We start from the raw sequence: 80751 nt of genomic DNA, 5'->3' as shown, positions 1-80751 counted from the left end.
CTGTGTAGTGACTGAGTCGCGCAGCCGATCACATGGGACTGCCCCGGGTTCGGTTGACTCCTTGCCTGTGAGACCTCGGGTCTCGCTGGAAGGATCAGAAGCGTGCCCAAGCCGTTCCCGCCGGAGTTCCGGCGCGACGTGATCGCCGTGGCCCGCAAGGGCGAGGCCTCGGTCTCCCAGGTCGCTCGTGACTTCGGGATCTCGGAGTCCTGCCTGCAGCGCTGGCTGAAGATCGCCGACCGAGAAGACGGACTCGCCCCACCTGCCACCGCAAGCGACCGTGGCGGAGGCGGCGCAGCGGACGCCCTGGAGCTGCGCGAGCTGCGGARGCGGAACAAGTTGCTCGAGCAGGAGAACGAGATCCTGCGCCGGGCCACGGCCYACTTMGCCCGCGATGTGCTCYCAAAATGACCTACCCGCTGGTCCACGAGCTTGCCGCGGAGAAGATCCCCGTCGCGGTGACCTGCCGGGTGCTGGGCTTCTCCAAGCAGGCCTACTACGCCTGGCGCAAGAACCCGGTCAGCCAGCGGGACTGGGACGACGCGCACCTGATCAACGCCGCGATCGACATCYACGCCGACGACCCAGCCTTCGGCTACCGGTTCATCGCCGACGAGCTCCGCGAGCAGGGCATCCCCGCAGGTGAGAACCGGGTCGCCCGGCTGYGTTCGCAAGAACGTATCTRRTCCATTTTCGCCAAGAAGCGTGGCCTGAACCGCAAGGCCGGCCCACCGGTGCACGACGATCTGGTCGACCGAAAGTTTATCGCCACCGGCCCGAACATCACGTGGCTGACCGACATCACCGAGCACAACACCGCCGAMGGCAAGCTTTACCTCTGCGCGATCAAGGACGTCTACTCCGGTCGGATCGTCGGCTACTCCATCGACTCCAGGATGAAGGCATCCCTGGCCGTAGCGGCACTGCGCAACGCCATCGTGCGCCGAGACCCCGTCGGCACCGTGGTCCACTCCGACCGCGGCAGCCAGTTCCGGTCCACCGCCTTCGTCCGCACCCTCAAGAACAACGGCCTCGCCGGCTCCATGGGCCGCGTCGGAGCCTGCGGGGACAACGCCGCCATGGAGTCCTTCTTCGCGCTACTGCAGAAGAACGTGCTCGACCGGCAGCGCTGGGCAACCCGGGAGGACCTGCGGCTGGCGATCATCACCTGGATCGAACGGACCTACCACCGCCGACGCCGACAACGCCGACTGGGACGCCTCACACCCATCGAGTACGAGACACTCCAACTGGCCGCTACCGCGGCTTGATAACCACACCCGACGAGTCAACTGAAGTCGGGGCAGTCCCCGTGCTCTTCCGATCTCATCACCTGGATCGAACGGACCTACCACCGCCGACGCCGACAACGCCGACTGGGACGCCTCACACCCATCGAGTACGAGACACTCCAACTGGCCGCTACCGCGGCTTGATAACCACACCCGACGAGTCAACTGAAGTCGGGGCAGTCCCTCTCGACGCTGGGCCTGCTGAAGCGTCAACTCCGCCGGGCACTCAAGCGTAGAGAGAAGCAGGCCCGCGCCGACGAGTCTGAGCAGGAGAAGCGCAGACGACAGGAGTCCTCCATCGAGGCCCTCCAGTTGCAGGCACTCGGTCGGACTCATGCCGAAATCGCCGCCGCGCTAGAGATGCCGGCACTCGTGTGGAGAATGTTGCCTCACCTTGGCGTGCCACCCCTGATTCTCTCTAGGCGTCAACCGCTGAGACCAAGCGCAGTACTCTCAGCCTGTGGTTCTCGCTTCCGTTGATGCGCCCGCCGTACCCTTTTGGCTGCAAGTAGCGACCGTCGTGGTGGCTCCTATCTTGGCGCTGATTGGTGTCGGTGTTGGTGCCGCTATGCAGACCAAGGCTGCCCGTCGAGCAGCCTTGAGATCCGAGCGGCGACAGGCATACTCCGCGTTCACGCGTGCGGCGAATGAGTTCAACTTCCTCATGGGGACCCGTGCCACGACTGCGGCGCGAACTCGTAATGGAGAACTGCTGCTTTCGCTGTTAGCGGATCTGCGCGAGAAGATGGCGACCCTTGAAAACGCCCGAGTCGATGTGGATCTCCTCGCCTCCAAGGAGGTCAGCGACTCATCGCATGAGATGCTAGGCGTGGCTTCCACGGCCTTTGCTCTACTGGCGCGATCGCTCGATCCCGACTCCGACTTCGACAGGGAGCAGTGGCAAAGGATGACCAGTGCGGGACTTCAGGCCATCATGAAGTTCCGGAATGCCGCCCTAGAGGATCTTGGAGTCCCTCGGCGTGACCGTAAGCGGGCGCCGCTTCGGGAGTGGAGTTCGACCGACTTCGCAAGAGTGCAACGAGAAGTGGAGACGCTGGCCGGGCCCGGTCCCCGCCCAGCGTCGGAGCCCCTTGGCTCCGACGCCTCCACGGAGTCCTTGGCACGCGGGGGAGATGCGCCCGACTGATCGAGGGTCCAGTGGGACGCGCCAAGTCAGCGCGCCTCAGTAGGTACTCACTCCGCTCGAAAGCGAGGCATGCCCGGCATGCGGACGTCCAATGCACCTCTGGCTGCGCTGGACGACCGGCCAGTCCGCTGCGCTCATCGGGCACCCCGGCTGTGAGGCGATCCCGCCCTCCGGAGACGACGGCGGCCCGTACTGCCTGTGGGCCGATGGCCATCCGGGCAAGCACTCAACCGGAGATGAGCGCTTGTAACCCCTGGTGACAGACGGTCGTGTCAGGTGCCCGCTTAGAGGCGGACTGGCTGAACGGTTCAGGGAGCGATAAGGCGGCGCAGGAAGTCGCGGACCAGGGTCTCAACGCTCTCTCGGCTGCGGAGGTCCTCGACGAGGATGTGCGCGACGAGCCGCACGCCTGCGTTCTGGAGGAGCCGGTCGCGCTGTGCGTCGGCGCCGAACCGGCCGTGGTGCTTGGGGCCGTCGACCTCGATGACTCCGACCCGGCCGCGGTAGGCGATGAGGAAGTCGGGGGTTAGCGTCATGTCGCGGGTGCGTGCGCCCGGGAGCGGGGCGATGAGGATTGTGTCGCCCGGAGTTAGGTCGCGCTGGATGTCCCGGAGGACCGCGTAGACCCGGTGCTCCTCGTTGTTGGTGAGGAAGAGGCCGTCCTCGGCGATGCGGCCGGGCTCCAGACGGACCTTCCGCGCCTGGTTGTTGGGCTGCTCGGCGGCCAGGTCCCGCATCAATGCCTCGCGCCACCCCTCCCCCACGGTCGGCAGGACCTCGCGGATGCGGATGTAGTCGACCTCGGCGGCACTCTCGTGATCCCGGATAACGTCGAGCGCGCTCTTGATCTCGGAGGTGCGCTCCTCAGTGAACCTCGGCAGCAGATAGGACTCCACGTCGAGGACGGCGACGATCTCCTCGTCGCTGTCCCCCCAGCCGCCGCTGGAGCGGTACTGGTAGGTCAGCGCCTGCACGTCGAGCATCAGCGCAGCGGCGGAGTCCTGTCCACGGCCGTGCAGGAGCGTGGCGACTTGTCCGATGGTGCGCTCGCCTCGGATCCGTTCGGCGTCGGCTTCGGAGTGCCCATAACCAACGGGGTCGTCGAGGATCTGATCCCACGTCGCGGGCTGCTCGGTCGTCATGGCGGCGACTATGACATCGCCTGCCGACACTGTTTCCGATCTAGATGCGGGGTGTCGCCTACCCGTGATACGTAGGCCGGTGGCCGTCGACCTCGCATCTCTGGGGGGCAGCGCGGCACGGATTCAGGGACGGCGCGTCGTTGCATCCTGACATCCCCGCCCGGCGCCGTAGGGGGCCCGCGCCTCTGGCGCGTGCTGACGGCGACGTGCGGTATAGGTCGGGTGATCGGGGGGATACGAGGCCGGTGCGCTGACAATGCGCTGACACCGGACGCGTCCGTCGGCGACCGTCGGCGACCCGTCACCCCCCTGGTGATCAGGAAATGCGTCCTTGGGCGACCCGGGGCGACGGTATGCGTCCCATGTCTATGGGCCTTGAAAACCGCTAGGGGTGAAAGCTCCTCGAGGGTTCGAATCCCTCGCCCTCCGCCACTGACGACACGGCCCGGTCGCCGGGATCGTGGCCGGGCCGAGGGCTCAGCCCAGGGACCAGTACGAGGCTTCGCCCGAGGTGATCGTGGGCTGGTACGTCACCTTGACCTTGGAGGTGCCCACCGCGTCGGCGGGGGAGGCGTCCAGGCACTCCTGCCACGTCACGGGCTGCCCGGGTGCGGGGACGGCCACCGCGGGCTCCCGCAGCTCCGAGGTGCCGTCGCACCCGGAGACGCCGGGGAGGGTCTCACGCTGCGGACCGACGAGGTCGACGACGAACGAGCCGGCCACGACCGGGAGGGAGCTGGCCTCGACGCCCTCGGTGACGCTGACGGACAGGGTGACCAACACCAACCGGCCGTTGGCCGACGCGACCCCGGGGACCAGGGCCGCGACCTCGGCCGCAGCGTCGAGGTCCACCGCGTCGACCGTCACGGTGAACCCGCCGTCGAAGGGGACGGCCTGACCGACGGGGTACCCGTCGACCCGGGGGTCGGTCGCCACGGGTGCTGCCGGGACGGAGATCCGGGGGCTGATCGGCGCGGCCGCCGACGTCGACGCCGCCGTGGACGTCGACGTGGCCGGGGTGGCGGCGTCGGACGTGGACGAGGCGGTGGCGCACCCCGCGAGGACGAGCAGCGTCGCCGCCGCCATCGGGGCCAGGGTCAGCAGACGCATGCCCACAGCATGACTCAGGGCGCTGGGCGCAGGTCCTCCACCTTGATGACGCGGCTCGCCGGGTAGGCGCTGACCACGGTCTGGCCGTTGGTCGTCGTCTGCACGTGGGTGAAACCGTCGCGCAGGACAACCTGCCGGTCGGCGAGGACCGCGATCTGGTTGCCCGACCCCACCGGGGCCAGGTAGACGGTGCCCAGCAGGACAGGACCGAGGCCGAGATCGGTGAGGTTCACGTCCAGCATTCTCCCCGCCCCCGGTCAGCGTGCCCCGGTCGGTCCGCCCCCCGAGCGTCCACGGCGCCGGTGCTTGGGCCGGTCCGAGGGCGGCGGCCCGCCGTCGGAGCCGCGGCCGCGGTCGGCGCGGTCGTGCGCCTTGGGGTCCTGTCGGCCACCGGCGCCGACGTCGGACTTGCGGGGCTTGCGCCCCCCGGTCGCCCCACCAGCGGACGACGCGGCGGAGGCGCCGGTGCGACCACGTCCGCCGCCGCCACCGGAACGGCCCCGGGCCGGCGCGTCGGACCGGGACGGCTCGCGCGGGGGACGACGGTCCCCGGTGGCCGGCCGGCCGGCCGGCCGGGTGCCGCAGTCGCGGCAGGTGGTGAACCAGGGCGCGATGCCGGCGCCGCACTGGGTGCAGCGGGCGGCGGTGGACAGCGTGATGGCCTCGGGCAGCAGCTCGGTGATCCGGGCCGCGCACTTCTCCTCCACCCGGGCGGCGTCGTCACTGGTCAGCCCGGCGACGCCGGGGAACGAGCGCAGCAGCGTCTGGGCCTCGCGGGCCTGCGCGGCGGCCTGCTCGAACTCCTGCACGGCGCCGCCGCTGGGCAGCGCGGGCAGCACCAGGTCGCGGCTGACCTGGAGCCCGGCCTCGTGCTGCAGCGCGGCACGCGCGAGGGCCAGCCAGCGCACCCGGCGCGGCGGGTCGTGGTCGATGGCCAGGTTGATCAGCCGCCAGACCGTCCACAGGTCGGTCGCCAGCGGGCCGCGCAGCATCGGCAGCAGCGCCTGCACCCGGATGATCAACCCGGTGACGTCGTCCGGCGTCATCGCCTCGGTCTTGGTGGCCGTGCGGGCCCACAGCGACCAGCGGGTCAGCGCCTCGGGCAGGTCGACGGCCTCGAAGGCGCCCAGGTCCTCGAGCTCGGGGCGCAGCCGGGGCTTGCGGTTGGGCAGGTCGCTCATCACGTCGCCGCGGGCCACGGCGGCACCGGCGACGACGAGGGCGGGCACCGGCCGCAGGCCCTGCACCCCACCGAGGACGCCGACCTGGCCGTGCCCGGTGAGCCCGTAGCGACCGGCGCGGCCGGCGATCTGGGCGGCCTCCCAGGTGCGCAGGGGACGCAGTTCGGTGCCGTCGTACTTGGTGGTCTCGGCGAAGAGCACCGTCGTCGCCGGCACGTTGATGCCGTGCCCGATGACGTCGGTGGTGACCAGCACCTGGAGCTCGCCGCGGGTGAAGCGGTCGATGACGTCGCGCCGGGTGGCCGGGGGCAGCGCGCCGTAGAGGACGCCGACCTTGCCCGGGCGGTGCGGGTCCAGCTGCGCGGCGACGGCGTAGACGGTCTTGCGGGAGAACGCGACGACGAGGGTCTGCTCGCGGACCTGGGCGGGCTTCACCGGCGCGTGCAGCACGTCCAGGCGGGACAGCCGCTTGTGGTTGACCACCACGACCTGCTCGGCGTCGGCGACCAGCGGGCGCAGCAGCAGCAGCGCCTCGGCGGCGGAGATCAGGTGCATCTCGCGGTACTCGCCCGTCAGCAGCAGCCGGGCCCAGTGGTGGCCGCGGTCGGGGTCGGCGACCCAGTGCGACTCGTCGAGGACCAGCAGGTCACCGCGGGAGGGTGCCTTCTCCACGGTGCAGCAGACGATCGGCGCCTGCGGGTCGATCTCCTCCTCACCGGTGGACAGACCGACCGTGCCGGCGGGGAGCTGGGCCGAGAGCTTGGCGTAGGCCTCGTGGGCGAGCTGGCGCAGCGGTGCCGCGTAGACGCCGGAGCCGGCGGCCGCGAGGGCCTGCAGCGACTCGTAGGTCTTGCCCGAGTTGGTCGGGCCCAGGTGGAACACGACGTGCTCGGGCCGGGTGGTGCGGACCGGCAGCGCGGGCTCGGCGCCGTCGACCCAGGTCTGCTGGGCCCGTCGCTCGTCGCGGGCCTGGGTCTTCTCGGCGGCCTTCTCCGCGGAGCGGGCGGCGGCCTTGGTGGCCGTGCGCTGCGCGGGGGTGCGCACCCGGCGGCGGGACGCGGGGGAGGGAGGAGGTGTCACGGTGTCCTTCGGGTGTGCAGGCCCTCCGGTGGGCGGGGCCTCGGGTGTGCGGAGCATCGGGTTCGGGGGGTCGGCGCAGGACTGCGCTCGGGACCTCGCCCGGCACAACCGCGGCGACCGCGGATCTGTGCCCACGTCCACGGTCCCACACCGGGTACCCCCGCGGGGTGAGGACGCCGGACGGCGCCCTCAGCTGGGCGTCCGTGGTGCCGATGACCCGGTCGTGCTGCTGCCTGCCTCCCTGCGTGCCCGCGAACCCGCGGCGGCTGCGCGTGCCTCCGTGCTGGTGGTCGTGGCGGCCGCCGTCGTCACCGCGTGGTCGGCCTTCCTGGACCCCAGCAACGCCGGTCTGGTGAGCCAGGTCGGGTGCTGGAGCGTGGTCGCGGTGCTGCTGGCGTCGGCCCTGACCTGCCGGACCGGGGACCCCGTCCGACTCGACGCCCACGGGGTGCTGCTGCTGGTCCCGACCGCCGGCGCCCTCGCGGTGAACGCGCTGAACCTGCTCACCCGGGACACCTCGGCCGCGGCCCAGGTCTTCCTCGTCCTGCCCGTCCTGCTCGCCGCCACCCAGCTGCGCGCCCGGGGCGCCGTGCTGGTCACGGCCGTGGCGATCGGCGGGAACGCCGTCGTCGTCGCACTGCTGCAGCCGGTCGTGGACGGCCTCGGCGACATCGTCTTCGTCGGCGCCGCGATGGCGACGGTGACCGCGGTGCTGGTGCAGGCCGAGGACCGCAAGGAACGGCTGATGGCCGCCCTGGAGGCGCAGGCCTCGGTCGACACGCTCACCGGCCTGGTCACCCGCCGGGTCTTCGACGACGCCCTGAGCCACGCCCTGGCCACCCGCGCCGACGGCGCGGCCCTGGTGCTGGTCGACGTCGACGGCTTCAAGCAGGTCAACGACGGCCACGGCCACCTCGCCGGGGACGACGCCCTGGTGCACCTGGCGGCCGTGCTGCGCGCCAGCATCCGGACCACCGACAGCGTGCTGGGCCGCATCGGCGGCGACGAGCTGGCCGTGGTGCTGCCCGGCTGCACCGTGGAGACCGCGGTGGAGCGCGCCGAGGAACTGGTCCGGGCGGTGCGGGCCGCGCCGCTGACCCTGGTGGACGGGACCATGCTGGCGTTGAGCGTGAGCGTCGGGGTGGCCCAGGCCGCCGCGGCGGGGACCGGGCTGCGCGAGCTGTACGCGGCGGCCGACGCCGCCCTCTACGAGGCCAAGCGCGGCGGCCGGGACCAGGTCTCGGCCGGGGCCCGGCTGTGAGCCGCGGCCTGCCCGCGGGTCTGCGCGCCCGCCAGCCGGCGGGCGCCGCCCGGGTGTCGGCCGGACTGGTCGCCTTCAGCGGCCTGGTGCTGGTGCCGTGGGCGCTCGTCGCCCCGCCGCAACTGGCCCCGGGCCCGATGACGGCCTTCGTCGTCCTCGGCCTGGGCATGGTCGCGGCAGCGGTCGGCATCCTCCGGGCGGACCCCGACCGGCTGGACCGGGCCGGCGTGCTGCTCCTGGTGCCGACGCTGGGCGCCGTCGCCAACGGCGTCTCCAACCTGGCGACGGCGGACTCCTCCGCGGCCGCCCAGGTCTTCCTGGTCGTGCCGGTGCTGCTGGGGGCCACCCAGCTGCGCGGGCCCGGCGCACTGCTCACCACCGGACTCGGGGTGCTCTCCAGCGGCACCGCCACCGTGCTGGTCGACCCCTCGGCGCAGGGCGTCACGGACGCCGTCGTCGTGGGTGCCGCCATGGTCGCCGTCACCGTCGCGCTGGTGTGGTCGGCGGACCGGCGCGAGCGGGCCTTCGAGGCACTGCACGTGCAGGCCACCGCCGACGGGCTCACCGGCCTGCTCCGGCGCCGGGCCGTGGACACCGCGCTGGGCTCGGCCCTGGCGCAGGGCCAGGTCGCGGTGCTGATGGTCGACGTCGACGGCTTCAAGCAGGTCAACGACGAGCACGGGCACCTGGTCGGGGACGACGCTCTGGTGCACCTGGCCGACGTCGTCCGCACCCAGGTGCGGCGCACCGACTGCGTGGTCGGCCGCCTCGGCGGGGACGAGCTGGTCATGGTGCTGCCCGGGTGCGCGCCGGACCGGCTGGCCGAGCGGGCCGCGGACCTGGTGGCCGCCGTCCGCCGCTCTCCGCTGCTGCTGCCCGACGGCCGGCTGCTGCCGCTCACCGTCAGCGTGGGCGGCGCGCACGCACCCTCCGACGCCCTGGACCTGAAGGGCCTCTACCGCGCCGCGGACGACGCGCTCTACGCCGCCAAGCGGGCCGGTCGCGACCGGTCAGAGATCGCCGCCGGCACGCGCCTGCCCGCCTGAGACGGCACCCGGGTCGCCCAGCCGCCGTCCCGCGCCCAGCAGGGTGCGCCCGGTCAGCCGGCCGTCGGCCAGCCCCAGCGCGACGACGTCGTCGAACACCCGCTGGTCTCGGTGGGCGGCGGCGAACACCGCGTCCATCACCCGCGGCCACCGGCTGACCCACGACGCGACGGTCGAGTGCCGCAGGTGGGTGCCCAGCCGTCCCTGCAGGGCCGTGCGGAACACCCGGCCGGCGTCGGCGCCGTGGGCCGCGGCGGCGCCGGCGAACGCCCCGGACAGCACCGCGTAGAAGATGCCCTCACCGGTCATCGGGTTGATCAGCGACTGGGCGTCCCCGGCCAGCAGCACCCGCCCGTCGGGCAGCCGCGGCCGGCCGGTGGACAGCGGCAGCCGGTGCGCCCGCAGCCCGGTCGGCTCCACGCCGGGCAGCAGCCGGTGCAGGCCCTCCAGCAGCCCGGCCCGGGTCGCCCCGCCGCTGACCAGCTCCCCGTAGCCCACGTTGGCCCGGCCGTCGCCGATCGGGAAGGACCAGGCGTAGGCCGGCCAGCGCTGCTCGGTGGTGGTGATGACCTGCACGCCCGGGTCGCCGGCCGGGGCGTACCCGCGCAGGGCGATGGCCAGCCGGTCCGGGCGGTTCGGGGCGATGCCCAGCGCCCGCCGGACGACGGACTCCGCGCCGTCCGCGCCGACCAGCACCCCGGCGGTGAGCACGCCGTCGACGTCCACGCCGTCCGGTCCGGAGGTGACCCGGCGGACGGTGTGCCGGCGGAACTGCGCCCCGGCGGCCAGCGCGGCGTCGAGCACCCGGCCGTCCAGCACCGCCCGGGGGACGACGACCGCCGGCCGGTGCATCGTGCGCTCCACCGTCCGCCCGGACGGCGAGGTCAGCCGCAGCCGGGGGACCGCCGGGTACCCGTCGGTGACCGCGTCGACGTCGACGCCGAGGGCGGCCAGCACGTCCAGGGCCTCGGGGGCGACGCCGTCACCGCAGACCTTGTCCCGTGGGAACCCCGACCGGTCCAGGACCAGCACCGATGCCCCGTGCCGGCGGGCGGCCAGGGCGGCGGCCGCCCCGGCGGGGCCGCCGCCGACCACGACGACGTCGAAGGACTCCACGTCCCGACGGTAGGTGGTCAGCCCTGGGCCGGCTTGGCCCACTTGCGCTGCGGGTGCTGGTAGCCGGCGACGAACTCCAGCAGGGCGTCGGCGCTGTGCACCACGCCCAGGGCGTCCAGGCGGCGGCCGTCCAGGTAGCCGTCGTCGACCATCCGGCGCAGCTGGGTGACCAGCGGCTGCCAGAAGTCGTCGACGTCCAGCAGCAGGGTGGGCTTGGCGTGCAGGCCGAGCATGCCCCAGGTCCAGGCCTCGAAGAGCTCCTCGAGGGTGCCGGCGGCGCCGGGCAGGGCGACGAAGGCGTCGGCGAGGTCGGCCATCGCGGCCTTGCGCTCGTGCATGGTGCCGACCACCCGCAGGTCGGTCAGCCCGGTGTGGGCGAGCTCGTCGTCGACCAGGTGCTGCGGGATGACCCCGACGACCTCGCCGCCGGCGGCCAGCGCCGCGTCGGCGACCACGCCCATCAGCCCGGCGCGCCCGCCGCCGTAGACGATCCCGACGCCGGCCCGGGCCAGGGACTCGGCGAACGTGGCCGCGGCGTGCTGGTGGGACGGCGGGCCGGACTGGGACCCGGTGAAGACGGCGATGCGCATGCCGCCATGGTGACGTGCTGGAACGGCCTGGCTGCAGGGTCCCACGCCGCGCGGAGCGCGACCAGGGCCCCACGCCGCGCGGTGCGCGACGTGGGGGGCAGCAGGCCGTTCCTCAGGAGGCGGGGGCGCCGTACGCGCGGGTGACCCACTCGGCGATGCAGACCGGCTTGTCGCCGCCCTCGCGCTCGATGACGACCGAGATCGTGTTCTGCACCCCGCCGGCGACCTCCTCGACGGACTTCAGCGTGGTCGTCGCCCGCACCCGCGAGCCGACCGGGACCGGCGCGGGGAAGCGGACCTTGTTGAGCCCGTAGTTCACGCCCATGACCGCGTCGCTGATCGTGTACGTCGCGGTGGCCAGCGGGACGGCCAGCGAGAGGGTCATGAACCCGTGGGCGATCGGCCCGCCGAAGGGGCTCTCGGCCTTGGCCCGCTCGACGTCGACGTGGATCCACTGGTGGTCACCGGTGGCGTCGGCGAAGGTGTTGACCGCCTCCTGGGTGATCTCGTACCAGTCGCTGGTGCCCAGCTCGGTGCCCTGGAGGCCGGCGATCTCGGCGATCGTCGTGGTGGTGGTCATGCGTCACTCCTCGGTGAGTACGTGGATCTCAGGTCGGGCTTGCGGATCTTGCCGGTGGCGGTCTTGGGCAGCTCGGTCACGAACCGCACCTGCTTGGGCACCTTGAACCCGGCCAGCTTCTCCCGCAGCGCGGCGCGCAGCGCCTCGGGGTCCTGCACCGCCCCGGGGGTGGGGACGACGACGGCCAGGCCGATCTCGCCCCAGTGCGGGTCCGGCACGCCGATGACGGCGACCTCGGACACCTCCGGCAGCTCCAGCATCGTGGACTCCACCTCGGCCGGGTACACGTTCTCCCCGCCCGAGATGATCATGTCCTTGTACCGGTCGCGGATGTAGAGGTAGCCGTCCGCGTCGGTGGAGCCGGCGTCGCCGGAGTGGTACCAGCCGTCGACCAGCACGGCGGCGGTCGCCTCGGGGGCGTCCCAGTAGCCCTGCATCAGGTTGGGGCCGCTCAGCAGCACCTCGCCGACCTCACCGGGGTCGCACTCCGTGCCGTCGGGCCGCACCACCTTCAGGTCGACGAAGAACTGCTGCTTGCCGGCCGAACCGACCTTGGCGACGGCGTCGGCGCTGTCCAGCACCGTGCCGGCCGGGGCGGACTCGGTCATGCCGTAGGCCTGCTGCACGGTCACCCCGCGGTCCAGCCAGGTGCGCAGCAGCGGCAGGGGCAGGGGCGCGCCGGCGGCGGCCACGGTGCGCAGCGCGGTGAGGTCCAGCGTGCCGAAGCCCGGCTGCTTGCTCATCGCGTCGAGCATCGTGGCGACGGCGAAGAACGAGGTCACCCGCTGCTCGGCGACCACCTGCAGGGTGGCGGCCGGGTCGAACCCGCGGACCAGGACGACGCACCCACCGCGCAGCAGGGTCGGGTTGACCGAGCCGTTGAGCCCGCCGATGTGGAACAGCGGGGCCAGCCCGAGCGTGCGCTCGTCGCCGGTGAAGTCGAACCCGAGCACCTGGTTGAGGCAGGCCCAGGTCATGTTGCCGTGGGTGAGGGTCGCGCCCTTGGGCTTCCCGGTGGTGCCCGAGGTGTACATGACCAGGCAGACGTCGTCGTGCGTGACGGCCTCGTCCCGGCGCACCGGCTCGGCCGCCGCGACCAGTGCCGGCCAGTCCAGGGAGGCGGCGCCACCCTCGAGCGGCGCCTCGGCGGCGGCCCAGTGCGCGACGCCGGGCAGCTGCTCGGCCAGGACGTCGGCCGTCGTCCCGTGCTCGCGGCCGTGGACGACGACCGAGGCACCGGAGTGCTCCAGGACGTACCGGGCCTCCGGGGGCGAGAGCCGGGCGTTCACCGGCACCCACACCGCGCCGAGCTGGCCGCAGGCGTAGAGCAGGTGCAGCGCGGTGGGGTGGTTGGCGCCCAGCCAGGCGACCCGGTCACCCCGGCGGACGCCGAGGTCGTGCAGGGCCCCCGCGGTGCGCCGGACCTGCAGGGCGAGGTCGCGGTAGGTCGACGTCGTCCCCTCGAACCACAGCGCCGGCTTCTCCGGGGAGATCGCCAGCCGGCGCTCGGGCCAGGACCCGAGGCCCTGGTCCCTCACCGGAGCCCCAGGGCCCGGATCGCGTTCTCCTTGAAGATCAGCGGCTTGACCTCGGGCTTGATGTCCAGGGTCTCGAAGTCGGCCATCCAGCGTTCCGGCCGCAGCAGCGGGTAGTCCGACCCGAAGAGCACCTTGCGCTTGAGCAGGCCGTTGGCGGCCTTGACCAGCTGCGGCGGGAAGTACTTCGGCGACCAGCCCGACAGGTCGATGTAGACGTTGGCCTTGTGCGTGGCGATGGAGATCGCGCTGTCCTGCCAGGGCACCGAGGGGTGCGCCATGATGATCGTGAGGCCCGGGAAGTCGGCGGCGACGTCGTCGAGCAGCATCGGGTCGGAGTAGCGCAGCTTGATCCCGCGCCCGCCCGGCAGGCCCGCGCCGATCCCGGTCTGCCCGGTGTGGAACAGCGCCGGGACGCCGAGGCTCTGCAGCTCCTCGTAGAGCGGGTAGACGGCCCGGTCGTTGGGCTCGAAGGCCTGGATCGAGGGGTGGAACTTGAACCCGCGGACGTCGTGCTGCTCCACGAGCTTGCGGGCCAGCGCGACGCCCTTGGCCCCGCGGGCCGGGTCGACCGAGCCGAACGGGATGAGGACGTCGGGGTGCTGCGCTGCGAGGTCGGCGATCTCCTCGTTGCTCAGCGCCGGGTGCCCGGTGGCGTGCTCGATGTCCACGGTGAACACGACCGCGGCCATGTTCTTGGCCCGGTAGTCGGCGGCGATGTCCGGGACGGTGGGGTCGTAGGGGTCGCCCTTGAAGTACTTCGACGCCGCCTCGTTGAGCTCGTCGTCCAGGGCCAGGTGGCCGTGGGTGTCGGCGTGCACGTGGGTGTGCACGTCGATGGCGACCAGGGCGTCGAGGTCCAGCTGCAGGGCCATCTCAGGACTCCGGCTCGAACTGCTGGCCGACGGTCTGCTTCGAGGCCTCGAACGCCGGGCCCCACACGTCGGCGATCGCCTCGGCCGACCAGCCGGTGCCGTCGGCGAACTCCACGACGGTCTCCACCGGGTGGGTCCACAGCGCCAGCCGGTCGCCGCCGATCCCGATGGCCTGCCCGGTGATCCCGGCCGCCTCGTCGGAGGCCAGGAAGGCGATCAGCCCGGCGACGTCCTGCGCCGAGCCGAAGCCCAGCTGCTTGCGGGCGTAGGGCGGCAGCGGGTCGCCGTTCTTGAGCGCGGTCACGTAGGGCTCCAGGAAGGGCACTGTCTCGGTCATCGCGGTGGCCGCGACCGGGACGACGGCGTTCACGGTGATCTGCGCCCGGGCCAGCTCCATCGCCCAGGTGCGCACCATGCCGACGATGCCGGCCTTGGCGGCGGCGTAGTTGGTCTGGCCGAAGTTGCCGACCTGGCCGGTGGGGGAGCCGATGCAGATGATGCGGCCGCCCTCGCCCTGCTCGCGCAGCTTGATCGCTGCAGCCCGGGTGCAGGTGAAGGTGCCGCGCAGGTGCGTGGTGACGACGGCGTCGAACTGCTCGTCGGTCATCTTCCACAGCGTGGTGTCGCGCAGGATGCCGGCGTTGTTGACCAGCACGTCCAGCCGGCCGAACTCGGTGACGGCGCGGTCGACCAGGGCCTGGGCGGCCTCGCTGGAGCCGACCGGCACGACCTCGGCGACGGCGCTGCCCCCGGCGGCGGTGATCGAGTCCACGGCGGCCTGCGCGACGTCGCCGTCGACGTCGTTGACGACGACGGCCGCCCCGCGGCGGGCGAGCTCCTGGGCGTAGGCGAGGCCGAGGCCCCGGCCGGATCCGGTGACGACGGCGACCTTGCCGGTCAGCTCCACGGGTTCTCCTCATCGAGTGGTGGGTGGTCCGCGGACCGTAGGGCGGTATCGTGGAGGTTGTCAACGATGGAGGTGTGCCATGGGTCAGCCGCTGGCCGACGACCTGGGTTTCCTGCTGTCCCGCGCCAGCGGGCTCGTCGTCCGGGCCACGAACACCGCCCTGGCCGAGCACGGGCTGCGGGTCCGCCAGTACTCGGTGCTGGTGCTGGCCTGCGAGTCCGACGACGGCTCGACCCAGCGGGAGCTGGCCGCGGCGCTGGGCCTGGACCCCTCCCAGGTCGTGCTGCTGGTCGACGAGCTGGAGACCGGCGGGCTGGTCGAGCGCCGTCCGGACCCGGCCGACCGGCGCACCCGGCTGGTGGTCGCCACGGCCGCGGGCTGGCGGGTCCGGGAGGCCGCGGGTGCTGCGGCGGACGCGGCGGTGGAGACCCCGCTGGCCCTGCTCGGGGAGGCCGAGCGGGAGCGGCTGCGGGACATGCTGACCCGGATCTGGAGCGCGGCGGCCCCGGGCTGAGGGGGGTTCAGACCGTCCGGCCGGCCGCTCGCAGCGCGCGGTGCAGTGCAGCGGTGGCGGCGGGCTCGAGGGCGTCGAAGACCCGCCGGTAGGTCGCGGTGCTGGCCGCGGCCGGCCAGTCCTCGCCCAGCACCGACCCCGGCAGGCCCGGGTCGGTGCGCAGCAGCGCCAGCCAGTCCGCACCCAGCAGGGTGAGCTGGGCCAGCGACCCCGAGACCCGCGGCGGACGGCCCCAGGTCTCGACGAATGCGGTGTGCGCGGCCCGCACGGCCGGCACGTCCCAGGCCCGGTGCACCAGCGCCCCCACGTCGGTGCCCGGCAGCACCCGGGCGGCGAAGGCGTCGGCCAGCCCGGCGGCCTCGGCCAGGTCCGAGCGGCCCAGCACCGCGGCGACGTCGACGGTGCCCGGGGCGATCCACAGGCCGTCGCGCAGCCCGCCGAACCCGGCCCAGGTCAGCCGGGACCGCACCCGGTGTCGCAGGTCCCGGCGGCTCTCGGGCACCGAGTAGCTCAACAGCGTCCACTCGCCCTCGGGGTGGCTGAACGGCGCGGCCGACGCCACCCGGGCCTCGGCCTCGCGCAGCACGTCCTGGGCCAGCGGGGTCAGCGCGTACTCCGCGGTCCGGCCCACCTGGGTGCGGCCGAGCAGGCCGCGCTGGGTCATCCGCTTGAGCGTGGCGCGTCCGGCGGCCTCGGCCACCCCGAGGTCGGCGAGCAGGTCCAGCAGCGTCGAGGAGGGCAGTGGCGGCAGGCCGGTGTCCAGCACGACCGCGCCCAGGATCGACAGCAGCAGCGACTGCGGCCGGTGCCCGACGGCCGGGCCGGGGGTCACCGAGGCCTCGAAGGCGTCGTCCACCGCGTGCAGTGCCCCGCCCATGTCGACCTCCCGGTGTCGTGCCGATCCCAGCACAGTCGTCCCGGGTGTCGGCAAAGCTAGACACTTGCTTGACGTACGTCGACTGGTTCTCTAACTTCTGCGTGACCTGGACCACGGCACCGTTGCCGTCCGTGGTCCGCCCGGCCGACCTGGAGGACGTCGATGTCCCCGCCCCTGCTCACCGTCGAGCACCTCGACGTCGTCTACGACGGCACCATCACCGCGCTGTCGGACGTCTCGCTGACCGTGGGCGAGGGTCAGGTCGTCGCGGTGCTGGGCTCCAACGGGGCGGGGAAGACCTCGCTGCTGCGGGCGGTGTCCCGCGCCCTGGACTCCTACGGCGGCAGCGTCACCGGCGGCACCGTGCGGTTCGCCGGGGAGGACCTCGCCGGGCTGGACACCGCCGCCGTCGTCCGCCGTGGGCTCGTCCAGGTCCCCGAGGGACGCCGGGTCTTCCGCGACCTGACGGTGGCGGAGAACCTGCGCGCCGGCGGCTACACCGTCCGCGACGCCGCAGCCCGCGCCGAGGCCCGGGACCGGGTGTTCGACCTCTTCCCGATCCTCGCCGAGCGCCGCGACCAGCCCGGCGGCCTGCTCTCCGGCGGCCAGCAGCAGATGCTGGCCATGGGCCGGGCGCTGATGGTGTCCCCGCGCCTGCTGCTGCTCGACGAGCCCAGCCTGGGGCTGGCCCCGCTGCTGGTCGACCAGATCGGCGAGATCGTCACCGAGATCAACCGGCAGGGCACCGCCGTGCTGCTCATCGAGCAGAACGCGGTGATGGGCCTGCGGGTCGCCGACGCCGCCTCCGTGCTGGAGATCGGCCGGGTGACCGCGTCGGGCCCGGCCGCCGAGCTGGCCGCCAGCGACGAGGTGCAGGAGCGGTACCTGGGCGTCGCCGTCCCGGTCGTGGCCACCGAGGTGGTCGGGAGCGAGCCGGCGATCCCGACCGCCGAGCCCCCGCAGCGGCTGCGGGTCGAGGGCCTGACCGTGCGCTTCGGCGGGATCACCGCGCTGTCGGAGGTGTCCTTCACCGTCGAGCCCGGCACCGTGCACGCCCTCATCGGCCCCAACGGCGCCGGCAAGTCCACCCTGGTCAACGTCCTGGGCGGGGCCTACCGGGCCACCGAGGGGGCGGTGCACTACGGGGACGCCGAGCTGACGGCGCTGCCCGCGCACCGGGTCGCGGGCCTCGGGGTCGCCCGCACCTTCCAGAACATCTCCCTCGCCCTCGAGGACACCGTCGAGGACAACCTGCTGGTCGGCCGGCACCGGCTGATGCGTGCCGGGGTGCTGTCCGGGGCGTTCCGCTCCCCGCGGGCCCGCCGGGAGGAGCGCGAGCACCGGGAGACCGTCGCCGGCATCGCCGAGCTGCTGGGCATCGGCGCGCTGCTGCGCACCCCGGTGCACACGCTGGCCTACGGCGACCGCAAGCGGGTCGAGATGGGCCGCGCGCTGGCCGCACGGCCCTCGCTGCTGCTGCTCGACGAGCCGGTCGCCGGGATGACCCACGGGGAGAGCCAGGAGATGGCCGAGACCATCCGCCAGGTCCGCCGGGACCTGGGCCTGTCGATCGTGCTGGTCGAGCACGACATGCCCTTCGTCATGGGGCTGGCCGAGCAGGTCACCGTCCTGGACTTCGGCAAGAAGATCGCCGAGGGGACCCCGGCCGCCGTGCAACGCGACCCCGAGGTGCTGCGGGCCTACCTGGGAGCGGCTGCGGCATGAGCTACCTCCTCGAGCAGGTGCTCAACGGCCTGTCCTACGGCCTGGTGCTCAGCCTCATCGCCGCCGGGTTCGCCATCGTCTTCACCTCCACCGGGGTGCTGAACTTCGCGCACGGCTCCGTGGTGCTGCTGGGCGCCTACCTGGTCGCCGTGCTGCACCCGACGATCGGCTTCTGGCCCGCGGTGCTCGTCGGGATGGCCGGCTCCGCGGTCACCGGGGTGCTGATCAACGCCGTCCTGGTGCGCAATCTGGCCGACCGCAAGCCCGACACCGCGGCGATCCTCATGCTGGGCGTCGACATCGTGCTGCTCACCGAGCTCACCCGGCGGATCGGCAACCAGGTGCTCACCCTGGGCGCGCCGTGGGGCGCCTCGGTGGTCCGGTTCGGCGACGTCTCGCTGCCCACCGGGCGGGTGCTGGCCGCCGGCGTCACGGTCGTGGCCTTCGCCGGGCTCTGGTACCTGTTCAGCCGCACCGACCTGGGCGTGGGCATGCGCGCCGCGGCCGCCGACGGGCCGACCGCCTCGCTGATGGGCATCCGGCTCTCCCGGACGGCGGCCACCGGCTGGGCGCTGGCCGGTGTGCTGGCCGCCGTCGCCGGGGTCTTCCTGACCTCCTTCCCGGCACCCGGGGTCGCCCCCACCGTCGCGCTCAGCGCCTTCGCGGCCATCCCGGCCTGGGTGCTCGGCGGCTTCGACTCGGTGCCCGGCGCCGTCGTCGGCGGCCTGGTCATCGGCCTGACCAGCGCACTGGTCACCGGCTACGAGGCCGAGCTGGAGCCCTTCCTGGGCACCGGCTTCGGCGAGGTCGCGCCCTACGTCGTCATGATCGTCGTCCTGCTCGTGCGGCCCTCGGGCCTGCTGGGCAGCAAGGAGGCCGTCCGTGTCTGAGCTCCCGCGCAAGGCCGGCGGGGCGGTGCTGGTGCTCGTCGCCCTCGCGCTCCCGCTGGTGCTCAGCGACTTCTGGCTGCAGACCGGGCTGTTCGTGATGGCCGCGGCCATCGGCGCCGTCGGGCTGACCCTGCTGGTCGGCGTGGCCGGGCAGCTGTCCCTGGGGCACGCGGCGTTCGCCGCGATCGGCGCCTACGTCTACGCCTACACCACCGGGGAGACGACGACGTCGGTCACCGGACTCGGGCTGCCGCCGGTGCTCGGCCTGGTGCTGGCCGTCGGCGTCGCCGCGCTGGTGGGGGCCGCGTTCTCCCCGGTCGCCGGCCGGCTGCGGGGCATCTACCTGGGCCTGGCCACGCTGGGGCTGGTCTTCGTCGTCCGGCACCTGCTGGTCAACCTCTCGGACTGGACCGGCGGGTTCACCGGCCGGTCGGTCGAGTCCTTCGCGCTCGGCGGGTTCAGCTTCAGCAACCGCGACCCCGACTACCTGGCCGTCGCCGGCGTCGAGTTCGAGGGCCTGCACCGGCTCTGGTACCTGTTCCTGGTCCTCGCCGTGGCCGCCTGCTGGCTGGCGTCGAACCTGCGGGCCGGGCGCACCGGCCGGGCCTGGGCCAACGTCCGGGACTCCGAGACCGCCGCGGCCGCGATGGGCGTCGGCGTGGCCCAGGTCAAGGCCTCGGCGTTCGTCGTGTCCTCGGGCTACGCCGGCCTCGCCGGGGCGATGCTCGCGCTGGCCTACGGCCGGGTCGCCCCCGACGTCTTCGGGCTCACCGCGTCGGTCGACTTCCTGGTGATGATCGTGCTCGGCGGGCTGGGCTCGGTCACCGGCGCCGTCGTCGGCGCGCTCTTCGTCACCGCGCTGCCGCTGGTGCTGGCCCAGTACAGCTCCGCGCTGCCCTTCCTGGCCGCCCCCGGCTCCGGCGGCCTGGACCCCTCGACCGCCTCCCGGATCGTCTACGGGCTGGCGATCATCGCCGTCCTGGTGTTCCTCCGCGGCGGCCTGGCCGGCGCCGCCCGCCGGCTGCGGCAGCGCACCTCCACCCCTGCCGCACCCCCCGCACCCCGCACCCCCGATGACGGCGACCGCCCGGTCGCCGTCACCACCCCCCGGTCGAAGGAGACCACCCGATGAAGCACCTGCCCCGCGCCTCCGCGCTGTCCGCCGCGGCGGTCACGCTCCTGGCCCTGGCCGCCTGCAGCACCACGGCGCCGTCCGCCGAGGGCGGCGGCGGGTCCGACGACGTCGCCACCGGCAACGGGGTGACCGACTCGGAGATCACCATCGGGATGCTCACCGACCTCTCCGGGCCCTTCGCCGCCGGTGCCGCGGTGCAGGTGACCGAGACCCAGGCCTACTGGGACCAGGTCAACGCCGACGGCGGGGTGTGTGGCCGCGACGTCACCGTGGACGTGCAGGACCACGGCTACGACCCGCAGCGCGCGGTGACCCTCTACCGCTCGATGGCCCCCGACGTCATCGCGCTGCAGCAGGTGCTCGGCGGCCCGACCAGCTCCGCGGTGCTGCCGCTGGCCGAGCAGGACGACGTCTACGTCGGCGGCGTCGGCTGGGCCGGCTCCGCGCTGGCCTACCCGAACAACCAGCTGCCCGGTGCCTCCAACGCCGTCCAGGCCGCGAACGCCGTGGACTACATGCTCGACGAGCTGGGCGTCGCCGAGGGCTCGAGCATCGGCGTCGTCTACTTCGCCGGCGACTACGGCGGGGACTCCCTGGCCGGCGCCGAGCACGCCGCCGAGGAGCGCGGCGTGGAGATCGTGGCCCAGGAGATCACCTCGCAGACCACCGACCTGTCCGCGCAGGCCTCCGCGCTGGCCCAGGCCGACGTCGCCGGTGTCGTGCTCGCCGCCGCGCCCACCCAGTTCGCCTCGCTGGCCGGCGTGCTGTCCTCGCAGGGCGCCGACGTCCCCATCATCGGGATGAACCCGACGTTCAACCCCTCGCTGCTGACCACCCCGGCCGCCGACGCGTTGCTGGCCAACGCCTACTCGATCACCAGCATCTCGCCCTACGCCAACACCGACGCCCCCGGCGTCCAGGCCGCCAACGACCTGTACGCCGAGGCCGACCCGGACGGCGCCGTGGGCTGGGAGGTCCCGCTGGCCTACGTGCAGGCCGAGCTGCTCAAGCAGGCGCTGGACGGTGCCTGCGAGTCCGGCGACCTGACCCCCGAGGGCGTCGTCGCGGCGCTGGGCGAGAGCTCCTCGGTCGACACCGAGGGCCTGCTGCCCGACGGGCTGGACTACTCGAACGCCGGTCAGTCGCCGACGACGACGGTGTTCATCTCCAAGGTCAGCGCGGACGCCGACGCCGGCCTGGAGCTGCTCGACCAGGTCAGCGGCCCCAGCGCCGAGTCCTTCTCCTACGGCGGCTGAGCGGTGCCCGCGCTCGTGACCAGCGAGCTGCGGGCCCGGGCCGTGCACCTGGCGGAGGACGTCGTCGGCGACGTCCTCCGCCGGGCCGCCCGGCAGGGTCCCGACGACGTGCTGCTGCGCACGCCCGGGACCGGCGAGAGCTGGACGGCGGCGGAGCTGCTGGCCGACGCCTCGGCGCTGGCCGCCGGGCTGCTGGAGCTGGCCGCGCCGGGGGACCGCATCGCCACCTGCCTGGGCAACGGCCCGGCGCCGGTGCTGGTGCAGCTCGGGGTCGCACTGGCCGGGATGACCCTGGTGCCGGTCAACCCGCGGTCCCGCCCCGCCGAGGTCGCGCACGCGCTGGGCCTGGCCGGCGTCCGGCTGGCTGTCGCCGCCGAGGACGTCGCCGGCAACCCGGTCGCCGACCTCTGCGCCGCGGTCCAGGGCGTGCGCGTGCTGCGGGTCGGGTCCGACTGGCGGGCCGCGCTGCCGTCGGCCGTGCCCGGCCGGCTGCCGGTCGTGGACCCGCAGACCCTCGCCCAGGTGCAGTTCACCTCCGGCACCACCGGCCGGGCCAAGGGCGTGCGGATCACCCACGCCGGGATGGTCGCCACCGGGGCGGCGTTCGCCGACCGGTTGGGACCCACCGCCGGCCGGGTCTGGTGCAACCCGATGCCGCTGTTCCACACCGCGGGCAACGTGCTCGGCGTGGTCGGTGCGCTGTGGGCGCGGGCCGAGCACGTGGTGCTGCCCTTCGCGCCGGACCCGGTGCTGGAGGTGCTGGCCGCCTGCCGGGTGACGATGCTGTCGGCCGCGCCGACCCTGCTGGACCTGCTCGCCTCCCGCGGCGTGCCCGACCTGCCCGACCTCGCGGTGCTGTTCACCGGCGGGATGACCGTGACCCCCGCGTTCGTCGACCGGGTGGAGACGGCGTTCGGGGCCCGGCTGTCGACCACCTTCGGGATGACCGAGACGTGCGGTGCCGTGCTGCAGACCGCACCCACCGACCCCGACGACGTCCGGGCCGGCACCGTGGGCGCCCCGCTGGCCGGCACCGAGGTCCGCGTCGCCGGCCCCGACGGTGCGGTGCTGCCGCCGGGCACGCCGGGGGAGCTGTGGGTCCGCGGCGAGCGGATCACCCGCGGCTACCTCGACGACCCGGTCGCCACCGCCGAGGCCATCGACCCCGAGGGCTGGCTGCACACCGGGGACCTCGCCGAGATGTCGTCGGCCGGGCACTGCCGGGTCGTCGGCCGGCTCAAGGACGTGCTCAAGACCGGCGGGGAGAACGTGTCCCCCGTCGAGGTCGAGGAGGTGCTCGTCGCGCACCCCGGCGTCGCACTGGCCGCCGTGGTGGGCGCCCCCGACCCGCGGTGGGGTGAGCTGGTGGTCGGCTTCGTCGTCCCCACCGGTGCCGACGTCGACCCCGCCGAGCTGGACGCCTGGTGCCGCGAGCGGCTGAGCCCCTTCAAGGTGCCCCGCCGCTGGCACCTGGTGGACGAGCTGCCGACCACCGCCTCGGGCAAGGTGCAGCGCGCCCAGCTCCGGGCCGCCGCCGCACGCGCCTGACTGACCCCCCGCTGCCAGCTGGCTCAACGTCCGGTTCCCCGGGTCGACCCAGGGGACCGGATGTTGCGCCGCGCCGTGCCGCGGCTCGACGTCCGGGCGCGCGGGGGTGCCTGGCGGCCCGGCGCGCTCACCGCAGGCTCAGCTCGTCCGAGACGTGGCCCAGCTCGACACCGTGCGGGACGGCGGAGGCTGCCCGCACCTGCTCCAGGGTCCGAGGGACGGCGCGGAAGGTCCGAGTGACCGGACCGGCCAGGGCCAACGCCCGACGGATCTGCTGCTCGCTGGCGTCCCACCCGGTTCCGAGGTCGTCGTCCACCAGCCGGACGAACCGCACCCCGTGAGCCCGGAGCAGGTCCTCGCGCCGCTTCTCCAGGAACAGCACCTGGGTGGGGCCGGACTCGAAGCGGGGCGAGACGTACTTGGACCGGCCGTCCAGCTCCACGGCCAGCGCCTGGTCCTCGTACCAGCCGTCAGCGACCTTGACGAGCCGGTCCCCGAGCCACAGCTCGACCTGAGGGAGGAAGGCAGGGAGGCCGGCGGCGTGGAAACGCAGCCGCCCCTTGGTCTCCAGCCAGCTCTCGGCGCGGCCGTCGGCCAGCTCCACGGCGCGGCGCGAGCGGGGGATGCGCGGGACGACGGCCTGACGCTCCAACGTGCGGGCGAGCTCGTCCGACGTCGTCAGCCCCCGGCGCAGCGCGTCGTCCACAGCGGCCACCGCGTCGATCTCGGACCAGGAGCGGGCGACGTCGACCAGGGTCCGCGCCGGGGTGGTCACCGGGTAGACGCCCCGCGTCGTCACCTCGTCCGTGGGCAGCCTCGCCCGGCCCATCGTCCAACCCCGTCCGGACCGCCAGCGGAGAGGGTCGGTCAGCCGGACGGTGCGGGGCGCCCGGGCCGGCAGCGGGAGCCCCCACACCCACGCCGCCGTGTCGTGGGAGAGCACGCAGCTGTCCCGGCCGAGGGAGGTCAGGACCGCCAGCGCGTCGAGGCCCCGCACCCGTCCGGACGACGACACCTCCTCCAGGTGGGCCGCCGTCACGAAGCAGCCGGTGCGCAACCGGACCCACGTACGCCGACGCACCGCGGTGCGCACCTCCCGCTCCGAGACACCGGCGGCAGCGAGGTCCTCGGTCGTGAAGAGGCCCAGGCGGACGACGGACGGGGCTCGGACGGTCCAGGGGACGGCGAGTGGAGTGGTCACGAGCGCATCGTCGGGTCGCCGTCCCCTTCGTCGGGGTCGTGCGCGGGATCTGTGGACGGAGCGGGCGGTGTGGACGGGTGGGATGCGCTCGGAGACGAGAGGTGCAGCCGCTCCGCCGTCCGTCCGCCCGGGCTGTGGCGCGGGCGAACACCCGGGCGCGGGGGTCGACCCAGGGAACCGGACGTTGCTCGGGTGGGGGCGGGACTTCCGAGGGGTGGAAGGGGCGTTCCGGCAGCCCGTGACTGCGGTCACCCTGGACGCGTCACCGTCGACGTCCAGGAGGACCCCGCATGACCTCGATCGTCCGCAACCAGTGGTACGTCGCCGCCTACGGCCGCGAGGTGGGCCGGGAGGTCTTCGGTCGCACGGTGTGCGGGGAGTCGATCCTCTTCTGGCGGCGGGAGGACGGCACGGTCACCGCGATGAGCGACCGGTGCGTGCACCGCCGGTTCCCGCTGAGCGAGAAGCCCTCCCACCTGGTCGGGGACACCGTCGTCTGCGGATACCACGGGTTCACCTACGGCGCGGACGGCAAGTGCGTCGCCGTCCCCGGCCAGACCCGCGTCCCGCGCACCGCGCGGCTCAAGAGCTACCCCGTGGTCGAGCAGGACACCTTCGTCTGGGTGTTCATCGGTGACGACGACCGCAGCGACACCGTGCCGATCCCGCGGGCGCCCTGGCTGGACCAGGAGGGGTACACCACCGTCAGCGGCATGGAGCCGCTGGCGGCACGGGCCAGCCTGCTGGTGGACAACCTGATGGACCTGTCGCACGAGACCTACCTGCACGGCGGCTACATCGGGACGCCGGAGGTGGCGAACACCCCGATCACCACCGAGGTCGACGAGGACGCCCAGGTCGTCTACGTCTCCCGGCACATGGACGACGCCGACTGCCCGCCGTTCTACGCGAACTCCACCGGCATCCAGGGCCGGATCGTGCGCTGGCAGGACATCGAGTTCCACCCGCCGTGCCTGTACCTGCTGCACAGCCGGGTGGCCCCGGTCGGCGTGCTCCCCGAGGAGGACGGCAGCGACCCGGGTGGCTTCCACGTCGAGGTCGTCTACGCGATCACCCCGGAGACCGAGCACTCCACGCACGACTTCTGGGCCGTGGCCCGCGACTTCGCCCTCGACGACCAGGGCGTGAGCGACTACCTGGCCGAGTCCAACCGCACCGTCGTGCTGCAGGACGTGCACGCCCTGGACGCCCTGGAGCGGGTGCTGGCCGGGGAGCCCGACGGCTACCAGGAGCTGTCGATCAACATCGACACCGGCGGTCTGGCCGCGCGGCGGATCATCGCGGCGCAGGCCGCCGCGGGTGCCGAGCGGGTGCCCGAGAGCCCGGCGGCGCTGGCCCGATGAGGACCGTCCCCGCCGGCCCCACGGCCACCCCCACCCGGGTCCTGGACGGCGACCGGGTCACCCGGGTCGCCTGGCTGCCCGGCAGCGACCGGCTGGTCGGTGAGTGCTCGTGCGGCGCCTCGGCCGAGGCCGGTGACCCGATCAACCTGCAGGACTGGCTGCTGTCCCACCCCGACCACCCGGCCGCGGTCGCGGAGCCCGACCAGGACGCCGCACCCCACGTGCCCCCGCCGCACCGGGTGCTGCACCCGTGGCAGGCGGCCGGCGAGCGGCGGGCCGTCACGTGACCGCCGTCCAGGAGCAGACGACGGCGGCCGAGCAGGACCTCCGGCTGCGGGTGGTCCGGCGGACCGAGGGCGCCGAGGGCGTCGTCGTCCTGGAGCTGGCCGACCCGGCCGGTGCGGACCTGCCCGCCTGGGCCCCGGGCGCGCACGTCGACCTGCAGCTCACCGAGGAGCTGACCCGGCAGTACTCGCTGTGCGGTGACCCCGCCGACCGCTCGGTCTGGCGGATCGGTGTGCTCCGCGAGCCGGCCGGGCGCGGCGGGTCGGCGTACGTGCACGACCAGCTGCTGGAGTCGATGGACGTGCAGGTCAGGGGCCCGCGCAACCACTTCGAGCTGGCGCCCTCCCCGCAGTACCTGTTCATCGCCGGCGGCATCGGGATCACCCCGATCCTGCCGATGGCCGCCGCCGCCCGGGCCGCCGGCGCCGAGTGGGAGCTGCACTACGGCGGCCGCAGCCGCAGGTCCATGGCGTTCCTCGCCGAGCTGGAGGGGCTGCTGGAGGGCACCGTCCACCCGCAGGACGAGGTCGGGCTGCTGGACCTGGACGCCCTGCTGGGCACCCCGCGGCCGGACACGCTGGTCTACTGCTGCGGCCCCGAGCCGCTGCTGGCCGCGGTCGAGGAGCGCTGCGCCGCCTGGCCGGCCGGGTCGCTGCACGTCGAGCGGTTCGCGCCCAAGGACGTCGGCGCCCCGGTGCGCAGCGGCTCCTTCGAGGTGGAGCTGTCGGTCAGCGGGACGACCCTGACCGTCGGCCCGGACGAGACGGTGCTGGCCGTGCTCGGGGCCGCCGGGGTCGCCGTGCTGTCCTCCTGCCAGGAGGGCACCTGCGGCACCTGCGAGACCGTCGTCCTGGAGGGTGAGGTCGACCACCGGGACTCCCTGCTGACCCCGGACGAGCAGGCCGCGAACGACACGATGTTCGTCTGCGTCTCGCGCGCGGCCTGCCCGAAGCTGGTCCTGGAGCTGTGACACTCCCGCCGTGAGGACGGCGAACGGCAAGCTGCTGGCCCTCCTGGACGCCTTCACCCGGGACCGGCCGGCACTGACCCTGTCCGAGCTGGCGCGGGCGGTCGGCGTCCCGCTGTCCACCGCGCACCGGCTGGTCGCCGAGCTCACCGCCTGGGGCGGGCTCGAGCGCGACGACGCGGGCCGGTACCGGGTGGGCCTTCGGCTGTGGGAGCTGGGTGCGCTGGCCCCCCGGGCGCTGGGGCTGCGGGAGGCCGCGCTGCCGTTCATGGAGGACCTGTACGAGGTCACCCACGAGAACGTGCAGCTGGCCGTGCGGGACGGTGACGAGCTGGTCTTCGTGGAGCGGTTCGCCGCCCGCGGGGCGGTCGCCGTGCTCACGCAGGTGGGCGGGCGGTTCGCCCTGCCGCCGACCGGGGTGGGGCTGGTGCTGCTGGCGCACGCGCCCGCCGACGTCCAGGAGCGGGTGCTGGCCGGGCCCTTGCGCCGGCACACCCCGCACACCGTGGTGGACCCGGCGCAGCTGCGCCGGGTGCTGGCCCAGGTCCGGCAGGACGGGCACGCGGTCAGCGACCGGCAGGTCACCGACGACGCGGTGTCGGTGGCTGCGCCGGTGTGGCAGGGCGGTCAGGTGGTGGCCGCGCTGTCGATCGTGGTGCGCGGGGGATCGGCGTCCGTCGTCCGGCCCTTCACGCCCGGGGTGATGGCCGCGGCGCGCGGGATCGGCCGATCGCTGGCCGGGTGAGGCGGGTCAGTCCCCGACGACCCGGTCCCGGCCCAGGCTCTTGGCCCGGTAGAGGTGCGCGTCGGCCCGGCCGAGCAGGTCGGCCGGGGCGGGCACGGTGGGGCCCGACGCGCTGGCGACGCCGATGCTGACGGTGACCGGCAGCGTGCCGGTGAGGCCGGCCCACGGGTGGTCGGCGACCGCGCGGCGGACGTCCTCGAAGCGCCGGGCGGTGTCCGTGAGCCCCTCGCCGACGAACACCAGCAGGAACTCCTCCCCGCCCATCCGCGCGGCGAACGACCCCTCGGCAGCGGTGGAGACCGCACCCTCCAGCAACCGCGCCACCCGGCGCAGCACCTCGTCGCCCACCTCGTGGGAGAACGTGTCGTTGACCCGCTTGAAGTGGTCCAGGTCCAACAGCGCCACGGTGACCAGGGCGCCCTCCACGGCGCCCCGGACCAGCAGGTGCGGCAGCGCCTCGTCGACGTGCCGGCGGTTGTACAGCCCGGTCAGCGGGTCGCGCAGCGACAGCTCGCGGTAGCGGCGGCTCTGCCGGCGGGCCTCGGTGGTCTCGTACATGGCCTGCAGGGTGCGGGCCCGGGCGTCGCGCTGGACGGACTGCAGCTCCAGCACCTCCCGGCAGTAGGCCTTGTGCTCCTCGAACGCGGCCCGGTAGTCCCCGCCCGCGGCGTACAGCTCGGCCTGCTCGCGCCGGGTGCGCACCCGGATCGAGGTCAGCCCGTGCTCCTCGCAGCGGCGCACGCACTCGTCCAGGCTGGCCTGGGCCTCCACGCAGCGGCCCCGCTCGCGCTGGACCTCGGCGTGGGTGAGCAGGAAGTCGGCGCCGGCGTCGCCGTCGGGGGACAGCGCCAGCACCTCGGGGGCCAGCCCCGGGCGCAGTGCGGCCTCGGCCTCGTCGAGGCGGCCCAGCCCGACCAGCACCCGGGCCACGGTGTCCAGCCGGCCGACGTCGAGGGGGACGGCGTGCTGGTGGGACAGGTCCTGCAGGCGGGTGGAGGCGACCAGGGCGCGCTCGTGGGCGCCGGCCAGGGAGGCCGTGTAGGCGCTGTTGTTGAGGATGAGCAGCTGCCGGTCGACGTCCGCCTGACGCTCGGCCAGGCCGAGCACGTCGAGGTACATGTCCTGCGCTGCGACGTCGCCCTGCAGGCCCAGGCAGTCGGCCATGCGGACCCGGTGGTCGATGGCGACGGCGGCCGGGGCCTCCTCACCGAGCCGCTCGACGGAGAGCACCGCGTGCTCCAGGGCGAGTGAGAGGTCGCCCAGTTCCTGGAAGACGGCGGCCAGCATGAAGTGCGCCCGGGCCAGCAGCCGGGGCGCGTCGTGGTCGGTGGCCCAGCGGTGCACGTCCTGCGCGGTCCGGCCGGCCTCGGCCACGTGCCCGGCACGGCGCCGGACGTCGACGGCGACCAGCTCGGCCCGCAGCTCCAGCTCGGTGAGCCCCAGCGAGCGGGCGGTGTCGCCGGCCTCGCGGGCCCGGTCGGAGACGACGTCGAGGGCGCGGTCGAACCGGGAGACGGCCTCGAGCTCGTCGAGCACGGCCTGCAGCTGACGGACGCGGTGACCGTCGGGGCCGGCCGGGGACGGGGGAGCCTCGTCCTGGGTCGTCGCTACGACGGTCGTCACGGTCCTCCCATCGACACCCCGGACGTCGGCCCTGAGCGGGGCCGCCGACCCACCCCCTCGGGGTGGCCCGATCATCCCGTACGGGAGTGCGTCCTGTCTCGCCCCGGCGGGCAGACAGACCCGTCCGGGGGACCCCCTCAGAGGGCGGGACGGACGAGGCGTCCACCCGGGTGGACGGCACCCGGGGCGGGGCGCAAGTGTGCCGGGGCCACGGCGCGGCCCCGGCGTCACCTCATGCGGGCGGTGCGTAGAACTGCAGGTCGTTGCCCTCGGAGTCCTTGAACGGGGCGAGGCGGCCCCACGGGTGCTCGCTGATGCCGCCGGCGAACTCGACGCCCTTGTCCTTCAGCCCCTCGATCTCGGACTCGAGGTCCCCGTCGGGCTGGAAGGTGATGACGGCGCCGCCGTCGGCGTGCCTCGCCGTCCCCTCGCGGGCGTTGAGGCCGATCATCAGCCCGTTGGCGTCGAACTCGCTCCACTCGTCGGTGACCTTGCCCTCGGGCAGGCCCAGGGTGTCCCGGTAGAACGCCCGGGCACGCTCCATGTCGTCGACCGGGACCCACACGCTCGCCACTCCGCTGGCCATCTCGTTCCTCCTCGCTCGGTGCTGCTGTCCCGGTCTCCCTGCCCGACCGGTGCGGGCTCCAACCGTCGGGGACACTTCGGTCATGGCCGACCGAACCTGGGGTTTCCGCACCCGGGCACTGCACGCCGGGGGACAGCCCGACCCGACCACAGGCGCCCGCGCCGTGCCGATCTACCAGACCACCAGCTACGTCTTCGAGAGCGCCGACGACGCCGCGAACCTCTTCGCGCTGCAGAAGTACGGCAACGTCTACACCCGGATCGGCAACCCCACGGTCGCCGCGTTCGAGGAGCGGATGGCCTCCCTGGAGGGCGGTCTGGGCGCGGTGGCGACGTCGTCCGGGCAGTCCGCGGAGTTCCTCACCTTCGCCGCGCTGGCCGGCGCCGGGGACGAGATCGTCGCCGCCGCCTCCCTCTACGGCGGCACCATCACCCAGCTGGACGTGACGCTGCGCCGCTTCGGGGTGACCACCACGTTCGTGCGGGGCAACGACCCGGCCGACTACGCCGCGGCGATCACCGAGAAGACCAAGCTGCTCTTCGCCGAGGTGGTCGCCAACCCCGGCAGCGAGGTCAGCGACATCCGCGGGCTGGCAGACGTCGCACACGCCGCGGGCATCCCGCTGGTCGTGGACGCGACCACGGCCACCCCGTGGCTGTGCCGGCCGATCGAGCACGGCGCCGACATCGTCATCCACTCCGCGACCAAGTTCATCGGCGGGCACGGCACCACGATCGGCGGCGTCGTCGTCGACGCGGGGACCTTCCCGTGGGACAACGGCCGCTTCCCGCAGATGACCGAGCCGACCGAGTCCTACGGCGGCATCTCCTGGTGGGGCAACTTCGCCGAGTACGGCTTCCTGACCAAGCTGCGCAGCGAGCAGCTGCGCGACATCGGCGCCTCACTGGCGCCGCACAGCGCCTTCCTCCTGCTGCAGGGGGTGGAGACGCTGCCCCAGCGGATGCGCGAGCACGTGGCCAACGCCCAGCGCGTCGCCGAGTGGCTCGACGCCGACGAGCGGGTCGCCTGGGTCCGGTACTCCGGGCTGCCCGCCCACCCCGACCACGCCCTCGCCCAGCGGTACCTGCCCGAGGGTCCCGGCGCGGTGTTCAGCTTCGGCGTCGTCGGCGGCCGGGAGGCCGGCCGGCGGTTCGTCGAGTCCGTGCAGCTGTGCAGCCACCTGGCCAACATCGGCGACGCCCGCACCCTGGTCATCCACCCCGGGTCCACCACGCACGGCCAGTTGTCGGTGGAGCAGCTGGAGACCGGCGGGGTGACGCCGGACCTGATCCGCATCTCGGTCGGCCTGGAGGACGTCGAGGACGTGCTCTGGGACCTCGACCAGGCGCTGGACGCGGCGGTGCAGGCGTGACCCGCGAGTGGACCGGCCCGACCGCCGGCGAGCGCCAGGCGCTGCTGGACCGGACCCGCACCGTGGCCGTCGTCGGCGCCTCGGACAACCCCTCCCGGGCCTCCTACTTCGTGTCCACCTACCTGCTGTCCACGACGCCCTACGAGGTCTGGTTCGTCAACCCGCGGGTGACCGAGATCCTGGGGCGGCCGGTCTACCCGTCGCTCGCCGACCTGCCCGGCGTCCCGGACCTGGTCGACGTCTTCCGCCGGCCCGCGGACCTGGGCGGGGTGCTGGAGGAGACGATCGCCGTCGGCGCGCGCACCTTCTGGCTCCAGCTGGGCCTGTGGGACGACGGTCTGGCCGCCCGGGCCGAGGGCGCCGGCCTCGAGGTCGTCATGGACCGCTGCCTGAAGATCGAGCACGCCCGCTTCCACGGCGGGCTGCACCTGGCCGGCTTCGACACCGGCGTCATCAGCTCGCGGCGCCGCCCGCCGCGCCGGTGAGGTCGCCCACCGACGGCTGGACCACCTGCGGGCTGGGCCACCGGCACTGGGGGCTGGTCGGGGCGGCCGGGCTGCTGGTGCACCGGCCGGGGACGAACGGCGTCGAGGTGCTGCTGCAGCACCGGGTCGCCTGGAGCCACCACGGCGACACCTGGGGGACCCCCGGGGGTGCGCTGCACCGGCACGAGAGCGCCGCCGACGGAGCGCTCCGGGAGGCGGGCGAGGAGCTGGGGCTCCGTGCCGCGGACCTGGTGCTGGGGGTCGAGTCGGTCGACGACCATGGCGGCTGGAGCTACACGACGGTGCTGGCCACCCCCACCGGACCGCTGGAGGCGGCCGACCTGGAGCTGGACGCCGAGAGCACCGGGGTGGCCTGGGTGACGCTGGCGGCCCCCGGCGTGCCACTGCACCCGGGGTTCGAGCGCTCGCTGAGGACGCTGCGCCCGCTGCTGGGAGCCTGACTCAGGCGGAGTACTGGACCGTCCGCGGCCACCCGGGGTCACCGGTCCGGCGGTGGTGACGGACGAGGGCGGCCACGACCCGGGCCCCGGAGGACTCCCGCTCGGGCGGCCACACCCGCAGGTCCCACTCCTCGGTGGCCTCCCGGGTCGCCTTGGGCAGCACCACGGTCCCGGGGGAGGTGGCCAGCTCCTCGGGCGAGGACCCGAAGACGTACTCCACCTCGACGTCGGTCTCGCGGACCAGCCGGGCGATCAGGTGGACGGCCACGGGACCACCCTGCCAGCCCCGGAGGGCCGGCCCGGCGTCCGGCCCGCGGCGCCGCCGGCGGGCGCGCACCGTGGGGTCCTCCGGTGCCGCCCTGCTGGCCACCCGCCGGTGCCCGGGCGCATGATCCCCGCGTGACCGACCGCCGCACCCTCGCCCGCGTCGTCCACACGGCCCTGGCCGTGGTGGTGGTGCTGTCCGTGCTCACCGAGCTGGGCCGGGCGGTCTCCGGGGCCAACGTGCTCGTCCCCGCCGACGACCCCGGCGCCGGCACCCGGGTCCTCCGGTTCTCCTCCTACTTCACCATCCAGTCCAACCTGCTGGTGCTCGCCGCGGTGCTGCCGTTGACCCGGGACCCCGACCACGACGGCCGGGGCTGGCGGGTGCTGCGGCTGACCGCGATGCTGGGGATCACGGTCACCGGGCTGGTCTACGTCTTCGTGCTGGGCCCGGACCTGGACCCGCAGGGCCTGGGCTGGTGGACCAACGCCGGGCTGCACTACGTCGCCCCGGTGCTCGCGCTGGTCAGCTGGCTGCTCCTCGGGCCCCGCCCGCGGGTCACCGGGGCCACCGTCGGCTGGGCGCTGGTGTGGCCGCTGGCCTGGATCGGCTACGCGCTGGCGCTGGGCGCGCTCACCGACTGGTACCCCTACCCGTTCCTGGACGTCACCGTGATCGGGTACGCGGCCGCCCTGCGGAACGTGGCGTTCGTCGCGGTGCTGGCGGTCGTCCTGCTGCTGGTCTTCCGGCTGGCCGACCGGAAGCTGCCGGCGACCGCGGAGGTCAGCCCGGCCGCACGGTGACGGTGACCAGCCGGTGGTCGCCCAGCGGCAGCCGGCGGACCTGCGGGTCCGCGCCGGCGAGCCCGCCCAGGGACAGCACGTGGTCGAACTGGACCCTCGGGTCCGGCGCCGGCCAGGTCCGCGCGGTGACCAGCCGGCGGCCACGGGTGACCAGGGCGGACAGCGAGCCGCCCAGGTTCAGGTCCCCGGCCACGACGACCGGCCCGGGCAGCCGCGCCGCCCACCGGCGCACCTGGCGCAGCTGCCGGGCCGCGCTCGGCGCGGAGAAGGACAGGTGCGTGCCCAGGACGGTCAGCCCGTCCAGCTCGGCGGCGACGACGGCCCGCGGCTCGTCGGGGAACCACCACAGCCGCCGGTCCCCGGTGCGGGGGTCCGGGGCGACCAGCGGCAGCTTCACCGGGCCCGCGGTCAGCCCGAGGACGTGCCAGCGCCGGACCGGCAGCCGGGACAGCAGCGCCACCCCGTAGTGCGGCCCGGCCAGCGCCGACCCGGGCCCGTGCAGCCCCGGCTCCAGCACCGTCCAGCTGGCGAAGGGGTCGGGGGTGCCGGCCAGCGTCGGGGCGAAGCGCCAGTCGGTGGCCCCGACCGCCTCGGCGGCGACGGCCGGCTGGTGCACCCGGTGCGAGCGCGGCTGGTCGACGTCGACCTCCTGGAGAGCCAGTACGTCGACGTCGAGGTCGGCCACCGCCGCCGCCAGCGCCGCGGCGCCCGCGGACACCCCGTCGTCGCCGCGGCCCGAGGCCAGGTTGAGGGTCCCCACCCGGATGTCGGCCACGGGCACAGCCTGCGGGTTGCCCGGCCGGACCGCGATCGTTCGGCCCGCCCTGCGCCGCCGTTCACCCACCGGCCACGGCGCCGAGCTGGGCTGGGGGTCCGCCCACCGACTCCCCGGAGGTCCCCGTGCGCCGTCCCCGCACCCCCGCCCTGCTGCTGGCCGCAGCGTCCGCGCTGCTGGTCGCCTCCCCGGTGGGGGTCCCGTCGGCCGCCGCGGCCCCGGACCGCCCGGTGACGCTGGAGAGCCGGGCGCTGCTGCCGGCCACCGAGTACCAGCCCGGTCCGCCGTCCGGTGCGGCCACGACCCCGGCCAACGGGGTGTCGCCGCCCTACCCGGGTCAGCCGGTGCCCGGCTTCTCCGCCGTCCTGCCGTACCGGGGGGCCGACACCAGCGGCACCCGGCTGTGGGCGATGCCGGACAACGGCTTCGGCACCCGGGCCAACTCCGCGGACTTCCTGCTGCGCGTCTACGACGTCTCGCTGGACCCGCGCACCGCCTCCGGGCGCAGCGGGACGGGGGCGATCACGGTCAACGGCTTCTCCTCCCTCCGCGACCCCGACCACCTGGTGCCCTTCCCGATCGTCAACGAGGGCACCGCGGACCGGCTGCTCACCGGCGCCGACTTCGACATCGAGTCCATGCAGCGCGACCTGCGCGGCGACTTCTGGATCGGGGATGAGTTCGGGCCGTACCTGCTGCACGTGGACAGCACCGGACGACTGCTCGAGCCGCCGATCGGGCTGCCCGACGGCACCCGCTCCCCGCAGGCGTACGACCTGGGCGGCGCCACCCCGACGCTGGGGGCCAGCAACGGCTTCGAGGCGCTGGCGGCGGCCCAGAACGGCCGGTACCTCCACCCCGTCCTGGAGGGCGCGCGGACGACGGACGACCCGCGCCGCCGGGTCGTCTACGAGTTCGACACCCGCACCTCCTCCTACACCGGCCGCACCTGGTCCATCCAGGTCGCCGCCGCCGGGCTGCTGGTCGGTGACGCCCAGGTCCTCGGCGGGCGGCAGCTGCTCTTCATCGAGCGGGACAACACCCAGGGCGCGACCGCGCAGGTCAAGCGGCTGGTGGTCGCCGACCTGGACCGGCCCGACGCCGCGGGGTACGCCACCCGGCGGACGGTGGCCGACCTGCTGACCATCGCCGACCCGGCCGGGGTCTCGCTGCCGGCCCGGCCCGGGGAGACCGGGGTGGGCCCGCGGTTCTCCTTCCCGCTGGTGTCGGTGGAGTCGGTGCTGCCGCTGCGCGGGGACCAGGTGCTGGTCGCCAACGACAACAACTTCCCCGGCAACGACGGGCGCATCCCCGGCCGCCCCGACGACACCGAGGTCGTCGTGCTGCGCGTCCCGGGCCTGCGCGGCTGACCGGCCCGGGCTTCCCGGCCGGGACGGCGGGGTAGGGCTGGCCGATGGCACACGTGAGGACCGTCGGAGAGCACGTCGTCGCGCGACTGGGGGAGTGGGGCGTCCGGCGCTTCTACGGATACCCCGGGGACGGCATCGGCGGGGTGATGAGCGGCCTGCGCAAGGCCGTCGACGCCGGCGACGCGGAGTTCTTCCAGGTCCGCCACGAGGAGACGGCGGCGTTCGCGGCGGCCGCGGACGTGAAGTACGGCGGCAGCGAGCTGGGCTGCGTCGTCGTCACCTCGGGGCCCGGTGCCATCCACGCGCTCAACGGCCTCTACGACGCCAAGCTCGACCACCAGCCGGTGGTCGCGCTGCTCGGGCACACGGCCCTGAACGCGCAGGGTGGCGGCTACTACCAGGAGGTCGACCTGCTCAACCTGGTCAAGGACGTCGCCGGTGCCTACGTGGCGCAGGTCAGCGACCCCTCCCAGGTGCGGCACGTGGTCGACCGCGCCGCCCGCACCGCGCTGGCGCACCGGACCGTGACCGCCGTCGTGCTGCCCAGCGACGTGCTGGTCGCCGACGCCGTCGTCGACCCGCCGGACGGGCACGGGTACTTCCACACCAGCGCCGTGGCCAGCACCCGGGTGACCACGCCGCCCTCGGCTGCCCTGCAGCAGGCCGCCGACCTGCTCGACAGCGGGCAACGGGTCGCGATCCTGGCCGGGGCCGGCGCGCTGGGTGCGACCGCCGAGCTCACCGCGGTGGCCGACGCGCTGGACGCCGGCGTCGCCAAGGCGCTGCTGGGCAAGACCGTGCTCGACGACCGGCTGCCCTGGGTGACCGGCGCGATCGGGCTGCTGGGCACCCGGGCCAGCTGGGACCTGATGCGCGAGTGCGACGTGCTGTTGATCGTCGGGTCGAACATGCCCTACTCGGACTTCTACCCCGCCCCGGGTCAGGCCCGGGCGGTGCAGATCGACATCGACGGCGCCCAGTGCGGGCTGCGCTACGACACCGAGGTCAACCTGGTCGGCGACGCCGGCCCCACGCTGGCCGCGCTGCTGCCGCTGCTGCGCACCGACCGGGACGGGTCCTGGCGCGAGCAGGTGGGGAGGTGGACGCGCAGCTGGCGGGCCACCCAGGACGCCCGGATCGCCACGAAGACCCACCAGCTCAACCCCGAGTACGTCGTCCGGCAGCTGTCCGACCGGTTGCCCGACGACGCGATGCTCGCCATCGACTGCGGGACGGCGACCAGCTTCTACGCCCGTGACATCGACGTCCGGCCCACGATGCTGGGCTCGCTCAGCGGCACGCTGCTGTCGATGGGCGGCGGCATGCCGTACGCGATCGCGGCCAAGAACGCCCACCCGGACCGGCCGGTGTTCGCCGTCATCGGCGACGGCGCGATGCAGATGAACGGCGTCAACGAGCTGATCACGGTCAGCCGGTACTGGCAGCGGTGGGCCGACCCGCGCTTCGTCGTCCTGGTGCTGAACAACCGGGACCTGTCGTTCGTGACCTGGGAGATGCGCGCGCTGGTCGGCGACGTGCCCTTCGCCGAGAGCCAGGACCTGCCCGACGTGCCCTACGCCGGCTGGGCGCAGCTGCTCGGGTTGGGTGGGCGTCGGATCAGCGCGAAGGCCGAGGTGCCGGGGCTCTGGGCCGAGGCGCTGGCCGCGGACCGGCCCTTCGTCGTCGACGCGGTGGTGGACCCCGACGTCCCGCTCATCCCGCCGCACCTGACCCTCGACCAGGTGGTGAACACCGCGAAGTCGCAGCTGGAGGGGGACCCGGCGGCGCCACACGTGATCGCCGACGGTGCCAGGGAGGCCGTCGGTGCCCCGGTCCGCGGGCTGCTGCGCCGGGCGTTCGGTCGGCACGGGAGCTAGGTTCCGGGCGTGAGTGCACTCGAGGGCGTCTCCGAGACGTTCGACCCGTCCGCCTGGCAGACCGTCGAGGGGTTCGAGGGCCTCACCGACCTGACGTACCACCGGGCGGTCGACGCCGGCGTGGTCCGGGTGGCCTTCGACCGGCCGGAGGTGCGCAACGCGTTCCGGCCGCAGACCGTCGACCAGCTGCTGGCCGTCATGGAGCACGCCCGGCTGGCCACCGACGTGGGCTGCGTGCTGCTCACCGGCAACGGCCCCAGCGCGAAGGACGGCGGCTGGGCGTTCTGCTCGGGCGGGGACCAGCGGGTCCGGGGGCGCTACGGGTACGAGGCGTCGGCCGGCACGTCGGGGCGGCTGCACATCCTGGAGGTGCAGCGCCAGATCCGCTTCATGCCCAAGGTCGTGATCAGCGTCGTCCCGGGCTGGGCGGCCGGTGGCGGGCACAGCCTGCACGTGGTCAGCGACCTGACGCTGGCCAGCGCCGAGCACGCCCGGTTCAAGCAGACCGACGCCGACGTCGGCAGCTTCGACGGCGGTTTCGGCTCGGCCTACCTGGCCCGCCAGATCGGCCAGAAGTTCGCCCGCGAGGTCTTCTTCCTGGGCGAGGAGTACTCCGCGGCCGACGCGCACCGGATGGGGATGGTCAACGCCGTCGTCCCGCACGCCGACCTGGAGTCGACGGCGCTGGACTGGGGGCGGAAGATCGTGGCCAAGAGCCCGACCGCCCAGCGGATGCTGAAGTACTCGTTCAACCTGATCGACGACGGGCTGGTCGGTCAGCAGCTGTTCGCCGGGGAGACCACCCGGTTGGCCTACATGGCCGAGGAGGCCGTCGAGGGCCGCGACTCCTTCCTGGAGAAGCGTCCGGCGGACTTCAGCCGCTTCCCCTGGCACGTCTGACCAGGGCACGCGTGAGGGGGTCGTCGTGATCGTCGAGGTCCTGGGTCCCGACGACGTCCGGGTCGTCGACGTGGACGACCTGCGTCGTCTGCACCTGGCGCTGGGTGTGGTGGAGGTGGACGAGGCCGACGCGGCTCTGCGCGCGGCCGGGCTGGGTCGGCTCGACGGTGAGACCGGTCACCTCGATGTCGCGGCGCTGCGCGCTGCGGCGGAGGGGCAGGCGACGGTGGCCGACTGGGCGGCGGGGTGGGACGCGATGCTCGCGTACGCCCGCAGCAAGGGCTGGTCCAGCGAGGACGGGGCGAGCCTGCAGGTCCACGTCGAGTCGGCGGCAGCCGGCTGACCGGACACGGAACGAGACGATCCGGTCACGTCGAGTGGCGGATTGAGCGTTCATCCACAACACGCTGACATTGGAGGCCCTCGGTCGTTGTGGTGACTCCACTCGTGGATGCACCATGGGGACGTGACGAGCACGAACGACGTTTCCGCACCGGCGAGCACCCGGTCCCCGGGGCGCCCCCTGAGCCCCGAGCTGTCCGAGCAGCTGGTCTCGGTCGCCGTGGACATCCTCGCCGACGAGGGCTGGGGGAGGCTCAACAGCGACCGGGTCGCTGCCCGCGCCCGGGCCGGCAAGGCCGGCATCTACCGCCGCTGGCCGACCATGGCCGCGCTCGCCCGGCACGCGGTCACCGGCTTCGCGCTGGTCCGCCTCCCCGAGGACACCGGCTCCCTGCGCGGTGACCTGGTGGCCCTGCTGACGCCGTGGACCCGGCCGCTGGACCGTGAGGAGCGCGCCGCGGCCAGCCTGGTCGGAGCGGCCCGCCACGACGCGGACCTGCGCGCGGGCCTGGAGACCGCTGTCGTCGAGCCGCTGGCCGCCGTGCTGCGCGAGCTGGCCGACCGGTCCACCGCCCGCGGTCAGGCCGTGCCCGACCACCGGCTCTCCCTGCTGTCCACCCTGGTCCAGGCGCTGTGGTGGGAGCGGTACACCGCCTTCGCCGTCCCGCTGTCCGAGCGGGAGGTCGAGGAGCTCGTCGACGAGGTGCTGCTGCCGGTCGTGGACCCCTCGGCCGCGGTGGGCCTGAGCGTCTGACCCGTCCGGGTCAGGCCGCGCCGGCGCCGCCGTCGTGGCCGTCGTGGCCGTCGTGGCCGGGCACGAACTGGGCCGCCACGTCCTCGTCGGGCGGCGCGTCCTTCTCCAGGCCGGCCACCAGCTGCAGGGCCAGCGGCGCGTCCGGTCGCGCCGCCACCAGCTGGATGCCCAGGCCGATCGCCTCGATGGCGCCCAGGGTGAGCCCGTCGACCTCGGCCCGCCGGGTCAGCGAGGGCTCGGGGCCCATGGCCAGCCGGCGCTGCTCCACCACCATCACCCGGCCGGCGGCCACCAGCACCCCGCTGATCAGGTCCGCGGGCAGCCGCAGGTTGGGCACGTCACCCTCCAACTGCTGGGTCCACGTGGCGTGCAGTGCCCGGGACAGCTGGTGCTCGCAGCGTCGCAGCAGCTCCCGCTCGTGCACCCGCAGCGAGGCACTGGCCTGCAGCACGTCGACGTACTGCCGACGGTCGGCCCAGCCGATCATCGCCGGGTAGGCCATCACCTGGTGGGCCATCCAGGACTGCACGGTGGCCACCGCGCCGGTGCCCGGTCGCCGTCCGGCGACCGCCCGGGCCGGGCCGTCCACCCACGGTGTCCGGTCGGCGAAGTAGAGCTCCTCCTTGGTGCAGAAGTGGTTGAAGACCGTCTGCACCGCCACGTCGGCCTCGTCGGCCACGTCGGCGATGGTCACGGCCTCGAAGCCGCGCTCGGCGAACAGCCGTTGCGCCGCCTCCTTGACCTCCCGACGGGTCTGCGCCTTCTTGCGCGCCCGTCGGTCGAGGCTCTCCTCCTGCACGGCGGGAGCGTAGGCGGCTGATCGGCCCCATGACCAGCGCACCAGCCGCCTGCGTTCCGACCCGGCTCAGTCCGGTGCGGTCGGGTCGCCGGCCCAGTCCGCGGAGACGGCCTGCGCCCACGAGCGCACCAGGGCCGGCAGGTCCACGACGTCCAGGTCCGCGGCGACGTCGGCCACCGTCGTCGTCCAGTGCTCGGGCCGTTCCGCGGGCGCCCCGGTCTGCTGGCCCAGCGCCGTCCGCAGCCGGACCAGGCCGCCGGGGTCCCCCTCGTGCGGGTGCTGCGCGTCGTAGGCGTCGACGGCCAGCTGCAGCAGGGCCGCGGCGCGCAGGTCGCTGGGGGCCTCGTCACGCAGCCCCCGCACCGTCACGTCGAACAGGCGGGTGCAGGCCGGGGAGGCGCCGGGGTGTCGGGCCTCCAGGTCGGGCCGGGCCACCAGCACCGAGCCGCAACCGGGACACCGGGACACCAGCGGGGCCGGGCCGGGCAACGGGGGGAGCGGCGGTGCGCCGTCGGCCGCAGAGGGGTCGGACGACGTCGGGGGCACCTGGAGATCGTGCCGCACACCGGTGCCCGCCGCTGGGGGAGAGACTGTGGGGCATGTCGCTGACGATGGGACCGGGGCCGTTGGCCCACGCCAACCGGGGCCGCTTCAACACCGACCTCTCCGCCGCCCCGGCGCACCTGCTCTACCTGCACGAGGTGCCCCAGCGGGTGCGCGGCGTCGTCGCCGGCGAGGTGGTCGTGGACACCGAGCGTGCCGTGCTGCTGCACGAGTCCGGGCTGCTCCCGCAGTGGTACGTCCCCCGCGAGGACGTCCGCACCGACCTGCTGACCCCGACGTCGACCAGCACGCACTGCCCGTTCAAGGGCGACGCGTCCTACTGGACGCTCACCGTCGGCGACCGGGTGGTCCAGGACGCGGTGTGGGCCTACCCCGAGCCCGTCGACGCCGTCCCCGAGCTGGCCGGGCTGGTCGCGTTCTGGTTCGACCGGGTGGACGCCTGGTACGAGGAGGACGAGCTGGTCTTCGGTGGTCACCCGCGCGACCCCTTCCACCGGGTGGACACCCGGCGCAGCAGCCGGCGGGTCACCGTCACCGTCGGTGGGCGCGAGCTGGTCTCCACCGACCGGGCCCTCGCGCTGTACGAGACCGGGCTGCCGACCCGCTGGTACCTGCCGCGGGAGGCCGTCGACCCCGCGCTGCTGACCGCCTCGGACACCCGCTCGGAGTGCCCGTACAAGGGCGTGGCGTCCTACGCGCACGTCACGGTGGACGGCGCCCGGCGGCAGGACCTGCTGTGGTCCTACGTCGCCGCCTTCCCCGAGGCGCAGGCCGTCGCCGGGTACTGGGCCGTCGACGACAGCGCCGACGACGTCGAGGTCCGGGTCGGGTGAGGTCGGGGCTGCTCGCCGCCGGTCTCCTGCTGCTGGCCGGCTGCGGCGGGCCGCCCGCCGCCGCCGACATCAGCTCCGCCCTGCAGGCCGACGGGGCACCGGCGGCGTTCGCCGACTGCTTCGCCGCCGGGCTGCTGGACGCCGACGTCCGGGACTCGACGCTGGACGTCTTCGCCGAGCAGGGTGCGGTGGACGACGAGGGCGTCGAGGTGGAGCTGCCGGTGGACGACCTCGCCGTCGCCGACGCGCTGCTCGCCGACTGCGCGGAGACCACCACGACCGGTTGACCCCCGGGCCCGGTGGGCAGGGGCGGGGGCATGGCTGCTCCCGTGATCGCCGTCCTGGACGTCGACGGCACCCTCGTCGACTCCAACTACCACCACGCCCTGGCCTGGTACCGGGCCTTCCGGTCGCTGGGGGAGACGTTCCCGGTCTGGCGGCTGCACCGCCTGATCGGCATGGGCGGGGACCAGCTGGTGGCCGCGATCGGCGGTGCCGAGCTGGAGGAGCGGCTCGGCGACCGGGCCCGCGAGCGGTGGACCCAGGAGATGGAGCCGCTGCTGGGGGAGCTGTGCCCGCTGCCCGGCGCCCGGGACCTGCTGGTGGCGGTCCGGGAGCGTGGGCACCGGTTGGTGCTGGCCAGCTCGGGCAAGGCCGACCAGGTCGACCACTACCTGGACCTGCTCGACGCCCGGGACGTCGCCGAGGCCTGGACGACCAGCGACGACGTCGAGGCCTCCAAGCCGCACCCGGACCTGCTGCAGACCGCGCTGAGGAAGCTGGGCGAGCCGCAGGACGCCCCGGCGGTCGTCGTCGGTGACTCGGTGTTCGACGTGGCGGCCGCTGAGGCCGCCGGGATGCCGGCGATCGTGGTCCGGTCCGGCGGGTTCGGCGACGACGAGCTGCGCGACGCCGGGGCGATCGACCTCTTCGACACCCCGGCCGACCTGGTGGCCGCGCTGGACCGGACCCCGCTGGCATGAGCGTCCGCGTCGGTCTGGTGGGGGCGGGGGGCGTGGGCGCCCGGCACGCCCGGGTCCTGCAGGGGATGCAGGACGTCGAGCTGGTCGGGATAGCCGACCCGGTCCCGGCGGCGGCGCAGGCGCTGGCGGGCGGGCTCGACGTGCCGGTGCGCACCACCGCGGAGCTCCTGGCGGCCGGGCTGGACGGCGTGTGGCTGTGCGTCCCGCCCTTCGCGCACGGCGAGCTCGAGCGCCAGGTGGTCGAGGCCGGCGTGCCCTTCTTCGTGGAGAAGCCCCTGGCCGCGGACCTCGCCGTCGCCGAGGAGGTGGCCGCGCTGGTCGCCTCCGCCGGGCTGCCCACGGCCACCGGCTACCACTGGCGGCACCTGGACACCGTCGCGACCGCCCGCGCCGGACTGGCCGGGCGCACCCCTCGGCTGGTCGCGGCCCGCTGGTGGGGCACGACGCCGCCGCCGGCCTGGTGGAGCGACGGTGCGCGCTCGGGAGGTCAGCTGGTCGAGCAGGCCACCCACGTGCTGGACCTGGTCCGGGTGCTGGCCGGGGAGGTCGACGAGGTGGTCGGGGGCAGCGCCGTCTCGACGCGCGAGGGCCGCGACGTGCCCGACGCCACCGCCGCGGTGCTCCGGATGGCCTCCGGCGCCGTGGGGTCGGTGAGCACCTCCTGCGTGCTGCCGGTGCTCACCGCCGCCGGGCTGGAGGTGGTCGCTGACGACCTGGTCCTCCAGCTCACCGAGACCTCGCTGTCGGTGCGGACCCGGGAGGGCGAGGAGCAGCACACCCCGGCCGTCGACGCCCGGGAGGCCGTCGACCGTGCCTTCGTGGACGTGCTGGCCGGCGGGGCCGCCGCCGGGGGACTGGTCGACGTGGCCGAGGCGCTGCGCACCCACCGGCTGGCCTGGGCCCTGGCCGAGGCCACCCGCACCGGGTCGACCGTGCGGGTCGCGCCGTGATCCGCACGCTGGTCGTGCCCCGCGCCGGCGAGCTGGCCTTCGAGGACACCGAGGAGCCGCCGCTGGCCGAGGGCCTGTTCCGCGCCGAGACCGCCTACACCGGGCTGTCCGCGGGCACCGAGCTGACCTGGTTCCGCGGCACGAGCCCCTGGTTCGCCGCCGGCTGGGACGGCGACCTGGGCCTCTTCGAGCGCGGGCGTCCCGCGCAGGCCTTCCCGGTCCGGCGGCTGGGGTACATGGAGGTCGCGCGGGTCACCGACAGCCGCACGTCGGTGACCGCGCCCGGCGACCTGGTGGCGATGGCCTACGGGCACGCCACGGTCGTGCACGGCGACCCGCTGGCCCAGGCCGTCGTCCCGGTGCCGGCCGACCTGGACCCGGTGCTCGGGGTCTACGTCGCCCACCTGGGCCCCATCTGCGTCAACGGCCTGCTGCACGCCGCCGCCGACGTGGGCGGCCGGGAACTCGCCGACGGCGTCCGCGGCCGGATGGTGCTGGTGACCGGCGGTGGCGCCATCGGCCTGCTCGTCGGTCTGCTGGCCCGCGTGCACGGGGCCGCCGAGGTCGTCGTGGCCGACCCCACTCCACAGCGGCGGGCGGCCGCCGAGGCGCTGGGCCTGCAGGCCCGGGACGACACCCCCGACCTGGCGCGGGACCTGAAGACCCGGTGGCGGCACGGGCCCGCCGACCGCGGCGCCGACGTGGTCTTCCAGTGCCGCGGCACCGCGGCGGCACTGGCGACCGCGCTGCGCTGCCTGCGGCCGCAGGGCACCGTGGTGGACCTGGCGTTCTACGTCGGCGGGGCCGACGACGTCCGGCTGGGGGAGGAGTTCCACCACAACGGGCTGTCCCTGGTGTGCGCCCAGATCGGCCGGGTGCCCCGCGGGCTGGCGCACCTGTGGGACCGGCGCCGGCTGGCCACCGAGACGCTGGGCCTGCTCGCCGGGCACGGTCGGCTGGTCCGGGAGGTGCTGGTCACCGACGTCCTCCCGCTGGACGAGGCCCCCCGCGTGGTCGCCGAGCTCAGCGCGCGGCAGCGGCACGCCCTGACGGTGGTGTTCGCGGGGCCGGCAGCGTGAGCGGCCGGGTCTGCTGCGGTGCGCGGCCCAGCAGCTGGTGGTAGCGCGCCTCGTAGGCCGCTGCCATCACCGGCGGGGCGAACCGGCGACGGGCCTCCCGCGCGCACACCGCCGGGTCGATGTCGGCGACCGCGCGCAGGCCCTCGGTGAACCCGTCGACGTCGTCGGCCAGGAAGCCGGTGACCCCGTGGTCGACCAGCGTGGGCAGGCATCCCCGGGCCATCGCCACGACCGGGGTGCCGGCGGCGAGTGCCTCGCACACCGCCGTACCCCCGGGTTCCTCCCAGTCGATCGGGAACAGCGCGGCCCGGGCGCCGCCGAGCAGCTCGGCCTTCTCCTGGCCGGCCACGCTGCCCACCCAGCGCACCCGCTCGCCGTCCAGGTGCGGGCGGACGTGCTCGCAGAACCACGCGACGTCGGCGTTGTCCCGCGCCCCGCCCGGGGCGGCCAGCGCGGCGGCCAGGGCGGCCTGGTCGGGGTACGGGCCGACCGGACCGGCGAGCACCAGCGGCACGTCGGCGCGGGCGCACGCCTCGATCGCCGTCAGCGCGCCCTTCGTGGGGGTGAGCCGGGCCAGCAGCAGCGCGTAGGGCCCGCGCCGTGCCCGCGGCAGCGGGGGGACGTCGGTCACCGGCACCGCCAGGGGCACGTGGCCCAGGGACTGCCGCTGCAGCAGCTCCGGGCCGCGGGCCAGCTGGCTCTCCGAGACCCCGACGTAGGCGACCCGGCCGCGGCCGTCGAAGGTGGCGTAGAAGTCGGCGTTGCGGGCGAGGTCCCAGTGCAGGGTGTGCAGCACCGGCGGTGCGCTGACGCCCATCGCGCCCAGCACCGCCGGCCCGACCACCTCGAGGTGGGTGTGCACCAGGTCGAAGGGCCGGCCGGCGCCCGCGTACCGGGCCACGGTGTCCAGGACCAGCCCGGCGTGCGCGTGCGCCACCCCGACGACCTGCGGGTAGGGACCGGGGAGGCGGGCGAACTGCCCGGTCGGGAAGGCGCTGACCCGTTCCTCGGCGGGCAGCGTGGACTCACCCACCGTGGCCAGCACGACCTCGTGGCCCCGGGCCCGCAGCTCGGTGGTGAGCGTGGCGACGACGTTCTCCAGGCCGCCGTAACCGACCGGCGGCACCGCGAGCCAGGGCCCGGCGTCCATCAGCAGCCTCATCGGCGTCGACCCGCGGCGGCCCGGACCTGGGCCATCGGTGGCCGTTCCACGACGCCGACGTCCCAGCCGACGGCCTCCAGGGCCTCGTCGGTGCGGACGAACTGCAGCAGGTCGGCCGCGGTCACCGGGGCACCCCCGGGCAGCCGGGACAGTGCGGTCTGCAGCACCTGGCCGGCCATCCGGCCCAGGGCGGCGTCGCTCTGGTGCCCGTGCCGCCGGGTGCCCAGGTCCACCTGGGCCAGCGTCCGAACCCCGGCCAGCCGGGTGAGGTCGACGAGCAGGCCGAACTCGACCCCGTAGCCGGAGACGAACGGCACCTGCTCCAGCAGCGTGCGTCGCCCGGCGTACTCCCCGCCCAGGGGCTGCACGACCCCGGCGAGCTCGGGCCACAGCGCGTTGAGCAGCGGCCGGGCCAGCAGCTCGGTCACCCGGCCGCCGCCGGTGGGGACCAGCCCCTCGGAGGTCAGCAGCGGACGGTCGTAGACGCCCTTGACGAACCCGACCGAGGGGTCCGACAGCAGCGGGCCCAGCAGCCCGGCCACGTACCCCGGGTCCACGTCGACGAGGTCGGCGTCCAGGAAGACCAGCAGGTCACCGGTGGTGGCTGCCAGCGACTTCCACAGCGCCTCGCCCTTGCCGCCCCCGGGCAGCCGGCCGAGCTCGGGCAGGACCGAGTCGACGGCGACCACCCGGGCGCCGGCGGCGGCGGCGACCCGGGCGGTGTCGTCGGTCGAGTCGCTGTCCACGACGACGATCTCGTCGACCAGCGGGATCTCCTGCTGCCAGGCCCGGCGCAGCGTCCCGACGATGGCCCCCACGGTGCGTTCCTCGTCGCGGGCCGGGAGCACCACGCTGACCGAGGTCCGCCCACGCTGCTTGGCGGCCAGCAGCTGCCGGGGGTCGTGGTCGGCCGCGCGGGTGGTGCGGTCCTCGAGGAGCGCTCGGACGTCGGCGCGCATGCACTCTCCTGCGGGTCCGGCGACGCAGCCGCCGACCTGCCGGCGTGGCTTGCCGGGACGAGCACAGTGACACACCCGCCCCGGTCCGGCACCCGGGCGGCCCGGGTGCCGCGCCGCTCAGCCGACCACGGCCTCCTCGGACCAGCGCTCGGCGTACTCGCCGACGGTGACCATGGGGGGCCGCTGGTCGACCGCGACGGGGACGCTGGCGGGCACGAAGCCCGCACCGTCGTGGGCGAACTGGGTGAGCAGGCCGCCGGGCGCCCCGCGGTGCCGGTCGCTGCTGCCGCGCTTGGCGCGGGACAGCACGGTGGACACGATCTGCCCGGCCATCACGCCCAGCGCCTCGTCGCTCTGGTGGGAGTGCACGCGGGTGCCGAGGTCGACCTGGGCCAGCCCGGGCAGGCCGCACACCTGCAGCAGGTCCACCAGCAGGCCCACCTCGACGCCGTAGCCGGAGACGAAGGGCACCTGCTCCAGGGCCGAGCGCCGTCCGGCGTACTCCCCGCCCAGGGGCTGCACGAAGCCGGCGAGCTCGGGCCACAGCGCGTTGAGCAGCGGGCGGGCGGTGAGCTCGGTGACCCGGCCGCCGCCGGCCGCCCGCACCTCGCCGTCGACGGTCAGCGGGCGGGTGTAGCAGCCCTTGACGTAGTCGATGCGGGGGTCGGTGAGCAGCGGGGTCAGCAGGCCGGGCACGTAGTGGCTGACGTCGTTGAGCAGGTCGGAGTCCATGAAGACCACCAGGTCGCCGGTGGTGGCGGCCAGGGACTTCCACAACGCCTCGCCCTTGCCGCGGCGCGAGCCCAGGGTGGGCAGCACGTCGGCGGTGGCGACGACGTCGGCGCCGGCGGCCCGGGCGATGGCCGCGGTGTCGTCGGTGGAGTCGGAGTCCATGACCAGCACCTCGTCGACCAGCGGCACGTCGGTCACCCAGCGGGCGACGAGGTCGCTGACCAGGCCACCGACGGTGGCCGCCTCGTTCCGGGCGGGCAGCACGACGCTCACCCGGTGCCCACCGCGGCGCTTGGCCGCGAGCAGGGCAGCGGTGTCGATCTCGGCCAACGAGGTGGCCGACGAGGTGCGGTTGTCGAACCAGGCACGGGCGTCGGGTCGCATGCCCCCACTGTCTGTCACACGTGTCGCTCCTGTCGCGCGGACGGGACCCGGTTCACGTGATCTTCACGCGGGACCCGCAGCGGTGCACACGCCCGTAACGGGCCCTGACCAGCGGTTACCTGCCGTCTGCCCGCCGTCCACCTGATGGTGGTCGGGGTGCCGCGGAACCGGTGGCGGGGTGCGGCCGTGGCGGTGCCGGGGGTGGTGCCGAGGGTGGTGTCAGCGCCGGTGTCAGGGGTGCCGGACGGCGCGGCTGCCGCCGCACGCCCAGGCGACGGCGAGGCCGGCCCGGGCCAGACCCAGCGGGTCGGTGCGGCCGGTGAGCACGCAGACGCCGGCCGCGGCGGTCAGCCCGGTCGACCGCTCCACGACGGACAGCAACCGGTCGGCGACGGCGTCCCGGTCGGCCTCGGGGACCGCCAGCACGACCGCGAGCTCGGTGGCCGACAGCCGCAGCGACCGGTCCTCGGCGCGGGTCTCCCGGCGCACGGTGCGCTCGGCCCGGTCGGCGAGCACCGGGTCCGCGGGCAGGGCGAGGAGGACCAGCGTCGCGCCGACGGGTGCGGCGGCCAGCATGCCGGTGGCGTCGGGCAGGACGGCGACCGGCGCGTGGTGCACCGGGGCGTCGTCCAGCAGGGTCATGCAGGACAGATCGGCCGGACGGGCCCGCTCCTTGAGCCGACACCCGCCCCGACCTGGCAGGACGTCGACGGCGACCCGCCGGTGGCCGGCGTGTCGGCGTCGCCGTCGTGCGGTCTCGGCGGAGGAGGGGCTCAGGCGGGGGAGGGGGCGTGCGGGTCCGGGTGGCCCAGGTCGGAGAGCCAGCCGCGGAGCACCCGGTGCAGGTGCTCGGCGCCGACGACCTCGCCGGGTGCGGCGAAGGAGGAGGGGTGCAGCAGGAACCCGTGCTGCTGGGGGCCGCCCAGTCCGCCGTGCGAGCCGACGTGCGGCTCGAAGGGGGAGGCCTCCTCGGTGGCCGGGTCGAAGCGGCTGTTGACCATCACGTCGGCGCAGTGCGGGAAGGTCGACGTCCGGGCGACGAGCCGGGCGGCGTGCTCGCCGTAGAGGGCCAGCGGGTCCTCCCCGATGACGACGCCGGAGTCCAGCCGGTGCAGCCCGTCCCGGCCCAGGACGACGGGGCCGAACTCCGCGGAGTGCACGAGCAGGAACCCCACGCCGTCGTGGTCGACGAGGGAGGGCAGCAGGTCGGGCCACTCGCGCTCGATGGTCTCCAGGGTGACCCGCCCGGGCAGGTCGGTGAAGGACACCATCGCCGTGTGGCCGCTGACCACGCAGACCACGCCGGGGGCCACCCGGGCGACCCGGCCGGGCTCACCGGTGACGTCGCGGGTCCGGTGCTCGGCGGACCCGGCGCGCTCGACCCGGTCCCGCAGCCGGCGGGCGACCAGCCCACCCCCGGAGGCGGCCTCGGCCAGCGCGGCACCCACCTGCCAGCCCTCCGCCGGACGGCGGGAGTCGGCCGGCCCGGTGAGCGGCTTGCGGCGTCCCCGGTGCCGGCGGGTCTGCGGGGCTCCGCCGCAGAGCCGGCCCACCAGCTCCTCGATCGACTCGCCGAACCGGTCCGCGAACGCCCAGCCCTGGGTCTGGCCGTGGTCGGACAGGCACACCAGGTGGTAGGGGCGGGGGGCCAGCTGGGTGGCCCGCCAGAGCCGGCCGATCTGCTGGTCGATGCTGCGCAGCACCTCGAGGGTGTCGAAGCGCTCGATGCCCGAGTGGTGCGCGACCTCGTCGTAGCCCAGGAAGTCCGCGTAGGCGACGGGCCGGCCGGCCAGCATGTCCTCGATCAGCGCGGCGACGACGACGTCCCGGGCGATGACCGTGGTCCCCGGCCGGGCCAGCGGGTAGACCCCGCCCCGGCTCACCCGGGGGACGACGTCGGCACGGCGCTGGCGGGACGCGGCGGCCAGCTCGCGGGCGACGTCGACCAGGGAGACCGCCAGCGTGCGCAGCGCGTTCACCGGGTTGGCGAAGTAGGCGTAGTAGCCGGCGCCGAGCCGGTCGGACCCGCGCCGCTCCCGCCGGGCCCCCTTGGGGACCACGACGGCCAGCGAGCTCATGGTCAGCGACACGTGCCGGGCGTCGCCGGTGAACAGGTTGCCCCGGCCGGCGCCGTCCCCGGAGAGCAGGCCCCGGCCGTCGCTGTGCCGGGCCTCCACGAGGGCGGCGTCCTCGGGGTGGGAGACGGCGACGACCCGGTCGCGTTCCTTCTCGTACCAGCGGAACCCGACGATGTCGTGGTTGTCCCCGTGCAGGATCCCGCAGACGCTGGCCCCGGTCTGGGAGCTCCAGTCGGTGTGCCAGGAGGTCAGCACGTGGCTGTCGGCGCGCAGCCAGGCGGCCAGGGTGGGCATCGACCCGTCCCGCACGGCGCGCTGCGCCACCTGGTGCCCCAGCCCGTCGATCTGCAGGAAGAGCACCCCGGGGACGTCGTCCTCCGGGGCGCCGGTGGCTTTGCGGCGGGCCCGGCGGAAGAACAGCTCGTCCTCGTCCAGGGCCAGCGCGGAGCTGATCAGCGCGGCGACCCCGGCCATCACCACGGCCACCACGACGGAGGTCCGGAAGGAGGTCACGGTGACCCCGGGGATGGCGTAGAAGACGCCCAGGACGCCGGCGCCGAGCACCAGGAAGCCGCCCAGGCCCAGGGTGAAGAAGGCGATCGGCAGCGCGACCCGCATGAGCAGCGGCCACACGACACCGGCCAGCACGCCCAGCAGCAGCGCGGCCACCGGTGGCTGCCACCAGGCGTGCATGGCGAAGCCGGTGAGCCAGCGGTCCAGCAGCAGCAGGGCCGCCGTCGTCAGCGCCCAGACCAGCAGGACCCGGGTGACCAGCCGGCCGCCGGTCAGCACCCGCCGGGCGGGTGGGCGGTGCGGGACGTACCTCGTGCTCACGGTCGGGGGGCCTTCTTCTTCTCGCGGCGCCGGGAGGCGATCAGGTTGCCGACCAGGCCGACGACGAGGACCAGCCCGGTCGCGACGAGGGTGGCCACCAGCGGGTTGTCGAAGACCCCGCCGCTGACGACGCCGAGCAGGGCGTAGGCCACTGCCCAGAGGAACGCGGCGCCCAGCGAGGCCGGGAGCAGCCGCTTCCACGGGTAGGCCAGGGTGCCGGCGGCCAGCAGGACCGGGATCCGGCCGGCCGGCAGCAGCCGGCCGACGACGACGATCTGCCAGCCGTGCCGGGCGAACTGGCCGCGGACCTCCTCCAGCCGGTCGGCGTGCTGCCCGCGGGAGACCCAGCGGACCGCGGCGGGGCCGCCGGACCTGGCGACGGCGAAGGTGACCACGTCGCCGAGGAAGGCGCCGAGGGTGGCCAGCAGCAGCACCAGGGCGATGTCGAGCCGGTCGGTGGTCATCGCCACCGCTGCGGCCACCGACAGCAGTGGACCGGTCGGCACCACCGGCACGACCGAGCCCAGCAGGACCCCGCCGAAGAGCACCGGGTACCCGACGCTGCTGCCGTCGGTCCAGCCCGAGGCCAGCACCGCGACGCTCACGACGCCTCCTCCAGCCGGACCCGGGTGCCGGGCGCCGTCACGAGCACCCGGGTGCGCAGGTCGGCGGCCGCGACGGCGGCGGCGAACTCTCGCGGGGGGTCGACCAGCAGCCGTCTCATCAGCGGGCCCACCCGCGGCAGTGTCGTCGTCCCCACGGCGGCCAGGGTGCCCCAGTGCACCGGGACGGCGACGCGCGGGCGGAGCAACGCGCAGGCCAGGGCTGCGGCGGCGGGGTCCATGTGGCCGGGGCCCAGCGAGGTGCCCCAGCCCCAGACCGGGAGCAGCGCGACGTCCAGCGGGGGGAGGTCGCGCATGCCGGGGAAGACGTCGGTGTCCCCGGCGGCGTAGACGCACCGGCCGTCGCCGGCGACCAGGTGCCCCATCGCGACGGCGTCCGGGCCGTGGGTGGAGCGGGGGCCCCAGCGGTGCCCGCTGTGCCGGGCCGGCACGCCGGTGACGGTGAGCGCGCCCTCGGACACCGACTCCCCGGGGGCCAGCTCGGACACCGCGGTGAAGCCCCGGGCCCGCAGCCAGGCCCCGCCCCCGCGCGGGACGACGATGCGGGTGCCGCGACCTAGCCGGCGGAGCGAGGGCAGGTGCAGGTGGTCCCCGTGCAGGTGGCTGATCAGCACCAGGTCGACGTCGGCCCAGGTGGCCGGGTCCAGCGGGGGCACCACGCGGCGCAGCGGCCCCACGCCGCCGGTGAGCAGCGGGTCGGTGAGCACCACCCGCCCGGCCAGCTCGACGCGGACCGTCGAGTGGCCGAGGAAGGTCAGGTGCACGGCTCTCAGTATCAGCGCAGCGCGGGCTCGCCGGCCGGAACGCGCAGCAGCTCCGCGACCTCCTCGATGGGCACCAGCTGCGGCGTCGCCCGGCTGCGGACCATCTGGACACCGGCGTCCAGGACGCCGTCCAGCAGCGGACCCGGCTCGACGCCGTGCGCCACCACCATCAGCCCGAAGGCCTCCGCGTTGGCCGTGATGGCCCGCACGACCCGCAGGGTGTGCTCGTCGTCCCCACGGCCGCCGAGGGCCGAGACGTCGATGCGGATCGAGTTCAGCGGGATGCGGGACAGGTGCGAGACCAGGGTGCGGCCCATGCCGTAGTCGTCCAGGCAGATCCGGACCCCGGCGGCGTGCAGCTCGTGCAGCACCCCGGGCAGCGCGGCGGGCGCGGTGAGCAGGGCGTCCTCGGTCAGCGCCAGGCACAGCCGGTGCGCGGGGAGGTCCGCGGTCACCAGCGCGGTCGCGACGTCGTCGGCGAGCTGGTCCACCTGGACGTGCCCGGCCGGGAGGTCGATGGCCAGCGCCAGCTGCCGCGGCAGGCCGACCGCGTGCGCGGTGGCGGTGGCGAGCACCCAGCGCTGCAGCAGCGCGTCCTGGCCCTGCCGCCCGGCGGCCGCCCACAGCTCGGCCGCGGGCAGCAGTCCGGCCGTGCGGTGCTGCCAGACCGGGACGGCGTGCAGCGAGCGCAGCGGCTCCCCGGTCGTGCCGGCCAGGGTGTAGCGCAGCTGGACGTGCCCCTCGGCCAGGGCGGTGGCGACGTCGGAGTCGGCGACCTGGGCGCCCCGGCCGTCGTCCCAGACGCGCAGGCAGCCCTTGCCGGCCTGTTTGGCTGCGCGCAGCGCGGCGTCGGCCTCGCGGAAGGCCAGCTGGCCGCTGCCCGGGCGCAGCTGCGACACCCCGACGCTGGCCCCGATGGCGAAGGTCCACTCGGCCGTGCGGTGCGGGAGCGCGAGGACGTCGACGATCCGCTGGGCGGCCTCGACGGCCTCGCTGAGGGTGCCCTCGACCAGGACGGCGAACTCGTCGCCCCCCAGCCGGGTCACCACGTCCTGCTCGCGGACGACGGTGCGCAGCCGGCCGGCCACCTCGACCAGCAGGTGGTCACCGGCCTCGTGCCCGGCCTCGTCGTTGACGGCCTTGAACCCGTCGAGGTCGAGCACCAGCAGGCAGCGTTCGGTGGTCCCGCCGGCCATCTGCTGGAACAGCATCGCCCGGTTGGGCAGCCGGGTCAGGTGGTCGGTGTAGGCCATCCGCTCCAGCTCGCGCTCCCGGCGGCGGCGGGTGGTGACGTCGCGCAGCTGCAGGACCCGGCGGTCCCCGGCGGCGCGGTCGTGGTGGGTGACCTCGAGGTCGGTGGGCTCGCCGTCGGCGTCGGTGACGCGGAAGTGCAGCACGGCGCCGGCGGTCAGCGCCGCCCCGACCCGCTGGTGGTCCTCGGCGTCGACCCGGTCCAGCAGCGACCCCGACAGCGGGCCCTCGGCGGGCAGGCCGAGCAGGTGGCGGGCGGCGCGGGAGGCGAACTGCAGCCGGTGGTCGCCGTCGACGATGGCGACCCCGTCGGAGGAGGACTCGACCAGCTCGCGGAAGTCCTCCTCGGTGCGCACCAGGTCCTCGATGAGGCGACCGCTGTCCCGGATCCGCAGGGTGTTGCGCAGCAGCAGCAGCACGACGACGCCCGCGGTGCCGACGACCGCCGCGGCCGACAGCGGCTGCCCGCGCAGCACGGCCGAGACCAGCACCACCGGCAGCCCCACGGTGGCCCCGACGGTGATCGCCAGGCCGAGGAAGTTGACCCGGGGGGCGCCGGCGCGCGGGTCCTCGTGCCGGCTGCAGGACAGCGGCGAGGACGTGATCGCCAGGACCGAGGCCTCCAGCGCCAGGACCACCGCGACGTCCCCGACGGCCTGCCAGGCCTGGGAGGGGTCGGCGATGCCCAGCGCGAGCATCACCGTGGCCAGCGCGATCAGCGAGGTCGAGGCGATCATCGCCGTCGCCGACCGGCGCAGGGCGCGGGTGGACACGGTGCACAGCGCCCCCGCGGTGCCGACGGCGACCGCGGCGTACACGCCGTAGGCGGCCGCCAGCGGGGTGACGTCGGCGGCGGGGGAGAAGACCAGCACGTCGCTGACCACCAGCAGCGAGGCGGTGACCATCGCGCCGTCGACGAGCGGGGCCGGCCAGCGGGTGCTGCGCACCTGGCTGGCCAGCAGCCCGCAGACCAGCGGGGGGATGCAGACGGCCGGGAGCAGCAGCACGTCCCCGACGCCGACCTCGCCGAACGCGGGGGTGAGCCCGGTCCCGGTGAGCAGGCTGGCCGTGGCGAACAGGGAGCCACAGACGGCCATCAGCCGCCAGGGCACCAGGGTGCGGCGGTCCATGCCGCGGGTGGCCCGGGAGGCGCGCACCGCCGCGGCGCTGCCGACGACGCCCAGCACCAGGTTGTCCCACTGCCGGCCGCTGCCGTCGGGCGCCGACAGCGGCACGGCGACGACCAGGGCCAGCAGGGCCAGGAGCAGGCTGACCGCCCCCGCGGTCGACACCCGCCTCACGACGGGCTCCCGCCGGGCAGGGCGAGGACGCCGTCCAGCCGGGCGGTCAGGTCGGCGGCCTCGATGGGGCGGGCCAGCAGGAAGCCCTGCACGAAGCGGTGGCCCATGTCGCGCAGCAGCTGCAGCTCGGCGGTGGTCTCCACGCCCTCGACGACGACGTCCATCCCCAGGCTGCTGCCCAGGTGCAGGACCGAGCGGCACAGCGCCCGCCGCTGCGGGTCGACCTCGATCTGGGCGAGGAACTGGCGGTCCATCTTGAGCACGTCGATCGGTAGCCCGACCAGGTAGGCCAGCGAGGACCAGCCGGTGCCGAAGTCGTCCACCGCGATCCGGACGCCCAGCCGGCGCAGGGCCAGCAGCTCGTCGGTGACGTGGGTGGCGTCCAGCAGCACCGACTCGGTGAGCTCGAGGGTGAGCCGGGAGGCGGGCAGCCCGCTGGCCGCCAGCGCGTCCAGGACGTCGGTGAGCAGCTCTCCGCTGCGGACGTGCCGGGCCGAGACGTTGACCGCGACGGCCAGCGACGAGCCGGGCAGCGCGGCGACGGTCGCCGTGGCGGTGCGCAGCACCCAGCGACCCAGCGTCACCACCAGCGAGGACTCCTCGGCCAGTGGCACGAACTCCGCGGGGGACACCGCACCCCAGGTGGGGTGCTGCCAGCGCAGCAGGGCCTCGACGGAACCGGTGCGGTGCAGTGCCAGGTCCACGACGGGTTGGTAGACCAGCCGCAGCTCGTCGCGGTCCAGCGCACCGGCCAGGTCGTGGCGCAGGGCGTCCCGCCGGTTCTGCGCGATGAGCAGGGCCACCGAGTGCCGGCGGACCCGGCCCGGTCCGGCGGCGCGGGCGCTCACCATGGCCACGTCGGCGCGGCGCAGTGCCTCACCGGCGTCGGTGTCGCCGTCCAGCGGGATGACGCCGGCCGAGGCCGACACCCGCAGCCCGGCGACGGGGTGGTCGGCGTCGACGGTGGCGGTGAGCCGGTTGGCGACGGTCTCGGCGTCCGCGACGCTGCCGGTGACGACGACGGCGAACTCGGCGGGCCCGGACCGGACCAGCCAGTCGTCGCCGCGGAGCACGCGGGAGAAGCGGCCGGCCAGCTCGACCAGCACCGCCGGGGGTGCCTCGTCCCCCGCGCTGCCGTCGGGCAGGCCGGTCAGCCCGACCATCACCAGGGAGTTCGCCGTCCCGGGGGCGCGGAGCAGGTGGGCCAGTCGCTGCACCAGCGCGGCCCGGTTGGGCAGGCCGGTGACCGGGTCGGTGGTGGCGACCAGCGGGCGGTCGGTGTCGTCGGGGGTGACGGCCTCCCGGGTGACGTCGCGGCAGTGCAGCACCAGCGCGCCCACGTCGGGGTCCTCCCGCAGGTCCCGGATCCGGACCTGGATCAGCCGCCAGCCACCGTCGGTGTGGCGGAGGCGGGCGGTGCGGGTGCGGCCCTCGGCGGTCTCGTCGCGGTCGGTCGCGCTCAGGGCGGTGACCAGTCCGGGGGCGTCGTCGGGGTGGACGGTGGCGGTGAGCTCCTGGCCCACGGTGCGGCCGGGGTCGAGCCCGAGCAGGTCGGTGAGGGCGCTGGAGGACCAGGTCACCCGGAGCCGGTCGTCCAGGATGACGACCGGGTCGACGCTGGAGCGGACCAGCGTGCGGAAGTAGGCCTCGCTGCGCTGCAGCCTGTCCGTCAGGGCCTGCTGGTCGCGCCAGGACACCGCCTGGTGGACGACGAGCAGCACCAGACCCAGGACGCCGAGGCTGAGCCCGACCCGGTCGACGGTGCCGGTGCTGACCACGGTCAGCAGCAGCAGCGAGCCGCCGGCCAGGGCGGTGAGGTGCGGCAGCAGTGCGCTCAGCGGCGACCGCAGCGCGTCGCTGCCCCGCTCGGGCAGCGGCGCGCGGTCGCTGCGGGCGGCCAGCAGCAGGAAGCCGGCGCCCAGCACGCCGGCCACCGAGGTGACCGGGTGCGGGGTCTGGCTGTCCGGGGACAGGACGGGCAGCAGGGCGCCCAGGGCGCTGGCCAGGGCGTTGGCGAGCTGGCCGGCGAGGGCGAGCAGCGCGGTGCGGCGCTGCGGCCCGGCGCTGCTGGTGACGACGAGCAGGCTGGCGCCGGTGGTGAGCGCCAGCGTCGAGCCGAGGGCGTAGAGGGTGACCCCGCGCATGGTGCCCACGTCGATGCCGCCGCCGGTGACCAGGATGAAGAGGGTCAGCAGGCACAGCAGGCAGGCGATGACGAACAGCGACAGCGAGCTGACCAGCTGGGCCCGCACGCCTGCCCAGGTGCCGCGCGGGATGAGCAGGCCCAGGGGCACCAGCGCGAGCAGCATCCCCGGCAGGGCGCCGAACGTCGGGGGGACGGCGTCCCCGGCGACCAGCTGGACCGTCGCGGACCCGAGCAGGGCCGCGATCGTGGTGCCGGCGTACCAGCGCCAGACCGCCGGTCGGACGCTGTCCGAGGCGGCGTGGACGGTGGCCAGGGAGGCGCCGGCGATGCCGCCGAGGGTCAGCAGGAGCAGCAGGGTGTGCCCGACCAGGCCGGGGACGGCTCCCGCGACGAGGATCGCGGCGACCAGCAGGGCCGTCAGCGCAGCCGGCCGGCGGAGAGGTGCGGCGAGGGACCCGACAGGCGCCGAGAGGGCGAGGGGGCCGGTGGTCACGCACTCACTCTCGGGTGTCCGGAGGGCCAGGTGGAGCGACAGGGGCGACGAGTCACCCGATGGGGGAACTCAGGGTCACCGATGCGTTACACGTTTCGGCGGGTCGGTGCAGGGGGAAGAGACGCAGACCACTACATTCGCCCCACACGCACCACCACTCCCAACCGCGAGGTCCCGATGATGTGGCTCTGGCTCGTTCTCTCGTGGTCGTTGATCGCCTGCGCCGCCGGCGCCTGGATGGGCACCGCCATGCGCATCGCCGACCGGAACGACGCTGCCCGGCACGAGGTCGACCTGTGGGCCGCGGGCGCTCTGGGAGAGCACACGCCCACTCGCTGACCCGGCGGGATCTGCGGTCAGTCGCTCCCGCAACCCGCCGAGCAGGTGGGTGCGGGGGCGGTGGTGACCGATGTGCTGCCGGCCGTCGAGGACGCCGTCGGTCCGGGGGTGTCCGACGGGGGCGTGACCCCCGACGCGGGGGTCTCGGTGTCCGCCGCGTCGGGTGACGCCTCGGGTGACGTGCTCGAGCTCGGGGCGGGTGTCACGGTCGCCGGGGTCGGCTCGGGTGTCGTCGTCGTCGCGTCGGCCGGCGTGGTGGTGGACGCCGGGGTCTCGTCGTCCAGCGGTGAGGTGGGTGCCGGGACGACGGAGGAGGGTGCCGGGACGACCGTGGGCGTCGGCGACGGCGGGGGAGCCCCGTCCTGGGTCTCCGCGGCGTTCTCCACTCCCGTGGGCGTCGGCGACCGTTCGTCCTGGGTCGCCTGGTGCACGAGGACCACGGTCGGGACGGCGAGGAAGCTCAGGGTCCAGATGACCAGCGCCTTCGGCAGCCAGCGCAGGTCCCGACGGCCGGGGGCCGCCCTGCGGTGACCGCTGCGGCGGGTGCTCCCCCTGGAGCTGCCTCGACGGGTCTGCTGGTCCACGTGTGTTGCCCCCGGTCGCTCGTGTGTGACCGACGGTAGTGAGCTGGGCCGACGGGGGTCCAGTCGTCCCGGCGTGTTCCGCGGCGACCCGCCGAGGGTGGTCGGCGCCGGGCCGGTCGGACCGCCCGCGGTGTTCGGGCGCCAGTGGCGCCGGGCGGTCAGGGGGTCGGCGGGCCCGTGGGCGCCGGGGGCGTGCCGACCGGCTCGCTCGTGGGTCCGGCCGTCGGCGCCACGGGCTCCGTGGTGGGGGACGTCGACCCGGGGCTGGGGACGACCTCGGTGACGGTGTCCATCGGCGGGCCGCCGCCCGGCGTCCCCTGGGTCTCCGCGGTCGACGGGGCAGGGGTGACCGCTGCCGTCTGGGCGCCCGACGCCGGACGGGGTGCAGGTGAGGACGCCGAGGTGCGGCTCGCGGAGGTCGCCCGCTGACTGCCCCCGCTCCCCGGGGTGCCTGGGCTGATGACGATGGTGCTCATCGGCGGGGTGGGCAGCGGAGCCTCGGTGGTGGTGGGCGCCGGGGCAGTCGTCGGGACGGCCTCGGTACGGGCTGCCTCGTCGGTGGCCGGCCCGGCCGCGGCGCCGCTGCTGAAACCGCTGGTCATCAGGACGGCGGCGACGATGCCCAGGACACCGGCACCCACGCCGGCCGGGACCCAGCGGCTCCGGGAGGGCCGGGTGACCAGGACGCGGTGCGAGCCGGTGGTGGAGAGGTCGTCCGCGTCGTCGGGGCCGACGGCGGCGTGCCGCCCCGTCTCGCTGCCGGTGGACCAGCTGCCCGTCTCCGGCCCGGCGGACCAGCTGTCCGTCCACGGCTCGCGGGCGACGGCGGCCGCGACCCCGCCGGTGAGGTCGGCGTGCCGCCCCGAGTCCACCAGGTCGGTCACGGGCGGGTGGACGCGCGTCTCGTCGTCCGAGGTGTCGACGGCAGCGTGTCGACCGCTGTCCCCGGGCCGCGGCGCGTCGATCGGGCGCCGGGTGACGGGCGGGACCGGGGGGAGGGTCCGCCGGGGCGTCTCGGTCAGGTCTGGCATCGCCGTGCGCCCCCATGTGTGCCGTCCGGGACCACTCTCCCGGGCGACCGGCATCGTGACACTCCGGAGGCACCCGAGTACAGAGACGTCAGCGTGTCGCGGCGCGACCCGCGCCCCCCGTGTCCCGTGCGTCCCGTGGCACACGATGGCCACCCCGGCGCCGTCTACCGTTCACCCGTGGTCCGGTGGCTGTGTGCTCTCGTCGCGGCCTTCGTCGTGTCCGGGTTCGCCTACCTCCTGGTGACCGGCCGGTACGCCAACGACGGCCCCGTGCTCCTGCAGCTGACCGTGACGCACGGCCTGCACGCGGGGGACCTGTTCATCGTCGCGGGGTGGGTGGTCGCGATGGCGGCGCTGGCCCTGCTGCTCCGGACCCCGCACCCCGTCCGGGGCTGACCCCGCCGGGCCCGGGGGTCTCGAGGGTGACCCCCGGCAGGCCCCTCCCGCTGCGCACGCCGGCGTGACCGGTGGCACCATCCAGGCGGTGAAGACCTGGCTCGACTCCTGGCCGCTGTACCGCCAGCTGACCGGTGACGACCCCCTGGGTCGCGGTCACTCGGCGCGGAGCAAGGCGACCGAACACACCACCAGCCGGACGGCGACCGCCGACCGGGTGGTCAAGTCCATCTGCCCCTACTGCGCGGTGGGCTGCGGCCAGCGGGTGTTCGTCAAGGACGAGCAGATCGTGCAGATCGAGGGCGACCCGGACTCCCCGGTCAGCCGCGGACGCCTCTGCCCCAAGGGCAGCGCGAGCAAGTCCCTGGTCACCTCCCCGACCCGGACGACGACGGTCAAGTACCGCCGTCCCTACGGCACGGAGTGGGAGGACCTGGAGCTCGACGTCGCGATGGAGATGATCGCCGACCGGGTGCTCGCCGCCCGGGAGGAGGGCTGGCAGGAGTTCGACGGTGACCAGCGGGTCAACCGCACCATGGGGCTGGCCAGCCTCGGTGGCGCGACGCTGGACAACGAAGAGAACTACCTGATGAAGAAGCGGGGCCACGAACTTCCAGCAGGACCTGGTCAACAGCGACTGCATCGTCATCGAGGGCTCGAACATGGCCGAGTGCCATCCCGTCGGGTTCCAGTGGGTGATGGAGGCCAAGGCGCGGGGCGCCAAGGTCATCCACATCGACCCGCGCTTCACCCGGACCAGCGCGCTGGCCGACACCCACGTGCCGCTGCGCGTGGGCACGGACATCGCGTTCCTGGGTGGGCTGATCTCCTACGTCCTGGAGAACGAGCTCGACTTCCGCGAGTACGTCACGGCGTTCACCAACGCCTCCTCCATCGTCGGTGAGGACTTCGTCGACACCGAGGACCTGGGCGGCCTGTTCTCCGGCTGGGACGACGAGTCCAGCAGCTACGACAAGACCAGCTGGCAGTTCGAGGGTGCGCACGAGCCCTCGGCGACCGGCACCGACGAGATCGACCCGCCCGCGCCCGACGCCGACGCGGTGGGCAAGCCGCGCACCGACCCGACGCTGCAGCACCCCCGCTGCGTCTACCAGGTGATGAAGCGGCACTTCGCCCGGTACACCCCGCAGATGGTCGCCGACGTGTGCGGCATCGAGCCCGAGGTGTTCCTCGACGTCGCCCGCGCGGTGACGGCGAACAGCAACCGGGAGCGGACGACGGCCTGGGTCTACTCGGTGGGCTGGACGCACCACACCGTGGGCGTGCAGTACATCCGCACCGCCGGCATCCTGCAGGCCCTGCTGGGGAACATGGGCCGTCCCGGCGGCGGCATCCTCGCGCTGCGCGGGCACGCCTCCATCCAGGGCTCGACCGACATCCCGACGCTCTACAACCTGCTGCCCGGCTACCTGCCGATGCCGCACGCCGCCGAGCACACGTCCCTGGACGAGTACTGCGCGGTCGGGGACCGGATGGCCGGCTTCTGGGGCAACACCCGGTCCTACACGGTCAGCCTGCTCAAGGCCTGGTTCGGCGACGCCGCGACGGCGGAGAACGACTACGCCTTCGACATGCTGCCCAAGATCAACGGTGACCACGGCTCCTACCGCCAGGTCGCGGACATGATCCAGGGCAAGATCCCCGGCTACTTCCTGGTCGGGGAGAACCCGGCCGTGGGCCACGCGAACGGCAAGATGCAGCGCCTGGGGCTGGCGAACCTGGACTGGCTCGTCGTCCGGGACCTGCAGATGATCGAGTCGGCGACCTTCTGGAAGACCGCACCGGAGATCGAGACCGGCGAGCTGGTGACCGAGCAGATCGGCACCGAGGTCTTCTTCATGCCCGCCGCCTCGCACACGGAGAAGGAAGGCACCTTCACCAACACCCAGCGGCTGCTGCAGTGGCACCGCCAGGCGGTCCAGCCGCCGGACGACGCCCGCAGCGACCTGTGGTTCTACTTCCACCTGGGCCGCATCCTGCGCGAGCGGCTCGCCGACTCGACCGACCCGCGCGACGTCCCGCTGCTGTCGCTGACCTGGGACTACCCGACGCACGGCCCGCTGGTCGAGCCCAGTGCCGAGGCGGTGCTGCGCGAGATCAACGGCGTCGGGCCCGACGGCAGGACGCTCAGCTCCTACACCGAGCTCAAGGACGACGGGTCCACGACGGCCGGCTGCTGGATCTACACCGGCGTCTACGCCGACGAGGTCAACCAGTCCGACCGGCGCCGTCCCGGCCGCGAGCAGGACTGGGTGGCGGCCGAGTGGGGCTGGGCGTGGCCGGCGAACCGCCGCACGCTCTACAACCGCGCGTCCGCGGACGCCGAGGGCAAGCCGTGGAGCGAGCGCAAGGCCTACGTCTGGTGGGACGAGGAGGCGCAGCGCTGGACCGGGCACGACGTGCCGGACTTCGAGGCGACCAAGCCGCCGTCCTACCGGCCCGAGCCGGGTGCGACGGGGCCCGACGGCATCTCCGGGGCCGACGCGTTCATCATGCAGAACGACGGGAAGGCGTGGCTGTTCGCGCCGTCCGGGCTGGCGGACGGGCCGCTGCCCACGCACTACGAGCCCGACGAGTCCCCGGTGCCCAACGCGCTCTACGAGCAGCAGGCCAACCCGGGCCGGGAGGTCATCGAGGCCGCCTGGAACCGGAGCAACCCGCCGACCAGCCCGGTCTACCCGTACGTGTTCACCACCTACCGGCTCACCGAGCACCACACCGCCGGCGGGATGAGCCGCACGCTGCCCTACCTGTCCGAGCTGCAGCCGGAGTTCTTCGTCGAGGTCAGCCCGCAGCTGGCCGCTGAGCGGGGGCTGGAGAACGCCGGGTGGGCCACCCTGGTCAGCGCCCGGACGGCGATCGAGGCCCGGGTGCTGGTCACCGAGCGGATGCGTCCGCTCAAGGTGGGCGGCGGGAAGGTCGTGCACCAGATCGGCGTCCCGTACCACTGGGGCGAGCAGGGCCTGTCCACCGGCGACAGCGGCAACGACCTGTTCGGCGTCGTGATGGACCCCAACGTGCACATCCAGGAGTCCAAGGTCGCCACCTGCGACATCCAGCCCGGACGCCGCCCGCGGGGTCCGGCCCTGGTCGACCTGGTCGAGTCCTACCGCGAGCGGGCCGGGGTGAAGTCGGGCCGGGTGCCCGTCGGCGGGCGCTCCCCGGTCGAGGAGACGAACATGACGGGGGAGGACGCGCCGGCAGCCGAGACCACGCAGCGCCGCCCGTCCGACAGCTGGGAGGGGACAGCGTGACCAGCATCAGCTCCGCGAGCCCCGCGTTCACCGGGAACGACCCGGAGAACAGGCTCTTCGGACCACTGCCCGACGTGACCGGCGAGGCCGGCTACGAGGACGACCACCCGGCCCGGGTCGGGTTCTTCACCGACACCAGCGTGTGCATCGGGTGCAAGGCCTGCGAGGTCGCCTGCAAGGAGTGGAACACGCTCCCGATGGACGACGCCGACGGCAACCGTGACGCCATGGGCCTGTCCGGGATGTCCTACGACAACACCGGCATGCTCGGTGCGAACTCGTGGCGGCACGTGGCCTTCGTCGAGCAGTCGCGTGCCGTGGACCTGCCGATGCCCTCGATCGGGCTGCCCGCCGCACCCGGCCAGGGCACCGACGGCGGCGGTGGCTGCGGCGGGTCCTGCGGGAGTGCCGAGTCCCCGTCGCACGGGGCGGCGGACGGCACCACGGTGGCCCAGCACGACGTGCTGAACGCCCAGGCGCTGTCCTCCTTCGACCCGCAGACGTCCCAGTCGGCCGACCGGGAGATCCGCTGGCTGATGTCCAGCGACGTCTGCAAGCACTGCACGCACGCCGGCTGCCTGGACGTGTGCCCGACCGGGGCGCTGTTCCGGACCGAGTTCGGCACCGTCGTCGTGCAGGACGACATCTGCAACGGCTGCGGCTACTGCGTGCCGGCTTGCCCGTACGGCGTGATCGACCAGCGCAAGGACGACGGCCGGGTCTTCAAGTGCACGATGTGCTACGACCGGCTGACCGACGGTCTGCAGCCGGCCTGCGCGACGGCGTGCCCCACCCAGTCGATCCAGTTCGGCGACCTGGAGGAGCTGCAGGCCCGGGCCGACGCACGTCTGGCGACCCTGCAGGGCCAGGGCGTGGAGACGGCGCGGCTCTACGGCCGGGACACCGACGACGGCGTCGGGGGAGCGGGGGCCTTCTTCCTGCTGCTGGACGAGCCGGAGGTCTACGGCCTGCCGCCGGACCCGGTGGTGACCACCCGAGACCTGCCCTCGATGTGGCGGCACGCCGCCGGTGCGGCCGCGATGCTGGTCGGCATCGCGGTGACCTCGTTCCTGGGACGCCGGCGGTGACCGGCCCGCAGCACGGCCCGGAGGTGACCCAGGAGCAGAGCCCGGGTCTGTCGGAGACCGGGGTGCCCGCCGAGGCCGTCGACGCACCGCTGGACCACCGCCCGGGCACCTCCGGGGTGGCGACGCCGGGCGGCGGCTGGCGCAAGGCCGACGGCCCCTCCGCGCTGAAGCGGGAGAAGCGCAAGCGCAAGGGCGGTGGCCGCCGCGGTGGTGCCCGCGACGGCGACCCGACGGTCGGCGACGCGGACTTCCAGTCCTACTACGGCCGGCAGATCGTGAAGTCCGCCGTCTGGAAGACCCCGGACGTGCCGCTCTACCTGTTCCTGGGTGGTGCGGCCGGCTCGGCCTCGGTGCTGGGCGCGATGGCCGAGTTCACCGACCGCCCGGCGCTCGCCCGGACCGCGCACCTCATCGCCGGTGGCGGGGCGATCGCCTCGGTCGGCTTCCTGATCCACGACCTGGGACGGCCGGAGCGGTTCCTGCACATGCTGCGGGTGTTCAAGCCGACGTCGCCGCTGAGCGTGGGCTCCTACATCCTGTCCCCGTTCAGCGCGTTCACCGGTGCCACGGCGGCCCTGCACCTGCTGGGCCAGGTCCCCGCGGTGCGCGGCTCGTCGGGCTGGGTCCCGCGGCTGGTGCGGTCCGTGGGGCTGCGCCGGACGGTGGGTGTCGCGGGAGCGGCGTTCGGGGGGCCGATGGCGGCCTACACCGCGGTGCTGCTGGCCAACACCGCGACGCCGTCCTGGCACGAGCCCGGCGACCAGCTGCCGTTCGTGTTCACCGGCTCCGGGCTCGCCGCCGGTGGTGGCCTGTCGATGGTCTTCACGCCGGTCGACCAGGCCGGCCCGGCCCGCAAGGCCGCCGTGGTCGGTGCCGCGGTCGAGCTGGTGGCGATGCACAAGGTGGAGCACGACCACGGCATCGTCTCCGAGCCCTTCCACATCGGCCGGGCCGGGACGCTGCTGCGCCTGGCGAAGGCCTGCACCGCGACCGGTGCGGTCGGCGCGGCGGTCCTGGGCGGCCGGCGTTGGGGCGCGGTCGCCTCCGGTGTGCTGCTGGCCGCGGGCTCGGCGCTGACCCGGTTCGGGGTGTTCGACGCCGGCATGGCGTCGTCCAAGGACCCGAAGTACGTCGTCGTGCCGCAGCGGGCCCGGATGGCCGCACGCGCCGAGGCAGCGGCCGCGGAGGCTGCGGCAGCGAGCTGAGCGCGGTGGGCCGCGCCCACCTCACCGCAACGACACAGCGGGCCCTCCCCGGGATGGGGAGGGCCCGCTGTCGTGGGTCGGTCTGCCTCAGCAGCGCTTGCCGGGGTAGGCCACCTCGTAGGTCTGGCTCACGGGGACGCCGTCGACGGTGGCGGTGGCCGTGACGGTGGCCGTGCCGGCCGGGACGCGCTTGGCCTTGGAGCTCAGGAACGCGACCGACTGCTCGCCGGGCTGCACGGTGGTGTCGACGCGCTGGCCGTAGGGGGTCCCGTAGGTCAGGTCGACGACGACGTCGTCGCCGTTGCGGCCACCGACGACCACGACCGCCTTGCCCAGCAGGCACAGGGTGTTGGCGCGGACGTTCTCCACGACCAGACCGGTCCGGGGCGGCTGGACCCCGTTGACGGCGGACGTGTCCGCGGCCAGGGAGGTCGTGGCAGCCAGGATCGCCTGGGACATGATGTCCAGGGCCTTGGTGTCGATGTTGCTCAGGTCGTCACCGGGGGTGTGGTAGTTCGGGTCGTGGATGATCCCGGCCGTCCCGCCGAAGAGCGCGACCTCCTCCTCGGTCTTCACGTCGTCGGCTCCGGTGAACAGGCCCGAGGCCGGGACGCCGTTGGCGATGAAGGCCTGGTAGTCCGAACGGCCGCTGAACTCGGTGTCGACCCAGGCCTGCCCGATGCCGTCGAAGTAGTCGGTGAAGACGTCCTCGGTGGCCTCCGAGCCCTCGGGCACGGTGACCGGGGCCGGGAACGTCGACTGGTCGGCGTCGTAGACGGAGATGACGTAGTTCGGCGAGCCGACCATGTCGAAGTTCAGGTAGGTGGCGATCTCGTCCAGCGTCGTCGGGTCGTTCGCGACGAGGTCGTCGACGTAGTGGGTGGAACCGACCAGGCCGACCTCCTCGGCACCCCACCAGGCGAAGCGCACCTGGTTGTTGAGTGCGTCGTCCGCGAGGCGGACGGCGGTCTCCAGGACGGCGGCGGACCCGCTGCCGTTGTCGTTGATGCCGGGGCCCTCGGGCACGGAGTCCAGGTGGGCGCCGAGCATGACCACGTTGTCGTCACGGCCGGTCGACGTCTCGGCGAGGATGTTGAAGGTCTCGACCGTGGTGGTGACGGTCTGGACCACCAGCGTCGCACTGACGGGCCCCTCGGCCAGGGCCGCGCCGAGCTCGGTGCCCTGCGCCTGGGTGAGGGCGGTGGTGGGCACGAGGCCCGTCGCGCCCTCGACGGTCGGCGACAGCGCCCCGGGGACGTTGTTGTAGAGGACGACGCCCGCAGCGCCGGCCGCAGCGGCGGTCTGCACCTTGACGGAGAACAGGCAGGACCCGCGGCTGACCAGGGCGATGGACCCCGTCAGGTCGACGCCCTCGTAGGCCGCGGCGTCGCAGCCGAGCCGGCCGGCGTCGACCGGCTGGACCAGGGACCCGGTGAGGCCGGCGACCGGGGTGTCCGGGCTCCCTGCGACCGCGGTGCCGAGGTCGTCCGCGGAGACGACGGGGGTGGTGGTGAGGGTCGAGGTGACGTCCTGCTCGGAGACGTCGAAGTACTGGCGCTCCGGGGCGTAGCCGGCGGCGCGCAGCGTCGTCTCGATGTAGGCCGCGGAGGCCTCGTAGCCGGGGGTGCCGAGGGCCCGGTTGCCGCCGTTGGCGTCGGCGATCGACTGCAGCGCCTCGAGGTGGTCGTAGACGGCGTCCCCGATCGCGGGTGCGACGGGGGCCGGGGCGGGCGCGGCTGCGGCGGGGAGGGCGGCGAACACGCCGACGGACAGCAGTCCGACGCTCGCCGCCGAGGCGACGGCAGTTCTCATCGACTTCACGCGGAGGTCCTCCAGGGGGTCGGTCGGTCACCCGGTCGGGTGGTCGGCGAGACGGGTACTGGCACTGCCGGTGACCGTAAGGTGCCGCCGGGTCACCGGGTGGGGCCTCCGGGACGGCTGGTGGGGATGGGGTTCGACGTTCGGCGCGAGCACCCTGCAGGCCTGGTCCGGCCGCGGTCGCACCGGTCCGACCGTGTCAGTGGCACGGGCCGCGGACGGGCGTGTCGCGCAGCCTCAGGCGGTGTCGCGCGGTGAGGGCCGGTCCGGGGAGCCCTTCCCCGAGGCGCGCCTGGCAGTGCCGAGAGCCACGCCGATCGCCGCGCCCGTGCTGTTGAGCAGGACGTCGCGGACCGAGGGCACCCGGTCGGTCAGGACCAGCGCCTGCGTCGCCTCGATGCCCACGGACACGGCGACGCAGGCGACCCAGACCGCGACAGGACGCCACCGTGGCCACGCCAGCACGGCCAGGGCGGCCAGGGGGAGGAAGAGGAGCACGTTGAAGACCTGCTCGGTCGGCGCCCGGACAGTGATGGTGGAGCGTCCGGTCAGGACGCCGACGACGGTGGAGGTGGCGTCCAGCAGGGAGACCGGGAGGGGGCCCAGGGTGAGGGCGCCAGCACCGACGAGGAGCAGGGCCAGCGTCCACCGCGCTGCCCGTGGCCCCACTGCATCAGGCTAGCCCGACCCGCCGTCCCCTCCCGCCCATCCGCAGCGACCCGGACTGGTGAGGTGGCGGACCGTCCGGTACCGGTGGGGCCCGGCACGTGCCAGGGTGCGTGTACCGGGGTCTGCCCGAGGTGGACGAGGACGGTGGTCGGGCGTGGAGGACGTGGGCTTCGTCGTCGTCAGCTCGGCGGGACCCCAGGCGCTGCGGGCCGCCGGCGCCCGGGCCGCCCTGGCCGTGTCCGCGGGGCCGGAGCGGGTGGTCGAGTCGTCGGCCAACGCCGGGTCCGTGCGCTACGACGTCGTCGGCGCCGGGGGTGTCCTGCTCCTGGTCCTGCGGGTTAGCTGGCACGAGCTCGGGTCCGGGACGCGGCGCGTCACGTTGTCGGTGCACGGGCAGCGGGAGCAGCGACGTCGGGTCTTCGGCCGCGTGGTCGGGCGGGCACGCGTGCCCGGTCGGCAGGCTGCGGCAGCGTTCACCCGGGAGCTCAGGGCGCAGCTCTCCTGACCCCTCGCACCCACAGACTGTGTCGGCGCAGAAGCAGTCTGTGATGTCCCCCACGCCGCAGGGTGAGAGTCACCGCTCCTGGCTGTGACGCTTCGTGATGGGTGCAGGTGAGACGGACGGTTCACACCCACCCGTCGTGTGTACACAGTGGTACCGGATCGTGAAGAACTGATTACCCGGTGTGTCTGCTGGACGCAGGGGGGTGCATCCGGGGTCTACTCGGTGCGCACGGTCGCTGGAGCGGTCCTCCGGCGGCTCGGGGGAGTGCGCAGCCGAAGACATCGACGGAACGAGGACCTGACCCGTGACTGCCCTGCTGGTGGCCAACGACGGTGGGCACCTGATGCAGCTGGTGACCCTCGCCCCCCGCCTCCCCGTCGGTGAGGACCGGCTCTGGATGTCGGTCCCGACCGCCCAGACGCGTTCCTTGCTCGCCGGCGAGCAGGTCCAGTGGATGGACCCGGCGCCCACGCGCGACTGGCGCGCCGTCGCCAGCAACGCCTGGAAGGCGCGCGCCACGTTCCGCGACCGGGACATCTCCGCCGTGGTGTCCACCGGCGCGAGCCTGGCGCTGTCGGTCATGCCCGTCGCCCGCGCGCACGGCGTGCCCTGCTACTACCTGGAGAGCGCGACCCGCGTGCACGGTCCGTCCGTGTCCGGCAAGCTGCTGCGCCGGTTCCCCGGCATCCACATGTTCACCCAGCACGAGACCTGGGCCGACCGGCACTGGTCCTACGGCGGTTCGGTCTTCGACGGCTACGAGGGCGTGACCCTGGAGCGCGCGGACGACACCACCGAGATCCGCCGCATCGTCGTGTCCCTGGGCACCTCGGAGTCCTACGGCTTCCGGCGGCTGGTCGAGCGCCTGGTGCAGGTCATCCCGGCCGGTGTCGAGGTGCTCTGGCAGACCGGTTCGACCGACGTCAGCGGGCTGGGCATCGACGCCCGGCCCCGGGTGCCCGCCGCCGAGCTCTTCGCCGCCATGGCCGACAGCCAGGTCGTCATCGCCCACGCCGGCACGGGCAGCGCCCTGGCCGCGCTGCAGGCCGGCCGCTTCCCGGTGCTGGTGCCGCGCCGCCCCGAGTTCGACGAGCACGTCGACGACCACCAGCTGCAGATCGCCGGCTTGCTCAGCGAGCGGGGCCTGGCGGCGACCTCCGAGGTCGAGGGCGTGACCATCGAGCTGCTCCGCGCGGCTGCCGCCACCCGGGTGCGGAACCGGGCGAACGCGGCGCCGTTCAGCCTGGCGTGAGCGGCACAGACGCCGTCGAGGACCACGCGTCTGGCGCACGATCGGCAGTGTCCGGGAGCGCCTGTCGCTCCGCGGACGTCGCTGGGAGCGAGGAGCGGCGACATGCCTGACGTCGAGCTCTTCCACTGGAACCCGCGCCGTCGGAGGTCACGGTTCCTCCCGAAGAGCGTCACGAGGCCCGTGGACAACTTCGGCGACCTGCTGGGCCCGATCGTGGTGCAGGAGATGCTCCGTCGGTCAGGTGCCGGGGAGGCGGCCGCTGATGCGCGCTTGCTGTCCATCGGCTCTGTCCTCCATTTTGCCCAACCGGGGGACGTTGTCTGGGGCTCCGGCGTCAACGGCAAGAACCTGGACCATCCGGTCGGTTGCGATCGGCTTGACGTGCGTGCCGTGCGAGGGCCGAGGACCCGTGACGTCCTCCTGGGCTCGGGCGTGCAGGTGCCCGAGGTGTATGGGGATCCCGGCGTCCTCGTGGGCCGGCTGTGGTCGCGGACGACACTCTCGCGTGGCCGTGCGCGGCGCCGGCTCACTGTCGTCCCCAACCTGCATGACGTCCCCGCCCACCGCAGGCACCCGGACTTCGTTGACCCCCGCGCCCCCGTCTGGGACGTCCTGGGTCGTATTGCCAGCAGCGACATGGTGGTTGGGTCCTCCCTCCACGGGATCGTCGTCGCTGAGAGCTTCGGGATCCCCGCGCGGCTGGTGCTCCCTGGTGCGGAGCCCGCCTTCAAGTACTTGGACTACTACGAGGGGACCGGTCGGACTGCACCCGCCTTCGCGTCCTCGGTCGAAGAGGCGATCGAGATGGGCGGCGAGGCCGCGCCGGTTGTCGACGAGGCCCTGATCGCGAGCTTCCCGGTCGAACTGTGGCGATGACGTTCTCCCGGACTGGCCGCTGGGCTCTCGCGGCCGGGGTGGTGACAGTGGGTGTGTCACGGGCGGCGCGGCGCAGGAGGTTATTGGTCGGACGCTCGAACGGACCCGTTCGGGTGCTTCAGTCAGTGAGGTTGGGTGGCGCCCATCCGAGCTACATGGACCACGTCGCCGGTCAGCTCGATCCCCGTCGTGTCGTGGTCTCTTCCTTCTCCTACCGAGCCGCGCTGCTCGACGACTGGGACGTCCTCCACGTGCACTGGCCCGAGAACCTCGTGCGTCACCGGAGGAAGACCCGCGCCTGGGTCCGGACCGCACTGCTCGTCGCCTTGCTGTGTCGGGTGCGGTTCCGTGGGTCAGGGGTCGTTCGCACGCTGCACAACGTGGCCCCGCACGAGGAAGGGGGTCTGGTGGAGCGCACTGTCCTGACGCTCCTCGATCGCAGCGTCACCTGTCACGTCCGGCTCAACGAGGCGACACACGGCCGGGCGGACACCCCGATGGTGACCATCCCGCACGGTCACTACCGCGCCGAGATGGCTGGGCCGTCCAACGGCTCACACGCGGCTGGGCGGGGCTTGATGTTCTTCGGTTTCTTGCGTCCCTACAAGGGGATCGACGCTCTGGTGAGTGCCTTCGCGGACGTCAGTGACCCCGAGGAGCGCCTGGTCATCGCAGGGGAGCCCGCGGACGAAGCCATGAGGACGTTGGTCGAGCGAGCGGCAGCCTCGGACCCCCGGTTGGAGCTCCACCTCGGTTTCCTGCCCGATGAAGAGCTGGCGGAACTGGTCGCTTCCGTCGCGCTCGTCGTCCTCCCGTACAAAGAGATCCACAACTCGGGGGTGGTGTTCGCAGCCTTGTCCCTGGCCCGCCCCGTGCTGGTGCCCGAGAACGACGTCACTGCGGCGCTCCGCCGCGAGGTCGGGCCAGAATGGGTGCACGGGTTCCACCACCCGCTGGAGGCCGACCACCTGGCCCAGGCCCTGGCGGCGGCCGGCTCTCGCGACGCCGGGATCCGGCCCGACCTCGGCGGCCGGGACTGGTCGGCTGTGGCCGCCCAGTACACGACGGTCTTCGAGGACTGCGCCGGCCGCGCTGTGCAGGAGGACCCCCGATGACGGTCGACGTCGTCGTCGCGCTGGTCTCCGACACCTGGACCGACGCCGTACGCCGCGGCTTCTACTCCACAGCCGATCAGACGTTGGTCACCTTGCGTGCCTCCCCGGAGGTGAGGACCGTTCTGGTGGCTGATCACCCCCGAGGTGTCAAGTCGCAGGTGTACCGCAGGCTCAAGGGAGACCGTCCAGCTCCTCGCGGACCCGGGCTGCGGGGCGTACGACCGTTGAGTCTCCTGACGACCCCGCCGGTCTCCGACGACGGTCTGCGGCGCCGGTACCGGGCCTACGACCTCCAGACTCGTCTCGCGGCGCGGGCACACGGGCTCCAGGAGCCCGCGCTCGTGACCTTCAACCTCTGGCACGCTGCCTACCTGGGGAACGGCTGGGGAGGCCAACGTGTCTTCTACGCGCAAGACGACGAGTCTGCGATCCCCGACCACGCCCCCTACCGGGACCTGACTCTGCGGGCGTACCAACGCATCGCCCGCAGTGGCATGACGGTGGTCGCGGTCTCCCAGGTCCTCCTGGATCGGATCGACCCCAGGGGCCCTGGCCTGGTCATCCCGAACGGTGTGGATCCCGTCCTGTGGTCGCCTAGACCAGAAACGCGGACAGGGCGTCCCCGACCCACCGCGCTCTACGCCGGGACGGTGGACTCTCGACTCGACCTGAGCGCTTTCGAGGCAGTCGCACAGGCGGGGTTTGACGTCCGGGTGGCCGGCCCGGTCGTCGACGTCGCCGTGAAAGGGCGCCTCGAAGCGGCAGAGGGCGTCACGCTCCTGGGTTCGCGGACGCGGCAGGAGATCGTCCGGCTCGCACAGGACAGTGACGTCTGCCTGCTGGCGCACCACCGGACGCCACTGACGGAAGCGATGTCGCCGCTGAAGTTGTACGAGTACCTGGCCTCGGGGACCCCGGTCGTCGCCACGCGCCTGCCGGGCATGGACGTCGACAGTCCCCAGATCCTCTGGGTCGAGCCCGGTGGGGACCACGCAGCGGCCGCACTACGTGCGGTCGCGCGCGAACGACAACCGGAGACAGCACGCCGCGCCTGCGTCGAGGAACTGTCCTGGCGCAGGAGGCACCTCCCCCTCCTAGAGCTCCTGGGCGCGCGCGCGTGAGACTCGGTCGAGTCGTCCTCCTGGCATCGACCTCGTACGAGGGACACCAGCTCTACGACCAGCGCGTTGCCAGAGCCCTGACGGAGTTCGTGGACGTCGTCTACGTCGAGCCGGCCGTGCCGCTGTTCGGACTGGGGCGTTCGGGCCCACACCCGTCGAGGGTCCGGCAGGTCGACGGGCTGCTTGTGGTCTCTCCGCGGATGCTCCCGCGTGGCCGGCGCTCTGGCCTGTCGCTGCTCACGGCACTGTGGACCGCGGCCGTCGTCCGGTGGGTGTGCCGGTCGGAGCCCGCTCCCTCGGTGCTCGTGACCGCCGCGCACCCGCTCACGGTGCGCGCGCTGAGGCCGTGGCGGACCGAGCTCCTGCTCAAGGACGACTACGTCGCGGGCGCCGGCTTGATCAACGTCCCTGCCCGGCGGGTCGAGCGCCACCGGAGAGCGCTCCTGGGGCTGGTCGACGTCGTCTCCGTCGTCTCGCCTGTCCTCGCCCGCGCTGCGGCCTCCATGGGCGCCCGCACGCCAGCTCACGTCATCCCGCCCGGTTGTGAACCCGGAGCGCACAGCGCAGATCCCGCAGCCCTGCTGGCAGACGTGTCCGCGCCACGAGCGGTGTTCATCGGCATGGTGTCCGATCGCATCGACGTGGAGCTCCTGGGCGCCGTGTGCGCGGCTGGGGTGACCGTGTGTGTCGTGGGCCGCCAGCAGACCACCTTCTCGTCCTCGGATTCTTGGGCGCCGCACCTCCGGTCCGGACGCATCAAACTGCTGGGGGAGCAACCTCCAGCAGTCGTCGCGGGTCTGCTCCGCGCGAGCGACGTGGGGCTGTTGCCTTATGTCGCATCGGCGTTCAACGACGCCAGTTTCCCGCTCAAGCTCCTGGAGTACCTCGCCGCAGGGCTGCCCGTGGTGTCCACGGACCTACCGGCGGTCCAGTGGCTGGATGCCCCACACGTCCACGTCGTCCGTAGTGCTGACGACGTCGGCGAGGCCCTGCGGGCCGCGTTGGACGGTTCCTCCTCACCTGGGACGTCTCGCCGACTGGAGCAGTTCGTGGCTGCGCACACTTGGCGGGTCCGTGCGCAGGCGCATCTCGCCCTGCTGGCAGCCTCAGGCAGCGACGGCTGACCCGGTCACCGCGCCGGCACCACGCTCACAGGGCGTCCCGTCGCGAGCACGTTGGTGCCGTTCATGGCGACTGACAGCGGAGCCGTGATGGCGCCGTACTTGGCGTCCGTGTTGAAGACGTTGTCCTGGACGACGATGTTGGACGCGTTGGTGTCCGCGCGGACGTTGATCGAGTAGTTGCCTGCGCTCAGGGTGTTGCCAGCGATGAACACGTTCTGGAGGACGAAGGGCCGGAGCTCGCTGCCCAGCATGATGGCGGCGTTCCCCTGGTCGCCGGTGGCGTCGTTCCGCGGGTCCAGGAAGTTGTTCGTGATCCGGATGCCGGTCCCGCCGGTGCTTTGGATCGAGTCCGGGTGCAATCCGTTGCGGCGGGTCATGGCGTGGATCCACGAGCTGTCCACGGTGGTGTTGCTGCCTGCGCGAGCGCCGTCGTTGGTGCCGCGGATCTCGACCCGGCTGAGCGAGTAGTTCTGCCAACCGATCCCGATGTCGACGGTTCCCGTGCCGTCGAGCTCGCTGTCCTGGACGACCAGGTTGCGGTAGCTCCCGTTCGTGGCCACCACCATCGAGGTGGTCGACGACGAGCACGTGATGCGGCTGTTCTTGATGACGACGTCGTGCGCCCGGATGGTGATGCAACCCGTCAGATCGACACCGTCGAGAACGGTCCCGTCTGTGGTGATGAGCATGTCGCCCTGCACGGGGGTGAGCAGGGCGCCGCTGGGCACCCCAGTGGTGTCGGGGCCTGCCGTCGACATCAGCGGGGTGCTGGTCCCCGGGGCTGACGGCGGTACCGGGTTGGCCAGGAGGGGACCCGTTCCGACCACGTCGGGAGAGTTGGCGGCCTCGGGTGCTTGTTCGCCGGACGGGGCAGGGAGCTGGGGAGCCGGAGCCGGAGCCGGAGCCGGAGCCGGCACGGAGTCGGGCGGAGACGGCGCTGGCGAGAGCTCGGGCGGGGCCTCGCTGCTCGGGGCGTCGACCGCAGTCTCCACCGGGGCAGGACTGAGCGGCTGATCGTCGGACTCTGTCGGCTGGTCCTGGATCGGCGTCGATGCGTCTGGCGCGGAGACGGGCGACTCGGGCGGGGCCGACGCCGGGGCGACCGCGAGCACGGTCTTGCTGACGGTCGATGAGGTCCGCCCGTTGTAGAAGACCGTCCGGAGGTCGGTCTTCCCGGACAGGCCTCGGAGGTCTGCAACGGTGGTCACCCGGTAAAGACCGCTCGACGCATCCACTGCGGAGGACTGGCCGACCACAGAGCCAGCCACGGAGAAGACGATCCGCGTGATCGGTGTGGACGACACTGCCGTGAGCGTCACGTCCGCGACGGCCGGCAGTCGCTGCATGCTGATGGAGCTGCCCGCGTGCAGCACGTACATGGAGGATGCACCGGCGGGGCCGGACCCAGTGAGCACGACGAGGGCGATGACCATCGCGGCGAGAGCAGCCGTCAGGTCCCGAGCGCGGGGCAGGTGTGCCCCACGGAGGGGGCGGCGCAGTGCCGTTCGGATGGTCATGAACAGATGGTGTTCGAGTGGCCACGATCTGTAACCGCCCAGAAGGGTGAAGTCGACGTGCGACGGATCACGCGCATCCGTCGGGAACGGATCGGGTGCGCCGAGGAACCGGCCGACATACTCGGACCGGACGACCGGGCCCGCTGGCCCCGGGCGCGCGATGAGGGGTGGGTGCATGGCCGAGGTGACCGACGGGGTGTCAGTGGTCATCCCGGCACACGAGGAGGGGCGCGTCATCGACCGGTGTCTCAACACCCTGCTCCGTGATGCGCGACCGGGTGAGTTCGAGGTCGTGGTCGCAGCCAACGCGTGCACCGACGACACGGTCACCAAGGCGCGCGCCCACGGAGGGGACGTGACCGTCCTCGACCTCGCCGGTGCAGGCAAGGCTGCGGCCCTCAACGAGGGCGACCGTGTGGCGAGCCGGTTCCCGCGGATCTACCTCGACGCCGACGTGGACCTCTGTACCGACGCTGCTCGCGGCCTGGCAGACCGGTTGCGTGTCGGCGACGTCCACGTCGTGGGGCCCGCTCTCCAGCCCGACTTCAGCGGGTGCTCCCGCTGGGTCCGCTGGTATTACGACGTGTGGTTGGCGCTGCCGGTCATGAACGACGCTTACGTCGGGTCGGGCGCCTTCGCGGTGTCCCGTGAAGGTCACCAGCGGTTGCTCCCCTTCCCGTCGGTGGTGGCCGACGACCTGTATGCGCGGCGCACCTTCCCCTCGTCGCAGCGAGCGACGACCCGGCCCGGCCTGGTCATCCACCCGCCGAGGAACCTCCGGGCCTTGGTCCACCGCGCCGTCCGGGTCCGCGCCGGCAACGTCGCACTCGAGCGGTCGTCCGTGCTGGAGACCCAGGACACTGTCCGGGGTCACCGCGGACTCGGCGCGATAGCCCGAGAGCTGCCCGCCAGGAAGCTGGCGGTGTTCGTGTTGGTGACGGCTGCCGTCCGGGTCGGTGTACTCCACCGCTCGATCCGGCGGCGTGGCGCCGTCTGGAACCGCGACGAGTCGTCTCGGCAGTCGCTGTGACCGACGGTCAGCACCCTCGTGTCTCCGTGCTGGTCGTCGGGTTCGGCTCGCCGGTCTGGCTCACCCGGTGTCTCGAGGCGCTCGTGGACGCCGTCGACGACTCCACGGAGATCATCCTCGTGGACAACGGTTCGGAGCCGCCGCTCACGCCGGTGCTGGAGCGGTTCTCCCATCGGGTGACAGCCCTGCGGTCAGAGGTCAACCTGGGTTTCGGTCGGGCGTGCAACGCCGCTCGCGCGTGGGCGAACGGTGACCGCATCCTCCTGCTCAACCCGGACGCCATCCTGCGCGAGGGCGCTCTGGAGGCCCTGGTGGCCCACCTCGACGCGGACCCGACCCGTGGCATCGTGACGGGGCGGTTGGAGCGGCCCGACGGGTCCCTGGACCCCTACTCCTGTCTCGGCGCGCCGACGGTGTGGGGCGAGTTCTGCTTCGCCACCGGTCTGTCGACACTCATGGCCAGGTCGTCCGTCACCAACCCCGAGGCTCTAGGGGGATGGCGGCGGGACTCCGAACGTGATGTCGGGGTCGTGACCGGCTGTGTGCTGTTGACGTCGTCCGAGCTGTGGGATGAGCTCGGCGGGTTCGACCCCCGCTACTTCATGTACGGCGAGGACGTCGACCTCAGCGCACGCGCCTCGGCCCTCGGTCGCCGCCTGTCCTTCGTCCCGACCGTCGTGGCGACACACGCCGGCGGCGCCTCGTCGACCTCGGGGGCCAAGGTCGTGATGGTGCTGCGGGGGAAGGCGACGCTGGCCCGGAGGTCTCCGTCCGCAGTGCGTCGCGCTTGGTCGACGTCGGCCTTGCGTGCTGGCGTGCTGTTGCGTGGTGCCCTGGAACAGCGTCGACCCGCCCACGAGCGGGTGTGGCGGGCTGCCTGGCGTGCACGGGCCGACTGGACCGACGGCTGGGGAGGCGCGCCGGCCCAGGCCGCGGCCCCGTTGATCCCCGTCGCCCAGCGTTGACTCAGCGGGCAGTCGTGACCGAGAAGTCCGTGTCTCCTTCGTCCATGCGCTCGCTGGAGAACTCCACACCCCCCGGTGCCATCGCAGGCCCGTACCGGCTGTCCGTCCCGTAGCGGTTCCCTCGGAAGACGACGTCCTGGAAGTTGGTGTCGCCTCGGACGTTGACGGTGTAATTCCCGCCATTCAGGTAGTTGTCCTCGATCAGCACACGTTCGAGGAGTCGGGGGCCCGTCTCGCTGCCCAACTGCACGGCGGCGTTGTTGAGGTCATCGCGTTCCCGGTTGTAGACGTCCAAGGTGTTGTTCCGGACGGTGATGTCGCTGCCGGTCGTTGCCTGGATGCAGTCGGGGTGCAGTCCACCCTGGCGGATCATGTCGTGGATCCACGAGTCCTCGATGAGGACGTCGTCGCCCAGCCGGACCCCGTCGTTCGTGCTGTGGATGTCGACACGACGCAAGGTGTAGTCGCTCCAACCCACAGCGATGTCGGCCTCCCCGAGGCCGTCGATCTCGGTGTCCTCGATGACCAGTCCCGTCGCCCCGTTCTCCACCTGCACCACGTTCGCCGTCACCGGTTCGGCACAGCGGATGCGTGAATTGCGGATGACGACGTCGGAGGCACGCACAACGACGCACCCGTCCACGTCCAGGCCGTCGATCACCGACCCGGGCTGGGTGATGTAGAGGTCGTCACTGGGCCTCAGGTCGACGTCGGCTGGTACTCCGGTGTTGTCCGGGCCTGGCGGGCCGGCATCGGCGACGACAGTCGGTTGGGCCGCCACGGAGGGGCGAGCGTCCAGGACGACGTCTGTCGTCGGGCCGCCAGCGCACCCTCCGAGCAAGGCGGCCACCCCCAGGAGGGCGAGGGGCAGGCGTCTGCTTCGTGGCACGAGCGCGTCCTCTGGCTTGTGGTGAGGCGTGAGGTGACGACAGGGCACCTCGCCCGGACGACCAGCGCACAGGCGATTGTCTGCGCCGACTGTGCCACGCTGCTTCCGGGCCGGGAAGGGTTCGGTGAACGAGGAGTACGTGGCTCATCACTCACCGCGCCTGCGACGAGACCGGACGATCCGTTGACATCATGGGCTCTTGCCCTTGACCCGAGACTCACGGGGGTCCGAGCGTGGACGTCATCGAGCTGCTCCGCGCGTGCGTGCGCAGGTGGTACGTCCTCCTGCCCGTGTTCGCCGTCTTCGCCGTGGCCGCGGTCGGTCTCTTCGATGCCTCCCGCCCGGCGTACCGGGTGTCGGCGTCGGTGACCGTCGTGCCGAGCCCAGGACTCTCGGCAGCCCGTGACATCACCGCACCCGAGGGGGTCACGCCCGACACCAACCCGTTTGGCTCCCCTGTGGTCTTGGCGGTCCTCGTCAGCCGCAACCTCGGCCTCGCGGAGGTGTCCTCGCAGCTGCCGACAGGGTCGGCCCTGGTCGCGGAGTGGGACGGTCGCCGACCCACCCTCATCTCGTTGGAGACCACGTCGGGAGACGCCGCAGGTGCTCAGCAGGCCATGGCGACGGCGGAGGCTGCCACGCGGCGTCTGCTCGAGCAGCTGCAGGCTGAGCGGGGAGTCCCTAGTGAAATCACGTTCCAGGCCGTGGGTGGTGAGGGACTGGACTTCCCGGTGCGCATCACGCCCGACCGTCAGCGCATGACCATCGTGACCCTCGCCGCCGGGGTGCTCACGGCCATCACCCTCTCGACCGTCCTCGACGTCGGACTCCGTCGGCGGGAAGCCGTCCGTGCCGAGTTGTCGAGCAGGCCCCGAGCAACGGAGACCGTCGATGCCTAGCCTCAATCAGCTGCGCCTGCTCCGCACCGCGCTGCAAGGCAGCCGGCGTCAGTACTACAACCGGCTGTGGGGGATGCACATCCACCCCACGGCCATGTTCTCCCTGTCCGCCTACTTTGACCGCACGTACCCGGCGGGGGTGCACGTGGGAGCGCACAGCTACGTGGCCTTCGGGGCCACGATCCTCTGCCACGACCGGACCCGGGGCCTGTACGTCGACACGGTGATCGGGCAGAACTGTTTCGTGGGTGCGCGGAGCATGATCCTCCCCGGCGTGACGGTGGGTGACGAAAGCATCGTGGCTGCGGGCGCCATCGTGACGAAGGACGTCCCGCCGCGGACGATCGTGGCCGGGAACCCGGCCAAGGTGATCCGTCGCGACATTGAGGTCGGGCACTACGGCCGGTTCCTCTCGGCGGACGCACCGCCGACGACCGAAGGCTGAGGATGCGTCTGCCGGAGCGTGGTGCCGAGCGTGGGCACCACCGGGCGTCAGCGCGCGACGTCGTGGGCAGGACGATGGGACCTGGCCCGTCCTCGGCCTTGGCTGTCTTGTTCTGCGCTCTGCTGTTCGTCTTCCCCAGCGAGGTGGTCCTCGCGGGGCCGCTGCGTTCGAACGGGTCTCCGATCCGGCTCCTCGGGTTCGCCGCCCTGCTCCTGCTGCTGCTGGGTCTGTTGCGCGCACGACCGCCAGAGCACGGGCACCGCCGTGTGGACCCGGTCCTCGTCGTGCTCGTCCTCTACGCGGCGCAGTCCCTGTTCAGCTACGGGGTCTCGACCGGGCGGAACCTGACGACGACCGACGCGGCCACCAGCCTCCGCTACTTCTTGGTCCTCTTGGCTGGTTGCGCCATCGCCATGTTGATCGCGGTGTCTGTTCCCGATCTCGCCGCAGTCCGCCGGCTGCTCGGCTGGTTGCTGGCAGGGAGCGCACTCAACGCTGCCGTCGGCCTCGCGCAGGCCACTGGAGCGGACTTCGTGTGGGCCGAGGTGATCCGGCTGCCGGGACTGGCGTTCACCAGCAACCCCGGGGTGTTGCGGGACAGGCTGGACTTCGTCCGGGTCCTCGGCACGACCTCGCACCCGATCGAGTTCGCCGTCTGCTTGGCCGTGACCCTGCCGCTCGCCATCCACATGGCCGTGTTCGCCGGGACCCGGGTTCGTCGCGTCAGCAGCATGGCCGTCGCCGCGCTCATCGCGATGGCCACGCCGTTCGCGCTGTCCCGCTCGGGGTTGTTGTGCATCGCAGTCGGGATGTTGGTCTACCTCTGTCTGGCCACCCGGGCTCAGCGCTGGGCAGTCGCCGTCGGCCTCGTCCTGGCCCCAGCGGTCGCTGTCCTCTTGGTCCCGCGCGTCGTCGATGCCTTCGTCGTGCTGTTCCGGGGAGTCAGCGTGACCTCGACGGACGATGACAGCATCGCGGGCCGACTCGACGACTACGCCGACGTGATGGAGGTGTTCGATCGGAGTCCCCTCCTCGGCGAGACGCTGACCAGCGCAGACGGCTACCTCGACAACCAGTGGCTGGGCTTTCTGGTCAGCGGTGGTCTCGTCGCGGTCGTCGGCTTCGCCGCTCTGCTCGTGGTGCCTGCTGTGCTCAACGGTCTTGCTGCCCGTGCGCGGCCGCGCAGTCCAGAGCGGTCCAGCCTGGCTGGTGCCCTGTCCGGTGGTCTTGCCGCCTCAGGAGTCGCTGCCTACACCTTCGACACCCTGGCGTTCCAGCAGAGCGCCATGCTGGTCTTCGTGCTGGTCGGCATGTCGTCCGTTGTGGTGAGGAGCACCTGGTGGCCCGAGGTTCCGGGCAGCCCGACGTCTCTCCCGCCGCTGGTCTCGCCGTACGAGAGCGCGCGGAGGTGAGGGTTGCCCGGCGATGGGAGCCAGAACACCCCGCGACCCGCGCGCACCTGCTCGCCAGGGGGCGACAGGGCGCGCACGATGGGCGGGTCCCCGATCGCGTGGGGCAGGGAGGAGCACCTCCAGCTGCACCCAGGAGTCCGAGTGCTACACCGACGTGTGAGGCAGGCATGAGATGACGATCGCCGCCGTTCTACGGGCCTGTCTGCGACGTTGGTACGTCGTGCTGCTCGTCGTGGCGCTGTCAGGGGTGCTGGCAGTCCAGGGCTACCGCAACGTCCA

77 protein-coding genes and 1 pseudogene (1 of these 78 only partly in view) are annotated in these 80751 nt (G+C 73.7%); 46 read left to right on the top strand and 32 right to left on the bottom strand.

The window, feature by feature from the left end:
* Positions 1–102 precede the first annotated feature (102 nt).
* Positions 103–1271, top strand: a protein-coding gene (locus ASG41_RS12210) for an IS3 family transposase (protein ID WP_157519334.1) whose coding sequence is annotated in 2 segments (ribosomal slippage) — positions 103–400 and positions 400–1271 — 1170 coding nt in all. Because the reading frame shifts where the segments join, the coding sequence is not laid out codon by codon here.
* Positions 1272–1860: 589 nt separating this feature from the next.
* On the top strand, positions 1861–2439 hold the full coding sequence (locus ASG41_RS23615) for a hypothetical protein (RefSeq protein ID WP_157519332.1): 579 nt from the start codon (positions 1861–1863) through the stop codon (positions 2437–2439).
* A gap of 308 nt (positions 2440–2747) precedes the next feature.
* Here ASG41_RS23615 and ASG41_RS12205 read toward each other — a convergent pair whose 3' ends face one another.
* From ASG41_RS12205 to ASG41_RS12190, 4 genes are all read right to left on the bottom strand, one after another.
* Positions 2748–3581: a hypothetical protein gene (locus ASG41_RS12205; RefSeq protein ID WP_056294567.1), complete on the bottom strand. Its 834-nt coding sequence runs from the start codon at positions 3579–3581 to the stop codon at positions 2748–2750.
* A gap of 477 nt (positions 3582–4058) precedes the next feature.
* Entirely contained in the window at positions 4059–4691 is a 633-nt protein-coding gene (locus ASG41_RS12200; RefSeq protein WP_157519330.1) for a hypothetical protein, read from the bottom strand.
* 14 nt (positions 4692–4705) lie between these two features.
* Entirely contained in the window at positions 4706–4924 is a 219-nt protein-coding gene (locus tag ASG41_RS12195; RefSeq protein WP_157519328.1) for a hypothetical protein, read from the bottom strand.
* Between the two features lie 24 nt (positions 4925–4948).
* Entirely contained in the window at positions 4949–6952 is a 2004-nt protein-coding gene (locus tag ASG41_RS12190) for a helicase-related protein (RefSeq protein WP_235564745.1), read from the bottom strand.
* Positions 6953–7175: 223 nt separating this feature from the next.
* Here ASG41_RS12190 and ASG41_RS12185 point away from each other — a divergent pair, with 223 nt between their 5' ends.
* A complete protein-coding gene (locus ASG41_RS12185) occupies positions 7176–8213 on the top strand; it encodes a sensor domain-containing diguanylate cyclase (RefSeq protein WP_056294558.1) in 1038 nt (345 codons plus the stop codon).
* Positions 8210–9259 (top strand): diguanylate cyclase, encoded by a 1050-nt coding sequence (locus ASG41_RS12180; RefSeq protein ID WP_056294555.1) that lies wholly within the window; start codon positions 8210–8212, stop codon positions 9257–9259. The genes ASG41_RS12185 and ASG41_RS12180 overlap by 4 nt, the downstream gene beginning before the upstream one ends.
* Here the strand turns inward: ASG41_RS12180 and ASG41_RS12175 are convergent.
* The 6 genes from ASG41_RS12175 to ASG41_RS12150 all read right to left on the bottom strand — a co-directional run bounded on the left by ASG41_RS12175 (position 9224) and on the right by ASG41_RS12150 (position 14862).
* Complete coding sequence (locus ASG41_RS12175; protein ID WP_157519326.1) at positions 9224–10375, bottom strand: NAD(P)/FAD-dependent oxidoreductase; 1152 nt, start codon at positions 10373–10375, stop codon at positions 9224–9226. The genes ASG41_RS12180 and ASG41_RS12175 overlap by 36 nt on opposite strands.
* A 17-nt stretch (positions 10376–10392) precedes the next feature.
* Positions 10393–10965, bottom strand: coding sequence for a TIGR00730 family Rossman fold protein (locus ASG41_RS12170; RefSeq protein ID WP_056294552.1), 573 nt, complete (start codon positions 10963–10965; stop codon positions 10393–10395).
* A 112-nt stretch (positions 10966–11077) separates the two neighbouring features.
* Entirely contained in the window at positions 11078–11545 is a 468-nt protein-coding gene (locus tag ASG41_RS12165) for a MaoC family dehydratase (protein ID WP_056294546.1), read from the bottom strand.
* Positions 11542–13083, bottom strand: coding sequence for a long-chain fatty acid--CoA ligase (locus ASG41_RS12160; RefSeq protein WP_056294542.1), 1542 nt, complete (start codon positions 13081–13083; stop codon positions 11542–11544). The genes ASG41_RS12165 and ASG41_RS12160 overlap by 4 nt, the downstream gene beginning before the upstream one ends.
* Entirely contained in the window at positions 13080–13943 is an 864-nt protein-coding gene (locus ASG41_RS12155) for an amidohydrolase family protein (protein WP_082556875.1), read from the bottom strand. Before ASG41_RS12155 ends, ASG41_RS12160 begins: the two co-directional genes overlap by 4 nt.
* Before the next feature lie 13 nt (positions 13944–13956).
* Entirely contained in the window at positions 13957–14862 is a 906-nt protein-coding gene (locus tag ASG41_RS12150) for an SDR family NAD(P)-dependent oxidoreductase (RefSeq protein ID WP_056294535.1), read from the bottom strand.
* Positions 14863–14941: 79 nt separating this feature from the next.
* Between ASG41_RS12150 and ASG41_RS12145 the strand changes: the two genes are divergently transcribed.
* Positions 14942–15376: a MarR family winged helix-turn-helix transcriptional regulator gene (locus tag ASG41_RS12145; protein WP_056294532.1), complete on the top strand. Its 435-nt coding sequence runs from the start codon at positions 14942–14944 to the stop codon at positions 15374–15376.
* Positions 15377–15383: 7 nt separating this feature from the next.
* Here ASG41_RS12145 and ASG41_RS12140 read toward each other — a convergent pair whose 3' ends face one another.
* A complete protein-coding gene (locus ASG41_RS12140; RefSeq protein WP_082556820.1) occupies positions 15384–16253 on the bottom strand; it encodes a PaaX family transcriptional regulator C-terminal domain-containing protein in 870 nt (289 codons plus the stop codon).
* A 162-nt stretch (positions 16254–16415) separates the two neighbouring features.
* On the opposite strand from ASG41_RS12140, the gene ASG41_RS23105 reads away from it, so the two are divergent.
* The 5 genes from ASG41_RS23105 to ASG41_RS12115 are packed head-to-tail and all read left to right on the top strand — an operon-like array spanning position 16416 to position 22807.
* Positions 16416–17978, top strand: coding sequence for an ATP-binding cassette domain-containing protein (locus ASG41_RS23105; RefSeq protein ID WP_082556819.1), 1563 nt, complete (start codon positions 16416–16418; stop codon positions 17976–17978).
* Positions 17975–18868 (top strand): branched-chain amino acid ABC transporter permease, encoded by an 894-nt coding sequence (locus ASG41_RS12130; protein WP_056294529.1) that lies wholly within the window; start codon positions 17975–17977, stop codon positions 18866–18868. The genes ASG41_RS23105 and ASG41_RS12130 overlap by 4 nt, the downstream gene beginning before the upstream one ends.
* Positions 18861–20000 carry a branched-chain amino acid ABC transporter permease gene (locus ASG41_RS12125; protein WP_056294526.1) on the top strand — a complete coding sequence of 380 codons (1140 nt, stop codon included), beginning with the start codon at positions 18861–18863 and terminating at the stop codon, positions 19998–20000. Before ASG41_RS12130 ends, ASG41_RS12125 begins: the two co-directional genes overlap by 8 nt.
* Positions 19997–21259 (top strand): ABC transporter substrate-binding protein, encoded by a 1263-nt coding sequence (locus tag ASG41_RS12120; protein ID WP_056294524.1) that lies wholly within the window; start codon positions 19997–19999, stop codon positions 21257–21259. The genes ASG41_RS12125 and ASG41_RS12120 overlap by 4 nt, the downstream gene beginning before the upstream one ends.
* Positions 21260–21262: 3 nt before the next feature.
* Complete coding sequence (locus ASG41_RS12115; protein WP_056294521.1) at positions 21263–22807, top strand: class I adenylate-forming enzyme family protein; 1545 nt, start codon at positions 21263–21265, stop codon at positions 22805–22807.
* 127 nt (positions 22808–22934) lie between these two features.
* On the opposite strand, the gene ASG41_RS12110 is transcribed toward ASG41_RS12115, so the two are convergent.
* Positions 22935–24008 (bottom strand): type IV toxin-antitoxin system AbiEi family antitoxin domain-containing protein, encoded by a 1074-nt coding sequence (locus ASG41_RS12110; RefSeq protein ID WP_056294517.1) that lies wholly within the window; start codon positions 24006–24008, stop codon positions 22935–22937.
* Positions 24009–24298: 290 nt separating this feature from the next.
* Between ASG41_RS12110 and ASG41_RS12105 the strand changes: the two genes are divergently transcribed.
* From ASG41_RS12105 to ASG41_RS12090, 4 genes are read left to right on the top strand one after another with little or no spacing between them, the layout of a single operon-like run.
* Positions 24299–25372, top strand: a complete 1074-nt coding sequence (locus ASG41_RS12105) for an aromatic ring-hydroxylating dioxygenase subunit alpha (RefSeq protein ID WP_056294513.1) — start codon at positions 24299–24301, stop codon at positions 25370–25372.
* Positions 25369–25659, top strand: a complete 291-nt coding sequence (locus tag ASG41_RS12100) for a hypothetical protein (protein WP_200938835.1) — start codon at positions 25369–25371, stop codon at positions 25657–25659. The genes ASG41_RS12105 and ASG41_RS12100 overlap by 4 nt, the downstream gene beginning before the upstream one ends.
* On the top strand, positions 25656–26627 hold the full coding sequence (locus tag ASG41_RS12095) for a PDR/VanB family oxidoreductase (RefSeq protein WP_056294939.1): 972 nt from the start codon (positions 25656–25658) through the stop codon (positions 26625–26627). Before ASG41_RS12100 ends, ASG41_RS12095 begins: the two co-directional genes overlap by 4 nt.
* Positions 26628–26637: 10 nt before the next feature.
* Positions 26638–27369, top strand: a complete 732-nt coding sequence (locus ASG41_RS12090; protein WP_056294509.1) for an IclR family transcriptional regulator — start codon at positions 26638–26640, stop codon at positions 27367–27369.
* A 6-nt stretch (positions 27370–27375) separates the two neighbouring features.
* Here ASG41_RS12090 and ASG41_RS12085 read toward each other — a convergent pair whose 3' ends face one another.
* Both ASG41_RS12085 and ASG41_RS12080 read right to left on the bottom strand, forming a co-directional pair.
* Positions 27376–28992: a diguanylate cyclase gene (locus tag ASG41_RS12085; RefSeq protein WP_056294504.1), complete on the bottom strand. Its 1617-nt coding sequence runs from the start codon at positions 28990–28992 to the stop codon at positions 27376–27378.
* A 232-nt stretch (positions 28993–29224) separates the two neighbouring features.
* A complete protein-coding gene (locus ASG41_RS12080; RefSeq protein ID WP_056294501.1) occupies positions 29225–29578 on the bottom strand; it encodes a VOC family protein in 354 nt (117 codons plus the stop codon).
* Positions 29579–29660: 82 nt separating this feature from the next.
* Between ASG41_RS12080 and ASG41_RS12075 the strand changes: the two genes are divergently transcribed.
* The 3 genes from ASG41_RS12075 to ASG41_RS12065 are packed head-to-tail and all read left to right on the top strand — an operon-like array spanning position 29661 to position 31896.
* A complete protein-coding gene (locus ASG41_RS12075; protein WP_056294498.1) occupies positions 29661–30950 on the top strand; it encodes an O-acetylhomoserine aminocarboxypropyltransferase/cysteine synthase family protein in 1290 nt (429 codons plus the stop codon).
* Positions 30947–31435, top strand: coding sequence for a CoA-binding protein (locus ASG41_RS12070; protein ID WP_056294493.1), 489 nt, complete (start codon positions 30947–30949; stop codon positions 31433–31435). The genes ASG41_RS12075 and ASG41_RS12070 overlap by 4 nt, the downstream gene beginning before the upstream one ends.
* The gene (locus tag ASG41_RS12065) at positions 31432–31896 is read left to right on the top strand and encodes an NUDIX domain-containing protein (RefSeq protein WP_056294490.1); all 465 of its coding nucleotides are present in this window, start codon (positions 31432–31434) and stop codon (positions 31894–31896) included. The genes ASG41_RS12070 and ASG41_RS12065 overlap by 4 nt, the downstream gene beginning before the upstream one ends.
* A 1-nt stretch (position 31897) precedes the next feature.
* On the opposite strand, the gene ASG41_RS12060 is transcribed toward ASG41_RS12065, so the two are convergent.
* On the bottom strand, positions 31898–32164 hold the full coding sequence (locus ASG41_RS12060; RefSeq protein ID WP_157519322.1) for a hypothetical protein: 267 nt from the start codon (positions 32162–32164) through the stop codon (positions 31898–31900).
* Positions 32165–32295: 131 nt separating this feature from the next.
* Between ASG41_RS12060 and ASG41_RS12055 the strand changes: the two genes are divergently transcribed.
* On the top strand, positions 32296–32964 hold the full coding sequence (locus tag ASG41_RS12055) for a Pr6Pr family membrane protein (RefSeq protein WP_056294483.1): 669 nt from the start codon (positions 32296–32298) through the stop codon (positions 32962–32964).
* On the opposite strand, the gene ASG41_RS12050 is transcribed toward ASG41_RS12055, so the two are convergent.
* Positions 32945–33739: an endonuclease/exonuclease/phosphatase family protein gene (locus ASG41_RS12050; RefSeq protein ID WP_235564744.1), complete on the bottom strand. Its 795-nt coding sequence runs from the start codon at positions 33737–33739 to the stop codon at positions 32945–32947. The two genes, ASG41_RS12055 and ASG41_RS12050, sit on opposite strands and share 20 nt — an antisense overlap.
* A 125-nt stretch (positions 33740–33864) precedes the next feature.
* Between ASG41_RS12050 and ASG41_RS12045 the strand changes: the two genes are divergently transcribed.
* The 5 genes from ASG41_RS12045 to ASG41_RS12025 all read left to right on the top strand — a co-directional run bounded on the left by ASG41_RS12045 (position 33865) and on the right by ASG41_RS12025 (position 38982).
* Positions 33865–35109 carry an esterase-like activity of phytase family protein gene (locus tag ASG41_RS12045; RefSeq protein WP_056294480.1) on the top strand — a complete coding sequence of 415 codons (1245 nt, stop codon included), beginning with the start codon at positions 33865–33867 and terminating at the stop codon, positions 35107–35109.
* 53 nt (positions 35110–35162) lie between these two features.
* Positions 35163–36986: a thiamine pyrophosphate-requiring protein gene (locus tag ASG41_RS12040; RefSeq protein ID WP_235564743.1), complete on the top strand. Its 1824-nt coding sequence runs from the start codon at positions 35163–35165 to the stop codon at positions 36984–36986.
* A 9-nt stretch (positions 36987–36995) separates the two neighbouring features.
* Complete coding sequence (locus ASG41_RS12035) at positions 36996–37886, top strand: 1,4-dihydroxy-2-naphthoyl-CoA synthase (protein WP_056294472.1); 891 nt, start codon at positions 36996–36998, stop codon at positions 37884–37886.
* 25 nt (positions 37887–37911) lie between these two features.
* Positions 37912–38229 carry a hypothetical protein gene (locus ASG41_RS25285; RefSeq protein ID WP_056294470.1) on the top strand — a complete coding sequence of 106 codons (318 nt, stop codon included), beginning with the start codon at positions 37912–37914 and terminating at the stop codon, positions 38227–38229.
* A gap of 123 nt (positions 38230–38352) precedes the next feature.
* Positions 38353–38982 (top strand): TetR-like C-terminal domain-containing protein, encoded by a 630-nt coding sequence (locus tag ASG41_RS12025; RefSeq protein WP_235564742.1) that lies wholly within the window; start codon positions 38353–38355, stop codon positions 38980–38982.
* A gap of 10 nt (positions 38983–38992) precedes the next feature.
* Here the strand turns inward: ASG41_RS12025 and ASG41_RS24265 are convergent, their stop codons facing one another.
* Positions 38993–39781 (bottom strand): TetR/AcrR family transcriptional regulator, encoded by a 789-nt coding sequence (locus ASG41_RS24265; protein ID WP_056294463.1) that lies wholly within the window; start codon positions 39779–39781, stop codon positions 38993–38995.
* A 66-nt stretch (positions 39782–39847) separates the two neighbouring features.
* Positions 39848–40327, bottom strand: coding sequence for a DUF5946 family protein (locus ASG41_RS12015; protein ID WP_157519320.1), 480 nt, complete (start codon positions 40325–40327; stop codon positions 39848–39850).
* A gap of 53 nt (positions 40328–40380) precedes the next feature.
* Here ASG41_RS12015 and ASG41_RS12010 point away from each other — a divergent pair, with 53 nt between their 5' ends.
* The 5 genes from ASG41_RS12010 to ASG41_RS11990 are packed head-to-tail and all read left to right on the top strand — an operon-like array spanning position 40381 to position 44190.
* Positions 40381–41178: a DUF427 domain-containing protein gene (locus ASG41_RS12010; protein ID WP_056294455.1), complete on the top strand. Its 798-nt coding sequence runs from the start codon at positions 40381–40383 to the stop codon at positions 41176–41178.
* Positions 41175–41465 carry a hypothetical protein gene (locus ASG41_RS12005; protein WP_056294452.1) on the top strand — a complete coding sequence of 97 codons (291 nt, stop codon included), beginning with the start codon at positions 41175–41177 and terminating at the stop codon, positions 41463–41465. Before ASG41_RS12010 ends, ASG41_RS12005 begins: the two co-directional genes overlap by 4 nt.
* A 30-nt stretch (positions 41466–41495) precedes the next feature.
* Positions 41496–42161: an HAD family hydrolase gene (locus tag ASG41_RS12000; protein ID WP_056294448.1), complete on the top strand. Its 666-nt coding sequence runs from the start codon at positions 41496–41498 to the stop codon at positions 42159–42161.
* On the top strand, positions 42158–43111 hold the full coding sequence (locus tag ASG41_RS11995) for a Gfo/Idh/MocA family protein (RefSeq protein ID WP_056294445.1): 954 nt from the start codon (positions 42158–42160) through the stop codon (positions 43109–43111). Before ASG41_RS12000 ends, ASG41_RS11995 begins: the two co-directional genes overlap by 4 nt.
* Positions 43108–44190 carry a zinc-binding alcohol dehydrogenase gene (locus ASG41_RS11990; RefSeq protein WP_056294442.1) on the top strand — a complete coding sequence of 361 codons (1083 nt, stop codon included), beginning with the start codon at positions 43108–43110 and terminating at the stop codon, positions 44188–44190. Before ASG41_RS11995 ends, ASG41_RS11990 begins: the two co-directional genes overlap by 4 nt.
* Here ASG41_RS11990 and ASG41_RS11985 read toward each other — a convergent pair.
* The 9 genes from ASG41_RS11985 to ASG41_RS25280 form a co-directional block, all read right to left on the bottom strand.
* A complete protein-coding gene (locus ASG41_RS11985) occupies positions 44135–45352 on the bottom strand; it encodes a glycosyltransferase (RefSeq protein WP_056294438.1) in 1218 nt (405 codons plus the stop codon). The genes ASG41_RS11990 and ASG41_RS11985 overlap by 56 nt on opposite strands.
* Positions 45349–46311, bottom strand: a complete 963-nt coding sequence (locus tag ASG41_RS11980) for a glucosyl-3-phosphoglycerate synthase (protein ID WP_056294435.1) — start codon at positions 46309–46311, stop codon at positions 45349–45351. The genes ASG41_RS11985 and ASG41_RS11980 overlap by 4 nt, the downstream gene beginning before the upstream one ends.
* A gap of 117 nt (positions 46312–46428) precedes the next feature.
* On the bottom strand, positions 46429–47427 hold the full coding sequence (locus ASG41_RS11975; RefSeq protein WP_056294432.1) for a glucosyl-3-phosphoglycerate synthase: 999 nt from the start codon (positions 47425–47427) through the stop codon (positions 46429–46431).
* A gap of 231 nt (positions 47428–47658) precedes the next feature.
* Entirely contained in the window at positions 47659–48069 is a 411-nt protein-coding gene (locus tag ASG41_RS11970; RefSeq protein ID WP_056294430.1) for a hypothetical protein, read from the bottom strand.
* 131 nt (positions 48070–48200) lie between these two features.
* A complete protein-coding gene (locus ASG41_RS11965; protein WP_056294427.1) occupies positions 48201–50339 on the bottom strand; it encodes a phage holin family protein in 2139 nt (712 codons plus the stop codon).
* Complete coding sequence (locus ASG41_RS11960) at positions 50336–50944, bottom strand: DedA family protein (protein ID WP_082556817.1); 609 nt, start codon at positions 50942–50944, stop codon at positions 50336–50338. The genes ASG41_RS11965 and ASG41_RS11960 overlap by 4 nt, the downstream gene beginning before the upstream one ends.
* A complete protein-coding gene (locus ASG41_RS11955) occupies positions 50941–51726 on the bottom strand; it encodes an MBL fold metallo-hydrolase (protein WP_235564741.1) in 786 nt (261 codons plus the stop codon). The genes ASG41_RS11960 and ASG41_RS11955 overlap by 4 nt, the downstream gene beginning before the upstream one ends.
* An 11-nt stretch (positions 51727–51737) precedes the next feature.
* Positions 51738–54278, bottom strand: a complete 2541-nt coding sequence (locus tag ASG41_RS11950) for a diguanylate cyclase (RefSeq protein ID WP_157519318.1) — start codon at positions 54276–54278, stop codon at positions 51738–51740.
* A complete protein-coding gene (locus tag ASG41_RS25280; protein ID WP_056294420.1) occupies positions 54275–56917 on the bottom strand; it encodes a bifunctional diguanylate cyclase/phosphodiesterase in 2643 nt (880 codons plus the stop codon). The genes ASG41_RS11950 and ASG41_RS25280 overlap by 4 nt, the downstream gene beginning before the upstream one ends.
* Before the next feature lie 180 nt (positions 56918–57097).
* Between ASG41_RS25280 and ASG41_RS23990 the strand changes: the two genes are divergently transcribed.
* Entirely contained in the window at positions 57098–57256 is a 159-nt protein-coding gene (locus tag ASG41_RS23990; RefSeq protein ID WP_162245559.1) for a hypothetical protein, read from the top strand.
* 63 nt (positions 57257–57319) lie between these two features.
* Positions 57320–57787: a hypothetical protein gene (locus ASG41_RS11940; protein WP_157519316.1), complete on the top strand. Its 468-nt coding sequence runs from the start codon at positions 57320–57322 to the stop codon at positions 57785–57787.
* Positions 57788–57998: 211 nt separating this feature from the next.
* On the opposite strand, the gene ASG41_RS11935 is transcribed toward ASG41_RS11940, so the two are convergent.
* Positions 57999–58724 carry a hypothetical protein gene (locus ASG41_RS11935; RefSeq protein WP_157519314.1) on the bottom strand — a complete coding sequence of 242 codons (726 nt, stop codon included), beginning with the start codon at positions 58722–58724 and terminating at the stop codon, positions 57999–58001.
* Positions 58725–59048: 324 nt separating this feature from the next.
* Here ASG41_RS11935 and ASG41_RS11930 point away from each other — a divergent pair, with 324 nt between their 5' ends.
* From ASG41_RS11930 to nrfD, 4 genes and pseudogenes are all read left to right on the top strand, one after another.
* On the top strand, positions 59049–59267 hold the full coding sequence (locus ASG41_RS11930) for a hypothetical protein (RefSeq protein WP_056294410.1): 219 nt from the start codon (positions 59049–59051) through the stop codon (positions 59265–59267).
* Between the two features lie 79 nt (positions 59268–59346).
* A pseudogene (gene fdh, locus ASG41_RS11925) lies at positions 59347–62542 on the top strand (formate dehydrogenase).
* Positions 62539–63630, top strand: coding sequence for a 4Fe-4S dicluster domain-containing protein (locus tag ASG41_RS11920; RefSeq protein ID WP_056294403.1), 1092 nt, complete (start codon positions 62539–62541; stop codon positions 63628–63630). The pseudogene fdh and the gene ASG41_RS11920 overlap by 4 nt, the downstream one beginning before the upstream one ends.
* Positions 63627–64835, top strand: a complete 1209-nt coding sequence (gene nrfD, locus ASG41_RS11915) for an NrfD/PsrC family molybdoenzyme membrane anchor subunit (RefSeq protein WP_235564740.1) — start codon at positions 63627–63629, stop codon at positions 64833–64835. Before ASG41_RS11920 ends, nrfD begins: the two co-directional genes overlap by 4 nt.
* Before the next feature lie 87 nt (positions 64836–64922).
* Here nrfD and ASG41_RS11910 read toward each other — a convergent pair whose 3' ends face one another.
* Together ASG41_RS11910 and ASG41_RS11905 are read right to left on the bottom strand one after the other, a co-directional pair.
* Positions 64923–66647 carry a M20/M25/M40 family metallo-hydrolase gene (locus ASG41_RS11910; protein ID WP_235564760.1) on the bottom strand — a complete coding sequence of 575 codons (1725 nt, stop codon included), beginning with the start codon at positions 66645–66647 and terminating at the stop codon, positions 64923–64925.
* A 243-nt stretch (positions 66648–66890) separates the two neighbouring features.
* Positions 66891–67322, bottom strand: a complete 432-nt coding sequence (locus ASG41_RS11905; RefSeq protein WP_056294400.1) for a VanZ family protein — start codon at positions 67320–67322, stop codon at positions 66891–66893.
* 154 nt (positions 67323–67476) lie between these two features.
* Here ASG41_RS11905 and ASG41_RS11900 point away from each other — a divergent pair, with 154 nt between their 5' ends.
* The 6 genes from ASG41_RS11900 to ASG41_RS11875 all read left to right on the top strand — a co-directional run bounded on the left by ASG41_RS11900 (position 67477) and on the right by ASG41_RS11875 (position 73315).
* Positions 67477–67827: a hypothetical protein gene (locus ASG41_RS11900; RefSeq protein WP_056294397.1), complete on the top strand. Its 351-nt coding sequence runs from the start codon at positions 67477–67479 to the stop codon at positions 67825–67827.
* A 304-nt stretch (positions 67828–68131) separates the two neighbouring features.
* Positions 68132–69079: a glycosyltransferase gene (locus tag ASG41_RS11895; protein ID WP_056294394.1), complete on the top strand. Its 948-nt coding sequence runs from the start codon at positions 68132–68134 to the stop codon at positions 69077–69079.
* 102 nt (positions 69080–69181) lie between these two features.
* Positions 69182–69955, top strand: coding sequence for a polysaccharide pyruvyl transferase family protein (locus tag ASG41_RS11890; protein ID WP_056294391.1), 774 nt, complete (start codon positions 69182–69184; stop codon positions 69953–69955).
* Positions 69956–70110: 155 nt separating this feature from the next.
* Positions 70111–71070: a glycosyltransferase gene (locus ASG41_RS11885; protein ID WP_162245558.1), complete on the top strand. Its 960-nt coding sequence runs from the start codon at positions 70111–70113 to the stop codon at positions 71068–71070.
* Entirely contained in the window at positions 71067–72191 is a 1125-nt protein-coding gene (locus ASG41_RS11880; protein WP_056294385.1) for a glycosyltransferase, read from the top strand. Before ASG41_RS11885 ends, ASG41_RS11880 begins: the two co-directional genes overlap by 4 nt.
* Positions 72192–72280: 89 nt before the next feature.
* Positions 72281–73315, top strand: a complete 1035-nt coding sequence (locus tag ASG41_RS11875; RefSeq protein WP_157519312.1) for a glycosyltransferase — start codon at positions 72281–72283, stop codon at positions 73313–73315.
* Positions 73316–73320: 5 nt separating this feature from the next.
* Here the strand turns inward: ASG41_RS11875 and ASG41_RS23605 are convergent, their stop codons facing one another.
* Entirely contained in the window at positions 73321–75042 is a 1722-nt protein-coding gene (locus tag ASG41_RS23605) for a hypothetical protein (protein ID WP_162245557.1), read from the bottom strand.
* Here ASG41_RS23605 and ASG41_RS11860 point away from each other — a divergent pair.
* The gene (locus ASG41_RS11860) at positions 75008–75862 is read left to right on the top strand and encodes a glycosyltransferase family 2 protein (protein ID WP_056294372.1); all 855 of its coding nucleotides are present in this window, start codon (positions 75008–75010) and stop codon (positions 75860–75862) included. The genes ASG41_RS23605 and ASG41_RS11860 overlap by 35 nt on opposite strands.
* Positions 75859–76827 carry a glycosyltransferase family 2 protein gene (locus tag ASG41_RS11855; RefSeq protein ID WP_056294369.1) on the top strand — a complete coding sequence of 323 codons (969 nt, stop codon included), beginning with the start codon at positions 75859–75861 and terminating at the stop codon, positions 76825–76827. The genes ASG41_RS11860 and ASG41_RS11855 overlap by 4 nt, the downstream gene beginning before the upstream one ends.
* A gap of 1 nt (position 76828) precedes the next feature.
* Here the strand turns inward: ASG41_RS11855 and ASG41_RS11850 are convergent, their stop codons facing one another.
* Complete coding sequence (locus ASG41_RS11850; protein WP_157519306.1) at positions 76829–77677, bottom strand: hypothetical protein; 849 nt, start codon at positions 77675–77677, stop codon at positions 76829–76831.
* A gap of 272 nt (positions 77678–77949) precedes the next feature.
* Here ASG41_RS11850 and ASG41_RS11845 point away from each other — a divergent pair, with 272 nt between their 5' ends.
* The 4 genes from ASG41_RS11845 to ASG41_RS11830 form a co-directional block, all read left to right on the top strand.
* Positions 77950–78615 carry a hypothetical protein gene (locus tag ASG41_RS11845; RefSeq protein ID WP_056294365.1) on the top strand — a complete coding sequence of 222 codons (666 nt, stop codon included), beginning with the start codon at positions 77950–77952 and terminating at the stop codon, positions 78613–78615.
* Positions 78608–79060 (top strand): DapH/DapD/GlmU-related protein, encoded by a 453-nt coding sequence (locus tag ASG41_RS11840; protein ID WP_056294362.1) that lies wholly within the window; start codon positions 78608–78610, stop codon positions 79058–79060. The genes ASG41_RS11845 and ASG41_RS11840 overlap by 8 nt, the downstream gene beginning before the upstream one ends.
* A gap of 98 nt (positions 79061–79158) precedes the next feature.
* On the top strand, positions 79159–80472 hold the full coding sequence (locus ASG41_RS11835) for an O-antigen ligase (protein ID WP_162245555.1): 1314 nt from the start codon (positions 79159–79161) through the stop codon (positions 80470–80472).
* Positions 80473–80644: 172 nt separating this feature from the next.
* On the top strand, positions 80645–80751 hold the 5' portion of the coding sequence (locus tag ASG41_RS11830; protein ID WP_157519304.1) for a hypothetical protein. Its footprint extends 640 nt past the window's final position; only the first 107 of its 747 coding nucleotides appear in the window; it begins with the start codon at positions 80645–80647; the stop codon falls past the right edge of the window.

This window comes from Modestobacter sp. Leaf380 (assembly GCF_001424485.1).
GTDB lineage: Bacteria > Actinomycetota > Actinomycetes > Mycobacteriales > Geodermatophilaceae > Klenkia.
Note: the sequence above shows the minus strand (reverse complement) of the source record. Positions and strands in the feature narration are given on the sequence as shown.

What these genes read in the sequence shown, in the direction of transcription:
- ASG41_RS23615 (WP_157519332.1), top strand. Translation starts at nt 1,861, where the DNA reads ATGCAGACCAAGGCTGCCCGTCGAGCAGCCTTGAGATCCGAGCGGCGA.
- ASG41_RS12205 (WP_056294567.1), bottom strand. Translation starts at nt 3,581, where the DNA reads ATGACGACCGAGCAGCCCGCGACGTGGGATCAGATCCTCGACGACCCC.
- ASG41_RS12200 (WP_157519330.1), bottom strand. Translation starts at nt 4,691, where the DNA reads ATGCGTCTGCTGACCCTGGCCCCGATGGCGGCGGCGACGCTGCTCGTC.
- ASG41_RS12170 (WP_056294552.1), bottom strand. Translation starts at nt 10,965, where the DNA reads ATGCGCATCGCCGTCTTCACCGGGTCCCAGTCCGGCCCGCCGTCCCAC.
- ASG41_RS12165 (WP_056294546.1), bottom strand. Translation starts at nt 11,545, where the DNA reads ATGACCACCACCACGACGATCGCCGAGATCGCCGGCCTCCAGGGCACC.
- ASG41_RS12145 (WP_056294532.1), top strand. Translation starts at nt 14,942, where the DNA reads ATGGGTCAGCCGCTGGCCGACGACCTGGGTTTCCTGCTGTCCCGCGCC.
- ASG41_RS12140 (WP_082556820.1), bottom strand. Translation starts at nt 16,253, where the DNA reads ATGGGCGGGGCACTGCACGCGGTGGACGACGCCTTCGAGGCCTCGGTG.
- ASG41_RS23105 (WP_082556819.1), top strand. Translation starts at nt 16,416, where the DNA reads ATGTCCCCGCCCCTGCTCACCGTCGAGCACCTCGACGTCGTCTACGAC.
- ASG41_RS12130 (WP_056294529.1), top strand. Translation starts at nt 17,975, where the DNA reads ATGAGCTACCTCCTCGAGCAGGTGCTCAACGGCCTGTCCTACGGCCTG.
- ASG41_RS12120 (WP_056294524.1), top strand. Translation starts at nt 19,997, where the DNA reads ATGAAGCACCTGCCCCGCGCCTCCGCGCTGTCCGCCGCGGCGGTCACG.
- ASG41_RS12105 (WP_056294513.1), top strand. Translation starts at nt 24,299, where the DNA reads ATGACCTCGATCGTCCGCAACCAGTGGTACGTCGCCGCCTACGGCCGC.
- ASG41_RS12100 (WP_200938835.1), top strand. Translation starts at nt 25,369, where the DNA reads ATGAGGACCGTCCCCGCCGGCCCCACGGCCACCCCCACCCGGGTCCTG.
- ASG41_RS12080 (WP_056294501.1), bottom strand. Translation starts at nt 29,578, where the DNA reads ATGGCCAGCGGAGTGGCGAGCGTGTGGGTCCCGGTCGACGACATGGAG.
- ASG41_RS12075 (WP_056294498.1), top strand. Translation starts at nt 29,661, where the DNA reads ATGGCCGACCGAACCTGGGGTTTCCGCACCCGGGCACTGCACGCCGGG.
- ASG41_RS12010 (WP_056294455.1), top strand. Translation starts at nt 40,381, where the DNA reads ATGTCGCTGACGATGGGACCGGGGCCGTTGGCCCACGCCAACCGGGGC.
- ASG41_RS12000 (WP_056294448.1), top strand. Translation starts at nt 41,496, where the DNA reads ATGGCTGCTCCCGTGATCGCCGTCCTGGACGTCGACGGCACCCTCGTC.
- ASG41_RS11995 (WP_056294445.1), top strand. Translation starts at nt 42,158, where the DNA reads ATGAGCGTCCGCGTCGGTCTGGTGGGGGCGGGGGGCGTGGGCGCCCGG.
- ASG41_RS11985 (WP_056294438.1), bottom strand. Translation starts at nt 45,352, where the DNA reads ATGAGGCTGCTGATGGACGCCGGGCCCTGGCTCGCGGTGCCGCCGGTC.
- ASG41_RS11980 (WP_056294435.1), bottom strand. Translation starts at nt 46,311, where the DNA reads ATGCGCGCCGACGTCCGAGCGCTCCTCGAGGACCGCACCACCCGCGCG.
- ASG41_RS11975 (WP_056294432.1), bottom strand. Translation starts at nt 47,427, where the DNA reads ATGCGACCCGACGCCCGTGCCTGGTTCGACAACCGCACCTCGTCGGCC.
- ASG41_RS11970 (WP_056294430.1), bottom strand. Translation starts at nt 48,069, where the DNA reads ATGACCCTGCTGGACGACGCCCCGGTGCACCACGCGCCGGTCGCCGTC.
- ASG41_RS23990 (WP_162245559.1), top strand. Translation starts at nt 57,098, where the DNA reads ATGTGGCTCTGGCTCGTTCTCTCGTGGTCGTTGATCGCCTGCGCCGCC.
- ASG41_RS11910 (WP_235564760.1), bottom strand. Translation starts at nt 66,647, where the DNA reads ATGAGAACTGCCGTCGCCTCGGCGGCGAGCGTCGGACTGCTGTCCGTC.
- ASG41_RS11890 (WP_056294391.1), top strand. Translation starts at nt 69,182, where the DNA reads ATGCCTGACGTCGAGCTCTTCCACTGGAACCCGCGCCGTCGGAGGTCA.
- ASG41_RS11885 (WP_162245558.1), top strand. Translation starts at nt 70,111, where the DNA reads ATGGACCACGTCGCCGGTCAGCTCGATCCCCGTCGTGTCGTGGTCTCT.
- ASG41_RS11880 (WP_056294385.1), top strand. Translation starts at nt 71,067, where the DNA reads ATGACGGTCGACGTCGTCGTCGCGCTGGTCTCCGACACCTGGACCGAC.
- ASG41_RS11860 (WP_056294372.1), top strand. Translation starts at nt 75,008, where the DNA reads ATGGCCGAGGTGACCGACGGGGTGTCAGTGGTCATCCCGGCACACGAG.
- ASG41_RS23605 (WP_162245557.1), bottom strand. Translation starts at nt 75,042, where the DNA reads ATGACCACTGACACCCCGTCGGTCACCTCGGCCATGCACCCACCCCTC.
- ASG41_RS11840 (WP_056294362.1), top strand. Translation starts at nt 78,608, where the DNA reads ATGCCTAGCCTCAATCAGCTGCGCCTGCTCCGCACCGCGCTGCAAGGC.